The 115,343-nt window shown below is 62.0% G+C and carries 89 protein-coding genes and 2 pseudogenes (1 of these 91 running past the window's edge); 51 read left to right on the forward strand and 40 right to left on the reverse strand.

Translation table 11 applies throughout. From position 1 onward, the window contains the following. On the reverse strand, positions 1-304 hold a 304-nt coding region (locus JQ553_RS09785), incomplete at its 3' end, for a hypothetical protein (protein ID WP_212500391.1). On the opposite strand from JQ553_RS09785, the gene JQ553_RS09790 reads away from it, so the two are divergent. Then, positions 243-1,271 (forward strand): MerR family transcriptional regulator, encoded by a 1,029-nt coding sequence (locus JQ553_RS09790; RefSeq protein WP_212499739.1) that lies wholly within the window; start codon positions 243-245, stop codon positions 1,269-1,271. The genes JQ553_RS09785 and JQ553_RS09790 overlap by 62 nt on opposite strands. A gap of 266 nt (positions 1,272-1,537) precedes the next feature. Beyond that, positions 1,538-2,533 carry a LysR family transcriptional regulator gene (locus JQ553_RS09795; protein WP_212499740.1) on the forward strand — a complete coding sequence of 332 codons (996 nt, stop codon included), beginning with the start codon at positions 1,538-1,540 and terminating at the stop codon, positions 2,531-2,533. A 289-nt stretch (positions 2,534-2,822) separates the two neighbouring features. Here the strand turns inward: JQ553_RS09795 and JQ553_RS09800 are convergent, their stop codons facing one another. After that, positions 2,823-3,338, reverse strand: a complete 516-nt coding sequence (locus JQ553_RS09800; protein ID WP_249144138.1) for a hypothetical protein — start codon at positions 3,336-3,338, stop codon at positions 2,823-2,825. A 305-nt stretch (positions 3,339-3,643) separates the two neighbouring features. On the opposite strand from JQ553_RS09800, the gene JQ553_RS09805 reads away from it, so the two are divergent. The 7 genes and pseudogenes from JQ553_RS09805 to JQ553_RS09835 all read left to right on the forward strand — a co-directional run bounded on the left by JQ553_RS09805 (position 3,644) and on the right by JQ553_RS09835 (position 18,767). Then, the gene (locus tag JQ553_RS09805) at positions 3,644-8,875 is read left to right on the forward strand and encodes a GAF domain-containing protein (protein ID WP_212499741.1); all 5,232 of its coding nucleotides are present in this window, start codon (positions 3,644-3,646) and stop codon (positions 8,873-8,875) included. 17 nt (positions 8,876-8,892) lie between these two features. Further along, on the forward strand, positions 8,893-9,282 hold the full coding sequence (locus JQ553_RS09810) for a response regulator (RefSeq protein WP_212499742.1): 390 nt from the start codon (positions 8,893-8,895) through the stop codon (positions 9,280-9,282). Positions 9,283-9,546: 264 nt separating this feature from the next. Continuing rightward, on the forward strand, positions 9,547-11,958 hold the full coding sequence (locus JQ553_RS09815) for a phosphoketolase (protein ID WP_212499743.1): 2,412 nt from the start codon (positions 9,547-9,549) through the stop codon (positions 11,956-11,958). Positions 11,959-12,568: 610 nt separating this feature from the next. Continuing rightward, positions 12,569-13,708, forward strand: a complete 1,140-nt coding sequence (locus tag JQ553_RS09820; RefSeq protein WP_212499744.1) for an FIST signal transduction protein — start codon at positions 12,569-12,571, stop codon at positions 13,706-13,708. A gap of 336 nt (positions 13,709-14,044) precedes the next feature. Beyond that, positions 14,045-14,956, forward strand: a pseudogene (locus tag JQ553_RS09825) (adenylate/guanylate cyclase domain-containing protein); the annotation flags it as partial. A gap of 539 nt (positions 14,957-15,495) precedes the next feature. Continuing rightward, entirely contained in the window at positions 15,496-16,014 is a 519-nt protein-coding gene (locus JQ553_RS09830) for a Cache 3/Cache 2 fusion domain-containing protein (protein ID WP_212499746.1), read from the forward strand. Positions 16,015-16,550: 536 nt separating this feature from the next. Beyond that, a complete protein-coding gene (locus JQ553_RS09835) occupies positions 16,551-18,767 on the forward strand; it encodes an alkaline phosphatase family protein (RefSeq protein ID WP_212499747.1) in 2,217 nt (738 codons plus the stop codon). Between the two features lie 68 nt (positions 18,768-18,835). Here the strand turns inward: JQ553_RS09835 and JQ553_RS09840 are convergent, their stop codons facing one another. Together JQ553_RS09840 and JQ553_RS09845 are read right to left on the reverse strand one after the other, a co-directional pair. Beyond that, positions 18,836-19,825 carry a tripartite tricarboxylate transporter substrate binding protein gene (locus tag JQ553_RS09840; RefSeq protein WP_212499748.1) on the reverse strand — a complete coding sequence of 330 codons (990 nt, stop codon included), beginning with the start codon at positions 19,823-19,825 and terminating at the stop codon, positions 18,836-18,838. Positions 19,826-20,010: 185 nt separating this feature from the next. After that, a pseudogene (locus JQ553_RS09845) lies at positions 20,011-20,154 on the reverse strand (isovaleryl-CoA dehydrogenase); the annotation flags it as partial. On the opposite strand from JQ553_RS09845, the gene JQ553_RS34895 reads away from it, so the two are divergent. From JQ553_RS34895 to JQ553_RS09875, 7 genes are all read left to right on the forward strand, one after another. Next, the gene (locus tag JQ553_RS34895; RefSeq protein WP_283817242.1) at positions 20,098-20,325 is read left to right on the forward strand and encodes a hypothetical protein; all 228 of its coding nucleotides are present in this window, start codon (positions 20,098-20,100) and stop codon (positions 20,323-20,325) included. The pseudogene JQ553_RS09845 and the gene JQ553_RS34895 overlap by 57 nt on opposite strands. Positions 20,326-20,504: 179 nt before the next feature. Then, positions 20,505-21,773 (forward strand): cytochrome P450, encoded by a 1,269-nt coding sequence (locus JQ553_RS09850; RefSeq protein ID WP_212499749.1) that lies wholly within the window; start codon positions 20,505-20,507, stop codon positions 21,771-21,773. 25 nt (positions 21,774-21,798) lie between these two features. Beyond that, complete coding sequence (locus tag JQ553_RS09855) at positions 21,799-23,073, forward strand: cytochrome P450 (RefSeq protein WP_212499750.1); 1,275 nt, start codon at positions 21,799-21,801, stop codon at positions 23,071-23,073. Positions 23,074-23,463: 390 nt separating this feature from the next. Further along, on the forward strand, positions 23,464-24,633 hold the full coding sequence (locus JQ553_RS09860; RefSeq protein WP_212499751.1) for an acyl-CoA dehydrogenase family protein: 1,170 nt from the start codon (positions 23,464-23,466) through the stop codon (positions 24,631-24,633). A 9-nt stretch (positions 24,634-24,642) separates the two neighbouring features. Beyond that, entirely contained in the window at positions 24,643-25,773 is a 1,131-nt protein-coding gene (locus JQ553_RS09865; protein ID WP_212499752.1) for a CaiB/BaiF CoA-transferase family protein, read from the forward strand. Continuing rightward, on the forward strand, positions 25,770-26,624 hold the full coding sequence (locus tag JQ553_RS09870) for a MaoC family dehydratase N-terminal domain-containing protein (RefSeq protein WP_212499753.1): 855 nt from the start codon (positions 25,770-25,772) through the stop codon (positions 26,622-26,624). The genes JQ553_RS09865 and JQ553_RS09870 overlap by 4 nt, the downstream gene beginning before the upstream one ends. Positions 26,625-26,724: 100 nt before the next feature. Further along, positions 26,725-27,156, forward strand: a complete 432-nt coding sequence (locus JQ553_RS09875) for a hypothetical protein (RefSeq protein WP_212499754.1) — start codon at positions 26,725-26,727, stop codon at positions 27,154-27,156. 43 nt (positions 27,157-27,199) lie between these two features. Here the strand turns inward: JQ553_RS09875 and JQ553_RS09880 are convergent, their stop codons facing one another. Continuing rightward, the gene (locus JQ553_RS09880) at positions 27,200-28,759 is read right to left on the reverse strand and encodes a winged helix-turn-helix domain-containing tetratricopeptide repeat protein (protein WP_212499755.1); all 1,560 of its coding nucleotides are present in this window, start codon (positions 28,757-28,759) and stop codon (positions 27,200-27,202) included. 165 nt (positions 28,760-28,924) lie between these two features. On the opposite strand from JQ553_RS09880, the gene JQ553_RS09885 reads away from it, so the two are divergent. Both JQ553_RS09885 and mdlC read left to right on the forward strand, forming a co-directional pair. Beyond that, positions 28,925-29,152, forward strand: coding sequence for a DUF1127 domain-containing protein (locus JQ553_RS09885; protein WP_212499756.1), 228 nt, complete (start codon positions 28,925-28,927; stop codon positions 29,150-29,152). 447 nt (positions 29,153-29,599) lie between these two features. Further along, on the forward strand, positions 29,600-31,228 hold the full coding sequence (gene mdlC / locus JQ553_RS09890) for a benzoylformate decarboxylase (RefSeq protein ID WP_212499757.1): 1,629 nt from the start codon (positions 29,600-29,602) through the stop codon (positions 31,226-31,228). 100 nt (positions 31,229-31,328) lie between these two features. On the opposite strand, the gene JQ553_RS09895 is transcribed toward mdlC, so the two are convergent. Continuing rightward, positions 31,329-32,123: an SDR family oxidoreductase gene (locus tag JQ553_RS09895; RefSeq protein ID WP_212499758.1), complete on the reverse strand. Its 795-nt coding sequence runs from the start codon at positions 32,121-32,123 to the stop codon at positions 31,329-31,331. Positions 32,124-32,234: 111 nt separating this feature from the next. Next, on the reverse strand, positions 32,235-32,930 hold the full coding sequence (trhA, locus tag JQ553_RS09900; protein WP_212499759.1) for a PAQR family membrane homeostasis protein TrhA: 696 nt from the start codon (positions 32,928-32,930) through the stop codon (positions 32,235-32,237). 265 nt (positions 32,931-33,195) lie between these two features. Between trhA and JQ553_RS09905 the strand changes: the two genes are divergently transcribed. Both JQ553_RS09905 and JQ553_RS09910 read left to right on the forward strand, forming a co-directional pair. Then, entirely contained in the window at positions 33,196-34,659 is a 1,464-nt protein-coding gene (locus JQ553_RS09905; protein ID WP_212499760.1) for a YcjX family protein, read from the forward strand. Continuing rightward, positions 34,656-35,687 carry a YcjF family protein gene (locus tag JQ553_RS09910; RefSeq protein WP_212499761.1) on the forward strand — a complete coding sequence of 344 codons (1,032 nt, stop codon included), beginning with the start codon at positions 34,656-34,658 and terminating at the stop codon, positions 35,685-35,687. The genes JQ553_RS09905 and JQ553_RS09910 overlap by 4 nt, the downstream gene beginning before the upstream one ends. Before the next feature lie 108 nt (positions 35,688-35,795). Here the strand turns inward: JQ553_RS09910 and JQ553_RS09915 are convergent, their stop codons facing one another. Beyond that, a complete protein-coding gene (locus JQ553_RS09915; RefSeq protein ID WP_212500347.1) occupies positions 35,796-37,343 on the reverse strand; it encodes a glycosyltransferase family 39 protein in 1,548 nt (515 codons plus the stop codon). Between the two features lie 216 nt (positions 37,344-37,559). Between JQ553_RS09915 and JQ553_RS09920 the strand changes: the two genes are divergently transcribed. From JQ553_RS09920 to JQ553_RS09955, 8 genes are all read left to right on the forward strand, one after another. After that, positions 37,560-39,296, forward strand: coding sequence for an adenylate/guanylate cyclase domain-containing protein (locus JQ553_RS09920; protein ID WP_212499762.1), 1,737 nt, complete (start codon positions 37,560-37,562; stop codon positions 39,294-39,296). Between the two features lie 268 nt (positions 39,297-39,564). Continuing rightward, complete coding sequence (locus tag JQ553_RS09925; protein WP_212499763.1) at positions 39,565-41,577, forward strand: acyltransferase family protein; 2,013 nt, start codon at positions 39,565-39,567, stop codon at positions 41,575-41,577. A 153-nt stretch (positions 41,578-41,730) separates the two neighbouring features. Next, positions 41,731-42,486: a hypothetical protein gene (locus tag JQ553_RS09930; RefSeq protein ID WP_212499764.1), complete on the forward strand. Its 756-nt coding sequence runs from the start codon at positions 41,731-41,733 to the stop codon at positions 42,484-42,486. After that, on the forward strand, positions 42,483-43,280 hold the full coding sequence (locus JQ553_RS09935) for a hypothetical protein (protein ID WP_212499765.1): 798 nt from the start codon (positions 42,483-42,485) through the stop codon (positions 43,278-43,280). Before JQ553_RS09930 ends, JQ553_RS09935 begins: the two co-directional genes overlap by 4 nt. A gap of 260 nt (positions 43,281-43,540) precedes the next feature. Continuing rightward, positions 43,541-43,843 carry a hypothetical protein gene (locus JQ553_RS09940; protein WP_409363050.1) on the forward strand — a complete coding sequence of 101 codons (303 nt, stop codon included), beginning with the start codon at positions 43,541-43,543 and terminating at the stop codon, positions 43,841-43,843. 189 nt (positions 43,844-44,032) lie between these two features. Continuing rightward, a complete protein-coding gene (locus tag JQ553_RS09945) occupies positions 44,033-45,235 on the forward strand; it encodes a molybdopterin-dependent oxidoreductase (RefSeq protein WP_212499766.1) in 1,203 nt (400 codons plus the stop codon). 11 nt (positions 45,236-45,246) lie between these two features. Continuing rightward, positions 45,247-45,558: a cytochrome c gene (locus tag JQ553_RS09950; protein ID WP_212499767.1), complete on the forward strand. Its 312-nt coding sequence runs from the start codon at positions 45,247-45,249 to the stop codon at positions 45,556-45,558. A gap of 299 nt (positions 45,559-45,857) precedes the next feature. Then, a complete protein-coding gene (locus JQ553_RS09955) occupies positions 45,858-46,058 on the forward strand; it encodes a cold-shock protein (protein ID WP_212499768.1) in 201 nt (66 codons plus the stop codon). A gap of 323 nt (positions 46,059-46,381) precedes the next feature. Here the strand turns inward: JQ553_RS09955 and JQ553_RS09960 are convergent, their stop codons facing one another. Together JQ553_RS09960 and JQ553_RS09965 are read right to left on the reverse strand one after the other, a co-directional pair. After that, positions 46,382-47,029 (reverse strand): hypothetical protein, encoded by a 648-nt coding sequence (locus JQ553_RS09960; RefSeq protein ID WP_212499769.1) that lies wholly within the window; start codon positions 47,027-47,029, stop codon positions 46,382-46,384. A 90-nt stretch (positions 47,030-47,119) separates the two neighbouring features. Then, the gene (locus JQ553_RS09965) at positions 47,120-47,584 is read right to left on the reverse strand and encodes an Lrp/AsnC ligand binding domain-containing protein (RefSeq protein ID WP_212499770.1); all 465 of its coding nucleotides are present in this window, start codon (positions 47,582-47,584) and stop codon (positions 47,120-47,122) included. Positions 47,585-47,694: 110 nt separating this feature from the next. On the opposite strand from JQ553_RS09965, the gene putA reads away from it, so the two are divergent. Both putA and JQ553_RS09975 read left to right on the forward strand, forming a co-directional pair. Further along, positions 47,695-50,706, forward strand: coding sequence for a bifunctional proline dehydrogenase/L-glutamate gamma-semialdehyde dehydrogenase PutA (gene putA, locus JQ553_RS09970; protein ID WP_212499771.1), 3,012 nt, complete (start codon positions 47,695-47,697; stop codon positions 50,704-50,706). A gap of 292 nt (positions 50,707-50,998) precedes the next feature. Continuing rightward, the gene (locus JQ553_RS09975; protein ID WP_212499772.1) at positions 50,999-52,204 is read left to right on the forward strand and encodes a CaiB/BaiF CoA-transferase family protein; all 1,206 of its coding nucleotides are present in this window, start codon (positions 50,999-51,001) and stop codon (positions 52,202-52,204) included. On the opposite strand, the gene JQ553_RS09980 is transcribed toward JQ553_RS09975, so the two are convergent. The 5 genes from JQ553_RS09980 to JQ553_RS10000 all read right to left on the reverse strand — a co-directional run bounded on the left by JQ553_RS09980 (position 52,201) and on the right by JQ553_RS10000 (position 57,820). Next, positions 52,201-52,365, reverse strand: a complete 165-nt coding sequence (locus JQ553_RS09980) for a hypothetical protein (RefSeq protein ID WP_212499773.1) — start codon at positions 52,363-52,365, stop codon at positions 52,201-52,203. The two genes, JQ553_RS09975 and JQ553_RS09980, sit on opposite strands and share 4 nt — an antisense overlap. 28 nt (positions 52,366-52,393) lie before the next feature. Further along, a complete protein-coding gene (locus JQ553_RS09985) occupies positions 52,394-53,779 on the reverse strand; it encodes an MFS transporter (protein ID WP_212499774.1) in 1,386 nt (461 codons plus the stop codon). A 22-nt stretch (positions 53,780-53,801) separates the two neighbouring features. Beyond that, positions 53,802-55,037 (reverse strand): flavin-dependent oxidoreductase, encoded by a 1,236-nt coding sequence (locus JQ553_RS09990; protein ID WP_212499775.1) that lies wholly within the window; start codon positions 55,035-55,037, stop codon positions 53,802-53,804. 112 nt (positions 55,038-55,149) lie between these two features. Beyond that, a complete protein-coding gene (locus JQ553_RS09995; RefSeq protein ID WP_212499776.1) occupies positions 55,150-56,697 on the reverse strand; it encodes a hypothetical protein in 1,548 nt (515 codons plus the stop codon). Positions 56,698-56,788: 91 nt separating this feature from the next. After that, positions 56,789-57,820, reverse strand: a complete 1,032-nt coding sequence (locus JQ553_RS10000) for a hypothetical protein (protein ID WP_212499777.1) — start codon at positions 57,818-57,820, stop codon at positions 56,789-56,791. Between the two features lie 196 nt (positions 57,821-58,016). Here JQ553_RS10000 and JQ553_RS10005 point away from each other — a divergent pair, with 196 nt between their 5' ends. The 3 genes from JQ553_RS10005 (at position 58,017) to JQ553_RS10015 (ending at position 59,954) form a co-directional block, all read left to right on the forward strand. Next, entirely contained in the window at positions 58,017-58,391 is a 375-nt protein-coding gene (locus tag JQ553_RS10005; RefSeq protein ID WP_212499778.1) for a Crp/Fnr family transcriptional regulator, read from the forward strand. Then, positions 58,388-59,197, forward strand: coding sequence for an MBL fold metallo-hydrolase (locus tag JQ553_RS10010; RefSeq protein WP_212499779.1), 810 nt, complete (start codon positions 58,388-58,390; stop codon positions 59,195-59,197). Before JQ553_RS10005 ends, JQ553_RS10010 begins: the two co-directional genes overlap by 4 nt. 142 nt (positions 59,198-59,339) lie before the next feature. Further along, positions 59,340-59,954, forward strand: a complete 615-nt coding sequence (locus JQ553_RS10015) for a glutathione S-transferase family protein (RefSeq protein WP_212499780.1) — start codon at positions 59,340-59,342, stop codon at positions 59,952-59,954. A gap of 114 nt (positions 59,955-60,068) precedes the next feature. On the opposite strand, the gene JQ553_RS10020 is transcribed toward JQ553_RS10015, so the two are convergent. The 7 genes from JQ553_RS10020 to JQ553_RS10050 form a co-directional block, all read right to left on the reverse strand. Continuing rightward, the gene (locus tag JQ553_RS10020; protein ID WP_212499781.1) at positions 60,069-60,566 is read right to left on the reverse strand and encodes a TPM domain-containing protein; all 498 of its coding nucleotides are present in this window, start codon (positions 60,564-60,566) and stop codon (positions 60,069-60,071) included. A gap of 18 nt (positions 60,567-60,584) precedes the next feature. Next, positions 60,585-61,484 (reverse strand): YgcG family protein, encoded by a 900-nt coding sequence (locus JQ553_RS10025; protein ID WP_212499782.1) that lies wholly within the window; start codon positions 61,482-61,484, stop codon positions 60,585-60,587. A 21-nt stretch (positions 61,485-61,505) separates the two neighbouring features. Continuing rightward, the gene (locus tag JQ553_RS10030) at positions 61,506-62,114 is read right to left on the reverse strand and encodes a LemA family protein (protein ID WP_212499783.1); all 609 of its coding nucleotides are present in this window, start codon (positions 62,112-62,114) and stop codon (positions 61,506-61,508) included. Positions 62,115-62,243: 129 nt separating this feature from the next. Next, positions 62,244-64,571: a xanthine dehydrogenase family protein molybdopterin-binding subunit gene (locus JQ553_RS10035; protein ID WP_212499784.1), complete on the reverse strand. Its 2,328-nt coding sequence runs from the start codon at positions 64,569-64,571 to the stop codon at positions 62,244-62,246. A 115-nt stretch (positions 64,572-64,686) separates the two neighbouring features. After that, on the reverse strand, positions 64,687-65,562 hold the full coding sequence (locus JQ553_RS10040) for a dihydrodipicolinate synthase family protein (RefSeq protein ID WP_212499785.1): 876 nt from the start codon (positions 65,560-65,562) through the stop codon (positions 64,687-64,689). Positions 65,563-65,570: 8 nt separating this feature from the next. Further along, positions 65,571-67,211 carry a phosphoglucomutase (alpha-D-glucose-1,6-bisphosphate-dependent) gene (gene pgm / locus JQ553_RS10045; RefSeq protein WP_212499786.1) on the reverse strand — a complete coding sequence of 547 codons (1,641 nt, stop codon included), beginning with the start codon at positions 67,209-67,211 and terminating at the stop codon, positions 65,571-65,573. 126 nt (positions 67,212-67,337) lie between these two features. Continuing rightward, complete coding sequence (locus JQ553_RS10050; protein WP_212499787.1) at positions 67,338-68,990, reverse strand: acetolactate synthase large subunit; 1,653 nt, start codon at positions 68,988-68,990, stop codon at positions 67,338-67,340. A 342-nt stretch (positions 68,991-69,332) separates the two neighbouring features. Between JQ553_RS10050 and JQ553_RS10055 the strand changes: the two genes are divergently transcribed. The 5 genes from JQ553_RS10055 to JQ553_RS10075 all read left to right on the forward strand — a co-directional run bounded on the left by JQ553_RS10055 (position 69,333) and on the right by JQ553_RS10075 (position 74,816). Next, on the forward strand, positions 69,333-70,334 hold the full coding sequence (locus tag JQ553_RS10055) for a family 16 glycosylhydrolase (protein WP_249144140.1): 1,002 nt from the start codon (positions 69,333-69,335) through the stop codon (positions 70,332-70,334). Then, on the forward strand, positions 70,324-71,793 hold the full coding sequence (locus JQ553_RS10060) for a GH1 family beta-glucosidase (RefSeq protein ID WP_212499789.1): 1,470 nt from the start codon (positions 70,324-70,326) through the stop codon (positions 71,791-71,793). The genes JQ553_RS10055 and JQ553_RS10060 overlap by 11 nt, the downstream gene beginning before the upstream one ends. Before the next feature lie 163 nt (positions 71,794-71,956). Further along, positions 71,957-72,823 carry a S1C family serine protease gene (locus tag JQ553_RS10065; RefSeq protein WP_212499790.1) on the forward strand — a complete coding sequence of 289 codons (867 nt, stop codon included), beginning with the start codon at positions 71,957-71,959 and terminating at the stop codon, positions 72,821-72,823. Then, on the forward strand, positions 72,820-73,197 hold the full coding sequence (locus JQ553_RS10070; protein ID WP_212499791.1) for a response regulator transcription factor: 378 nt from the start codon (positions 72,820-72,822) through the stop codon (positions 73,195-73,197). Before JQ553_RS10065 ends, JQ553_RS10070 begins: the two co-directional genes overlap by 4 nt. A 203-nt stretch (positions 73,198-73,400) precedes the next feature. Then, the gene (locus JQ553_RS10075) at positions 73,401-74,816 is read left to right on the forward strand and encodes an alpha/beta fold hydrolase (RefSeq protein ID WP_212499792.1); all 1,416 of its coding nucleotides are present in this window, start codon (positions 73,401-73,403) and stop codon (positions 74,814-74,816) included. Positions 74,817-74,852: 36 nt separating this feature from the next. Here JQ553_RS10075 and JQ553_RS10080 read toward each other — a convergent pair whose 3' ends face one another. From JQ553_RS10080 to JQ553_RS10110, 6 genes are all read right to left on the reverse strand, one after another. Continuing rightward, positions 74,853-75,830: an ABC transporter substrate-binding protein gene (locus JQ553_RS10080; protein ID WP_212499793.1), complete on the reverse strand. Its 978-nt coding sequence runs from the start codon at positions 75,828-75,830 to the stop codon at positions 74,853-74,855. Positions 75,831-75,968: 138 nt separating this feature from the next. Continuing rightward, positions 75,969-76,967, reverse strand: a complete 999-nt coding sequence (locus tag JQ553_RS10085; protein ID WP_212499794.1) for an ABC transporter substrate-binding protein — start codon at positions 76,965-76,967, stop codon at positions 75,969-75,971. A gap of 170 nt (positions 76,968-77,137) precedes the next feature. Beyond that, the gene (locus JQ553_RS10090; RefSeq protein WP_312015117.1) at positions 77,138-78,511 is read right to left on the reverse strand and encodes an ATP-binding protein; all 1,374 of its coding nucleotides are present in this window, start codon (positions 78,509-78,511) and stop codon (positions 77,138-77,140) included. Further along, positions 78,498-79,190, reverse strand: coding sequence for a response regulator transcription factor (locus JQ553_RS10100; RefSeq protein WP_212500349.1), 693 nt, complete (start codon positions 79,188-79,190; stop codon positions 78,498-78,500). Before JQ553_RS10100 ends, JQ553_RS10090 begins: the two co-directional genes overlap by 14 nt. A 112-nt stretch (positions 79,191-79,302) precedes the next feature. After that, entirely contained in the window at positions 79,303-79,944 is a 642-nt protein-coding gene (locus JQ553_RS10105) for a hypothetical protein (protein WP_212499795.1), read from the reverse strand. A gap of 246 nt (positions 79,945-80,190) precedes the next feature. Then, positions 80,191-82,524, reverse strand: coding sequence for a Tex family protein (locus tag JQ553_RS10110; RefSeq protein WP_212499796.1), 2,334 nt, complete (start codon positions 82,522-82,524; stop codon positions 80,191-80,193). A gap of 55 nt (positions 82,525-82,579) precedes the next feature. Between JQ553_RS10110 and JQ553_RS10115 the strand changes: the two genes are divergently transcribed. Beyond that, on the forward strand, positions 82,580-82,918 hold the full coding sequence (locus tag JQ553_RS10115) for a hypothetical protein (RefSeq protein ID WP_212499797.1): 339 nt from the start codon (positions 82,580-82,582) through the stop codon (positions 82,916-82,918). An 88-nt stretch (positions 82,919-83,006) separates the two neighbouring features. Here JQ553_RS10115 and JQ553_RS10120 read toward each other — a convergent pair whose 3' ends face one another. From JQ553_RS10120 to JQ553_RS10130, 3 genes are all read right to left on the reverse strand, one after another. Further along, positions 83,007-83,522 (reverse strand): YHS domain-containing (seleno)protein, encoded by a 516-nt coding sequence (locus tag JQ553_RS10120; protein ID WP_212499798.1) that lies wholly within the window; start codon positions 83,520-83,522, stop codon positions 83,007-83,009. A gap of 202 nt (positions 83,523-83,724) precedes the next feature. Beyond that, on the reverse strand, positions 83,725-84,507 hold the full coding sequence (locus JQ553_RS10125) for a DNA-binding domain-containing protein (protein ID WP_312015118.1): 783 nt from the start codon (positions 84,505-84,507) through the stop codon (positions 83,725-83,727). Then, positions 84,494-85,375 carry a DUF692 family multinuclear iron-containing protein gene (locus tag JQ553_RS10130; RefSeq protein ID WP_212499800.1) on the reverse strand — a complete coding sequence of 294 codons (882 nt, stop codon included), beginning with the start codon at positions 85,373-85,375 and terminating at the stop codon, positions 84,494-84,496. Before JQ553_RS10130 ends, JQ553_RS10125 begins: the two co-directional genes overlap by 14 nt. Before the next feature lie 462 nt (positions 85,376-85,837). Here JQ553_RS10130 and JQ553_RS10135 point away from each other — a divergent pair, with 462 nt between their 5' ends. From JQ553_RS10135 to JQ553_RS10150, 4 genes are all read left to right on the forward strand, one after another. Further along, on the forward strand, positions 85,838-86,392 hold the full coding sequence (locus tag JQ553_RS10135) for a sigma-70 family RNA polymerase sigma factor (RefSeq protein ID WP_249144143.1): 555 nt from the start codon (positions 85,838-85,840) through the stop codon (positions 86,390-86,392). A gap of 4 nt (positions 86,393-86,396) precedes the next feature. Then, positions 86,397-87,218, forward strand: a complete 822-nt coding sequence (locus JQ553_RS10140; protein ID WP_212499801.1) for an NrsF family protein — start codon at positions 86,397-86,399, stop codon at positions 87,216-87,218. A 105-nt stretch (positions 87,219-87,323) separates the two neighbouring features. Further along, entirely contained in the window at positions 87,324-87,611 is a 288-nt protein-coding gene (locus JQ553_RS10145; protein WP_212499802.1) for a DUF2282 domain-containing protein, read from the forward strand. Between the two features lie 332 nt (positions 87,612-87,943). After that, entirely contained in the window at positions 87,944-88,342 is a 399-nt protein-coding gene (locus tag JQ553_RS10150) for a DoxX family protein (RefSeq protein WP_249144203.1), read from the forward strand. A 10-nt stretch (positions 88,343-88,352) separates the two neighbouring features. Here JQ553_RS10150 and JQ553_RS10155 read toward each other — a convergent pair whose 3' ends face one another. The 3 genes from JQ553_RS10155 to JQ553_RS10165 are packed head-to-tail and all read right to left on the reverse strand — an operon-like array spanning position 88,353 to position 96,057. Further along, on the reverse strand, positions 88,353-89,987 hold the full coding sequence (locus tag JQ553_RS10155; protein ID WP_212499804.1) for an FAD-dependent oxidoreductase: 1,635 nt from the start codon (positions 89,985-89,987) through the stop codon (positions 88,353-88,355). 41 nt (positions 89,988-90,028) lie between these two features. After that, on the reverse strand, positions 90,029-95,146 hold the full coding sequence (locus JQ553_RS10160; protein WP_212499805.1) for an AAA family ATPase: 5,118 nt from the start codon (positions 95,144-95,146) through the stop codon (positions 90,029-90,031). 32 nt (positions 95,147-95,178) lie between these two features. After that, positions 95,179-96,057 carry a cyclopropane-fatty-acyl-phospholipid synthase family protein gene (locus JQ553_RS10165; protein WP_212499806.1) on the reverse strand — a complete coding sequence of 293 codons (879 nt, stop codon included), beginning with the start codon at positions 96,055-96,057 and terminating at the stop codon, positions 95,179-95,181. 631 nt (positions 96,058-96,688) lie between these two features. Between JQ553_RS10165 and JQ553_RS10170 the strand changes: the two genes are divergently transcribed. Further along, a complete protein-coding gene (locus JQ553_RS10170; protein ID WP_212499807.1) occupies positions 96,689-96,946 on the forward strand; it encodes a hypothetical protein in 258 nt (85 codons plus the stop codon). 259 nt (positions 96,947-97,205) lie between these two features. Here the strand turns inward: JQ553_RS10170 and JQ553_RS10175 are convergent, their stop codons facing one another. Then, positions 97,206-98,111: a LysR substrate-binding domain-containing protein gene (locus JQ553_RS10175; protein ID WP_212499808.1), complete on the reverse strand. Its 906-nt coding sequence runs from the start codon at positions 98,109-98,111 to the stop codon at positions 97,206-97,208. A gap of 123 nt (positions 98,112-98,234) precedes the next feature. Here JQ553_RS10175 and JQ553_RS10180 point away from each other — a divergent pair, with 123 nt between their 5' ends. Further along, complete coding sequence (locus JQ553_RS10180) at positions 98,235-99,653, forward strand: FAD-binding oxidoreductase (protein WP_212499809.1); 1,419 nt, start codon at positions 98,235-98,237, stop codon at positions 99,651-99,653. Between the two features lie 370 nt (positions 99,654-100,023). Here the strand turns inward: JQ553_RS10180 and JQ553_RS10185 are convergent, their stop codons facing one another. The 3 genes from JQ553_RS10185 to JQ553_RS10195 all read right to left on the reverse strand — a co-directional run bounded on the left by JQ553_RS10185 (position 100,024) and on the right by JQ553_RS10195 (position 102,899). Next, positions 100,024-101,067 carry a serine hydrolase gene (locus JQ553_RS10185; protein ID WP_212499810.1) on the reverse strand — a complete coding sequence of 348 codons (1,044 nt, stop codon included), beginning with the start codon at positions 101,065-101,067 and terminating at the stop codon, positions 100,024-100,026. 184 nt (positions 101,068-101,251) lie between these two features. Next, entirely contained in the window at positions 101,252-101,464 is a 213-nt protein-coding gene (locus JQ553_RS10190; RefSeq protein WP_212499811.1) for a hypothetical protein, read from the reverse strand. Between the two features lie 172 nt (positions 101,465-101,636). Further along, entirely contained in the window at positions 101,637-102,899 is a 1,263-nt protein-coding gene (locus JQ553_RS10195; RefSeq protein WP_212499812.1) for a patatin-like phospholipase family protein, read from the reverse strand. Positions 102,900-103,717: 818 nt separating this feature from the next. Here JQ553_RS10195 and JQ553_RS10200 point away from each other — a divergent pair. From JQ553_RS10200 to JQ553_RS10220, 5 genes are all read left to right on the forward strand, one after another. Continuing rightward, positions 103,718-107,074: an adenylate/guanylate cyclase domain-containing protein gene (locus JQ553_RS10200; RefSeq protein WP_212499813.1), complete on the forward strand. Its 3,357-nt coding sequence runs from the start codon at positions 103,718-103,720 to the stop codon at positions 107,072-107,074. A gap of 247 nt (positions 107,075-107,321) precedes the next feature. Then, a complete protein-coding gene (locus tag JQ553_RS10205) occupies positions 107,322-107,774 on the forward strand; it encodes an RbsD/FucU family protein (protein WP_212499814.1) in 453 nt (150 codons plus the stop codon). A 249-nt stretch (positions 107,775-108,023) separates the two neighbouring features. Further along, entirely contained in the window at positions 108,024-109,682 is a 1,659-nt protein-coding gene (locus tag JQ553_RS10210; RefSeq protein ID WP_212499815.1) for a sugar ABC transporter substrate-binding protein, read from the forward strand. 73 nt (positions 109,683-109,755) lie between these two features. Then, a complete protein-coding gene (locus JQ553_RS10215) occupies positions 109,756-110,874 on the forward strand; it encodes a carbohydrate ABC transporter permease (protein WP_212499816.1) in 1,119 nt (372 codons plus the stop codon). A 33-nt stretch (positions 110,875-110,907) separates the two neighbouring features. Then, positions 110,908-111,810 carry a carbohydrate ABC transporter permease gene (locus tag JQ553_RS10220; RefSeq protein ID WP_212500352.1) on the forward strand — a complete coding sequence of 301 codons (903 nt, stop codon included), beginning with the start codon at positions 110,908-110,910 and terminating at the stop codon, positions 111,808-111,810. 3 nt (positions 111,811-111,813) lie between these two features. Here JQ553_RS10220 and JQ553_RS10225 read toward each other — a convergent pair whose 3' ends face one another. Together JQ553_RS10225 and JQ553_RS10230 are read right to left on the reverse strand one after the other, a co-directional pair. Further along, entirely contained in the window at positions 111,814-112,659 is an 846-nt protein-coding gene (locus JQ553_RS10225; protein ID WP_249144147.1) for an amidohydrolase, read from the reverse strand. Beyond that, a complete protein-coding gene (locus tag JQ553_RS10230; protein WP_212499817.1) occupies positions 112,659-113,696 on the reverse strand; it encodes an aldo/keto reductase in 1,038 nt (345 codons plus the stop codon). The genes JQ553_RS10225 and JQ553_RS10230 overlap by 1 nt, the downstream gene beginning before the upstream one ends. 339 nt (positions 113,697-114,035) lie before the next feature. Between JQ553_RS10230 and JQ553_RS10235 the strand changes: the two genes are divergently transcribed. Then, a protein-coding gene (locus JQ553_RS10235; RefSeq protein ID WP_212499818.1) for an MASE4 domain-containing protein crosses the window boundary here: on the forward strand, positions 114,036-115,343 show its 5' portion. 303 nt of this gene lie beyond the right edge of the window; the window shows 1,308 of its 1,611 coding nt (coding positions 1-1,308); it begins with the start codon at positions 114,036-114,038; its stop codon lies beyond the right edge, outside the window.

Raw genomic sequence — 115,343 nt, forward strand, 5'->3', positions numbered from 1 at the left:
GTCCACCGCATCTCACCGCAACACTCGTGACGATCGCGAAGCGCCCCTCGATCGGGTGAGACGGGCGGAATTGAACAACTGATTTGCCCGACGACGGAAGTGCAATATTTTTCGTGGCAGCGCTTGCCTCGACGGGCAAAATCAGTGATCGGCAGATTGTGAAGATTTTTGCCTCATCGCGCTTGAGCTTGCCCCAGCGGCCGCCTCGAAAAACGATAGCGATCTGAAGGCGAGGTGATTCGATGAACGCAGCCGCACGATTCCTGAGCCCCTCCGAAGCTGCGAGGCGACTCGGCACTTCCACAAAGGCGTTGCGCCATTACGAACAGCGTGGCTTGGTTCGCCCGGCCCGCACGCCAGCCGGGTGGCGCGCCTATGGTCCCGCCGAGATCGACCGTTGCGCCGAGATCGTCGAATTACGCGCGCTTGGTCTCAGCCTTGGCGAAGTAGCGCAATTCCTTCACGGCGACGTGGAAAGCAGCGGCCGCGTGCTAGCCAAGCATGAAGCGGCGCTCGAGGATCGCATCCGCCAGGCCGGTGAGAGCATCGCCAAGGTCCGCCGGCTGCGCGCCAACCTCACCCGCGACAAGATGCCTGCCGCCGGCAATCTCATTCGCGCCTCGAGGGCCCGGCCGTCGATCGATGTCGCGTTCGACCTGCCCTGGCCATGGGGCGGCGAGCGCTTCGAACTGCGCAACATCCGGGCGCTGAACTACATCATCGGTCCGCTCGGCAGCGGAAAGACACGGCTCGCGCTGCGTCTCGCTGAGCTTCTCCCCGGCGCCGTGTTCGTGGGACTTGAGCGCATGGCGAACGGAGGCGCGGCTGCCTGCGCGCGTCTCGACGCCGATCCGGCGCTCAAGACGCGGATCGACGACGACGTCGCGGCCCTCATCGCCGATGGCGCCACTGCGTCGCCTGCGCTGATCGCCCTGCTGGCCGCGTTGCAGTCGGAGGATGCAGCCATCCTCGTCATCGACATGCTGGAGCAAGGACTCGACCTGGCGACACAGAAGGCCCTGATCGCGAGTTTGCGCCGTCGCGGACCGCATGCCCGGCCGTTGTTCTTCCTCACGCGCTCCAATGCAATCCTCGACCTCAAGGCCGTCGGCGACGACGAGGCGATCATCCTGTGCCCTGCCAATCACAGTCCGCCGGTTCCGGTAGCGCCCTACCCGGGAGCTGCTGGCTACGAGGCCGTTTCGACCTGCCTCGCCGCGCCCGAGGTGCGTGCTCGCACCGAGGGGATGATCGCGTGGCGGCCGACATGACGCCTTAGCGGCGTTAGTACTTGAACGTCAATGCTTCAACCGCAACCGGCAAGGCTCGCGCCAGGTTGAAGGCGTAGCGCAACGCCCGACGACACTGCTCCGGTTCTGCACCGACCTTGTCTTCTTCACCGCACGCGCAGCGGCCGGCACGGCGCCTCAGCTGCGTTGCATTATGCCGCGGCCACGCTAGTGTCGCAAAGAATCGCCATCACTTCCTCACTTGGCTCCGGTCCGGTGACCGCCGGGTTGTGCTATAAGTCCCTCAAATGAATGAGCTTCCGCGCACTCAGGCATTGCGTTGCTTCATCACGGTTGCGCGTGAAGGCACCGTGTCGCGCGCCGCCGCCGTGCTGAATCTGACCCAGCCGGCCGTCAGCCTGCAACTGAAGGGGCTGGAGGAAAGCGTCGGACTGCCGCTCTTCAACCGCACGCCTGGCGGCTTCGCGCTGACCGAGGCCGGCGCCGCGCTGCTGCCCTTGGCCCACAAGGCAGTGTCGGCGTCCTCCGAGTTCAAGGCGATGGCAGAAACGCTGAAGGAGGCGCAGTGCGGAACGCTGCGTGTCGGTACCATCCTGGATCCCGAATTCACCCGGCTCGGACCGTTCGTGCGCAGCCTTGCCGAGTCAGCGAAAGAGACCGAGGTGTTCCTGCACCATGGTGTGAGCGACGACGTGCTGGCGCGGATCGGCCGCGGCGAGCTCGACGTCGGCTATTACGTCGATGCCACGCCGCCCGATGCGCTGCCGCACCACAGCTTCGCCGAGCGCACCATCGAGGACGGCCGCTATCGGCTCGCGCCGCTTCTAAGCTACGATTACCGTATCATCGCGCCGATCGCGTGGAGCGGCCAGGTGATGGGCAAGGGCTGGGCGGAGCTCGCCGATCTGCCCTGGCTGGCGACGCCTACGCATTCGGGACACCGGCGGCTGCTGGACGAGATTTTCCGCCCGCTGGGCGCGCTGCCGAAACGCGTCGCCTTCACCGACCAGGAAGAGGCGATGATCGACTTCGTCGAGTCCGGCATCTGCCTCAGCCTCGCGCGCGACAGCGTGCTCGCACCGCGGCTGTCGCGCCTGCACAACTTCATCATCGCCGACAAGGTGAAGGTCACCTGCGACTTGAGCTTCGCCTGCCTCGCGACCCGCCGCCAGGAACCGGCGATTGCGCACGCCTTTGCTGCCGTGCAGACGGCCTGGGATATCAAGCCAACCATTGCCGTAACGGCGGGTCCGCGCACGCGAAGGGTCGCGCGGAACACGTAGCCAGGCGTGTGTTCAGCGCTGATCGAAGAATCTCGGAAATCCGCTTCACGGCAGACACCAGAGCATCGTGGAGCACCTTCAATGTGTCTCTGCCCACGAAATTAACATGCTTGCTGTAGCACCTCGTCAGCGCATAGCCGGTGCCGTAGATCCCAGTTACGCCGTCGTATCCCCAACCGTTATTGTTGCGGATCGATTTGCCGACGTTCGATGTCAGCGATGGGCCAGCCCAACATCTCCAACGTCAACGCTTCGAGACGAGTGGTCCGTCGCGGGGCAAAAAGTAATCTTAGTTTGATCCCCTCTTCTTTCGGCTTGCGCCCCGCAAAGTCGTGGCCGCGGTCGTGATTGATCCATCAGTCATCTGGAGACAGGTCAGGAAATCGACATAGCTCGGTTCGCCGACGGCCGTCGCCTCTCCTTCACACTGGGCTCTGACAGCCGGAGAATACGAAGACCAAATCGAGCCCAATTGGTCTCGCGCCGAGTTCTCATCGCTCATGCACTTGTCGAAAGTTTGAGGCAGGGCCAAACCCATCGCCTTGTCGGCTTCCACCGACGCCCTGCAGGTCGCTTCAACGTTGAGCTTTGGCACATTATCGGCAACGGGTGTCAAAAATTGCGTGCCCACCTCACTTGCCTTGATTGCCGGGTGCACAGGATTGAGCGACGGAAGTTGCTTGGCGTCGATCGTGGTCGTGGCGTTGAGCGAACCCGCGGCGCCGATCGTCACCTGCGCCATCGAGGGGGCCATCGTGAGCACGATCGACGTGGCAGCTGACAACAGCAGTGCGGACACTTTCATGATCAATCCTCCTACCGGGCCTTCTGCATGGACCAGGAATGCCCACTGACTGCACAGAAATAGGCGCCGGCCAGCGTAGCATTGATATAGATCAAGATATGCTTGTTTTTGGGGGCACCAGCGGGAGGGAAATGACCTCGTTCGGTTGGACCGTATTAGATTTCGATCGGGAGTCCTCCGGGATCGCCGTAACCGGCGAGAGCGCTCACGCCGCGGAGAAGGTCAAGTCTTCCTGCGCCTGTACGGGTGCTGACCACCAAGTTATGCTAGACCTGAATTGCATCATCAGGGGCTAAAGCGGAGACATGGGGAAGCGCCAAACGACGGCGCGCAAGGCAACCAAGAACAGGAAGGCCCTCGCTCCACGCCGCAGCAAGACGGCGAAGGCCGGTGCCAGCCAAGAAAACGCAAGGCTGAAGCGCGAGCTTGCCGAAACGCTGGAACGGCAGAAAGCCACCGGCGAAATTCTGGCTGCAATCAGCGGTTCGACAGCGGGGCTGCAGCCCATCCTCGACATGATCGTCCGCACGGCAAGCCGACTGTGTGATGCCGAGTTCGCGTTGATCTACAAATTGCAGGACGGAAAATATCATCTGGCCGCGACCAATAACACGGCGTCAGATTTCGTCGATTACGCCGCCAGGCATCCACTCACGCCGGGTCGCGGCTCCCTGATCGGCCGGACCGCCCTCGAGCAGAAGACCATCCATTTACCCGACTGCCTTGCCGACCCCGAATATGAGGCACTCGAATACCAGCGCGCCGGCCGATACCGCACCACGCTGGGCGTTCCGCTGCGGCAAAGCGCCGCTCCAGTCGGAGTGATCGCCCTGATGCGCACCAGGGTGAAGCCGTTCACCGACCGCCAGATTGAGCTGGTGACGACGTTCGCGAACCAGGCGGTGATCGCGATCGAGAACGCACGCCTATTCGACCAGGTCAAGACGCGCACCGAGGATTTGCGAGAATCGCTGCAGCAGCAGACAGCGACCGCCGAAGTACTCAAGGTGATCAGCCGCGCCGCTTTCGATCTTGATACTGTGTTGAAGACGCTGGTTGAGTCGGCCGCGAAGCTCTGCGAGGCGGAACGAGGCATCCTCTTTATTCAGAAGGGAAATGAATGCCACGTTGCAACCGTCCATGGCTTCTCCCCAGAACTCGAGGCGTTTGCAAGGTCGCATCCGATTCCGCTCGACGGCGCCAGCACGACGGCCCGCGCGGCCGCATCCGGCGCCGCCGTGCAAACCATCGACATCCTGGCGGACGCCACGCAGGGCGATATTGCCCGTCGGTATCAGCAGCTCGGCGGTCACCGTACCAATCTCGGCGTTCCTCTCAGACGCGACGGTCAGACCATCGGCGTCTTCACATTGACCCGGCAGACCGTGCGGGCATTTACCGCGAAGCAAATCGAGCTGGTTTCGACTTTTGCCGACCAGGCCGTTATCGCGATTGAAAACGTCCGCCTGTTCAACGAGGTCCAGGCCAAGACGCGCGACCTGTCGGAAGCCCTCACCTACCAGACGGCCAGTGGCAACATTCTGAAAGTGATCGCCTCCACGCCGACCGACGCCGAGCCGGCGTTGAAAGCGATTGTCGCAAGTGCCTGCGAACTATGCGAAGCCTATGACTGTGTGTTGGTCCTGAAGCATGGTGACAGCCTTCGCTTTGGCGCACATCACGGTCCAATACCGATGACGATCGAGAAGTGGCCGATCAACCGGCGATGGACCGCCGGCCGCGCCTTTATCGACCAGAAACCTGTACATGTGCACGACCTGCTCGCCGAAGGCGACGAGTTTCCCGACGGCCGTGAACTGTCGCAGCGCATGGGTCATCGCACTACCGTCAGCGTGCCACTCCTGCGCGAAGGCGAAAGCATCGGCACGATTGTGCTTCGACGCACCGAGGTACATCCGTTCAGCGAAAAGCAGATCAGCTTGCTGCAGACGTTTGCCGACCAGGCGGTGATCGCCATCGGCAATGTAAGGCTGTTTGAAGAGGTGCAGGCGAGGACGCTCGAGCTCACCGAGTCGCTGGAGCAGCAGACCGCTACCGCGGAAGTGCTTCAGGTGATCAGCCGCTCCGCCTTCGATCTTCAGGCGGTCCTCGATGAGCTGACGCGGTCGGCAGCAAGGCTTTGCAACGCCGATATGGCGTCCATCACGCGGCAGGGTGCTGACGGTCATTTCTATCACGTGACCAATCACAACTTCCCGCCGGACTGGGTGGAATACACCAGAGAGGTGCCGCTCCAGCCGTCGCGCGGCTCGGTGGTCGGCCGCACGCTGATGGAGAGGAAGGCCGTTCAGGTCGCCGACGTTCCGGCCGACCCCGAATACACCCATGGCGAACAGCAAAGGAAAGCAGGTTTTCGGACATTTCTTGGCGTGCCATTGCTCCGCGAAGGACAGCCCATCGGCGTGTTCAGCCTGTGCCGCAAGACCGTGGCTCCGTTCTCGGACAGGCAGGTCGCCTTGCTGTCGAGCTTCGCCAACCAGGCCGTCATCGCGATCGAAAACGTGCGGTTGTTCGAAGAACTCAGGGCGAAGTCCGAAGACCTGGCCGAATCGTTGCAGCAGCAGACCGCGACCGCCGACGTGCTCAAGGTGATCAGCCGCTCGACGTTCGACCTGCAGACGGTGCTCGACACACTGACGGAATCCGCCGCCCGGCTGTGCGGCGCCGACATGGCCACGGTAGCTCGTCAGGACGGTGGCGGCTTCTACAACGTTACCAATTACAATTTTCCGGAGGATTGGATCGAATACAGCAAATCGTTCCGGATGCTGCCCGATCGTGGAGGCGTCGTGGGACGCGCGCTTCTGGCCGGAGGACCGGTGCAAATCACGGATGTGCTGGCCGATCCGGACTACGCCTATCACGAGCAGCAGGAGCAAGCCGGTTTCAGGACGCTCCTGGCAACGCCGTTGCTCCGTGACGGGCAGCCAATCGGGGTGTTTTTGCTCGGACGCAAGTTCGTCCGGCCGTTCGACGACAAGCAGATGGCGCTGGTCTCGACCTTCGCCGACCAGGCCGTCATCGCGATCGAGAACGTGCGGCTTTTCGAAGAAGTCACCACCCGGACCGAGGATCTGCGGGAGGCGTTGCAGCAGCAGACCGCGACCGCCGATGTTCTCAAGGTCATCAGCCGTTCGACATTCGATCTGCAAACGGTGTTCGACACCCTGGTCGAGTCGGTCACCCGCCTCTGCGAAGCCGACCATGCCTGGCTGTTTCGGTGCGAGGGCGACTTGCTGCACTTCTCGTCGAGCTTCGGCCACGACACGGCCCACCATCAGCGGATCAAGGACTTCTTCAAGGCCCGCGAGGTGCGGATAGATCGTGGCAGCATCGTTGGCAGAAGCGCAACCGAAGGACGCGTCGTGCACGTTGCGGACGTGCTGACCGATCCGGAGTATACCTGGAGCGCGGCGCAAGAGGTTGGCGGCTACCGCGCGGCTCTCGGCGCGCCTCTGGTGCGCGACGGCAATGTGGTCGGTGTGATTTTTGTCGCCAAGACGAAGCCCGAGCCGTATAGCGCAAGGCAAATCGAGCTGGTCACGACCTTCGCGGACCAGGCGGTGATCGCGATCGAGAACGTCCGCCTGTTTGACGAGGTGCAGGCCCGAACCCACGAGCTCGCCGAGTCGCTGGAGCAGCAGACCGCCACATCGGAAGTGCTCGGCGCGATCAACAGCTCGCCCGAGGAACTGGCACCGCTGTTTCGGAAAATTCTTGAAAATGCCACCCGGGTCTGTGGCGCCAAGTTCGGCACCTTGAACCTCTACGACGGCGAAAGGTACGACGTCGCTGCCGCCTACAATATGCCGCCTGAATTTACCGCACGGTTCGACGATCCTTTCGTGGCTCATCCCCACAGCGCGCTCGGCATGGTCGCGGCAACGCACAGGACCGCCCATGTCGAAGACATCAGGGCGGAGGCCCCCTACCTTGAAGGGCATCCTGCTGTCGTTGCGATCTCGGATATCGCTGGCGCACGCACCCTCGTCGCGGCTCCGATGCTCAAGGACGACAGGTTGGTAGGCACAATCGCCATCTATCGCCAGGAGGTGAACCGGTTCAGCGACAAGCAAGTCGCGCTGCTGAGCAACTTCGCCCAGCAGGCTGTCATCGCTATCGAAAACCACCGGCTGCTGAAGGAGTTGCGGGAGTCATTGCAGCAGCAGACCGCGACCGCCGATGTCCTGAAGGTGATCAGCCGCTCGGCGTTCGACCTGCCGACCGTGCTGCAAACCCTGATCGAGTCGGCCGCGCGGCTCTGCGATGCGGACAAGGCGACCATCACGCGGCAGAAGGAAGGTACGTTCTACCGCGCCGAATTCGCGGGGTTCTCGCAGGAATTCATCGACTACGTCAGGCGGGTTCCGGTCAAGCCGGATCGCGGCAGCGCCATCGGACGCTCGTTGCTCGAAGGTGCCGTGGTGCATATTCCCGACGTGACTGCGGACCCCGACTACACCTTCACCGAGGCGCAGCGGATCGGCGAATTCCGCACCATGCTCTGCGTACCCATGCTGCGGGAGAGCACCGCGATCGGTGTGTTCACTTTGACCCGCTCCGAGGTCCGGCCGTTCACCGACAAGCAGATCGAGCTGGTCGCGACCTTTGCTGACCAGGCCGCCATCGCGATCGAGAATGCGCGGCTGTTTGACGAAGTCCAGCAGCGCACGCGGGAGCTATCGCGCTCACTGGAGGAATTGCGCGCCGCGCAGGATCGCCTTATCCAGACCGAGAAGCTCGCGTCGCTGGGTCAGCTCACGGCCGGCATTGCCCACGAAATAAAGAACCCGCTCAACTTCATCAACAATTTCTCGGCGCTGTCGATCGAGCTGGTCGACGAGCTCTGCGACGCGTTGAAACCGTTGCCGATTGATGACAAGACCCGCGAAGAGACCGACGAGTTCGCGCGGATATTGAAGGGTAATCTCGAGAAGGTGGTACAGCACGGCAAGCGCGCGGATTCCATCGTCAAGAACATGCTGCTGCATTCGCGCGAAGGCTCCGGAGATCGTCGCGCCGTCGATATCAACGCGCTGGTCGGGGAGAGCCTCAACCTCGCCTATCACGGCGCCCGCGCCGAGAAGCCGGATTTCCAGATCAGGCTCGAGCACGACCTCGATCCCGCGGCCGGCGAGGCCGAGGTGTTGCCGCAGGAGATCACCCGCGTATTGCTCAACCTGATCTCCAACGGCTTTTACGCCGCGATGAAGCGCAAGGTAGAGAGCGGCGCGAATGGCTACGAGCCGGCGCTCTCGGCGGCCACAAGAGGCCTCCGCGACAGCGTGGAAATCCGGATCCGCGACAACGGCAGCGGCATTCCACCCAACGTGCGGGCCAAGATGTTCAACCCGTTCTATACGACGAAACCACCTGGCGAGGGCACCGGCCTGGGACTTTCTCTGAGCCACGATATTGTCGTGAAACAACATGGCGGCAGGATCAACGTCGACACTGAACCTGGCGCATTCACCGAGTTCATTGTCACTCTGCCGCGCAAGGGACTTGTGCAATAGATGCGGGAGAAATCGAATTGACCACCTATATTGTTGTCGTTGACGACGAGCCGGATGTCGAAGGCATGTTTCGCCAGCATTTTCGGCGCGACCTGCGTTCAGGTCGCTTCGTGATGGAGTTCGCCATGTCGGCGCCCTCCGCACTCGAGCGGGTGAAAGCGATCCCGGATCCGTCGCTGATCCTGATTCTTTCGGACATCAACATGCCCGGAATGAGCGGGCTTGAAATGCTTCCAAAGGTAAAGGCCGATCGCCCGAACGTGCCTGTCATCATGATTACGGCTTATGGCGACGAAGCGACCAGGAAAAAGGCCGCAGACCTTGGGGCAGCCGGCCTGCTTACCAAACCCATCGAATTCGACCTCCTGCGTGCGGAAATCGACCAGCGACTGCAGCGGCCCCTCTAGCCCTGACACGGTGTTCCCGCGCCCGATCCGGGATTCGACGACGGCCGCCAACGAGGCGGCCGACCGAAGCGTCGCCGGCCTTCCGGGTAAAGACGTTGGAACCTCCGTTCGGGGCCAAGGAACCAACGATGCCTCCCGATCAGGCACGAAGTTTTGACCTCGCTCAAGCTGTCGTCAAATTCGGATTCTAAATTCGGGCGTCAATGGAACGGGTCGGGTCCGCCCGGAGCCGTTCTTCGCTTCTTCCGAGGAGGTCGGCAGTTGATGACAACCCCGAGTGAACAGGCGCGCGCTGACGATCTGGAAATGCTCGACCGATATTGGCGCGCCGCCAACTATCTCTCCGTTGGCCAGATCTACCTGTTGGACAATCCGCTGCTCAGGGAGCCGCTCAAGCCCGAGCATGTCAAGCCGCGGCTGCTCGGGCATTGGGGCACCACGCCGGGGCTCAACTTCATCTATGCCCACCTTAATCGCGCGATTCGCGCCTCCGATCTCGACGTCATTTATGTCTGCGGCCCCGGCCATGGCGGCCCCGGGATGGTCGCCAACACATATCTCGAAGGCACCTACACCGAAATCTATCCGGACGTGACGCGTGATGTGGATGGATTGCGAAAATTGTTTCGCCAGTTCTCCTTTCCCGGCGGGATTCCGAGCCATGCGGCGCCGGAAACACCCGGCTCGATCCATGAGGGTGGCGAACTCGGCTATGCGCTGGTGCACGCCTATGGCGCTGCGTTCGACAATCCCGATCTGATCGTGGCTTGTGTGGTCGGTGACGGCGAGGCCGAAACCGGCCCGCTCGCTGCATCCTGGCATTCCAACAAATTCCTCAGTCCAGTGCATGACGGCGCGGTGCTGCCGATCCTGCATCTCAACGGCTACAAGATCGCCAATCCCACCGTGCTCGGCCGCATGTCCGATCAGGAGCTCCGCAGTCTCTTCGTCGGCTATGGCTACGAACCGCTATTCGTCGAGGGCGACGATCCGCGAGTGATGCATCGGCTGATGGCTGATGCGCTCGGCGTCGCGCTTGCCAGCATCCGCTCGATCCAACAAGGCGCGCGCAACCGCGCCGCCGCCGTCCACCGGCCAAAATGGCCCATGATCGTGCTGCGGAGCCCGAAGGGCTGGACGGGACCGAAAGAGGTCGATGGACTGAAGGTGGAGGGATTCTGGCGCGCGCATCAGGTGCCGGTCGCCAATGCGCGTGGCAATCCCGGCCATTTGAAACTGCTTGAACACTGGATGAGGAGCTACGAGCCTGAAAAGCTGTTCGACGCGAACGGCCGACTCATGCCCGAATTGCAGGCCCTCGCGCCGGCAGGCAACCGCCGCATGGGGGCGAATCCGCATGCCAATGGCGGGCTCCTGAAGCGGGAGCTCAAGCTGCCGGATTTCCGCTCATGCGCCGTTGACGTCTCCCGTCCCGGTGGCGTTGTCGCCGAAGCCACGCGCGAACTCGGCAAATTCCTGCGCGAGGTCGTGAAGCTGAATGCTGACGCGCGCAATTTCCGGATCATGGGCCCGGACGAAACCTCATCCAACCGGCTGGACGCGGTGTTCGAGGCGACGGATCGGGTCTGGATGGAGGGGATCGAGCCCTATGACGTCCACCTCGCCCATGACGGCCGGGTGATGGAGGTGTTGAGCGAGCATCTCTGCCAAGGCTGGCTCGAGGGCTATCTGCTCACCGGACGGCACGGCTTTTTCTCCTGCTATGAGGCTTTCATCCACATCGTGGATTCGATGTTCAACCAGCATGCCAAATGGTTGAAGGTCTCTCGCGCGCTGCCGTGGCGGCGCCCGATCGCTTCGCTAAACTATCTTCTGACCTCGCATGTCTGGCGCCAGGATCACAACGGCTTCAGCCACCAGGATCCGGGCTTCGTCGATCTCGTCACCAACAAGAAGGCCGATATCGTTCGCGTCTATCTGCCGCCGGACGCCAACACGCTGCTCTGGGTCGCCGATCATTGCTTGCGTACCTATGACCGCATCAATGTGATCGTCGCAGGCAAGCAGCCCTCCCCGCAATGGCTGGGGATGCGCGAGGCAATCACTCATTGCGAAGCGGGCATCGGCATCTGGAAGTGGGCCGGCACAGAGGCGCCCCACGCCGAGCCCGACGTGGTCATGGCTTGCGCCGGCGACGTTCCGACGCTGGAGACGCTCGCGGCGGTAGACCTGCTGCGCAAGGCGCTGCCGAACTTGAAGATCCGCGTGGTCAACGTCGTCGATCTCATGACGCTGCAGCCGAACGAGCAGCATCCGCACGGCCTGTCCGACCGTGATTTCGACGGCCTTTTCACCCGCGACAAGCCGGTGATCTTTGCCTATCACGGCTATCCCTATCTGATCCACCGCCTGACCTACAACCGCACCAACCACGCCGGCATGCATGTTCGCGGCTTTGCGGAGGAAGGCACGACCACGACGCCGTTCGACATGGTGGTATTGAACCAGCTCGACCGATTCCATCTCGCCATCGAAGCGATCGAGCGCGTGCCGGGGCTCGGCGTCGCGGCCGCCGACGTCAAGCAGGGCTTCCGCGACGCACTGATCGAACATTCGCGCTACGTGCGCGAGCACGGCGAAGACATGCCGCGGATCCGCGACTGGGTCTGGCCGAACGGCGCAGCCGGCACGCCACCGCGCCAGACGACGGACTGAGGCGCTGCGTGCGCGGCGAAACAAGGAAAGGCTTCCATGTCCAATGTCGTGCTGGTGCCGGCTCGTCCAGCATCAAGTTCGTCCTGTTCGAGATCGCGTCGGCTGAACCGAAACTGAAATGCAAGGGCCTGCTCGACGAGCAGGAAAAAACCACCGCGCATCGTTATCACCGGCGCCTCAGGCAAGAAGCTGTTCGAAAAGCGCCGCTCTGCCGATCAGGGACACGAGGCCGGAATGTCAGGGCCGTTCGGACTAGCCACAGTTATCGCAAAAATTTTGGTCATGGCTTCGGCTTTTGTAAGCCCCCTCACACTCTTTACCGACAGGATCGACTATCTAGCTTCGAGAACGAACCGCTCGGGAGCTGCTGAACCATGCTCTATCGTTCACGGTACTTTAGTGTGGGCAGCCCGTAGGCTGGCGCTTGGCCCGAAAGAAATAGTCCTTTTAAATCAAACCGCTGAGGTGTAGCTTAGTGGCATTCATGTAAAGTTCGTAATTCAAATTCACCCGAAAGTGGTCGTTGGTGAAGGTGGTCGTGCGGAGACGCTAAACCTCGTTACACATTAACTTATCGGCATGATCACCTTTCTTGCAGGAGGAGAAGGTCATGCAACATGCACAATATCAATGGATTCAAAGCCGAGGCTGGACCCCGGAATTGCCGCCTGCCGAAGCAGGCTCGCAAAGACTTATTTTTACATTCGGCGCCAAGCAGTTGCTGAAGGAACGAACGCTGACTGGCGAGCTTCGCGAGCATTTTCCCGGGGCGATGCTGATCGGGGGCTCGACCTCAGGCGAGATTGCAGGGGATGAAGTGACGGACGACTCGTTGGTGGCGACCGTTATAGGATTTGATCACACGAGCTTCCGGACAGCCCACGCGACGATTGGCGAGGGACAGAGTAGTTTCGAGGTCGGAAAGGAGCTTGCCCGGCAGCTGAACGACGACAAGCTGCGCCATGTGTTCGTCATGTCGGACGGCTTGAAGGTCAACGGATCAGAGCTCGCGAAGGGCATCGCCAGCGGCGTCGCCTCGACCGTGTCGGTGACCGGCGGGCTGTCCGGAGACGGCGCCAACTTCGCTGAAACCTTGGTGGTCGACGAAACCGGCGCCGGCCCGCAATGCGTGGCCGCCATCGGTTTCTACGGCGACCGTCTCAAGATCGGGTATGGCTCGATGGGAGGCTGGGAGCCGTTCGGGCCGATCCGCGAGATCACGCGAGCCGAAGGAAACGTGCTCTACGAACTCGATGGACGGAACGCGCTCGATCTCTACAAGACGTATCTGGGACCACACGCCGAGAAGCTGCCGGCATCCGCACTTCTGTTTCCCATCGCCGTCACCGAGGCCAACTCCAAGGTGAGCGTGGTACGCACCATCCTGTCGATCGACGAGCAAAACAAGTCCATGACCTTCGCCGGCGACATTCCCCAGGGTGGAACGGCTCAGCTTATGAAGACCAATGTTGACGATCTCGTTGAGGGCGCCAGGGTCGCGGCTGAGACGAGCATGAAGGGACTCGGGGGGCAGAAGCCGGATCTGGCATTGCTGGTCAGCTGCGTCGGGCGAAAGCTCGTGATGGATCAGCGTACCGAGGAAGAGACCGAAGCAGTGCGGGAGGTGCTCGGCGACGATGCTACCATTGCGGGGTTCTACTCCTACGGTGAACTCGCCCCGTTCAGCCAGGGCGAAGCCTGCCGGTTGCATAATCAGACGATGACGATAACCGTGTTTTCGGAACACTAGTGCGCAATCGAGCCAAGTGGGCGCCGGTTTCGCGGGAAGAAAGCCTCAAGGCAAGAAGCTAGAGCAAGGACCGAGAAAACATAGGAATTTTCAGGAAGGGATCCACCCCAGTACGAACTGCACAGCGGGATGACGCGCCGCAGAGCCGTCGTCCCGCTTCTGCGGGGGAGTTCGAAGATGCATAGCCTCCTCAGTCGCCAGCTTCGGAAGCATCTCGGTATCAAGGATGAAATTCCGGAGGAACTGAAGGCATTCATCGCTGCCGTCGATGCCGGCTATACCAGTGCGGACAATCAACGCGCACTGCTCGAGCGCTCGCTCGAGCTCAGCTCGCAGGAACTGTCGGAGGCCAACGAACGGGTGCAACTGGCATCCGAAGAGATCGCGCTCAAGAACAAGAGGCTGGAGGCGCTGTCGAGCAAGCTCTCTAAATACCTATCGCCGCAGGTTTATGATTCGATCTTCTCCGGGAAGCAGGAAGTTAGAATTACGAGCGATCGCAAGCGGCTGACGGTCTTCTTTTCAGACATCGCCGGATTCACCGAGACAGCGGAGAACCTCGAATCCGAGGATCTGACGCAGCTTCTCAACCACTATCTGACGGAGATGTCCCGGATCGCACTGTCCTTTGGCGCCACTGTCGACAAGTACGTCGGGGACGCCATTGTCGCATTCTTTGGTGACCCGGAGACGAAGGGCGTCAAGGAGGACGCCCTCGCCTGTGTCAAGATGGCCATCGCCATGCGAGAGAGGCTGCACGACCTCAAGCACATCTGGCGGGATGCAGGCATCGAAAAGCCGCTGGAATGCCGGATCGGAATCAACACGGGCTACTGCACCGTGGGCAACTTTGGCAGCGAGGATCGCATGGAATACACGATCATCGGCAGCGGCGTGAATCTCGCGGCCCGGTTGGAGTCCGCCGCCACGCCGGGCGAGATCCTCATCGCCTACGAGACCTTCGCACATGTCAAGGATGAGGTCTACTGCGAGGAGTGCGAGCCGATCAAAGTGAAGGGCTTCACCCATGCCGTCCATACCTACCGGGTGATCGACCTCCACGAGAATTTAAAGGAGAAGCACGCGGTCCGCGCCGAGATGCCTCACTTCAAACTCGATGCCAATTTCAAGTTGATGTCCGACGACGAGCGGCAGGAGGCTACCCTGCTGCTGCGCGAGATGCTGGCACGACTCTCCGTTGACAAAGTCTCCGTTCTATCGCCGGTCCGCCTCCAAGCGGGAGCGTGAGCCTCCCGCCGTCGGATTCGGCACTACAATCGGGCACCCCTTGTTGCCGCAGCAGAAAAACGGAAGGAGCGTTTCGACTTCTCTATCGGCTCATTAGGGGCGGACGAGGTCAGCCGGACGCGACTTCCGATCTGGGTCATTCACGACTGAGTGAGCCGGTCCTCCCTCCTATTTGATGTCCGCTTTATCCGCGAACGACCTATCGGTACGCGCACGCGAAATGGCGCGAAAGGCCATCTAGCGACACTGCCGTCTCCCCTCATTGGGGTCACCTCCAGCCTGAGCTGAATGGCGTTCCGCGACCTTTCGCCACATCGCTGAACTTTTTGGCCTCTGTGCTGCACACACAAGACAGCTGGGACTGACTTTCAAAGCTTCCAGCTAAATTTCAACGTGGTAGCGGATACCTGGGTATCAGTCGTAGCAAGCCCACGATGTGAGGCTGACGACACGCATTTTGCCGCCCCAAATAAAAGACTTCAGCGGTCAATTCTGAGCCTTGCAGTGGGAAACTCTACTTTCAAGAAGGAGGGAGTCTCATGAAATTCGCGAGGAGTGGATTGGGAATCTTGACAGCATGTCTCACCGTCATCGCGTTACTTTTGCCGCAAGTCGGCCAAGCTCAGGACGCGAAGGTGAAGCTAGCAATGGAACTCTTGGAATCCTTGGCAGGCGAACTAGGTCCGCCGAAAATCGAGGGAACTGATCCCGTCGCCGGCAAAGAAGTACCTGCCATCTATTTTGGTTCAACCAAAATGAACAACAATTTCGATCTGGTTGATCGGGTTGTGAAGGAAGCTCAGGGTACTGCGACAATCTTCGTGAAGAGCGGTGACGAGTATGTGCGCGTCGCTACCAACGTGAAAAAGGACGACGGCTCACGCGCAACCGGAACTATTCTGGACCCCAAAGGCAAAGCCATTGAGTCTATCAGGAAGGACGAGCCGTTCTATGGAGAGGTGGACATTCTCGGCAAATCGTACATTACGGGTTACAAGCCGATACGAGATTCGTCGAAAAATGTGATTGGAATTTACTACGTGGGCTATCAGAAGTAGACGGCGTGAGAAAGAACTTACCAATCAAAGCCGTCTTCTTCGAGGGAAGGGTCGCAGGTGCGCTGCCTGGCCGATCCTTCCCTGCAACATGCCAACGGCCAACTTGTCCGGGTTCGCGTGCGCATCTTCATGCTTCGCGTGCATGCCTAACTTGGAAAACCGAAATCTTGGCGGCTAAACCAATACAATAGGGACCATTTCCGAGTGCATAGTTATGCCTCGGGTCATTCGCTACACCGGCGACCCGGCGGCTGGTCCAGCCATGCCCTCTTTGCGCAGACAGCGGAAGTCAATTCAGAACGTTAGCGGTCCGATCGACGAGTGAATTGGCTCTGATGAATCGTAACCGAAGCTCCGGACTATTGCTTTGACGCGGTTTTCTTCACGCGAACGGCATCAGTTTCGGCCGCGACGTGTTCGTTGCGACTCACGCGTGTCGCCCAAGCGTCATATGCGCGTCGTCAGCCAAGACAAATAATCGCGGCCTCGTTCGGCAAAGACCGGCGCAGATTGCGCAGCGAACATGGGGCGCCCACATGAATTTGAAGACTTTTCTCTCGCTGATAGCGACGATGTCGCTCGCGGCAGCGGTGGCCGTCGTTGCACCGGCGCATGCCGATCACGACGGCGATGACCGCGACCACGGTCACGGCGAGTCCCACGATCACGATCACGACGGCGACCATCATGGCCGCAAGCCGCCGCGGGTGGTGGTCATTTCGCTCGATGGCGCCAAGCCCGATTTCATCCGGCAATTCATCGACGACGGCGTGCTGCCTCATGACGGCGGCCTGGCGCGATTGAGCCGCCACGGCGCGGTGGCGGAGCAAAACGTGACGGCGTCACCGTCGCTTACGGCCGTGTCGCATATCGAGATCGCCACCGGCTCGACGGCGGTCCACAACGATATCCCGTCGAACACTTTCGAGGCGATCGTCGGGCCGATCTCATCGAGCCTCAGCGGATTCGCGGCGCCGATCGGCGGTTACCGCGAGAACCCGCTTGGACCTTCGTCGCGTCCGACAGCGGTGCCGCTGTGGGTGCAACTGCGCCAACACGGCAAGAAAGTGATCACTGCGACGTGGCCGGGCGGCGACGGCGCCGACATCTCCATCAACAACACCGTGGTGCAGCCGGCCCAGCCGACCCGCGTCACCGACTACACGGTGCCGTTCGGGGCATTCGGCGGCATCGGTGCCCAGGGCTTCTCGCTGTCCCGCGGGGACTTCACGTCCGATCCGGCAATCGTCGCGGCAGTCCAGGCCTCCGGCCACTTCTCGTTCAGCCCGGTGCTCGTGACATCGGCACCGATCGAGACGTTCTCGTGCTCCTCGGCGCCGACCGCGACCTGCGCCAATACAGCGACGCTCGACCTCAAATACGCGATCCGGGTGGCGGCGCTCGACACCACCAACGACAACAAGGTGAACTACGACACCCTGGTATTCTTCGACACGACGCGCGGCATCACGGCAGGACCGTTCCATGCGCCGTCCACCGGACCGGCCTACGCCAAGCTCGGCGGCGAAAATGCACCGTTCTTCTTTGAAGGCAGTGGCGCCAAGGTCGGCGCCGCCTACTTCGTCTCGGCGCTGGCGCCCGATCTTTCGGTCGTGCGCTTTGCCCGCTACGGCGCCAATTTCATCCCGCGCAACGCGCCGGTGCTGGCCGACGTCGACGACATCAACAACAACATCGGCTTCTGGCGACCGCAAGCCGACTTCCGCATTCCGGAGCGGCTGAGTCCGGGCTTCACCAACTTCCCCGACGTCGAGATCGAGACGATGTTCGAGGACATGGTGAAAACCTTCGTACGCTACCAGGCAGACATCGGCGAACGCGCGATCCGGAACCATCCCGACGCCGACCTGATCATGGTCTACATCGAGCAGCCCGACGGCTCCGAGCATCAGTTCCTGCTTACTGACCGCCGCCAAGGCACCAACCCGACCGATCCGAACTCGATCGGCGCCAACCAGGATCCCGCCAAGGTGAAGCGATACGCGTCGTATATCCGCTTCGCCTATCAGACGGCCGACAAGGCGGTGAAGCAGATAGCCGATGCGGCCGGTCGTGACAGCAACGTTATCGTGGTGTCGGATCACGGCTTCGCGCCGTTCCACACCTCGGTCAACATGACCAACATCCTGCGCAACGCCGGTATCGATACCTCCAAGCTGGCGATCCGCACCTCCGGTCCAGCGGTTAACATCTACGTCAACCTGCAGAACCGCGAGTCGGGCGGCACCGTCGATCTCGCGACCTACAAGGCGCTGGTCACGCAGATTACCGATGCGGTAACCAAGGCGGTCGATCCCAATCCCCGGTTCAACTTCTCGCTCAAGGACGGGCGGATCTTCACCGTCGTCGAGACCCGTCCGCTGCAGTGCGACGCCGGAACCGGGCAGTGCACCAGCAAGACCATTGGCCAGGATTTCGGCGATGTGTTCGCGCTGATGGCGCCGGGCTACAACTTTGACGGCATCCAGAACCCCGGCGTCGCTCGCCTTGGCGATGCACCGTTCAATGCGGCGACGACGATGCTGTCGATGCCAAACTTCTACGGTGCCCATGGCCACGATCCGGAGCTGCCGGTGATGAGCGCGACCTTCATCGCCGCCGGCCCCCAGATCCGCGAGGACGCAACGATCCGGCGCATGCACAACACCGACGTGGCGCCGACCATCATGACGATCATGGGCGTGACGCCGCAGCAGGTCGACGGCGAGGCGCTGCACGAGATCCTGCGCTGAAAGCTCTGCGCGCATTCCTCAACGCCATCTGGTGGGCGCTGATAGCCCATCGGAATTGATCTATTTGCTTACGCCGGCTCCAGTCCGAGCGTCTGTGCGGTCTCGATCCAGACTGGCAATTCGCGCTGATAGAGCGCATTGCTTTCCTTGAAGCCGAGCGTCGGCTCCAGCACGAACGTGCTGAGAACTTCCTTCACCTTGGGATCGCTATTGGCGGCCACGCAAAGTTCCGCCAGCCGGTCGACGATCGGCTGCGGCGTCGCCTTCGGCAACGCCCAGCCCGTAAAGCCGCTCACCGTGAAGAACTTCGACGTCGCGCCTAATTCGGGCAGCGTCTTGATGTTGGGGATCGCGTCGACTTTCTTTGAATGCACCGCGAACACGATGCCGCGATTACTTTGCAAAACGGGTTGCGCAGCCGTGTAGCTGCCCATCGCGACATCGAGCGTGCCTTCCATCAGCCCCGTCCACATCGGCGCTTCGCCCCGGTAGTGGACAGGCTGAATGTCGAGCCCATATTGCCTGTTGAGTTCGTTGATTGTCATGTGCGGCGCGGAGCCCGCGCTATAGGTGCCGAAGTTCACCTTGCCGGTCTTGCGCGCAAACGCGACGAATTCATCCAGCGTCTTGACACCGGATTTCGGACTCGCGACCAGCAGCAGCCCGGCGCCCGGGATGACACTGACGAGCGTCAGGTCCTTGTCCATGTCGTAGCCGGGGTTCTTCATCATCATCCTGTTCATCACATAAGTGGTCGAGATGGAGCACAGGATCGTGTGACCATCCGGCGTCGCGCGCGCGACTTCCGCCGCGCCAATCGAGCCGGAGGCCCCCGCCTTGTTTTCTATGACGACTGTTTGCCCGACCTGCCTGGAGATGAATTCGCCGAAGGCGCGCGCCAGCAGGTCGGTTTGCCCGCCCGCGGGGTAGCTGCAGATCATGCGGATTTGCCGCGACGGCCACGCGACCTGTGCCAAGGCGCCCCGCAAGACGAAAGGCATCGTGGCGGCCGCCGCGCCGGCGGCGATGAAACGACGGCGATTGAATTTCGCTGACATGGTCCCTCCCTGACTTTTTCACGAGGGTATCGCATCATCCGGCTTCGGCCACGCGCGAAAGACGGGACAGATTGGCGCAGAGGCGGCGCGGCCGGAGATGAACTCAGGGCGCGCAAAGACAGGCGATAAACCAGAGATAGAACTATGGTGAAACCGCTCGCGTCTCTCAAGACGGGGGAACAGTCTCACGCAGTCTTCTCGAACAGTTCGCGGCCGATCAGCATGCGACGAATCTTGCTGCTCCTGGCGCCGTTCTCGTAGAGCTTGGCGTCATGCAACAGCCTGCCGGTGGGGTAGTCCTTGATGTAGCCGTTACCGCCGAGCGGCTGCTGCGGTCGATCACGGCCGCGCGCGGCGCAATCTCGTTGCTGGCAAAATTATGGACGGCTTCGCGGATCGCATCCGCGGTTTTGCCAAGGTCGAGATTGAACATGTGCCGCGCGTTGAGAATCATGGTCGAGCGCCTCCGGCGGGGTAAAACACTGTTTGAAGCAGACTGATTTCCCCGCCCGAACGCCTGTCACGAGGCGAAACCGGCCAAAATCAGTGAGTTACAGGCGTGGTCGATCTGCGGCCAAAGCGCACAACCAGCCCTTGCGCGCGCGCTCCGGTCGGGATGTAATTCGATAAAACATGGCCGGCCGCCAAACCCCGGCGGCGACCATCGAAGGAGTTGCTCATGCACGGGACCATCGATCTTGAAGACGCCACGCTGGAGGCTGCGCGCGAGCGCGCCTATGCGACGCCGCTGTCGGAATTCGATCCTGGTCACCCCGATCTTTTCAAGACCGATACGTTCTGGCCGTATTTCGACCGGCTGCGCAAGGAAGAGCCGGTCCATTACTGCAAGGATTCGATGTTCGGGCCGTACTGGTCGATCACCAAATACAACGACATCATGGACATCGAGACCAATCACGCCGTGTTCTCCTCGGCCTCGTCGCTCGGCGGCATCACGATCCGCGACGTCGCACCGGATCTGCGCCGTGAGAGCTTCATCGCGATGGACCAGCCGCGGCACTCTGCGCAGCGCAAGACCGTGGCGCCGATGTTCACGCCGACCCATCTCGACGACCTCGCAATCAACATCCGCAGGCGCTCGGCCGAATGCCTCGATCATCTGCCGCGCGGCGAGGTGTTCGATTGGGTCGACAAGGTCTCGATCGAGCTGACCACGCAGATGCTCGCGGTGCTCTTCGACTTCCCCTGGGAAGATCGCCGCAAGCTGACGCGCTGGTCCGACGTTGCGACCACCCTGCCCGGCGCGGGAGGTCTGGTCGCGACGGAAGACGAGCGGCAGGCTGAGCTGATGGAATGCGCCACCTACTTCGCGCGCCTGTGGAAGGAGCGCATCAACCAACCACCGAAGAGCGACCTGCTCTCGATGATGGCCCACAGCGACGCGACGCGCAACATGGACCCGAAGAACTTCCTCGGCAATTTGATCCTCTTGATCGTCGGCGGCAACGACACCACGCGCAACACGCTGTCGGGCAGCATCTATGCGCTCAGCAAGTATCCGGAGCAGTACCGCAAGCTGAGGGAAAACCCCGCGCTGATCGACTCTTTCGTGCCCGAGGTGATTCGCTGGCAGACGCCGCTCGCCCATATGCGGCGCACCGCGCTGGCGGATTACGAGTTCCGCGGGCGTCGGATCAAGAAAGGTGACAAGGTGGTGATGTGGTACGTCTCGGGCAACCGTGACGAAGATGTGATCGAGCAACCCTATCAGTTCATCATCGACCGCGCGCGACCACGCACCCATATTTCGTTCGGGTTCGGCATCCACCGCTGCGTGGGTTTGCGACTGGCGGAGCTACAATTGAAGATCATCTGGGAAGAGATCCTCAAGCGCTTCGACAATATCGAGGTGTTCGAGGAGCCGCAGCGGGTGTATTCGAGCTTCATCAAGGGTTACGAGACGCTGCCGGTCCGAATCGCGGCCTGACGTCTTGCCATTCGGAGTGATCACGATGAACGTCCGGACCGCGATCCGCGCCGACAAGGCCGAGCTGCAGCGCGAGGCGCGCGAAGAGGCCTACTCGACGCCGCTGAAGGATTTCCATCCGGGCGCCCCCCGCCTGTTCCAGAACGACACGCTGTGGCCGTTCTTCGAGCGGCTGCGCAAGGAAGAGCCGGTGCACTACTGCACCAACGCTCCGATCGAGCCGTACTGGTCGGTGGTGAAATACAACGACATCATGCATGTCGATACCAACCACGGCATCTTCTCGTCCGACTCGACACTCGGCGGGATCTCGATCCGCGACCTGCCGCCGGGTTACGACTGGCCGAGCTTCATCACGATGGACCAGCCGAAGCACGCCCCTCAACGCAAGACCGTGTCGCCGATGTTCACCCCGGCGCATCTCGACGAGCTAGCAAAGCTGATCCGCGCGCGCTCGGCGCGCGTGCTCGACAATCTGCCGCGCAACGAGACCTTCAACTTCGTCGAACGCGTCTCGATTGAGCTGACCACGCAGATGCTGGCGACGCTGTTCGATTTCCCCTGGGAGGAACGGCGCAAGCTGACGCGCTGGTCCGACGTCTCGACCGCGCTGCCGAAGAGCGGCGTGGTGGAGTCGCCGGAGCAGCGGCGCCAGGAAATGGACGAGTGCTACGCCTATTTCTCGAAGCTATGGAACGAGCGCGTCAATGCGCCGCCGAAGAACGATCTGCTGTCGATGATGGCGCACAGCGACGCCACACGGCACATGGACCCCGACAATTTGATGGGCAACATCATCCTGCTCATCGTCGGCGGCAACGACACGACGCGCAACACCATGAGCGGCTCGGTGCTGGCGCTGCACGAGAACCCGGATCAGTTCCGCAAGCTGAAGGAGAACCCTGATCTGATCGACACCATGGTGCCGGAGGTGATCCGCTGGCAGACGCCGCTCGCGCATATGCGGCGCACGGCGCTGGTCGATACCGAGCTCGGCGGCAAGAAAATCCGCAAAGGCGATCGCGTCGTGATGTGGTACGTCTCGGGCAACCGCGACGAGGAGGTGATCGAGCGGCCCGACGAGTTCATCATCGACCGCGCCCGGCCGCGCATCCATCTGTCGTTCGGTTTCGGCATACACCGCTGCGTCGGCATGCGGCTCGCCGAGCTGCAACTCCGGATCGTCTGGGAGGAGATGCTGAAGCGGTTCGACCGCATCGAGGTGGTCGGCGAGCCGAAGCGGGTCTACTCCAGCTTCGTGCGCGGTATCGAGTCGCTGCCGGTGCGGATTCCGGGCTGAGGACGAACGTCGAGCTGAACCCCGCCCAGCCCGCCCCGAGGTCGCGCCGAGTCCGCCCTCGCAAAGCGGAACGATCTCACCCGGTGCTTCGGTTACTTCCGTGGCGGCGTGATCGTCTTGTCCGAAACGTTGTGCGCTTTCTGCACCGCGACCATGCGTGCGCGCGACCTCCCTCCCACGTTCGGCTGAGCCTCGCAGCGGCCGCAGGACCGGCGGCGAGAGCAAACGCCGCGACGCTCGGGGCGTCCCAGACCTGCGGAAATCCATACTTGCCAATCCCGGAAGGCGGGTTCATACGCTATGACAAAATCGCATAGGGAGTTTACGAGGGGCCTTACAACCGCAGGCGCGGCGCCCGGCATCGGCACAACCTCTCCACCAGACGCAACAATGACCGCTCACGATCCACAGCACGACGACCATTCCGACATCCGCGACGCCGTCGCGAAGCTCTGCGCGCAGTTTCCCGGCGAATACTGGCGCAAGCTCGATCGCGAGATGGCCTATCCGAAGGAGTTCGTCGATGCGCTGACAGAGGCCGGCTACCTCTCGGTGCTGATCCCGGAAGAATACGGCGGCGCCGGTCTGAAACTGTCGGCGGCGGCGGCGATCCTGGAAGAGATCCAGCGCGCCGGCTGCAACGGCGGCGGCTGCCATGCGCAGATGTACACGATGGGCACGGTGCTGCGGCACGGCAACGATGCGCAGAAGGCCACGTACCTGCCAAAGGTCGCGACCGGCGAATTGCGGTTGCAGGCGTTCGGCGTCACCGAACCGACCAGCGGCACCGACACCTCCTCGCTGAAGACCTTCGCCCGCCGCGACGGCGATCATTACGTCGTCAACGGACAGAAGATCTGGACCAGCCGCGCCGAACATTCGGACCTGATGATCCTGCTCGCGCGCACCACGCCGAAGGAGCGGGCCAAGAAGCGCACCGACGGCCTTTCCGTCTTCATCGTCGACATGCGTGAAGTCAAGGGCAAAGGGCTCGAGATCCGCCCCATCAGAACCATGATGAACCACGCCACCACCGAAGTGTTCTTTACCGACATGCGCGTGCCGGCGGAGAACCTGATCGGCGAGGAAGGCAAGGGGTTCCGCTACATCCTCTCCGGAATGAACGCCGAGCGCATCCTGATCGCGGCCGAATGCGTCGGCGACGCCAAATGGTTCATCGCCAAGGCAAGCAACTACGCCAGGGAGCGCAGCGTGTTCGGCCGCCCGATCGGCCAAAATCAGGGCATCCAGTTCCCGATCGCCAAGGCCTACGCCTCGATGCGCGCGGCCGAGCTGATGGTGAAGGAAGCCACCCGCAAATACGAAGCCGGCCTCGACTGCGGCGCCGAAGCCAACATGGCCAAGATGCTGGCGGCGGACGCATCGTGGGAGGCGGCGAATGCCTGCGTGCAGACCCACGGCGGCTTCGGCTTCGCGGAAGAATACGACGTCGAGCGCAAATTCCGCGAGACGCGGCTCTACCAGGTGGCACCGATCTCGACCAACCTGATCCTGTCCTTTGTCGCCGAGCACGTGCTCGGCATGCCCCGCTCCTACTGAGTTCCCATCATGCTGCCGCTTGAAGGATTGACCGTCATCACCGTCGAGCAGGCCGTTGCCGCGCCGTTCTGCTCGTCGCGCCTGGCCGACGCCGGCGCCCATGTCATCAAGGTCGAACGTCCCGAGGGCGATTTCGCCCGCGGCTACGACGCCGCGGCGAAAGGCCAGAGCAGCTATTTCGTCTGGCTCAACCGCGGCAAGGATTCGGTGGTGATCGACCTCGTCACGACGGAAGGCCGCGCCGCGCTGGAAGAGCTGATCGCCGGCGCCGACGTGCTGCTGCAGAACCTCAAGCCCGGCTCGATGGACAAGCTCGGCTTCTCGCGCGAGCGGCTGCGCAAGGATTATCCCAGGCTGATCATGTGCACGATATCAGGCTACGGCGACACCGGACCATATGCCGACCGCAAGGCCTATGATCTGCTGATCCAGGCCGAAAGCGGCCTGGCCTCCATTACCGGTGGCCCGGAGGGCGCCTCGCGAGTCGGCATCTCCCTCGTCGACGTCGCGACCGGCGCCACCGCGCATGCGTCCATCCTCGAAGCGCTGATCGCGCGCGGGCGCACCGGTCAGGGCGCCGACATCCGCATCTCGATGTTCGACGTGATGGCGGACTGGCTCACCGTGCCGCTGCTCAACGCCGAGGACGGCAAGCCGCCGAAGCGCATGGGCCTCGCCCATCCGTCGATAGCGCCCTATGGCGTGTTCCGTTCGAAGGACGGCAAGGAGATCCTGATCTCGATCCAGAGCGAGCGCGAATGGAAGAAGCTTTGCGCCGAGGTGCTCGGCCAGCCCGACCTGCCCAATGATCCGCGCTTTGCCAGCATGGTCGAGCGCGTGCGCAACCGGGCGCTGACCGACCGGACCGTCGGTGAAAGTTTCTCAAGACTGACGCGCGACGAACTGCTGGCCAAGCTCGCCGAGGCCGACATAGCCTTTGCCGAAGTCAACACCATGGCTGACCTCGCCATCCATCCGCATCTGCGCCGCATCGAGGTCGATACGCCGAACGGCCGCGTCGCCTATCCGGCGCCGGCCGCGATCTTCGTCGGCGAGACCAGGCATTACGGCAAGGTGCCTGCGATCGGCGAGCACACACGGCTTCCACAACGACCTCCCGCCCGGGCCAAGACCTCATGAGCGACAAACTCGACCTCGATCATCTTCGCCAGTGGATCGGCCGCACGCAGGAGGCCCAGGACGTCGTCACCGCTCATCTGGTGATGGGCCTGCGCGCAACGCTGTTCCAGGAGATCGGCGAGCCGAAGGCAGGCGACGCCGCACCGTTCACCACGCACTGGTGCCTGGCGCAGCCGGTGTTTCCGATGTCGCAGCTGAGCCAGGACGGTCACCCCACCCGCGGCGGCTTCCTGCCGCCGGTGCCGCTGCCGCGCCGGATGTGGGCCGGAGGCGAGCTCGAGTTTCTCGATGCATTGCGTGTCGGCGACGCGCCGAAGCGGACCTCGCGCATCTCAGACGTTACCGTGAAGACGGGCTCGACCGGCACGCTGTGTTTCGTCTCCGTCAGCCACGAGGTGACGACACCGCGTGGCCTTGCGATCCGCGAGCGGCAGGACATCGTCTATCGCGAGATGACGAGCACAGCATCGGCTGCGCCCGCCAAGGCGCCCCCGCCTCCACCGGTGGCAAAGCATCGCGAGACCCACATCTCCGATCCGGTGCTGCTGTTCCGCTACTCGGCGCTGACCTTCAACGGCCATCGCATCCACTACGATCGCGACTACGTCACCAAGGTCGAAGGCTATCCGGGCCTGATCTTCCACGGCCCGCTGCAAGCCTCCTTCATCGTCGAATTCGCGGCCAAGCTGCACGGCGGCGAGCCGCCGAAGAAGCTCGTCTATCGCGGCGTGCAGCCGCTGTTCGAAGGCGGCGAGTTTTCGGTCAATGCCAATGACAAGGACGGCGGAATGGAGCTGTGGACCGCAAACTCGGAACGACAGCCGACCATGAAGGGAACGGCGAGCTGGTAGGACCTGACAAGGGCGTGCGTGGGTGCAGGAGACAGGCTGGCAAACGTTGCTATAGACTGGTGTCGGCCTCCTTACCCGCAGGGAAACAAGGGATGATCGCATGACGCCCAGTCCTCTCGCCCTAGCCGCCACCATCATCCTGCTTTTTCCGATGGGCTATTTCCTGCTGGCCTCGCCCGCGTTCCTGCTGGTGAAACTTGACATCCCACCCGTCACGCAGCTGTTGCGCGGCATGTTCAATGCGCATTTCCTGATGGTGAGCATTGCCGGTGCCATCGGGACGGTCGCGTTCGCGATCGCTGGTCGATGGGCTTTCGCCGCTGGAATCAGCTTGATTGCGGCCTTCGCAGTCTGGGCGCGCCGCTGGTTTCTGCGACAGATGGATGCCCAGCTAAGCGCCAGGGATGCCGGCGATGCCGATGCGGTACGCCGGTTGCGCCGGCTGCATTGGGGCGGCATGCTGTGCAATGCGATCCAGCTCGTCGCGGTCGTGGGCAGCATTCCATATCTCGCCGCCGCTTCGGCTTCTTGAGGTTCGCCGAGGCCTGAACAGCGCCGGGCGAACAACAGCTTGATCACTCCGGAAGGCCTGCTTTGCGGAGTCCATCGGTGAACTTGGCGAGGTCTTCCGGCCGGCGAAAGGGTGCCAGATCCCTGACATTGGCGCTGCGCAAATCGGGACTGAGCTCGCGCACGCGTGCCATGGCTTTCTGTGCCTGCCCGAGCTGCCCTGCCAACGCGTTGCTGGCTGCCGATACGCAGGCCGAGTGCAAGAAAGTCGGATTCTCCCGAATACCCATTTCGGCATATGACGAAGCCAGATCGTATCGGCTTGCGATGAAATGAGCATACGCCATGCCTCCGTGGATGCTCATTTGCTCGAACGGATTCAGGCGCCGGGCCCGCGCCAGGTGATCGAGAGCCAACTCCGGCTCACCTCTCCAAACCCTCACCCAGCCACTCAGCGTCCAGGTTTGCGCTGCGTTCGGATTGAGCGCCAGTCCCCGATCCACGAAAGCCACGGCATCGTCGAACTCGCGCGCGATGCCGGCATATGCATAGGCCGCCATGCCCAGCGCCACCGGATCGTCTCCGCCGAGGTCCACGGCTTTCCGGGCGAGCCGCATGGCTTCGGCACCCTCCTGCACAGGCTCGATCATCCAGCCACGCGCCTTTCGCACCACGATGCTGTACGCGGCGATACCATAGGCGCAGGCCAGAGCGCGGTCGAGCTCGATCGCCTTGCAGAATAGCTGGAACGCCTCGCGGTTCGCTTGCGCGTTCATCCGGCGGAGTTTCGCCAGTCCGCGCAGGTAATAGTCATACGCGCCCAGGTTTTCGGTCGGCTTGCGGGCGGCCCGCTTGATCTCCTCGACTTGCACCTTCGGGGTGATTGCACCCACGACGCTGGTGGTCACATGGTCCTGCAGCTCGAACACATCCTCGAGCGCTCCCTCGAAGCGATCCGCCCACAGCAGTGCGCCGGTCTGGGCATCGATAAGCTGGCCGGCGATGCGAACCCGATTGCCGGCCTTGCGCACACTGCCCTCGAGCAGGTAGCGCACCCCAAGCTCGCGACCGACCTGCTTCACGTCGATGGCGCGGCCCTTGTACGTCAGACTCGAATTGCTTGCGATGACGAACAGCCAGTGAAAGCGTGACAAAGCAATCGTGATGTCCTCGACGACGCCGTCGGCGAAATACTCCTGCTCCGGATCGGCGCTCAGATTCTGGAAGGGCAGCACGGCAATCGAGGGCTTGGTGGGGAGCGCCAAAACCGGCGGCGGCTCCGTCGCATTGCCGGTGACTGCCGGGACTGCGGGCCGTTTGACTTCCACCTGTCCGACAAAACGGAAGCCTTTGCGCGGCAGTGTCTTGATGAGGCGCTGCTCCTCACCGGAATCACCAATCGCGCTGCGCGCGACATTCAGTCGCGTCGTCAGCGCGGCGTCGGATACGGCGCGGTCGTTCCAGACGTGTTTGATGAGGTCGTCCTTGCTCACGACCCGCTCGCGGTTGCGGATCAGGTAGTCGAGCAGATCGAACACCTGTGGCGCTACGGAAACGATCTCCGTCCCGCGGCGCAGCTCGCGAAGGTCAGTGTCAAAAGCGTATGCCTCGAAGAGATACCGCACGCTGGCAATTCCTTCGGGTCGCTCGCAGAGGCAACCGGCCTCTCACCTCGGTTGCAACGCAAGAATAAGCCGCCGATGAGGAAAATGTAAGCTGAATGTCAAGCGCGGCGTCGTGGTCCCTGGTACCCGCTGAAGTACGGAGCAACGTCTTCGGGAGACACCGCTATGACCATCGTTCACAGCGCGGGTGGATTGGGGCCGACGACCACCTCGGCGAGGCGAACAAGCCTGTTCGAGATTTGCTGGCTTGCATTGCAAGAGCGGCGCAAACGCCAGAGGATAAGAGCCGACCTGTCCGATCTCAGCTACAGGGAGCTCTTGGACATCGGCATCTCCCGCGGCGAGATCGAATATGTCGTTTCGAATCCCTCTCTCGACCCGCGCGGTCTTTGACCGGCCGCCCACCGCTCTTGGGCATGCGATCGTACGAATTTGACCGCCAATTTACAGGCACGCGATAGTCGGCGCGATTTGACGGCCGCCCCTGTCGCGCTGGTCGCCGGCGTGCTGCTGTCTCAAAGAACAGCGATCGCGCGATCTCTTGCGGGATGCGGTGCACAGCCCGCTCCAGATTTTCCAACCCGACCTGTCCACCTCGACCTGTGTTGATCCGAGCCTGGCGAACGAGACACGAAAGTCGATCTTCGCGGAGGCCGCGGACAGTGGCCGGCTGGCGGTCCGGCGCACTCTCCGGCGCCCATCCATCGCTTGACATCGGCAGGCAATCCACCGACAGGTGGGTCGCCTCCGTCTTCGAGAGCTAAAGCTGCCGTGGACAAGTCACCGCTTTTGCTCTTCGCAATAACGGAACGCCAAGAAACCGGAAATGGGAGCCGCACGATGTCGTCCCGCAAGCCTGCCGCCACGAAGAACAAGGCCCTCACCGTCAAGGACGCGACCTTCGACCTGTTGCGCGCCTTCGGCATCAAAAAGGTGTTCGGCAATCCCGGCTCGACCGAGTTGCCGTTCCTGAGCGACTGGCCCGACGACATCGATTACGTGCTCGGCCTGCAGGAGGCCTCCGTGGTCGGCATGGCTGACGGCTATGCGCTGGCGACTCGCAATGCCGGCTTCGTCAATCTGCATTCAGCGGCCGGCGTCGGCAACGCGCTCGGCAACATCTACAACGCCTACCGCAATCAGACGCCACTCGTGATCACTGCGGGCCAGCAGGCGCGCTCGATCATGCCGCTGCAAGCCTTCCTCTACGCCGAGCGGGCGAGCGAATTTCCGCGGCCGTACGTGAAATTCGCCGTCGAGCCTGCGCGCGCCGAGGACGTGCCGGCCGCGATCGCCCGCGCCTATTACGTCGCGATGCAACCGCCCTGCGGGCCGACTTTCGTTTCGGTGCCGATCGACGACTGGACAAAGGCAACGCAGCCGATCGAGGCACGCCAGCTCAGCCGCGAGATCGGGCCCGATCTGTCCGCGATGACGGCGTTGGCCACCGCACTCGGCGAAGCCAAGCGCCCTGCGCTCGTCGTCGGCCCCGCCGTCGATCGCGCAGAGGCCGTGGACCTCATGGTGAAGGTCGCCGAGAAATGCAAGGCCGCGGTCTGGGCCAGCCCGTTCTCGGCACGCTGCTCGTTCCCCGAGCGCCATCCGCAGTTTGCCGGCTTCCTGCACGCCGCGCCCGGGCAGCTTTCCGATGCGCTGCGCGACTACGACCTCGTGGTCGTGGTCGGCGCGCCGGTGTTCACCTTCCATGTCGAGGGCCATGCGGCGATCTTCGATGGATCGACCGCGATCTTCCAGATCACCGACGATCCCGACGCCGCCGCGATGACGCCCGTGGGCCAGAGCATCATCGCAACCATGAAGCCCGCGCTGTCGGCGCTGCTCGGGATATTGCCCGAGACGACGCGCGCCGCGCCCGCCGGCCGAGTGCCGCCGCCGGCGCCGAAGGCTGGTGATCCGATCCCGGCCGAGTATGCGCTGCATGCTCTGTCCGCCGCGATGGGGCCACAGGACGCGCTGGTCGAGGAAGTGCCCTCGCACCGTCCGCTGATGCAGAAGGTGATGCCGATGCGCGGCCAGGATAGCTTCTACACCATGGCAAGCGGCGGCCTCGGCTACAGCCTGCCCGCCGCGGTCGGCGTGGCGCTCGGCCGTCGGGAAGGCCGCACCGTCTGCCTGATCGGCGACGGGTCGGCGATGTATTCGATCCAGGCGCTGTGGACCGCGGCCCAGCGCGGACTGCCGCTCACTGTCGTGGTGCTCAACAATTCCGGCTACGGCGCGATGCGCTCGTTCAGCCAGGTCATGCAGGTGCGCAACGTGCCGGGGCTGGACCTGCCCGACATCGATTTCGTCAAGCTCGCTGACGGCATGGGTTGTGACGCGGTGCGGGTGACGAATCCGGCAGATCTGGCGAACGCCTACAAGCGTGGCCTGTCGCACAACGGCGCGAGCCTGATCGAGGTGATGGTGGATTCCGCAGTGCCGTTGCTTTACGCGCGGAAGGATTGAGGCAAAAACGGTCCGCACCGTTATTGCGAGCGAAGCAATCCATGCGTCCCGCGCGCCGAAGGATGGACTGCGCAATGACGGTGGATACGTCGCACTGCGGTCATTTCCCGTACGTTTCGCGCATCTTGGCCTGGATCTTGGCCATGCCGCCGATCCAGCGGTCGTAATTCTCGGTCTTCTTGCGCATGTAACCGAGCACCTGCGGGTGCGGGAGGATCAGGAAAATCTCCTGCTCAATGCCCTTCAGCGCGTCCTGCGCGACCTGTTCCGCCGTCAGGTCTCCGTCGCCGGATTGCGGACCCTTGGGGATCGAGCGCAGCATATTGGTGTCGACGCCTTGCGGGCAGAGGATCGAGACCTTGATGTTATCGGCGCGGTGCGAGATCGCGAGGTTTTCAGCAAAGCCGACCGCGGCATGCTTGGTTGTCGAATAGGCCGGGCTGCCGACCTGAGAAAGCAGGCCCGCCGCGGAAATCGTGTTGAGGAAATAGCCGCCGCCGCGCGCCTTCATGCGCGGTACCAAATGGCGGGCCGCGTAGACATGAGCCATCACATGGATCGCCCAGCTCCGCGACCACGGCTCGTCCGAGGTACCGCCGGCATTTTGCGACATCGGATCGAAACCGCCGCCGATGCCGGCGTTGGAACAGAACAGCGCGATCGGGCCGAACATGCGCTCGGTTGCCTCGATAACATGCAGGACGTTCTTCTCCTGCCCGACATCGCATTTGAATGCCGCACCGCCGACCGAGGCCGCAACCCTTTCGGCCGCACCGTGATCGAGATCGACCACCACCACTTTTGCGGCGCCCGCTCTATGAAACGCCTCGCACAGCGCCTTGCCGATGCCATTGCCGCCGCCGGTGACCACAACAACCTTACCCGCCACCTGCATGGCCATCCTCCCGATATCCTGATCCTGCCGGATCATGATATCGCATCTTTGGCGGACGCATGATTTTTTTGAGGACTGGTCCCGGGTTGCGGCTGGTATCGTCGCGCCAGCTCAGCTCTTCAGCACGAGATCGAGCACCGCGGTATAATGGCAGGCCGCGCCGAGCAGGACGAAGCCGTGCCAGATCGCGTTCTGGAAGCGCAGCCTTTGCCAGGCGTGGAAGATAACGCCCAGGCTGTACAGAATGCCGCCCGCCAGCACGAAGCCGATCGCCATCGCCGGCAGCGCTTTCACCACTGCATCATAGAGCATCAGCCCGCTCCAGCCCATGGCGAGATAGAGTCCGACCGAGAGGCGATCGAACCGGCCGGGATAGACGAGCTTCAGCACAATCCCGAAAATCGCCACGCACCACACCCCGACCAGCAGTGCGATTGCAAAAAAGCTGTCCTTCAACTGCATGATGAAGGGCGTATAGGTCGCCGCGATCAGCAAATAGATCGCCGAATGATCGAAGCGGCGCAACACCCATTTGGCGCGCGACACCGGCAAGAGATTGTAGATCGCCGACAGCACCAGCATGGCAAGCAGGCCCACGACATAGACCGACACCACCGCGACGTCGATCGTGCTGGAATAGATTGCGGTCAGCAAGATCAGCGCAGTCGCCGCGACCAGCCCGAAGCAGATACCGATGATGTGCACGACGCCGTCGGCGATCAGCTCGGCACGGTCGTAGTTCCAGAGCACGGCGCCGGCCGCATGGATCGAGTCCGAGGCGAACTGCTTCAGCCGGAAGATCGTCATGCCGGGACACTTTCCTTATGCGCAACTAGACGTTGGTATCGCGAGGGCGATCATCCGTTCAAGTCCTGGCCGCCTTTCCGCTGTCATCATCGCAAAGGCGAGTGATCGGGTATTGTACGGAAGTGGCTTTTTCGTGCGCTTGACATGACTGGGTACCCCGAATGCGCGGGTCACGACGCAATGCTTGATTTTGGCCCGACAATCGCCACCTTGCGGGTGACCGCCCGCCTCATTTGGCCCTTCCCGCCGGGTTTTCCAGACATTCATGGCCCTCAGTTTTTCTGACATCGTCGAGGAAGCGCGTCTCTCGGCGCGCGCGCTGCTCGACTACGGTGACAACTTTTTCAATCCCACGGTGCGTCTTGGCGTCACCGGATTGTCGCGCGCCGGTAAGACCGTGTTCATCACCGCGCTGGTCCACGGGCTGACGCGGGGCGGCCGTTTCCCGGTGTTCGAGGCCTATGCCTCGGGGCGCATCGCCCGCGCCTGTCTTGCGCCGCAGCCCGACGATGCGGTGCCGCGGTTCGGCTATGAAAACCACGTCCGCACCCTGATCGAGGAACGGCGCTGGCCGAATTCGACCACCGACATTTCCGAGCTTCGCCTGGTGATCGACTACCAGCGGCAAAATGGCGCGGACCGCACGCTGACCCTCGATATTGTCGACTATCCCGGCGAGTGGCTGCTCGACCTGCCGCTTTTGAACAAGAGCTACGAGCAATGGTCGGCCGAAAGTCTCGCGTTGTCGCGCGAGGCATTGCGCGCCGGGCTGGCCGCGCCCTGGCACGCGCATCTGAAGACGCTCACGCCGGAAGGCCGCGAGGACGAGCAGGCGGCGCTCAGTGAAGCAAGGCTGTTCACCGATTACTTGCGCGCCTGCCGCGACGAACGCTTCGCGATGAGCCTGCTGCCGCCCGGCCGCTTCCTGATGCCAGGCAATCTCGCCGGCTCCCCGGCGCTGACATTCGCGCCGCTCGACGTTCCCGTTGACGGCGGCGCGCCCGACCGCTCGCTATGGGCGATGATGCGGCGGCGCTACGAGGCCTACAAAGACGTCGTCGTGCGCCCGTTCTTCCGCGATCATTTTGCGCGGCTCGACCGCCAGATCGTACTCGCGGACGCGCTTGCCGCCTTCAATGCCGGACCGGAGGCGCTGCACGACCTCGAGGCCGCGCTCGCCGGCATCCTCGACTGCTTCCGGATCGGCCGCAGCACGGTGTTGAGCGCGCTGTTCCGGCCGCGGATCGACCGCATCCTGTTCGCGGCGACCAAGGCCGATCACTTGCATCATCAGAGCCACGACCGGCTGGAGGCAGTGCTGCGGCGGATCGTGGCCAAGGCCGCGGACCGTGCCGAATATGCCGGTGCCGCGATCGACGTGGTGGCGCTTGCCGCGGTGCGCGCCACGCGCGAGGCTCAGGTACAGCGCGGCCGGGAAAAACTGCCATCCATTCTCGGCACGCCGGCGCCGGGCGAGATCGCCAATGGCGAGACGCTGGATGGCGAAACGGAGGTTGCGACGTTTCCGGGAGACTTGCCGAGCAATCCCGAGGAGCTGTTCAGGGGTGAATTCCGCGGCCTCTCCAGCGCTGCCGTCGAGGCGGCCGACTTCCGCTTCCTGCGCTTCCGCCCGCCGAAGCTGGAGCGCACCGGCGATGAAGAACCCGTTCTGCCTCACATCCGCCTTGACCGCGCCCTCCAGTTCCTGATCGGAGACAGACTGCAATGAACGAGAAGACGCCTCACCGGCGGCCGGCGACGTTCAAGCTCGACGATCCCGGCGTGGTCGTGATGGATCCGGAGGACACCGGCCGCCTTGCCCGCGGCACGGTGCAGATCGTTCCCGAGGCCGAGCCCGCACAACTGCCGGTCCCTGTCGATGCGCCGCTCGTGCCGGCGCGCCGCGGCATCGGCTGGGGCGCGATGTTCTGGAGCGCGGTTGCGGGCCTCATACTGCTTGGCACCGGGCTCGGCGTCGTCAACCTGATCGAGGATCTGTTCGCGCGCAACGAAGGGCTCGGCTTCCTCGGGCTCGGCTTTGCCGTCATCGCAGCGGTGGCGCTGATCGTCGTGATCGTGCGCGAGGTGTTCGGACTGGCGCGGCTTGCTGCCATCGAGAAGCTGCATCAGCGCGCGGCCGAAGTGCTCATCAGCGACGACCGCCCGGCGAGCCGGGCGATCGTCGGCGATCTGCTCAAACTCGCGCACCAGACCCCGCAACTGGCGCGCGCCCGCAACACGCTGCAAAGCCATACGGACGATATTATCGACGGCGCCGACATGATCCGCCTTGCCGAGCGCGAATTGATGGCGCCGCTGGATGAAGAGGCGCGTCGGCTGGTCTCGTCGGCAGCGCAGCGCGTCTCCGTTGTCACCGCGGTGAGCCCGCGCGCGATGATCGACGTGCTGTTCGTGTTCGTGGCAAGCTTGCGAATGATCCGGCAATTGGCGCGGCTCTATGGCGGCCGGCCCGGCGCACTCGGCATGATCCGCCTGATGCGCCACGTGATTGCGCATCTAGCAATCACCGGCGGTATGGCGGCGAGCGACAGCCTGATCCAGCAGATGCTTGGCCACGGCATTGCAGCAAAGCTGTCGCAGCGGCTCGGCGAGGGCGTGCTCAACGGCCTGTTGACGGCAAGGCTCGGCCTTGCCGCGATCGACGTGACGCGGCCCCTCCCCTTCACCGCGCTGCCGCGCCCGGCGCTCGCCGACCTCGCCAAGGATCTGTTGCGCAAGAAGGATGACGAGGAGTGAGTGGCCTCGCCCCGCTTGCGGGCAGAGGCCGGAGCGCATCGTCAGATGCGACCCGGTGAGGGGAAGTCTCCGCGAGTCGATCTTTCACCGTCTCCGTGGAAACTCCGTTCACCCCGCCCTCTCGCCGCAAGCGGGGCGAGGGAGGAGCGACGCAGTCGCGCGTGACTCGATCAGCGTCGCCAGCACGCGCCAGCGGAAGAAGGTGGTGTCCGGCGGCGGCGAGAGCTCCGGGGTCCAGCCGGTCAGCTTCTCGAGCGCATAAGTGTCCATCACCATGCCGCGCCAGGTGCGCGCGACGTGCTCGAGCGGCTGCCGCACGGCTGACGTCTCGCCCCACAGCGGCAGATTGCTGTCGGACTCGCGCCCGACATAGAGGCCGATATGATCCCTGATCTGGTCCATGCCGGGATCGGCGAAGCCCTGGAAGCGGCCGCGCTCATTGACCTGGATCACGGGGACGCGACCGTTCAGGAACCAGCGTAACATCGCATAGGTGCGATAGTCGGTGGTTGCGATCCAGGTCGCACCGGTCTCCTGCAACTGCGCTTGCGCGCGCGCGGCAATCGTCTCGAAACCGGCCTCGCCGCCGATCGGGTCAGTACGGCCGATCAGATTCCAGGGCGCCACTGTGTAATAGAGGAAGACCGAGACGACGAAGACGATGCCGGTGACGATCGCGATCCGCGCCCAGGACATCGTCGACTTGATCATCCAGGCCGGCCAGCGCTCGAACGGCAGCCGCGTGATGTTGATGGCGGTGGCGGCAAAGCCGGCCGGCCACAGGAACATCGGCCAGGTGTCGCCGACCCGCAGCGTGAGCGATTTCCAGCAGAAATAGGCGAACGGCACGATGACCGCCGTCGACAGCAGGATCGCGACCGGCTCGCGATTGCGATAGCCGCGCCACGCTGACAGCGCCACGCCTGACAGCACCACCGGCAGGAGCACGAAGCCGACGAGGCCGAGCTGCATCCCTATGAATTCGCTGAAGGTGCGCAACGACACATCGCGCACCGCAACCGCGCGCACCGCCTGGAAGCGGAACGATGCCCAGTCGTGCTGCGCATTCCAGATCAGCACCGGCGAGAAGACGGCGATTGCGATCAATGCCGCGAGATAAGGATACGGGCTGCGTAGCCAGCGCCCTCTCCAGTCCGGCACCAGCGCGAAGGCCAGCACGGCCGGTGCCAGCATGATGGCGGTGAATTTCGACAACAACGACAGCCCGGCAAACAGGCCGGCGGCGAGCCACCAGCGCCCGTCATTGCTGTTCGCAAGCCGCACCAGCGACCACAGCATCGCCACCGCAAACGGGATCAGCGCCGTATCCGGCGCGACCTTGGCCATCAGCAGGCCGTAGTAAAGCGCGGCTTCCGGCATCAGCACCGCGAGCATGACGGCGCGGACATTGTTGCGGGTCGCTCGGCGGACGATATCAGCGAGCAGGAGCTGGGTCACCAGCATCGCCACGATCCCGGCAAAGCGGACGCCGAGATTGATGTCGCCGAAGATCGCGGTGCCGAGACGGATGAACCAGGCGACCATGGGTGGATGGTCGAGGAAGGACAGCACGCACTCCTTCGACCACGTCCAGTAATATGCCTCGTCGGTGCGCAGATCGAGCACGCTCGCATAGATCAACCGCATCACCGTCATCGCAGCGACCAGCGCCACGACGCCACGCCAGCGCAACGCACGTGAACGGGCTGGTTTGATGCTGGTCTTATCGGACAAAGCTATCGTCACGGCGCGCTTTTTGTTCGACTCTCAGGCAGGTGTCAACGTGCGGCGTCGCCGTTATCCGCCTGCGCGCGGGCCAGTAATGGTGTTCACGCCGGGAATTAAACACTACACTTGCCAATCATGAATCATATGGCCTCACCCTCGCGCGAACATTTGCAGGAGATGGTCCGCGGAGTCGGCCTGCGGCAGGTTCGGCTCACCTGCGGCGTGATCCTGTTTACCTATCTGCTCAGCCATTTCCTCAACCATGCGCTCGGCAATATCTCGATGGAGGCGTTGGCGACCGGGGTCTACTACCACACGCTTTTCTGGCACTTTCTGCCCATCTCCATCCTGTTCTACAGCGCTTGCCTGGCGCATGCCGGGCTCGGCATATGGGCACTGTACCAGCGGCGGGAGTTCCGCTGGAAAGCGCTCGAGCCTTTGCAACTGGTGCTCGGGCTGAGCATCCCGATGCTGGTGATCGCCCATATCGTCGGCGTGCGTCTCGGCTATTCCCTGTTCGGGCATCAAAAGCTCTACCCACAGGAATTATACGTGTTCTTCATCGCTTCGCCCTACCGGCTGTGGACCATGCTCGCGGTGCTGGTGATCGCCTGGGTGCATGGCTGCATCGGCCTGTATTTCTGGCTGCGGTTGCGATCCTTCTTCAAGCGCGTGGCGCCGTTCCTGCTTGCCGCCGCGGTATTGATCCCCACCCTGGCGATGCTGGGCATCTACCAGGGCGGCCGCCTCGCCTTGTCCGACTATGAGGATGCCGACTGGCGGCAGCAGACCCTATCGGTCGAGAAGGTCGGGACGGTGGCGCAGCAGAATGTGCTCGACCGCATCACCAGCGGCATGACGATCGGCTATCTCGGCCTGCTCGGCCTTGCCCTGGTCGCGCGCGGCGCGCGCGCCCTGCTCGACCGCCGCCGCGGCATGATCGCGCTGTCCTACGGCAACGGCCGGACCATCCGCGTGCCGAAGGGATTGAGCGTACTGGAGGCGAGCCTACGCAACAATGTTCCGCATGCGAGCATCTGCGGCGGCCGAGCGCGCTGCTCGACCTGTCGCATCCGCATCATCGGCGACTGCACCGGATTGCCCGATCCCTCGCCACGCGAAGCCTTCGTGCTGCACCGTGTCGGCAGCGACGACCCGTCGATCCGCCTCGCCTGCCAGTTGCGGCCCACCGCCGACCTCTCCTTCTTCCAGCTATTCTTGCCGCACACGATGTCGGCGAATGCGCATGCGTCGAATCCTGCGCGAATCGGCCAGGAGCGTTATCTCGTCAGCCTGTTCGTCGACATGCGCGGCTCGACGCAGCTTGCCGAGACGCGCCTGCCATTCGACACCGTGTTCATCGTCAACCGCTTCCTCGGCGCGGTGTCGCAGGCAGTGCTGGAAGCCGGCGGCCGGCCAAACCAGTTCGTCGGCGACGGCATGCTGGCGCTGTTCGGGCTCAGCACCGGCCGGCAGGACGCCTGCCGGCAGGCGCTGCGGGCAGCGGCAATGATCGCGGCCAATATCGACGAACTGAACGAATTCCTGAGCCATGATCTGCGCGAATCGATCCGCTTCGGCATCGGCATCCATGGCGGAGAGGTGATCGTCGGCGATATCGGCTATCGCGATCACATGGTGTTCACCGCGCTCGGCGATGCCGTCAACGTGGCGGCAAGGCTGCAGGACATGACCAAGGGACTGGCTTGCGAGGCTGTCATCTCGGATGAAGTGCGCGCCACTTCAGGGCTCGCCGACGACGCACTGCCCGCGCAGGAGGTCACGATTCGCGGTCGTAACGAGCCGATGATCGTGCGTTTGGTGAAGGACGCGCGACCTCTTTCCGCGCTGTCGCGCGACAAGCAGATCGCTGCGGCTTGAATACCCCGCGCTGAATGGCCAGGCGCACTTGCGTCGTGGCCGCCGCCCTGGCGCCAATTCGAACGTCAGGCCGCGGCACCGTCCATTTGCCAACGGCTCGCCGCCCGATCCTGTGATTTGCTGGTAGGCGAGAATCGCGGTTGGCGCCGAGAGATACATCGCTGGTTGCTCGCCGCAACAATTGGGTCGCCATGATGAGACTGGCGCGAAGCCTTGTTGAAGGCAAGGCGACCGTAAGTCGGCCTTGTTCCAAATTGGTTGTGGTGCTATGCCACAACAACCTCTCGAAGACGGTTTTGCGGGGATGGAAATTTGTACTAAGCCGGGTTATCGCCCGGATATTGATGGTCTTCGTGCGGTTGCGGTGCTTTCGGTCCTCGCGTTTCACTATGGTGCGCCGATCCGCGGCGGGTTCACCGGTGTGGACGTGTTTTTCGTCATCAGCGGATTTCTGATAACCCAGGTTCTGGCGACCGAGATCGCTGCCGGCACGTTCTCCGTTGTCGCGTTCTACGATCGCCGGATGCGACGGATTCTGCCAGCGCTCCTGACCATGCTGGCCACAGTTCTCCTGGCCGGAAGGCTGCTGCTTTCCCCCGGCGACTACGCATCGCTCGCAAAGAGCACGGCTGCGGCCGCGTTCGGCGTATCGAACTTCTTCTTCCACGGCCACACCGGCTACTTCGATCAGGCCGCAGACCTGATGCCGCTGCTACACACCTGGTCACTCGCGGTCGAGGAGCAGTTTTATCTGGTGTGGCCGCTGCTGTTGCTCGTTCTTGCTGCCGTCGGCTCGCGAATTCCCATTGCCGCTGCGCTCGCCGCAATCGTGGTCGTTGGATGCGCCGGCAGTATCATCTATTTCCAATATGATCAGAAGGCTGCGTTCTACATGGCGCTGCCGAGAGCATGGGAGCTTGCGCTCGGCGCGCTGCTGGCTTTCCTGCCCGCCCCGCCGCGCACCGTCGGTGAGATTGTCGCGGTCGTGGGCTTCATTCTCATCGGGATCGGGTTTACCATCTCGCCGGACAAATTTCCCGGACAGTTCGCCCTCTACCCGTGCATCGGCGCAGCACTGCTGATTTGGCCGCGCGCTCAAAGCACGATCTCAAGTCGGATCCTCGGGTTGCTCGCCCCGATCGGACTGATCTCGTACAGCCTGTATCTTTGGCACTGGCCGGTCTGGGTGTACTTCCGGATCTACATCAACAACGGCAGCCCAAGCACAGATGAGTCGATTGCGCTGGCCATCGTTTCAATCATCTTGGCAATACTTTCTTACCGCTACGTTGAACAGCCGTTCCGCAAGCGTCGCTGGAGCGCGCCGCGCACGGTGTCGGCCGGCCTTGCCTGCATCATAACGTTGTTCTGCGCGTCGATGTACGTCGATAGCGCCGATGGGCTGCCGCAACGTATCCCGCCCGGAGGGCAGGCCATGCGCAGCCTCGAGGTCATGTGGGACTGGCCATGTAACGAAGTCCCGATCGATGTGCTTCGCGGCACATATTGCGTGTTCGGACACCCCTGGCAGACCGCGAAGCGCAAGACGGTCATCTGGGGCGACAGCCACGCGCAACATTTTGCACCGGTCCTTGATGCCATCAATAGAGACCCCGAGCGATCATTCCTGGTGTTTGCCGGTTGCCCGGCGGCGCTTGGAGGCGAAATATTCATTATCAATTTCGATCCAGTCTACAAGGACCGTTGCAAGCGCTTCCATTTGGGCGGCATGAAGCTTCTCAAGGAAGACCCGTCGATAGATCAGGTGATCTTGCCATCGAATTGGTACGAACTGCCCTGGCGAATTGAAGGACATAAGGAGGACGGGCTGCCGGCAGTGACCCGCGCACTGACGAACCTCATCCGGACAACGTCGGCGCCGGATCGACACTTCGTTCTCATCGGAATGGTGCCCCACCTTCCCGCGGAAGTCGTTGAGTGCGCCATCCGCTCCAGCACTCAACTCTTGAGACGACGTTGCGATTCCACAGTCCGGTTTGCCGATGCCGTTGCCGTCAAGCAGCTGTCAGTCGCAACCGACGCCATGTTGCAAGACATCGCGACATCGCTTCCCAACGTCGCGGCCGTGCTCCCGAGTGAGGAATTGTGCCGGAATGACGCCTGCGACGTGTATTTGAACGGCGAATTTCTCTATCGCGATGTGGGCCACATCCGCCGCAATTTGCGCTTGCAGACGAGGAAGGATTTCGCCGCGAAGATCGGATTGACCGCCACGCTGGCCGCCATTCGGCCAAGCCTGCCTGGTGCTAAGACTCGATAACCGACATCGGAACGCAGGCGGCGGATGTATCCGCGAAAGCGCGATCTAGCACGGTCTTCGTCTGCGGCGCTGCCCGGCGTTGCTCTCCACAAGATTGCATGATAGCATATACGCTCGTTTTGGGTGCACAACTTCGCAATTGGTGTCATTTTGGTGCAACGGAGACTCCTCGTTCCATCACTCGCTTCGATCGGCTACGAACCCGGCTTTGCCGTAAGGACAAATGCCAGCTTGATCCGGGTGAGGACGTTTCAGAACGGCTCACTCACGTCGACCTTCGAGACGCGGCCTCGCAATCTCAATCGTTTTTGGCGATCGCAATGGGCGAGGGATCTGCCGGTTTTGGCTAACGAACTTCACACTGTTGAACTCGAGGGTGAGACTAATTCGGAGTTCGAGGGAGAGTTGCTGTTTCGAAACGGCCAGCAGCAAAACGCGGTGCTGACCGGCCTTGTTCCTCTCCGGGCGCCCGGCTTCAAATTTTCGCCGATTCTGCATCAGGCGCATTATAACGTGCTGTTCGATCAGTTTGAGACCAGTGTTGCTTTTGCGAATCTGGCTGGAGAAGGCGATCCGCCAGCGCATCCCAACAAGCTTCAGGTCGAGTTCAGAAATCTGAAGGCGGACGTGCTGGTCGTGACCGAAATCGAAATCGGATATAACTCGACTTATCTTCTCCCGGTTCGAGGGCTGGCCCAGATCCATGGCACCCCGGTCGATCGGGGCCTGTCTCTTCGTATCCGTGGCGGCTCGAGTCAGTTCGCGATTTTCACGGTCTTCCAAAATCACTCTAGTGGAGCCCTTGGCATCGAGCACTCGCTGCCTCCGATGTATTTTACCGAGGCGCCCTTCAATCCTGAACTGCGCCCGCGCTTTCAAAAGGCGGCGTTCGGAGACTTGAGGTCATGACCGCTCTCGTGCCGAAGATTCTTGCACGCGCGAGCCGAGCGGCCGATGCTTTTCACATGAGGTTGAAGAAGGCCCGCCCGGCTCTGTTTGGACCGCCCATTCGGCAGAACATGATCCAGCTTTACCGACACGATGCGGACTTTGACACTATTGTCAGCATTCCACACCATCTGAGCTTCCTTGCGCCCGACACCAATATCGACATCACCTACGCATTGCGGGTCTTTGACCGCCATGGCGGGCTCGTCGGTTCCTGCGAGCACCAGGTGAAGCACTTTGAAACGCTTCAAGAGCCGCTTTCGAAATTGCTGGGGCGCGAGCTTGACGAGCACGGTATGTTTGTCGTGTCCTGTCATTACAGTTCGCCGTCGGGAATCGATTTCCTGGGGATGACATCGCCCCAGTTCATGACGATATTCATGCCTCGAGGCGAGCGCACTGCGCCGCAAATCACGCACTCACATCTGTACATGGATCGAGTGCCGCCGCTGAAGTCCAAATATCCGCGCCGGTCGGCCCTCCTGGAGGGCGACGCGAACCTGACCGGAATCAGCTACTTCCTGATGAACTCCAGCCAAGCTACCACCAATGTGGACCTCACCTTGTCCGGCCCGGCGAGTTCGCTCGCGCGTTCAGTTAGGTTGAAGCCGTTCGGCACCGGACGGGTCGACATGGATGCGGTTGGCGAAGGGCCTTTCGAGCTCACCTATGAATTGGACCGTGCCATCAATCATCGAAAGCCCATCGCATTCAGGCGCTTCGCATCGGGCTTGATCACGGCCGCGCATTCATAGGCCTTTCCGCACAAGGCATTTACGGGTCCTATGCGATAATCAAAACGTTCCCGTCCGGGGGTGGTTTTGCTTTCTCCCTTCTGTCTTGGGTGAATTGACCCGACATCCAAGTGTCGCGCTGATGCCGCGGCTGATTAATGCCGCGCGGGGCTGCATCACGGCCGTTGCCGCAACGTGATTTTCCTCACACCTGAACAGACATTCATCAGATTGGCGGCTCCCGCAGCGCCATCGAACCCGTTTTCCACAGGGAGCGACTGATGGGCGATGGGCAGCACCACAAACCGCGCCGCGAGCGAACTCAAGGCGTGAAGGAGAAGACCATGTTTCGTAAAGTGACGCTTGCCCTCGCGACCGTCGCCACCATCGGCGCCGCCGCTCTGGCGCCGACCGCCGTATCCGCGAAGCCTTTCGGCTGGGGCGGGCATCCGCAGCATCATCACTTCTGGGGCCCGGGCTTCGGCATCGGGATCGGTTTCGTCAGCAGCAGCTGCTACGTAAGCCGCCTGGTGCTGACGCCGTACGGCTATCGCTATCGCACCGTGAACGTCTGCCTGGACTGATCGAACCCTCGGGTTTGATTCAAAACCCCGGCCGCCGATGCGGCCGGGGTCGTTCCGTTGTTGCAACGCAATGCGATGACCCGAAAGCATCAATTGACTCCGCGGTCGCCGATGCGACATTTGCGGGCATAAAAAATGAGCGAGTCTGGTGATGACCGGCTCGGACAGACAAGCTTCGGAGGAAGCGGTATGCTCGATCGACGAGACCTGATGAGGCGCGCCGGCCTGGCGGCGCTGGCGACGGGGCTGGGGTCGAGAGCAGCGTTCGCGCTCGATAGCGTGACACTGCCTTTCGGCAACGGCGAACGGCCACTGGTGCGTTATCCCCAGAAGCGTCCAATGATCGGCCTGACCAGCCGCCCACCGCAACTGGAGACGCCGTTTCCGATCTTCAACGACGGTCCGATCACGCCGAACAATGCGTTCTTCGTCCGCTATCACCTCGCCGACATCCCCTACAATCTCGACCCCGACAAGTTCACGCTCGAAATCAAGGGCAAGGTCGACAAACCGCTGAACCTGTCGCTGCGGGACATCAGGAAGATGAAGGCGACCGAGATCGTCGCCGTCAACCAGTGCTCCGGCAACAGCCGCGGCTTCTCCAATCCGCGGGTGGCCGGCGGTCAGCTCGGCAACGGCGCAATGGGCAACGCGCGCTGGCGCGGCGTGCCGCTCAAGACCGTGCTCGAGATGGCCGGCGTGCAGGCCAGCGCCAAGCAGGTCACCTTCAACGGCATGGACGGCCCGGTCAGCGACAAGACGCCGGACTTCGTGAAGGCACTCGACATCGATCACGCCCGCGACGGCGAAGTGATGTTGGCCTATGGCATGAACGGCGAGGATCTTCCGTTCCTCAATGGCTTCCCGCTTCGCCTCGTGGTGCCCGGCTACTATGGCACCTATTGGGTCAAGCATCTCAACGAGATCACCGTCATCGACGGCGTGTACGACGGCTTCTGGATGAAATCGGCCTATCGGATCCCGGACACGCCGAACAACGCCGTCGAGCCGGGCACCGCGCCGAAGGCAACCATCCCGATCAATCGCTTCACGGTGCGCTCGTTCATCACGAGCGTCGCCGACGGCGCCAAGCTGAAGGCCGGCCGCACCACGCTGCTGCGGGGCATCGCCTTCGACGGCGGAAAAGGCATCAAGGACGTCGCGGTCTCGACCGATGGGGGCAAGAGCTGGACACCGGCCAAGCTCGGCAAGGATCTCGGCAAATACTCGTTCCGTGAATGGAAGCTCCCGGTGAAGCTCGCCGAGGGCTCCCATGACTTGCGGGTGCGCGCCACCAACAACGCCGGCGACACCCAGCCGATGGATCCCTTGTGGAATCCGGCGGGCTATTTGCGCAATGTGGTCGAAACCGTGCGCGTAACTGCGGCGTGAGGAGAAGCACCATGAACCTCAAGCTGCTTCCCACGCTGGCCACGATCGCGGGTCTGTCAATCGCCGCGGCTTCTGCCGCGCCAGTGAACTACCAGCTTCCCGATGAGACCGTGGCGTTCAAGCCCGGGCCCAACCTGGACGTGGTGCAGAACAACTGCACCGCCTGCCACTCGGCTGACTACGTCAAGACCCAGCCGCAGGGCGAGAAGTTCAAGAAGGATTTCTGGCAGGCCGAAGTCACCAAGATGATCAAGGTCTATGGCGCGCCGATCGAGGACGGCGACGTCACCAAGATCGTCGACTACCTCGCCGCGACCTATTGAGGTCGCGGCGTCCCTCTCCGCAAAACGAGAGGGGACAGGGTCGCACCATGGCGCCGCCGCCCCTGCGCCCGTCGTGGCGGCGTGTGCCTGCTCGAACCCACCGATCTTGTGGCGCAAATGATCGGGAAAACGGGCAAAATCGGTGCCAAAGCACCGCGAAACCAGCATTCCCGGACAAATCGCCCTGTGGTTTGGCCTATCCAGCTTTTTTCAAACTGCTATCCTGCCCGGTACGGACAAGCCGGTTTGTGCGGGGATCGGCAGGTCTGATTTCGATCGATTCCGCGGAGACGACTGGAATGCCAAAAGGTACCGTGAAGTGGTTCAACCCGACCAAGGGCTACGGATTCATCCAGCCCGCGACGGGCGGCAAGGACATATTCGTGCATATTTCTGCAGTTCAGAAGGCTGGTCTTCAAACGCTCAATGAAGGCCAGACGGTCGAATACGAAGAGATTGCAAATCGCGGCAAGACGTCGGCAGAGAACCTGAAGGTCTAGCGCGTCAGCGCCAGGCGCAACGGTGCACTCTCGGACATTATCCGGGAGTGGGGGCCGACAGATCAACCAGACAACGTGACGTTCGGCGGGGCGGGCACAGCGCTCGCGCGCCACCACGTGCCGCTCCTGGATCGTGATGCGATCATGTCGAATCGCGCCGCGACCTCATCTCCTATTTGTTTGGACGCGTGTCGCGAGAGAAAACCGCTACACACTTTTCCGGATCATGCTTTAGCTGCGCGCGCCGCGATCGGTCCAGCGCGATACCGTAGACCCAACAAATGCTCGACTTTGCCCATGCTGTCACTAGCGCGCTGGGCAGCTCAATCTTCGGTTACCCATTGGGTGACCGGCATGACGTCAGGCGGCTGCAGATAGCCGCGCGGCCAGAGATCGACCGCCCATTCGACCTTTGTCGCGCGTTCGACCAGGACAGCGGTGTTGTGCGGCGTCTGCATCCACGAAAATCCCCGGTAATGGGGATCGCCGACGTCGTGAAACTTGAACAGATTCCATTGTTGCAGCACGAGGAGCAGGCTCGTGGTGTTACGGGTCGTGTCCCAGCAATCGAAATTGTGCTTGTCGTCGCGATAGCGGAAGTCGGCTTTCGCGACGCGCTTGTCGGTGCCGATGATTGGACCCATGCGTCGATCGAACCAGATCACCGCTTTCTGCACCGCGGCCCGCTCGGCGGCGGCGTTGGCATGGCCTGCGGCAATGATCTTGGTCAGTTCGAGCCTGTCGGCTGCGGTAAAATCGAGTGTTTCGCGGCGCCGGCAGACGAAGCCATAGCAGACCGTCATCGACGTCGCCGACGGCGGATAGATCGAGACCGACGTATAAAGTTGTGCCACGCCAGCGCTGAGTTCGGTCGAGTTCGCCGGCCCCGCGAGCAAGGACAGCACCGCGGCGGCAAGCCCGCCGGCAAATCCGGTCCGCCTCACGCGTATCGATTGATTGGCGTCTGTCATGATCGCTGCCCCATTGGAGTCAGGATTAGCGCGGGAGGAGCGTGATGCCAATACGCTTGCGGGGCGGCTGTGGATCACATCCGGAGGGTGTCAGCCGACCGGCAGCGGCGCGTCGCGCTTGACCTCTTCCATCACGGCGTAAGTTCGCGTCTCGCGCACGCCAGGCAGCGCGAGCAGGGTTTCGCCGAGGAACCGGCGATAGGCGGTCATGTCGGCGACGCGTGCCTTGACCAGATAGTCGAACCCGCCGGCCACCATGTGGCACTCCAGCACTTCCGGTGAGGTCTGGATCGCCTTCGCGAACCGCTCGAAGACGTCGGGGGTGGTCTTGTCGAGCATCACTTCGACGAAGACGAGCAAACCAAGTCCGAGCCGGTGTGGATTGAGCCGCGCGCCGTAGCCTTCGACAAAGCCGTCACGCTGCAATCGCTTCAGCCGTTCGCCCACAGAGGTCGGAGACAGCCCGATCCGTTCCGCCAGTTCGACATTGGCGATCCGACCATCCCCTTGCAAAATCGAGAGGATTTTGCGGTCTATCTTGTCAATTTCGGTCATATATCCCGCGCGGTACTACTTTCTCCTGATTTTCTAAGGCAAAACTGCTAATTTGTCTATCGAACTACGGTGCGAACACGCATAGCGTCCGATAAGCCAAAGGAACAGCCATGCCAGCCACGACCCGGCATTCTTCACCGTTCAGCGCCCCCTACGCGCCCGATGACGCCGCGATGGCTGTCGGCTTGCTACGGGACGCCACCCTCGGTGCGGAGCAGGAGGCGCGCATCGACCGCACCGCGACCGGCCTGATCGAGGCGATCAGAGCCAATGATGATCCGCTCGGCGGCGTCGAGGACATGCTGCGGGAGTTTGCTCTCTCGACCAGGGAGGGGCTCGCACTGATGGTGCTGGCCGAGGCGCTGCTGCGTGTGCCCGACGCGCGCACCGCTAACCAGTTCATCGAGGACAAGCTCGGCCAGGGCGACTTCATCCATCACGAAACCAAATCCACGGCCTTCCTGGTCAACGCGTCGGCCTGGGCGCTCGGCATGTCCGCGCGCGTAATTCAGCCCGGCGAGACGCCTCAGGGCACGATCGGGCGATTGACGAAGCGGCTCGGCGCGCCGGCGGTGCGCGCGGCGACGCGGCAGGCGATGCGGCTGATGGGCAACCATTTCGTGCTCGGGGAAACCATCGAGGCCGCGCTCGCGCGCGCGCAATCGCATTCGGTCCGCGCCTCGCGCTACTCCTTCGACATGCTCGGCGAAGGCGCGCGCACCGCCGACGACGCGCACCGCTATTTCGAATCCTACGCCCGCGCCATCGAAGCGATCGGCAAGGCGGCAGGCGGCCGTCCCCTGCCCGACCGGCCCGGGATCTCCGTGAAATTGTCCGCGCTGCATCCACGCTACGAGGCGGTGAGCCGGCCACGGGTGATGAGCGAGCTGGTGCCGCGCCTGGTCGATCTCGCGCACCGCGCCAAGGCGTTCGACCTGAATTTCACCGTCGATGCCGAGGAGGCCGACCGGCTGGAATTGTCGCTCGACGTGATAGAGGCCGCTTTCGCCGACAAATCGCTCGCCGGCTGGAGCGGCTTTGGCCTTGCGATCCAGGCCTACCAGAAGCGCGCCGGTGACGTCATCGACCATGTCGACGCGCTCGCGCGCAGCCCGAACCGCAGAATGATGGTCCGCCTCGTCAAGGGCGCCTATTGGGACACCGAGATCAAGCGCGCGCAGGAGCGCGGGCTCGACGGCTATCCCGTCTTCACCCGCAAGGCGATGACAGACCTGAACTACGTCGCGTGCGCGCGAAAGCTGCTTGCGTTGCGGCCTCGGCTGTTTCCGCAATTTGCGACCCACAACGCGTTGACGGTCGCGACCATCCTCGAACTCGCCGACGATCCCGGCAGCTTCGAGTTCCAGCGGTTGCACGGCATGGGCGAAGCGCTCTATGCGCAGCTCGGCAACGACAGACCCGAGATCGCCCATCGCACCTACGCACCGGTCGGCAGCCATCGCGACCTGCTCGCCTATCTGGTACGGCGGCTGCTCGAGAACGGCGCCAACTCCTCCTTCGTCGCGCTCGCGGCCGACGAGCAGATACCGGTCGCGCGCCTGCTGCGCCGCCCCGCCGAGATCATTGGCGCCGATAACGGTGCCAATCATCCCGACATTCCGCTGCCTGTGGACCTCTACCGGCCGCAGCGCGAGAATTCGCGCGGTATCGAATTCGGTGAACGCATGGCGCTCGAGAGGCTCACGTCAGAAGTTGCAGCCGCAAGCGCCGCGACCCGCGGCGCGATTGCGCCGTCCACGACGGAGCAGGCCAACGCCGCCGTCATCGCCGCACGCCGCGGCTTCAGCGCGTGGGACCGTACGCCGGCGCGGCGACGCGCCGTCATCCTGGGCAAAGCCGCCGATCTGCTGCAACAGCGACGCGCCCATTTCATCGCGCTGTTGCAAAGCGAGGGCGGCAAGACGCTGGACGATGCGCTCTCGGAGGTACGCGAGGCGACCGATTTCTGCCGCTACTACGCAGCAGCAGGACGCGATCTATTTGGCGAAGGCGAAGCGATGCCGGGCCCGACCGGTGAGAGCAACGTGCTGGGCTTGCGCGGCCGCGGCGCCTTCGTCGCGATCTCGCCGTGGAATTTTCCGCTGGCGATCTTCCTGGGCCAGGTCACGGCTGCACTGATGGCCGGCAACGCCGTGATTGCAAAGCCGGCCGAGCAGACACCGCTGATCGCGGCCGAGGCGGTTCGGTTGCTGCATGAGGCCGGCGTGCCGGCGTCGGCGCTGCATCTCGTCCAGGGTGACGGCGCGATCGGCGCCGCGCTCGTCACGCGTCCCGAGATCGCCGGCGTCGTCTTCACGGGCTCGACCGAGGTTGCGCGATCGATCAACCGCGCGCTCGCGGCCAAGGATGGCCCGATCGTACCGCTGATCGCCGAGACCGGCGGCATCAATGCGATGATCGTCGATGCGACTGCGCTGCCCGAACAGGTTGCCGACGACGTCGTGACGTCGGCATTCCGTTCCGCAGGCCAGCGCTGCTCGGCACTGCGGCTATTGTTCGTGCAGGACGACGTCGCCGACCGCATGATCGAGATGATTGCCGGTGCCGCGCGCGAGATGAAAATCGGCGCCCCCTCGGATCCCGCGACCCATATCGGGCCGGTGATCGATGCCGAGGCCAAGCAGAAGCTGGACCAGCATATCGCGCGGATGAACCGCGAGGCTCGTGTGCATTTAGCGGGCGAGGCGCCGGCCGGCAATTTCGTCGCGCCCCATATCTTCGAACTCTCGGACGCCGGCCAATTGAGGGAAGAGGTGTTCGGCCCGATCCTTCACGTGGTGCGCTACCACGCCGAAAGGCTGGCCGACGTGCTGGCCGCGATCGAGGCTACGGGTTTCGGGCTGACGCTCGGCATTCATTCGCGCATCGACGATACAATCGAGGATGTGATCGAGCGCCTGCAGGTCGGCAACATCTACATCAACCGCAACATGATCGGCGCCGTCGTCGGCGTGCAACCGTTTGGCGGCAGCGGCCTCTCCGGCACCGGCCCCAAGGCCGGCGGCCCGCATTACCTCGCAAGGTTCGCAACCGAGCAGACAGTGACAATCAACACCGCCGCCGCAGGCGGCAATGCCGCGCTGATGGCAGGAGTGGAGTAACGCTATCCCTGGAGGGGAGGCACAATCGCAGATCTCGTCGCCGGGCTTTGTCCTTGGGTTTGCGCATTGTCATGGCGGGCCTGTCCCGGGCATGACAAGCTTGTGAGAAGACCAGTGACCCAAACTCGCAGCATGATCGGCACATGTGTCCCGACCCTCCAGCAGAAGGGTAAGAAAGCGCCGTTGCATCGTGGCCCCGAGATGGGTCAAATGGCGGCTCGATCGGGATTCCGCACGCGATAATTCCAGCCACCGGAAAAAGACCAACAAACGTCACGGGAGCGACGGCACGATGGACAAAGGCATATTTGATGGGCTGAAGGTTTTGGACTGCGCGAGTTTCATCGCGGCCCCGGCGGCCGCCACCGTGCTGTCCGACTTCGGCGCCGACGTCATCAAGATCGAGCCGCCCGGCTCCGGCGATCCCTACCGGAACCTGCCGAACCTGCCCGGCTATCCGCACAGCGAGCACAATTTCGCCTGGATGCTGGAGGCGCGCAACAAAAAGAGCCTGGCGCTCGACCTCACCAAGCCGGAAGCGCGCGAGGTGCTCTACAAGCTCGTCGCGGAGTCCGATGTCTTCATCACCAACATGCCGCCACAGGTGCGCGAGAAGCTCGGCATCACCTACGACCACCTCGCACATCTCAACGACCGGCTGATCTATGCCTCCTTCACCGGCTATGGCGAGAAGGGCGAAGAGGCCAACAAGCCCGGCTTCGACTCCAATGCCTATTGGGCACGCTCCGGCCTGATGGATCTCGTCCGTGCCGACGAGGAGACCACGCCGGCCCGCTCGGTCGCCGGCATGGGCGACCACCCTTGCGCGATGGCGTTCTACGGCGCGATCGTCACCGCGCTATTCCAGCGCGAGAAGACCGGAAAGGGTTCGCATGTCGCGACCAATCTGATGGCCAACGGCATCTGGGCCAATGGCGTCTTGGCGCAGGCCAAGCTCGTTGGCGCCAAGTTCCAGAAGCGCAGGCCGCGCGAGCAGGCGCTCAACGCCGTGACCAACCATTACAAATGTCGCGATGGCCGCTGGATCATCCTGTCGCTGCTCAACGAGGAGCGGCAATGGCCGACGCTTGCGCGCTGCATGAGCCGCGAGGACCTCATCGCCGATGCGCGTTTCGTCACCAAGGCAGACCGCCATGCGCGTTCGATCGAACTGATCCGGATTTTCGACGAGGTGTTCGCGACGAAAGATCTCGCGGAATGGCGCAGGATCCTCGACGGCAACGGGCTGGTGTTCGGCGTCGTCGGCGTCCTCGATGACATCCCGAACGACCGGCAGATGATCGAGAACGAGGTGCTCGTGCGCTTCGAGAATGACACCATGCTCACCGTCAACAGCCCGATCTTCATCGACGGCGCCAAGAAGGTGCAACCGCGCAAGCCGCCCGCGGTTGGCGAGCACTCGGACGAGATCCTGCGGAAGGCGGGTTACGACGAGGCGACGATCAGGCAGCTACGCGCGTCGGGCGCGGTGGCTTAGCGGTTCAGCCACGCCCAGACGATGCCTGCGGCGATGACGCCGATGATGACCGCGAGCGCGATCGCCCAGCCGCTGACCCGGGCAGCGCCCACCATCTGCCGCTCGGCCTCGTTCTGCGCGATCTGGCGATTACGCTGCTTGTCCTGGTCGGAAGAGCTCATCGGCAGGTCTCCGCTCAAGGTTGGCTGTTCAGGTCCTCGGCGCGGCCTGTAGCTTAGCATCAAAAGATGACGTCTGGCTCGCGCTCGAAGCACCGCCGGGACCGACGAAGCGGCTCAGCAAGAAGGCCGCCAGCGCGGCACAGAGGGCGGCCGATGCCGCGGTCATGAACAGCGCGCCCGTGCTCCATTTCGCGCTCATCAACGCGCCGCCGATCAGGGGCCCGATGATCGAGCCGACCCGGCCGATGCCGAGCGCCCAGCCGACGCCGGTGGCGCGCACCGCGGTGGGATAGAAGGTTGCGGCCAGGGCGTTCGCCGCGATCTGGCCGCCGACGATGCAGAAACCCGCGGCGAAGATCGCGAGTGTGACCAGCGCCGCCGAATGACCGAGCTGGCCGATGGCGCCCACGGCAAATACGGCGACAACATAAACCAACGCCAGCGCACGGAACGAAAAGCGATCGACGACGCTGCCGAGCGCAAACGTGCCGACCACGCCTCCAACCTGCAGCATCGAGCCGATCAAGGCGGCGGCCGACACCAAGGCGCCGAGATCGTTGAGTACGGTCGGCAGCCAGTTCGACAGGAAATAGAGGTCGAGCAGGCTCATGAAGAACACGACCCACAAGAGCAGCGTCGGCAGCATTCGGCCGTCGCTGAAGAGGTGCCGCACCGGCAGACCTTCGAGTCGCGGCTCGTGCACCACGAACTGCGTGCCGGTGGTCGCCGGCGCAGCCTTCGGATTGATGCGGCCGAGCAAATCGGCCACCGCCCCGTGGGCGCGGCCGCCAAGCGCGAGGAAGCGCACGGATTCCGGCAAGCGCCACGCCAGGACCGGCGCCAGCAACAGCGGCGCGGCGCCGCCGACGATGAACACGGCGCGCCAGCCGTATTGCGGGATCAGCGCGGCTGCGAGCAGGCCGCCGAGCGCGGCTCCCACCGAGAAGCCGCAGAACATGATCATCACCATTGTGGCGCGGCGGCGGTGTGGGCTGAATTCGGAGGTCAGCGCCACCGCGTTCGGCATCGCGCCGCCAAGCCCGAGGCCGGTGAGCAGGCGGATCACCATCAGCGCGGTGACGTCGTTGACGAACGCGGTGGCCAACGTGCCGATGCCGAAGGCAAGGGTCGAGAACATGATGATCTTCTTGCGCCCGATGCGATCGGCGAGCGGTCCGAAGATCAGCGCGCCGATCATCAGCCCGAACAGGCCCGCGCTGAATACGGGCCCGAGCGCCGCGCGCGACAGGCTCCATTCCTTGGCAAGCGCAGGCGCCACGTAGCCGATCGCCTGGGTGTCGAAACCGTCGAGGAACAGCACGGCGGCGCAGATCAATAGCAGTCTGATCTGGAAACCGCCCACGGGCTGGCGGTCGATATAGCCGGCAACCTCGATCGTCTCTGTCTCCGCCATGACTGTATGTTCCCCGATCCGTCTAACCGCGCAGCGCTTCCTGCGAATAGCCGGCGATCCGCTTGTAACCATCGGACAGGCCGGCGAGCTCCTCGCGGCTGATGACATCCTCGATGGCGCGGAACGGCTTGTCGTTGGTGCGCAGGAACACCTCGCGCAGGATCGCATCCGGCGGGTTGGTGCGATTGGTCAGCACGATGCGCGTGGTCGCTTCCAGCCGCTGCTGCTCATAGGCCGAAAGCGCCGCGGCCGGATCGTCATGTGCGAGCAGCGCTGCTGTCAACGCGCGAGCATCGAGAATCGCCTGTCCGGCGCCGTTCGAACCGCGCGGCACCATGGGATGCGCCGCATCGCCGAGCAGGGTCACGCGACCAAAGCTCCAGCGCGGCAGCGGATCCTGATCGACCATCGGAAACTCGAGCACGCTGTCTGCGGCGCGGATGAAGGCCGGCACGTCGAGCCAGTCGAAATGCCAGTCGGCAAAGGCCCAGATGAAATCATCGAGCGCGCCGGCGCGATTCCAGTCACGCTTGCGATAATTCGGCGTCTCGATCTCGGCAACCCAGTTGAGGAGCTGCAACCCGTCGGCGCCGGCCGGGCGGATCGGGTAGATCACCATCTTGCCGTGGGACAGCCAGCCGGCGCGCACCATGCTGGCGCCCGAGAGCATCGGCTTCCACCGCGTCACGCCGCGCCACATGTTGACGCCCGAATAGCGTGGCTCTCCTTCATTCGGGAAAAATTGTTTGCGGACCGCCGAGTTGATGCCGTCGCAGGCGATCGCGACGCGGCCTCGCGCGTCGAAGCGACCGGTACCGCCGGGGCCGTCGGAGAAGGTCGCGCAGACGCCGTTCTCGTCCTGCGCGACGCCCACACAATGGCGGTTGACGACGACGCGATCGGCGCCGGCTCGCGCGCGGAAGGCCTCCAGCAGGACCATCTGCAAGTCGCCGCGATGGATCGAAAATTGCGGGTGACCGTAGCCGGCGAGGCGGCCAAGCGGCTCCTGATAGATCAACTGCCCGAACCGGTTGAAGAAGGTCGCGTCTGTCGTCGTGATCGCGACCCTTGCAAGCGCGTCCTCAAGGCCGAGGGCGGCGAGCTCCTTGGTCGCGTGCGGCAGCAGGTTGATGCCGACGCCGACCTGCCTGATCTCCGAGGCGGACTCGAAGATGCGGCAGGGAATGCCTGCCTGATGCAGCGCGAGGCCGAGCGTCAAGCCGCCGATGCCGGCGCCGACAATGATGACCTCGTCCATGTTTCCATCCCCGATGTATTTTCGCGGATGAAACAGATTAGTAAGCCTACTGTCAATCGACCTGGGCCGCTTTCTCGCGGACTGCGCCAGAAGCGAGACAGCGCCAGACGCGCTATCGTCCCTTCACGAAGCACATGCCCATGCGCGAGGTCTTGCCTGCGACCTGACAGGCGAGTCCCTCGGCGCAGGTCCAGCCGCGGAAGCTACGGTCTGCGCCCGCGGGCTTGGAGCCCGGCAGATAGCAATGTGCGCCCCAGCCGTCGCTGTATTCAGTGCCGGCAAGCTCGTGGCTGCCGCGCGCTTGCGGCCGGCTGGAGAACCCGCGTGAATAGTCCGGCGCCTTGCCGTCGCGCAAGGCCGCGAGGATGTCGCGGCGGCGGACCTGGTCGCCGAAGAAATGCGGCGAGGCCGGGACCACGGTGGAGTTCGAAGGTTTCGCGGCCATCCAGTCCACGCCGGGGAAATGGAAACCGCCGATGCCGCGGGTTTGGTGGCATCCTGCGCAAGTCACGTCGTTGAGACGCCGCTCGAAGCCCGCCAGCGACTGAATGTTCTGCAGCTTCGTTCCGTCGGCAGCGGCTTTCTTTAGCGCACTCACGACGTCGCTTTCCGAGAACACCGCCTTGTCGGATGCGCCCTCGCCCTGCACCAGCCCGAACTCGGGCTGCAGATCGGAGACGTCGAAGCCGACCGGTGTCGACGCGACGACGCCGGAGGCGAGGAACTTGTCGGGGATCAGGATCGTGCCACGATCAAGCTCGGCGAAATGCCCGGGATCGAGCAGCCACGCCCTGAAGTCGCGCTTGAGACCTTCGTCCGCCAGGATGCGATCACGGTCGATCTGGTCTTCCATCGGCGCTTCCTCGAAGCGCTTTGCGTCGCGATTGTAGTCGAACACCTTCAACAAATAGTCGGTGCGGAAGTCGCGGACGGCCGATTTCGGCGCATGAGCGATCTGCAGATTGGTCTCGATGCGGACGATGTTGTCAGGGCCGATCAAGTCGAGCGGGCCGTCCTGGCCGAGCAGTTTGTCCAGCGTCGGCGCCGATTCACCGGTTGCCAGCCAGCGACGCGCGATCTCGCGGCAGGTGTTGGCCATAGCGTTGCTCCCGCCCCTGGCCTTCAGCACCAGATTGAGCGTCATCGGCAAGCGCTGCGACACGCCGTTCTCGCCGATCGGCGGCACGTCGATGCGAGTTAGCCGATAGATCAGCCTGATCTCGCCGCAGTTGTCCGGCGCCACATAGGCGCGGTCCATCCGATTGACGATGCCGGCCAGCACGAAGCGGACGTCAGGAGAATCGAGCAGGCCACGGTCGAAAAGCTGGAACGCGAAACCATCGCCGACGCCGATGCTTTCGTTCGGAAGGCCGGCTTGGTGTTTCGCAATGTAGCGCTCGAACTCGCGGTCGAGCGCCTCGCGGACCGGCACCATCGCCGGCAACCGAAAGAGCTGGTTGTTGGAGAGCGAAACATTGGCGGATCGCTCCGGCCACAGCATGCGGCCGAGGCCGAAGCGCCCCTGGTCGAGTTCGCGCAGGATGGCAGGATCGATGATCGCCGCACCGCGTTCCAAGGTATGGTCCTCGCCTGCATGCGCCGCCAACGCGCCGCAGACCAGGACGGACAAGACGAGAAGGCATTGCAGCGCACGGCTCATGTCTCCACTAACACCGCGCGGCAAAGCCTATTCAAGACAAAAGGCGCTTCACATCGCAGTGAAGCGCCTTGTTGCTGTCGGGATTCCGCGTTCAGCGCGCGACGATCAGGCCCTTGCTGGTGACGACGACCCAGCGGCCGTCCTGCTTGCGGATGGCGTCAACGCGCCCGAGACCGGGAACGGGATCGCCAGCATAGACCTCATACATGCCCTGCCGGCCCTCGATCAGCGCGGCGCCACGGGCAACGTCGCGGAGTGTCCAGCCCTCGACGATCGGCAGGCGGCCGACCTCGGCCTTGGGTGGCGCGGCGGCCGCGCTCGCGGGCGGCGCCACGGTTCCCGTGACGTCCCTGGCCGGCGTCGCGGTCGCAGCGGCGGCGGGCGCGGCACGGAGCTTTTCGACGGCATCGCTGAGCTTGGCGAGCTTGGCCAGCGGCTCGGCCTGCGCCTTCTCGACCTTATCGAGGCGGTCACTGGTCCTGTTGAGCTGGCTCGTGGCCGTTTTGGCGGTGTGCTCGACGCTTGCTCTCAGCGCGGTGATGTCAGCATCGATCCGCGCGATGGAGGCTTCGAGCACTTCCTTCGCGACCGCGTCCTTGGCGGCCGTATCCTTGGCAGCCGTATCCTTTGCAGCAGCAACGTCGCTGTCGGAGAAATGGCCAAGGCCCGCGGTCGCAAGAGCGCCGCCGATGGCGCCTGCGAGCGTTGCGAGCACCACGACCGCGGCCATTGCCGCCACCCGCCCTGCGCCGGACGGTTTTGCGACCTGCTCTGCGGCCGGTTTCGAGGCGCTCGGCTCATGATCCCACGTGCGCTCGCCGGGCGCCATGATCATCAGCTTAGCTGGGAAGCGCAGCCCCTCGCGGCTGCCGGCCTCGACTTCGGGCACGTCCACCTTCGGCAACTCGACCTTGGGCGCTTCGACCTTGGGAGCAGCGTTCAGGTCAGCCTTGGGGGTATCCGTTCCGGGCGCTTCCGCAGGGGCCATTTCGGGCTTCGGCGCGATCTCTTCGGGCGCAGGTCGGGGAATCTCGACATTGGCCGCGACCGGCCCGCTCTTGGCCGCCATTTCAGCGCCGGTTTCACCGCCGACGACCCCGCTCTGCTGCTCACTCACGTTCACGTCTCCAGACTGGGTTGACTATTTGGTAACCTTCATTGCTTGCGAAATCGTTACCGCGCTCGGACTTACCGAAGTTTTAGGAAGTTTTCCGGGCCGGATGTCGACCTGATGCTGCCTTGCGGCAATCCGTTAGTTCCGTTTGCGCCCGGCGCGTTCCCGACTAACATGGCTGATCCAGCCAGAAGGCAGCGCAACCATGGCCATCGAAAAATGCATCAACGAATTTGATGTCGATGACGTCATTTTTGAGGAAGGCTCGACCGGGCGCGAGCTTTTCGTCGTGCTCGAGGGCAAGGTCGACATCGCCAAGATCAGTGCCGGGGACAAGGTCGTGATCGTCACTCTCGGCAAGGGCGAATTCTTCGGCGAGATGGCGGTCATCGACGGTTCCTCGCGATCCGCCACTGCTATCGCCGCGGCGCCGCGGACGCGAGTGATGCGGATCAATCACGCCCGCTTCGTTTACCTTGTCAGCCAGCAACCGGCGTTTGCACTGATGATCATGGACGCGCTCTCGAAGCGGCTGCGCGCTTCCAACGCCCTCAACTACCGGACTGCGGGCAACTCATGAGTGACCGGCGGCCAAGCCCCTTCAAGATCCTGCACGACAGCGATATGGCCACGCTGATCCAGGCGGCGGACGACGTCTACCAGATCCGCTTCAAGAACCGCGCGGCAAACGCCTATCTCGTCCGCGGCAGCAAGCGAACCATCCTGATCGACGTCGGGCTGTCGACCAACTATCCGCATCTGCTCACTTGCCTCGCCCATGTCGGGGTGACGTCAGACATGATCGACATGGTGGTGCTGAGCCACGAGCATCTCGACCATATCGGCGCCGCCTATCATTTCCACGGCCGCGCCTATATCGCAGCGCACCGGCTCGCCGCCAACAAGATCATGCTGCGCGACGACTTCTCGATGTTGCGCAAGATGTTCAACGAGCCGAACGAGCCTATCGACATCGATCTCTGGCTCGAGGAAGGCAACCTGATCGACCTCGGCAACTTCCGCCTCAACGTCATGTACACGCCAGGCCACACCTCGGCGTGCATCTCGCTGTTCGACCAGGACAAGGGCCTCCTGTTCGCCTCCGACACGCTGATGCCGGGCGGCGTGATGGGTGGCGTGTTCGGCTCCGGCAGCATCGCCGACTACATCCAGTCGCTGGAACGGCTGAAGGGACTGGACTCGAAGATCCTGCTCTCCGGCCACGGCCGGTTGTCCGACACGCCGCAGGAGGATGTCCGGATCGCGATCCAGCGCTCGCACGCACTGCTCGAGGACACCGCGCAATTGTTCGACGCGCTCGATGCGCGCGCAAACTTCGAACCGATCATGCAGTCGGTACGGGACCTCAACAAGCTCGACAACTGATGCCCGCGTGTGACGGCGCGGCTTATTCCCAGGCGCTGCCCGACTCTGCGTGAGCAACAATCGGCGGCCCGCCATTTGACAAATCCTCTCACGCCCTGTTCAACAGCGGCAACTACAACACTGAAAGCAGGGAGCGAGGACTATGAAGCTCTACGATTCGATCGGGCCGAACCCGCGCATCGTCCGCATGTTCATGGCGGAGAAGGGCATCGAGATGCCCAAGCAGACTGTCGATCTGCGCGGCGGCGAGAACCGGCAGGAGGCGCATCTCAAGCGCAACCCGCACGGCCAGATGCCGACGCTCGAGCTCGACGACGGCAGCTATCTCTCCGAAATCACTGCGATCTGCGAATATCTCGAGGAAAAGAAGCCCTCGCCCGCGATGATCGGCGCGACGCCGGAAGAGCGTGCCGAATGCCGGATGTGGACGCGCCGTCTCGATCTCAACATCGCCGAGCCGCTCGCCAATGGCTACCGCTTCGGCGAGGCGCTGAAGTTCTTCGAGAAGCGCATCCCGTGCGCGCCCGACGCCTCGCCCGGGCTGAAAATGATCGCCGCCAACCGCATCAAATGGCTCAACGACCAGATGGCAGACGGCCGCGAATTTATCTGCGGCAAGCGCTTCACCCTCGCCGACATCCTGCTCTATTGCTGGATCGATTTCGGCAATAAGGTCGGCCAGCCGCTCGACCAATCGAACGGGAACATCGTCGCGTGGTTTAACCGCGTCGGCGAGCGGCCGTCGGCGACGGCGTAGGCTCGCGCTCCGTTATTGCAAAGAGCGGCGGCGACGAGGCCAATCTGTCGCTGTCGTCAGGGTGCGCGCCTTCGCGCGGCCCGTTGGCTGGCATGGCTCTGGAAAGTTGGTTGCCTACATCACCACCGGCTTGTCCGGCAGCTCGTTCGGGCCGCCGGCTCTATGCGGGAAGTGTTTTGCGAGCTCCCGCGACACGGCCTCAATCCCCTTGATCACGCCATGCTCGAAGCGGCCGACCCCGAAGTCGGCCTCCATCTCGCGGCAGATCGCTTCCCAGCCTTCGTGACCGACCTTCGCGTTGATGCCGCGGTCGGCGACGATCTCGACGTCGCGGTCGGCGAGCAGGAGATAGATCAGGACGCCGTTGTTGTGCGCGGTGTCCCAGATACGCAGATGCGAGAATACATCGAGCGCCCGCTCGCGCGCCGGCTGATTGCGAAACAAAGGCGTGCCGTCGAGCGCGCCCTCGACGACGAAGCGAACCTGGCCGGAATGGGTGGTCTCACCCTCCCGGATCGCCCGCTCGATCGCATCGAGCACGCGCGGCGGAAAATCGCGCCGCACCCGCCAGCGGTGTGCGACCAGATGCCTGCCGATGCGCCTGATGCTCATGTGCATTGAGCCCTTTACCTACCAGCTTCCCGAGGCGCCGCCGCCGCCGAAACTGCCGCCCCCGCCGCTGAAACCGCCGCTGTCGCCCGAGCTCGAGCCGCCGCTCCAGCCACCGCCTCCAGACCAGCCGCCGGGATAGCCGCCGCCGCGCCGGTAGGGTCCCGAACCGACGACCGGCCCGCCAAAATTCAATCCGCCGAATATCATCGCCGCGACAAAGGCAAGCAGGCCGAGCGCGATGGCTGTGACGATCGAACCCGCCGCCATCCAGGCAAAGACGCCGACAATGCCGCCGGTTGCGGCCGAACCGAGCAGCCGTCCGAGGATCGCACGAAGGAAGCCTGCCACCACGATAATTGCAAAGATGACGACCGGATTGGCGAAATCGATCAGATCGGGCGCCTGCCAATGTTCCGGCTCCGACGCCGGCAATTTCTCGCCGTCGATCACGCGGATCATCTTGTCGACGCCGGCCGACACGCCGCCGGCGAAATCGCCGGCCTTGAATTTCGGCGTGATGTCCTCGTCGATGATACGGTGGGTGACGGCGTCGCTAAGGGCGCCCTCGAGGCCGTAGCCGACCTCGACGCGCAGATGGCGGTCGTTCTTGGCAATGACGAGCAGCGCGCCGTCGTCGATCTTCCGGCGTCCGATCTTCCAGGCCTCGGCAACACGAAGCGAAAACTGCTCGATGGTCTCCTCGCCCGTAGTCGGCACGATCAGCACCGCGACCTGGCTGCCCTTGTGTGTCTCCAGATCCTTCAGTCTCTCGGTCAGCGCCGCGATATCGCCCGACGACAGCGTCCCGGTCTGGTCGACGACCCGGCCGGTGAGCGGCGGCACGACGACGACTTCGGCCAGCGCCGGACACACCCAGCCCAGCAGAAAGGCAAACAGGATGACACGCGCGACGGCCATCGGAGTCGGGTCGCGACGCCGCTACTTCGACGGTGCCGGCGTCGGGTTGAAATCGACTTTGGGCGCGGTCGAAATCTCCTTCTCGTTTTCGACCGAGAAGTTCGGCTTCTCCTTGTAGCCGAACACCATCGCAGTCAGATTGTTCGGGAAGGTGCGGATGCCGACGTTATAGTCCTGCACTGCCTTGATGTAGCGGTTTCGCGCCACAGTGATGCGGTTCTCGGTTCCTTCGAGCTGCGCCGCCAGGTCCCGGAATAGCGCGTCCGATTTGAGCTGTGGGTAGTTCTCGGTCACGACCAGAAGCCTCGACAGCGCACTGGTGAGTTCGCCCTGCGCCTGTGTGAACTTCTGGAACGCGGCCGGATCGTTCAGCACCTCTGGTGTCGCCTGGATGCTGCCGACCTCGGCGCGCGCATTGGTGACGCCGAGCAGCACGTCCTTTTCCTGCTGCGCAAAGCCCTTCACCGAGTTGACGAGGTTCGGTACGAGATCGGCCCGCCTCTGGTACTGATTCACCACCTCCGACCAACCCGACTTGACCTGTTCATCATTGGTCTGAATCGTGTTGTAGCCGCAATTGGTCAGGCTCAATGTCGCCAGCGCCGCCAGCACGGTCCAAAGCTTGCGCATGAAAAGTCCTCCCGGTGAAATTCTCCGACAGCGTATCAGATCGTTTCCGCCGGGTAATCCCGCTTTGTCAGTCATTCCGGGATGGTGCGTCAGCACCTGCCCCCCGGAATGGCTTGTCGAGCAACGATGCTAGACGGACGCGGCCTCCGCATCGCGAATCGCCTGCCAGATCTTGGACGGCGTCAGCGGTGTATTGAGCTCGACGACGCCGAGTTCGCTCAATGCATCCATCACGCCGTTGGTGATGCAGGGTGGGCCGCCGATCGCGCCGGATTCTCCGCAGCCCTTTGAGCCCAGCGGATTGGTCCTGCAGGGTGCGGAGTCGTCGAGCGTCACGACGATCGGCGGAATGTCGTCGGCGCGCGGCACGCAATAGTCCTGGTAGCTTGCGGTGAGCAGCTGGCCGTCGTCGCTGTAGGTCACGCCCTCATAGAGCGCCTGGCCGATACCCTGAGCGACGCCGCCATGGATCTGGCCCGTCACCAGCATCGGATTGACGGCGACGCCGACGTCGTCGACCGTGGTGTAGCGCACCACCCGCGCGACGCCGGTCTCGGGATCGATCTCGACCTCGCAGATGTGGGTGCCGTTCGGCCAGCTCGGCCCGTCGACCTCGCCCTCGCTCTCGACGGAGAGCCTGGCGCCATTTTCCTTTTTCGCGATCTCGAACAGGCTGATGCGCTTGTCAGTGCCGACCACGGTAAGAAAGCCGTCGCGGTATTCAATATCCTCGACCGAAGTTTCCAGAAGGTGTGACGCCTTCTCGCGCGCCTTGCCGATCATATCGCCGGCGGAAACCGCGACGGCGGTGCCGCCGACGAACAGCGAGCGCGAACCGACGCTGCCGAACCCGGTGGCGAGATCGGTGTCGCCCTGCACCACGTCGATCCTGTCCATGGAAATGCCGAGCGTATCCGACACCATCTGCGTGTAGGTCGTCTGCAGGCCCTGGCCCATCGCCATGGTGCCTGAATGCAGGATGATGCGGCCCTCGGCGGTGGCGTGCAGCGAAACCTTCTCGGTGTGGGCGCGGCCGCCGGTCCATTCGATGTAGCTCGTCAGGCCGCGGCCGTAGAGCAGCCCCTTCTTCTTCGCCGCCTTCTTGCGGGCCGCAAAGCCGTTCCAATCGGCGAGATCGGAGGCACGCTCCAGCATGTGAGCGAAGGCGCCGCTATCGTACACCTGGCCGACCGCGTTGGTGTAGGGCAATTGCGCCGGCTTGACGTAGTTCACCTTGCGGATGGTGCGCGGATCCATGCCGATCTTGCGCGCGGCGGCGTCGAACAGACGCTCGACGATGAAGACCGCCTCGGGCCGGCCCGCGCCGCGATAGGCGCCGACCGGTGCGGTGTGCGTCATCACCGACTTCACCTCGAAATGCACCAGCGGCAGGTCGTAGACGCCAGTCTGCACGAACGGGCCGAGCACCAGGGGGATTATGTTGCCCGCACCCGACGAGTAGGCACCGGTGCCGCCGATCGAGCGCACGCGATAGGCCAACACACGGCCCTTGGCGTCCAGCGCGAACTCGCCGGTCGAGGTAAGATCACGCCCGTGGGTGCCGCCGACGAACTCGTCGGTCCGGTCGCCGCGCCATCGGACTTTCTTCGCGAGCTTCGTCGCCGCATAGGCGACGATGCCGTCCTCGGGATAGAGGTTGGTCTTCTGGCCAAAGCCTCCGCCAATATCGCCGACCAGCACGCGGACGCTGTCCTTTGGACGCTTAAGCACGGCTTCGGCCAGAACGTCACGGGTCGAGCCAGGCGTTTGCGACTGCACATGCAGGATCAGACGGCCGGTCTTCTTTTCTATCTCGGCGATTGTCGAGCGCGGCTCCATCGCCGATGGTACCAGGCGCTGGCTGACCAGGTCGAGCGAGACAGTGTGAGCGGCCGTGGCAAAAGCCTCCTCGACCTTGGCCGCATCGCCGTAGCTCATGGCGGCCACGATGTTGTCGGGCGCCTCCGGCCACACCACGGGCGCGCCGGGCTGGATGGCCTCGACCGGATCGACGACCGAGGGCAATACCTCATAATCGACCTCGATTGCTTCCGCCGCTGTCTGCGCCAGAACGCGCGAGGTCGCGACCACGGCCGCGACAGCCTCGCCGGCGTAACGCACCACGTCATGCGCGAGCAGGCGTCGCGGCGGCACCGTCATCGGCTTGCCATCCGGCCGCTTGAAGATCGCGAGCGTCGGCAGCGAGCCAATGTCGTCCTTGACGAGATCCGCACCCGTATACACGGCCTCGACGCCGGACATATCCAGCGCCACCTTCGGATCGATCGACTTGATCCTGGCGTGGGCGTGCGGGGAGCGCAGCACGTGCAGCCAGAGTGCGCCATCCTCCGGCTTGTCGTCGATGAACCGCCCCTTCCCGGTGAGCAGTCGCTGGTCTTCCAAACGCTTGACTGGCTGTCCCGCACCAAAACGCATATTGCCGGGAAGAATGTTCATCAGTTGGTCCTTCGAACTCGTAAGATTTTCGCGGGGGTTTTAGCGGATTTTCGGGACGAGACAACACGCGCCGGAACGACGGGCTATCGCGCGTTGGGCAGTTCGCAAGGCTGTTTCAGCTGAGGCCTCGCATCGCCGCCTCGACGATCTTGCGCTGCTCGGCCGATAGCGGCGCCTGCGGCGGCACGGGGTCGCCGACGTCATAGCCCTGGATCTCGAGCCCCGCCTTGATGCAGGCCGCGAGATTGAAACGGGCAAACGCCTCGTTGATACGCCAGAGCTTGCGCTGCAGGACCATCGCCTCGTCCCACCGGGCACGGCGGCAGAGGTTGTAGAGTTCGACGCTTTGCCTTGGAATGATGCAGGCCGGACCCGCCATCCAGCCATGGCCGCCGATCAGCATCACGGCTGCGGGAATATGGGCGGAGGCCGAGAATATCTTGATGCCGTCGCCGCAGCGATTGATGATCGACAACAGCCGCCCGGTATTGGTCGAGGCATCCTTGATGTAGCCGATACGCGGATGCGCGGCGAGGCGTTCGATGACGACGAGCGACAGGTCCGAACGCTGGAAATTCGGATTGGTATAGATGACGACGGGAACATCGACCGCATCCGCGATGGCGCGGAAATAGGATTCGACCTGCGCGTCACCAACCGGAAAATACGCCTCCATGATCGCGAGGATGCCGGCCGCGCCGCGCTTCTGGTAGGCCCTGGCCTGCGCCACCGCATCCGCCGTCGACGTCGAGGCGACGCCCGCGACGACAGGCACGCGGCCTTGCGCGGCCTCGATCGTCGCCTGAACCACGGTCGCGCGCTGTGCATTGTTGAGATAGGCGAACTCACCGGTCGAACCGAGCGGCGTCAACCCATGCACGCCGGCCTTGATCAGATCGTCACAGAGCCGGCCCAACACCTCGGTGCGAACATGGCCGGCGGGATCGACCGGAGATACGAGATACGGAAAGACGCCGTGGAAGTCAGCCATGGTCGGGGTCAAAATACCTTCGCGATCGCGGCCTGGGCCTCGCCCTGTATCTGCTTGAGATGATCCGGCCCACGAAAACTTTCTGCGTAGATCTTGTAGACGTCCTCGGTGCCGGACGGGCGCGCGGCGAACCAGCCCGACTCCGTTTCGACCTTGATGCCGCCAAACGACTGGTCGTTGCCCGGCGCCTTGGTCCTGACCGCGCGCACGGGATCGCCGCCGAGCTGCTTGATCTCGAGCTGCTCCGGCCCGAGCGCTTTCAGCGCACTCTTCTGTTGCGGCGTCGCCGCAACATCGGTGCGCTCGTAGAAGGGCACGCCGAGTTCGTCCGTCAGCTCCGAGAACAACTCGCTCGGATCGCGTCCGGTTCTGGCGATCATTTCCGCCGCCAGGAGACCGAGGATGATGCCGTCCTTGTCAGTGGTCCAGACAGAGCCGTCGCGCTTGAGGAAGGAGGCACCGGCGCTCTCCTCACCGGCAAACCCAAACGCCCCGCTGCCCAATCCCTCGACGAACCATTTGAAGCCGACTGGCGTCTCGACCAGCTTGCGGTTCAGCTTCTTGGCGACCCGATCGATGATCGAGCTTGAGACGATGGTCTTGCCGATCGCGGCGTCCCTGCTCCATTGCGGCCGGTGCGCAAACAGATAGGCGATCGCAGCGGCGAGGAAGTGGTTCGGGTTCATCAGCCCGTTCGAGCGCGTCACGATGCCGTGGCGGTCGGCGTCGGTGTCGTTGGCAAAGGCGATGTCGAACCGGTCGCGCATCTCGATCAGGCGCGCCATCGCAAAGGGCGACGAGCAGTCCATTCGGATCTTGCCATCCCAATCCGCCGTCATGAAACGGAACGTCGGATCGACCGCGTCGTTGACGACGGTTGCCTTGATGCCGTAGCGCGAGATGATCGGCTGCCAGTAATGCACCGCGGCGCCGCCGAGCGGATCGATGCCAATGTTGATGCCGGCGGACTTGATCAACGCGAGATCGACTGAATTGCCGAGATCGGCGATGTAAGGCGTCATGTAATCGTGCAGATGCGTCGTCGCGGCCTTCCGCGCGCGCTCGTAGGACATCCGCGCGACACCCTTGAGTCCGGCCTCGATGTAGCGATTGGCGTTCTTCTCGACGACTGAGGTGACGTCGGTATCGGCCGGGCCGCCATGCGGCGGATTGTATTTGTAACCGCCATCCTCCGGCGGATTGTGCGACGGCGTGATGACGACACCGTCGGCGAGGCCCGTGCTGCGACCCTTGTTGTAGCTCAGGATCGCGTGCGAGACGACCGGCGTCGGCGTGTAGCCGCCCTGCGCGTCGATCATGATCTCGACGCCGTTGGCCGCGAACACTTCCACGGCGCTCGCGAGCGCGGGCTCGGCCAGGGCATGCGTGTCGACGCCAATGTAGAGCGGTCCGTTCAGACGCGCCTCTCGGCGATAGTCGCAGATCGCCTGCGTGGTCGCGAGAATGTGGTCCTCGTTGAAGGAATTTCGCAGCGACGAGCCGCGATGGCCCGAGGTGCCGAACGCAACGCGTTGGGTTGGATCGGAAGCGTCGACCTTGCCTGCAAAATAGGCGGTGACGAGCCGCGGCACGTTGGCGAGCGAGGCGGGGTCAACGGGTTTGCCGGCGGCGGGATTTGGTGCAGTCACTTGGCCTCTCAAATAAGGGAATGCCGGTTCGATATGTGAATGAGTGATGCAATCGGGTGCTAGCATGTCCGGGCGGTCCGCAGCAAGCCAACGCGCTCCGCGCAGCGCGGCCCGCCGCCTTGGCCATCATGACGGATCGATCTGCTGGAGCTTTTCGCGAAGCTCCTCGACCAGCACCCGCTTGTTCTCGGAATAATCGACCGGAACCACGACGAGATGGACGCCGCCGCCCGCGAAAGCGCGCTCGAGCGTCGGGACGATCGCCTCCGTGCTCCCGATCCGCGATCCCTTGGCGCCGTAGCTTTCGGCGTATTTGACAAAGTCCGGATTGCCGAAGGTGAGGCCGAAGTCCGGAAAGTGGTCGACGGCCTGTTTCCAGCGGATCATGCCGTAGGCGAAATCCTCCAGAATCAGAATCACGAGGTTGAGCTTGAGACGAACGGCGGTTTCCAGTTCCTGGGAATTCATCATGAAGCCACCGTCGCCGCACACCGCCAGCACCCGGCCCTTCGGATAAAGCATCGCCGCCATCATCGCCGACGGCAGGCCGGCGCCCATGGTCGCGAGCGCGTTGTCGAGCAACAGCGAATTTGCCAACAGGGTGCGGTAGTTGCGCGCGAACCAGATCTTGTACATGCCGTTGTCGAGCGCGACGACGCCATCCTCCGGAATGACCTGCCGCACATCGTGCACGATGCGCTGCGGGGTCGGCGGCCAGCGGCCCTCGGTCGCGCGATCCGTGATCTTCGCAAGGATGCCTTCCCGCAAGCGCAGCAATGCGCTGGCGTGGGGAAGCTTTCCGGCCACGCGGTCCGCCAGCAGTTTCAGGCTCGGGCCAACATCGCCGATCACCTCACATTGCGGAAAGTAGACCTGTTCGACATTCGCCGGCGTGTAGCTGACGTGAATTACCTGCGGGCCCTTTCGGCCCATGATGAAAGGCGGCTTCTCGATGGTGTCATGACCGATCGCGATGATGAGATCGGCGCGGTCGATCGCCTCGTGCACGTAGTCACGCTCGCTCAGCGCAGCCGTCCCCATGTACAGATTGGTTCCACCGGACACCGTGCCCTTGCCCATCTGGGTGGTGAAGAACGGAATCTGCGTGCGGCGAACGAAGTCGCCGATCCCCGCCGTGCTGCGCGGACGCGACGCCGCTGCCCCAAGCATAATCAGCGGACGCTGCGCCGTCAGGATCATGTCGGCGGCGCGATCGAGCGCCGCGCTGTGCGCCACCGGAATTTCGATCGGATGCGGCGGCACCAGCTGTGCGAGCTCCGCCTCCTCGCCCGCAATGTCTTCCGGCAGTTCCAACAGCACCGGACCAGGTCGCTCCTGCGTCGCGATCCGGAAGGCGTCCCGCACCAGCGTCGGAATGGTCGCCGTGCTGACGATCTGCAGCGACAGCTTGGTCAGCGGGCGGAAGGTCGAGACGATATCAACGATTTGAAACTTGGCCTGACGGCTGCTCATGATGCCCTTCTGTCCGGTGAGCATCACCATCGGCATCGCGCCGAGCAGCGCGTAACCGGCGCCTGTCGCGAGATTGAGCGCGCCGGGCCCAAGCGTGGTCATGCACACACCGGGCTTTCCGGTCAGACGGCCATAGGTCGCGGCCATGAAGGCCGCAGACTGTTCGTGGCGGGTGACGATCAGCTTGATCGACGACGTGCGCAGGCTCTCGACGACATCGAGGTTCTCTTCCCCGGGAACACCGAAAACCCGCTCCACGCCCTCGTTCTCGAGGGCAGCAACCAGCAAATCGGATCCCTTGACCATTTTGAGCCTCGCACATTCGACAGGATGCGGCCGGGCAAGCATAGCGGCATCACGCCCGCACGGGGAGTCCCTCAGGTCTCTATTGCTCGCGCGGCTCGATCCGGGCATCGACTGCGGACAGCGCGCCTTTGAAATCCGCGGGAACGCGATGGATCCTAGTGCGGTGCGGCTCAACCGAGGCACCACGGTTCGTCGAGGGGAGAAAGTGCCATGCCCAAACCGGCAAGTGCACGATCTCGCGATCATTGCGGGAGACGGGTTACGTGCGTGTTGCCCGATAGCTAAATCAAAGGCTAGTTTAAGTTCCTGCCTATTGCCCTCATGCAAATTGATGACCGCCGAATGACTAAAAAATATCTAGTCGCGATCGCCTTTGCTGCTGTGCTGACGCCGGCCCTGGCGGCCGATGATTCCGAGGATGCACCTTTAGAACTGACCTTGCCCGTCACGACCGACCCCTCGACGATTCACTGCCGCCGCATCGAGATGCCGGCGCCGCCGTCGCTGTCCTTCCTGCCCATGCACCGGACCTTCCACGACGATTTCGACGAGCATCCGCTGTCGAGCGGACGATGGGTGCCCCATTACGCCGGCGGCGCCTCCTGGCCCGAGGCGCGCTATTGGGGCGGCGACGGGTCCGACTTCAAGCGGAAGACCAGCGCCAATGGCGAGCAGCAGATCTATGTCGATCCGCGCTATGCCGGACGCGGATCGGCACCGCTCGGGCTCAACCCGTTCAAGATCGCCAAGGGCGTGCTGTCCATCGTGGCAAGCCGCACGCCGTCGGAACTGAAAGCGGTGCTGTTCAACAACGAATACACCTCCGGCATCCTGACCACCCAGGGCACCTTCTCGCAGAAATACGGTTATTTCGAAATCCGCGCCAAGATCCCGATCGGCACCGGCGTTTGGCCGGCGTTCTGGCTCCTGGCCGATGACGGCGGCTGGCCGCCCGAGATCGACGCCATGGAAGGGCGCGGACAGCGTCCCGGCGATCTCGTGATGACGACGCACTGGCGGATCCCTGCGACCGGCCGCATCGAATCCTGCGGATTCGACTTCGCGGTCCCGGGCGCCGAGGCCGATTTCCATAACTACGGCGTGTTGTGGCAGCCGGACCGCCTGATCTATTTCATCGACCGCAAACCGGTGGCCGATATCAAGGTGCCGGTTGGCTACGACGATCCCATGTACATGATCGTGAACCTTGCGATGGGCTCGAAATTCTTCGGCGGTGTCGGCTTCGTCGATACAGAGTCGCCGGTCACTGTCTCGTTCGAGATTGACCGCATCTCCGTCTACCAGATCGGCATGAACCCGCCGGGAGCCCGCAATGATCGGTAAGTTCTCGCGTCGGCAGTTTGCCAAACTGGCCGGCCTCTCCACCCTCGGCCTGTCGACACCCGTCGGAGCCGCGGAGAGCGGGCCTGCACCAACCGGCGACCGTCACGCCGCGGCGAGTTTCCCCGCAGGCTTCATCTGGGGCACGGCGACGTCCTCGTACCAGATCGAGGGTGCCGTCACCGAGGACGGCCGCGGCCGCTCGATCTGGGACACCTTCAGCCACACGCCAGGCAAGATCGGTGACGGCAGCAACGGCGACCGCGCCAACGACCACTACCACCGCTACAAGGAAGACGTGCGCCTCATCAAGGACCTCGGCGTCAAGGCCTATCGCTTTTCCATCGCATGGCCGCGGGTATTTCCCGATGGCGCCGGCGCGCCGAATCCGAAGGGCCTCGACTTCTACAACCGTCTGGTTGACGAACTGCTGGCGAACGGCATCGAGCCCTACGCCACGCTCTATCACTGGGATCTGCCGCAGGCCTTGCAGGACCGCGTCGGGGGCTGGCGGTCCAGCGACACGTCGAAGGCCTTCGCGGATTATGCGGGCTATGTCGCGGAACGCCTGACCGACCGCGTCACGAATATCTTCACGCTGAACGAGGTCGGACGTTTCCTCAGCTTCGGCTATGGCCTCGGCATCGATGCGCCGGGCCTGACGCTGCCGCAGGCGGAGGTGAATCAGGCACGCCACCACGTCGCGCTGGGACATGGTCTCGCCGTGCAGGCGATCCGCGCAAGGGGACGCGCCGGGACGCGAGTCGGGCCGGCCGAGAACATCACCGCCTGCGTGCCCGCGATCAACACGCCGGAAAACATCCGCGCGACCGAGATCGCGACGCGCGAATTCAACTCGGGCTTCCTCGGCGTGGTCATGGAGGGCAAGTACACCGAAGGCTTCCTGGCTTATTCCGGCGCGACCGCGCCCAAATTCACCGCGGAAGAGCTCAAGATCATCTCTCAGCCCAATGATTTCGTCGGCCTGAACATCTACGCGCCGCAATTCTACATCGTCGCCACCGACCACGCGCCGGGCTGGAAACCGCTGCCGATGCCTGCCTCGTTTCCGCACATGAGTTCGGAATGGCTGTGGATCGCCCCCGAGGTGATCTATTGGGCGCCGCGGATCGCGGCGAAGCTTTGGAATATCGACACCATGTACATCAGCGAGAACGGGACGTCTTCGGAAGACAAGCTAAGACCCGACGGCCAGGTCTACGACCTCGATCGCATCATGTTCCTGCGCAACTATCTGACCCAGCTCCAGCGCGGCATTGCCGAAGGCGTGCCGGTCCGCGGCTACTTCCTGTGGAGCCTGATGGACAATTTCGAGTGGATCTTCGGTTACGAGAAACGCTTCGGCCTGTACCATGTGGACTTCGAGACCCAGACACGCGTGCCGAAGCTGAGCGCGGCGTTCTATCGCGACGTGATCGCACGCAACGCGATCGGCGTCTGAGGCCTGCGCATCGCCCACTCGGGCGGGCTGCGACGCGTTGCTGTGGCCTGTCCCGATCGCAGTCGGCTTCCGATCGGCATCGGCGGGCGCCGTCCTGCCCATCCGGCCAGTTTCAGGATACGCCGTAATGTTCCAGATTGAAGGAAGCCACGGGAGCTTCCCAATGACCGAACCGACTACACTCTCATCGTTGTCCTCAATGCTTTCGGCGGCGATCGCACGCGTTGCACCCGCAATCGTCTCCGTGCACTCGCATCGCCTGCGGGCGTCCGGCTTCGTCTGGAAGCCCGGCCTCATCGTCACCGCCGACGAGGCGCTGGCCGACGAGGGCGAGATCGAAATCCAATTCGCCGATGGCAGCACGCGACAAGCGCACATCGTCGGACGTGACCATACGACCGACATTGCTCTGCTGCGCTTTGACGGAAACATCGCCCCCGCCGGGCTGACGGCCACAATCCCTGCGCTGGGGTCGCTCTCGACCGTCGTTGCTGCGGATCGCGGCGCCCCGACCGCGTCGCTCGGCATGGTAGCGCTGTCCGGCCCAGCCTGGCGCAGCCTGCGCGGCGGTGAGATCGATGCCAGGATCGAGCTGGACGTCCGGCTGCGGCACAGCCAGCAAGGCGGACTCGCGCTGAATGCGTCGGGTGACGCCTTCGGCATGGCGGTGCTGGGTCCGCGCCGCGTGCTGACGATTCCTACGGCCACCATCGAGCGCGTGGCGCCGCAGCTCGAGAGCCGCGGCCGCATCGCGCGCGGATATCTTGGCCTCGGCCTGCAGCCGATCCGCCTCGACGACGGGATCGGCGCGATGGTGATGAACGTCGACAAAGGCGGCCCCTCGGCCACGGCCGGCATCCGGCAAGGCGACGTGATCGTCGCCATCGATGGTGAGAGACTGTCCGGCGTGCGGGCGCTGTCGCGAACACTCGGACCGCAGAGCGTCGGCTCGGTGGTCGACGTCACCGTCCGTCGCGGCGGCGAGCCGGTGCATTTCAAGGTCACGATCGGCGAGAGACCGGAGCCGTGAGCAAGGAGCCTGCGCCCGTTATCGTCGTCTCCCTGGAGATCGACGACCCCATCCTGGCGGACCGGCTGGCGACGCTGCTGGACGGCATCCCGGGGTTGCGCCTCGCAGCGCCTGGAGAGGCTGGCGCAGTCGCTCTCGTCGCTCGCGCACGCGACACCGCGGCGTTGTCCGGCGATAGCGAGCTGACGCCGCGCGAACTCGACGTGCTGGCGCTGCTCGCCGAGGGCGCATCGAACAAGATGATCGCTCGCGAGCTCGGCATCTCCGTTCATACCGTCAAGTTCCACGTCGGCTCCCTGCTCGACAAGCTCGATGCCACCGGCCGCACCGACGCGGTGGCGCATGCGGCGCGCCGGGGCGTGATCAATCTGTAGACTGTGCAGCATGCGCGAAGCGATCAATCGCGACATCAGCAGATGTATGGACTGCTTCGAGTCGGCGCGTGGCGAAGGGCTCCGCCGCTTCCACTACCCGGAAATGGCGATTTGCATTTCCCTCGATCCACCTGCACACTCGATCGATAGGCTCACGGAGCACCGGTTAAGGTCAACCCGGACCGGGCAAGGGGAATCGACCGATGCGACAACATGTCGAACGGCGTCTCGCAGCAATCCTTGCGGCCGACGTCGCGGGCTATAGCAGCCTGATGGCTGCTGACGAAGAAGGCACGCTCTCGTCCCTGAAAGCACATCGGAGCGCGATCAGCGATCCCAAAATCAGGGAACATCACGGACGCATTTTCAAGACGACCGGAGATGGACTCCTCGTCGAATTCCCGAGTGTCGTCGATGCGGTGAGATGCGCCCTGGCGATTCAGCGTGGGATGGCGGTGCGCAACGAAAGGACTAATCCCGATAAGCGCATCGAATTTCGAATCGGCATCAACATAGGTGACGTAATCGAGGATGCCGGCGACGTATTCGGCGACGGCGTGAATGTCGCTGCCCGGCTAGAAGGCATCGCGGCCCGCGGCGGCATCTGCATTTCCCGCCAGGTGCTCGACCTGATCGAGGGAAAGGTCAAGATTACCTGCCGAGAACTTGGCCGCCAGAACCTGAAGAATATCGCTCGGCCGATCGAAGTGTACGGCGTCGATGTCCAGGACGGCGGCTCACTGGCAGATCGCGTTCTGTCGAGATCCGACCTCAAGCAGGAGGTGCGATATTGCAGTGCGCCAGACGGCGTTCGGCTCGCCTATGCCAAGGTCGGTTCAGGGCCGCCGCTCGTGCGGTCGGCTCATTGGCTGGGTCATCTGGAGTACGACTGGGAACTGCCTATCGCCCGCTATCGCCTTCTCGACCTCGCCAAGGCCTTTACCCTGGTTCGCTACGATGCGCGGGGCAACGGTCTCTCTGACTGGGACGTTGGGGAGATCTCCTTCGATGCATGGGTCAGCGATATGGAGACCGTGGTCGATGCCGCCGGTCTTGATCGGTTTCCGCTGCTCGGCCTGTCACAGGGCTGCGCCGTGTCGATCGCCTACGCGGCAAAGCATCCGGATCGCGTATCGTGCCTGATCCTGTATGGCGGATTTGCCGTCGGGCACAACAGAAGGCCCAATATCACCGAAGCAGATCGCGAACGCTGGACGGCGATGAGGACGCTGATGAAATTGGGCTGGGGCTCGGATGATCCGACATTCCGCCAGATGTTCACGTCGCAGATGATGCCGACGGCAACGCGCGAGCAAGCCGACGCATTCAACGAGCTGCAACGGTTGAGCGCCTCTCCGGACTGCGCGGTGCGCTATCTTGAAACCGTAGGCGGGTTCGACGTCCGACATTTGCTGCCTCTGGTCAAGGCGCCGACACTTGTGATGCACGTCCGCGATGATATTCGAATTCCAATTACCCTGGGCCGCGAGATCGCCGCCGGAATCCCGAATGCCCGGTTTGTCGCACTACCGGGCAAGAACCACATCATGCTGGAGCAGGACCCCGGGGTGGCGCAGTCCTCCAGCGAGCTGAAGAGCTTTGTGGCCGCGTCGAGTTGACGATGCAGACTGCTTTTCGCAAGTCGAACGCAACCGTTACTCAATTATCTCGTCAGCACTTGCTAACAATGCTGGAGGGATTGAGAGGCCAAGGGTTTTTGCCGTCTTCAGATTCACAACAGTCTCGAACTTTGTGGGCTGCTGGATTGGCAGTTCGGACGGCTTTACGCCGTTCGCAATCCGATCAACGTAGGCGGCAAGCCGCCGGTATTGCTCAGACTGCAGGGGTCCGTAAGTGCATATTGCACCACTTCTAGCGAATAGGGACCATCCAGCCACGACCGGAACTTGCTGCTCCGCGGCAAAATCAAATATTGCTTTTCGATTTTGGACAGCAAAGCCGTCAGAGAAGATCGAGATCGCCTGCACCGGATCTGCCTTGATGCCGGCAAGTGCCTCTTCCAGTTTTGCGACAGAGGGCGTCGGACAGTAGCGGATCTCCATGCCGAGCCGCTGACCGGTTTGCTCGGAATTGGCACGTTCGAGATTGACCCCGTCATGCTCCGGGTTGGCGATGATTGCAACACGGCGCAACTCCGGAACGATATCGCGTAGGATTTCCAGCCGCTTGCCGTTCAGCTCCGCAGCCATCATGGTCACGCCCGTCATGTTGCCCCGCGGATGCGATAAGCCATCGGCGAAACCCGCTGCTGTGGGATCGCCGCTAAAGATGTAAACTATGGGAACAGGCAAGGACTGTTTTGCAACCTCCGATACGGCTGCGCCCTGCGCGACAATCAGTTCAACGCCGGATTTCACCAACTCTGCGGCAAGCTCGGGCACTCTCTGAAGTTGGTCATCTCCAAAACGATACTCTATGACGAGGTTCTGACCCTCAAGATAGCCGAGTTCGCCGAAACCCCGACGCAGAGCTGCTAGATAGGGCGCAAGGCTTACCTCTCGCTGGGCCGTCAGCCAACCGATTCTGATAGTCCTCTTGTCGATTTGCGCGATCACGTTCTGAGGCAGCATTGCCGCCGAGGCCACGAAGGCCAAAAAGGCGCGTCGGTCCATTTCACCCTCCCGTTCTGTAGTGATCGATCTTGGGCGCGAACTCGAGCGCCTGCTCCCTTAGGCTACAGCCAATCAATCGGACGAGACCATCAGCCTACTCGAGTGCCTTCCGGGCGACGGGGCAAAGCGGGCACTGAGCTATTCAATAACCTCGTCGGCGATGAGCTGGAAGTCGCGACCTATACTCAGCCCAAGCGCTTTGGCTGTTTTCAGGTTTATTACCAATTCGAATTTGGTCGGCTGCTGGATGGGCAACTCGGCCGGTTTTGCGCCTTTGAGAATTTTGTCCAGATAAATTGCCGTCGCGCGTGAGAGATCAGGCAGATTTACGCCGTAGGAAACCAGACCGCCCAACTCCACGCCTTCCCTCGCCGCATACATCGCCGGCAGGCGATTGTTCGCTGCAAAGGGTACGATGCGCGAGTATTGGCTGTAGAGCATTGGACTGGGAAACAGCATGAGACCGTCGGCCCGCTCCGCGGTCATCGAAGCGAAAGCGCCGTCCAGATCGGCCGGGCTGTTCGCCGGCACCAGTTGGAGCTTCGTTCCGAGGGATTGAGCGGCGCTGTCGATTTCCTTTATCATGCCTGCCATCGTGGTTTCGCCATACGCCCGGGGGTGCCACAACACGACAACTTGAGAAAGGCCCGGGACTATCTCCTTCAGCAACTGCAATCGTCTGGACACCAGCTTTGGGCCGAGAAAGGTGGTTCCTGTCACATTTCCTCCCGGCCGCGCCAGGCTTGAGGCAAGCCCATCCTCGATAGGATCGGCCATGCCTATGCCGACGATCGGTGTCGTCGAAGTCGCTTCTCTGGCCGCGCGGACGGGCGGTGTCGCTAAGGCGACAATGGCGTCGACCTGGTGTCCGACCAGGTCCCTCGCCAACTCACCGAGCCGGTTCACATCGCCATCTGCGAATTTGCGTTCAAACGCGATATTCTGCCCTTCAACATAACCGAGCTCGCGCAGCGCCGGTACGAACGCGTCGAGAGTGTTGAGGCTTGCGTCCGATATGTCGCCGCCGCCAAGCGAAAGGACACCAATCCGGTGACCTTTCGTCACCTGCTGTGCACGCGACGCGAGCGGCCAGGCAACCGTCACTCCCAAACCGGCAATTAAGTCTCGCCGCTTCATCGAGCACCCGACAGGCGTTGCAGGCGAGCTGATTTGATCACAGCAGCCGCCATTCGCCTAGAGCACGATCCGCAAAAGTGTGGAGCGGCCTTCCGGGAAGATCATGCTCTAGTGAAGGACGTCGCTCTGGCACTCACCTGTTCCTGAACGAGTGAGCGGTGGCGGACCCCTCAACCGACGGGCACGGGGAAGCAGAGCCTGAACAGCAGCCCCGGCGCATTGTCGCGCAACTCGATCCGCGCGCCGTGCAGTCTGGCGACGGCCGCAACCAGGCTGAGGCCGAGGCCGTTTCCCGGCGTGTAGCGGCTCTGCTCGAGCCGATAGAAGCGCTTGAAGACGCGGTCGTGCTGCTCGGCGGGAATGCCGGGGCCGTCATCGGCAACTGAGATCACCGCGCCGCCCTCGCCGCTATGGCAGGTCACGGTCACCCGGCCGCCGGCGCGGCCATGCTTGATGGCATTGTCGACCAGATTGGCGATCGCGTCGAACAGGAGGTCGCGGTCGCCGGTGACGCGTACCTCGCCCTCCCCGGAAAGAGCAAGCCGCGTCGAGTCCTGCTCGGCCGCGGCATCGTAGAGTTCGACCACCTCGCCCGCGATCTCGACGAGATTGACGGTGCGAAACGCATCCTTCCGAGCCCGCGTCTCGATTTCGGAAATCCGGGTGATGGATGCGAACATCCGCAGCACCGAGTCGAGATCGGCGATGGTGTCGCCGATCAGCGCCGCATCGCTCTCGCTGCTGCGCGGCGCATGATAGGCCTTCTCCAGCCGGCCGCGCATGCGGGTCAACGGCGTGCGCAGATCGTGCGCAACATTGTCGCTGGCCTGCTTCACCTCGCCCATCAGGGTCTCGATACGGTCAAGCATCTGGTTGAGGTTCTCGGCCACGCGATCCCACTCGTCATGGGTGCCACGGAGCGGGATGCGCTGGTCGAGTCCGGAAAGCATGAGGGCACGGCTGGTCGCATTGATGGACTCGATCCGGCCGACCGTTCGCCGCGTAACCCCAATGCTGGCGACGGCCGCCAGCACGAATATCAGTATGATGACCGCGACCGCGGCAGCCCTGATCTGCGCGGTAAAACTGTCGAGATCGCCGATGTCGCGGCCGACCAGAAGGCGGTCGCCGTTCGCAAATGTCTCGATCACCCCGCGCACGAGCGGTTCCGCCGGCGCGAGCGACGGCACCGGGGCGCGAAATTCGGTCCATCCCCTGTCTGCGGCGCCAGCCGGCCATTGCCTGAGGTTTCCGGCGAGCAGCGCGGATGTCGGCCCGGCAAGAGCGTAGACATGGCCGGCAAAGCTCTCATCGGTGATCCGGTGCCGGATCAGCTCGACCAGACCATCGCGTCCCGATCGGACGTAGGCCTCGCGCAGGCCCGCCTGCTCCGCCATGATCGCGCGATCGGACCGGGTGCGCACGTAGGAGGCGGTGGACCAGTAGACGTAGGCGAAGATCGCGGAGACGATCAGGCCGAAGGTGCCGATGGCGATCAACGCCAGCTTGAACGTCGATGACGTGAGGGTCTTAGCCAGGAGCACGGAGGCAGTACCCGATGCCACGGATCGTGTGGATCAGCGGATAGGCTTGCTGGTCGTCGACCTTGCGGCGCACGCGACCGACATAGACATCGATGATGTTCGTGGAAGGATCGAAGTGCAAATCCCACACGTGCTGCAACAGCATGGCGCGCGACACCACGCGGCCTTCGTTGCGCACGAGATATTCGAGTAGCTGGAACTCCTTCGGCAGCAGCGGAATTTTCCGGCCGCCGCGGCTCGCCGTCCGCGAGATCAGGTCGATCGCGAGATCGCCGACCCGCAGAATGGTTTCCTTGGCAATGGTTTCGCTGCGCCGGCCCAGCGCCTCCAGGCGCGCCAGCAATTCGACGAAGGAAAACGGCTTGACCAGATAGTCGTCGCCACCGGCGCGCAAGCCTCGCACCCGGTCGTCGACTTCGCCGAGCGCGCTGATGATCAGGAAGGGCACGAGGATGCCGTCCTCGCGCATCTGCTGCATGACCGTGATGCCATCGATATCGGGAAGCATGCGGTCGATCGTGATCACCGCATAGTCGCGCGCCGCACCCCGGTTCAGTGCCTCGCGGCCGCTCGCGGCCAGATCGACCTCGTAACCGCTGGTCGCGAGCTCATCGGCGAGCTGGCCCGCGGTCTCCGGATCGTCCTCGACTACGAGAATGCGGCGGTGACCTCCGGTCATCATCTTGAACTCTCCGAACGCCGCGCGACGGTCGCCACCAGACTATCCCAGTCCGGGGCAAGACGGAAATGCCCGGTGGCGACCGCGACAACGGTGCGGGTTGACGGCACGACTACCAGTAGTCCCCGCACACGTTGATCCACTGCAATCCGTAGGACGTCCATGCCCTGCGCCAGCAGCCGTCGTCGTAGTAGCCGTAATAGCCGGAGTACAGGAACGGGTCGCCGAAGAACGCGAAGCGACGGAAGCGGTGGTGGAAGAAGGGCCGGTTATGGGCGAAGCGCGCGCCGTGGAAGACGCGTGCGCCACGGAATCCGGCGCCGGCGAACCGCGGTGAGAATACCGCGCGGCTCGGTGCGCCCACGAAGCGCGGGCCTCCGAAGTGTGCGCTGCCGAAACGCGCACCGCCGCCCGCGGGAGCAAAGGCCATCGCGCCGCCGCGCATACCGCCCGCGAAACCACCGCCACGCATCCCGCCTGCGAAACCGCCGCCACGCATCCCGCCGCCGGCGAAGCCGGGCCCGCCGCCACTGAAGCCGCCGACATGTCCGCCTCCGCCGAAGCCGCCTCCATGCCCGCCGCCACCTCCGCCGAAGCCGCCGCCATGCCCGCCGCCGCCGCCACCGAAGCCGCCTCCGCCACCACCACCGAAGCCGCCTCCGCCACCCGGACCTCTGGCAAGGACCGGCGGGGCAAGCGCAACCGTTGCGGCGAGTGTCGCCGCCACGAGGCCCGTAAATAGTCTGTGTTTCATCGAACATCCTCCTCCGTTAACCGCGGCGAGCGCCGCATCGCCGCAGGAAGTTGAGGATCAGGAAACGCAAACCGGCAGCCGAGTTCAACTGACAAATGCGCCAGATTCTGACACCGAATTTAGTTAGTCAGGCTGAAGCGACGTCGCGCTTTAGGCCCCTGTTTGAGCACGATCTCCGCGCTTGTCGCGAGGCAAAAGCGCTTCACACTTTTCCGCATCATGCTCAAGCGTTTACGAATATGCGCCTCAGGTCTGCTTGCCGCGCCCGCTCTTCTCGGCCGCGCGACGCAGCGCTTCGGCGAGTGCACCGCCGCCAGACGGCTCGGCCGGCTTGCGCGCGGCCGGCATGCTGCTGGAGCTGCGCGAGCTGTCGCGCGCCGAGCCCGACACCTCTTTCTTGGACCCGGTCTCATCGTCGAGACGCAGCGTCAGCGCGATGCGCTTGCGCGCGACCTCGACATCGAGCACCTTCACCTTGACGATGTCACCCGGCTTCACCACCTCGCGCGGGTCCTTGATGAACGTCTTCGACATCGCCGAAATGTGCACGAGTCCGTCCTGGTGCACACCGATGTCGACAAAGGCGCCGAACGCCGCAACATTGGTCACGGTGCCCTCGAGGATCATGCCCTTCCTGAGATCCTTGACCTCCTCGACGCCCTCCTTGAACACTGCGGCCTTGAACGCCGGGCGCGGATCACGGCCGGGCTTCTCCAGCTCGCGCAGGATGTCGGTAACGGTCGGCAGGCCGAACGTGTCGTCCACGAAGACCTGCGGCTTCAACCCGCGTACCACCTCGGCATTGCCGATCAGCGCCTTGATGTCGCTCTTGGTCGCTTCGAGGATGCGCCGCACCACGGGATAGGCTTCCGGATGCACGCCGGACATATCCAAGGGATCCTCACCGTTGCTGATACGCAGGAAGCCGGCGCATTGCTCGAACGCCTTCGGCCCGAGCCGAGGCACATCCTTCAGCGCCTTGCGCGACTTGAACGGGCCGTTGGCGTCGCGATGCTGCACGATGCTCTGCGCGAGCCCCTGCCCGATGCCGGACACCCGCGCGAGCAGCGGAACCGACGCGGTGTTGGCATCGACGCCAACCGCGTTGACGCAATCCTCGACCACGGCATCGAGCGAGCGCGCGAGCTTCGCCTCGCCGAGATCGTGCTGATACTGGCCAACCCCGATCGCCTTCGGATCGATCTTCACGAGCTCGGCCAGCGGGTCCTGCAGGCGACGCGCGATCGACACCGCGCCGCGCATGGTGACGTCGAGATCGGGCAATTCATCCGACGCAAAGGCCGACGCCGAATAGACCGACGCGCCGGCCTCGGAGACGACGATCTTCGTCATCTTCTGCTCCGGCAGCCGCTTCACGAGTTCGGCCGCGAGCTTGTCGGTTTCGCGCGAGGCGGTTCCGTTGCCGATCGCGATCAGCTCGACGCGGTGTTCGATTGCGAGCTTGCCGAGCATGGCGAGCGCTTCGTCCCAGCGCCGCTGCGGCTCATGCGGAAAGACCGCCGTCGTCCCCAGCACCTTGCCGGTCGCATCGACCACGGCGACCTTCACGCCTGTCCGATAACCGGGATCGAGCCCCATCGTGGCGCGCGCGCCGGCCGGCGCCGCGAGCAGGAGGTCGCGCAGGTTCGAGGCGAACACGCGCACCGCCTCGGTCTCCGCGGCGGTCCACAGCCGCATGCGCAGGTCGATGTTGAGATGGATCTGGATTTTGGTGCGCCAGGCCCAGCGCACCGTCTCCATCAGCCACTTGTCGCCCTTGCGTCCCTGGTCGGAGACGGCGAAGCGATTCATGATCCTCAGCTCATACGCGCCGGGGACGCCGGCAACAGGGTCTTGTGCCTCCGGCTTGATCGCGAGGTCGAGGATTTCCTCCTTCTCGCCGCGGAACAGGGCCAGGATGCGGTGCGAGGGAAGCTTCGGCAGCGGCTCGCTGAAATCGAAATAGTCCTTGAACTTCTCGCCCTCGGTCTTCTTGCCCTTGCGGACGGTCGAGACCATCACGCCATTCGACCACATCAGCTCGCGCAGCGCGCCGATCAGATCGGCATCCTCGGCGAAGCGTTCGACCAGGATCGCGCGGGCGCCTTCGAGCGCAGCGGCGACATCGGCGACCTGCTTCTCGACGTCGACGAACGGCGCAGCTGCAATGCCCGGATCGCTCTGCGGATCGCGCAGCAGCATGTCGGCGAGCGGCTCCAGCCCCGCCTCCCGGGCGATCTCCGCCTTGGTGCGCCGCTTCGGCTTGAAAGGCAGATAGATGTCCTCGAGCCGCCCCTTGCTGTCGGCGGCCATGATCGAGGCTTCCAGCGCGGCGTCGAGCTTGCCCTGCTCGCGAATCGAATTGAGCACCGCGGTGCGGCGCTCCTCGAGCTCGCGCAAATAGGTCAGCCGCTCCTCCAGCGTGCGCAGTTGTGCATCATCGAGCGCGCCGGTCAGCTCCTTGCGGTAGCGCGCGATGAACGGCACCGTCGCACCGCCGTCGAGCAGTGTCACCGCCGCCTCGACCTGCTCCTCGCGAACACCCAGTTCCTGCGCAATCTGCTGATGAATTCTTGCCACGCCCGTCTCTCTGAAAAGTCACGCCGCCGAACCTCCGGCCGCCGGGAGGCCGCTTATGGACCATCATAGAATGATTCATCAAGGCGCGCTGTGGATCAAATTGGGCGTCCCGCGGGCGCCATGTCTTGACAAACAGGTGGGCGCTGCACTGATCCGGCTGGAACAGCAGGCGGGACAATGCGGCCACGAGATTGCTCAGCATTTCAGGAGGTCGACGACCGGCGCGTCGATCGCGGCGACACAGGGAAAAGACCCTTTTTCTCCCTGTGGTTACGACAATATGGGGGCTCTAGTTGCGCAACGATCGAACAACGGGACCGAAAGCGCAACGCACTATCATATTTGTCGGGAAAATGATGAAAGCGTCGAAGTATCTGCCCCTGACGGGTCATGAGATCCGGTTGCGCCGACCCGGCGGGGATTTTCGCTCTTGAAGACGACATCGCGCCCCCGCCTGTCCTGGGCAAGGGCGCGGCGCTAGCTTACATCAAGTCCTTCGGCGTCTTGTTCTTGATTTCAGGCCAGTTCTGATCCGCCTTCGTGATGTTGCCGGGAACGTCCCCTTTCCACGCCTTGTCCACGTCCGCGTTCACGTTGACGTAGAGCTTGCCATCGACAATTTTCCAATAGTTCGGGTCTCCGTCAAACTTCTTGCCGTTCGCAGTGCCCATTGCACAGAAGCCTCCATAGGCCGGCACATATTTTGCCGGATCCTTGACAAACGCTTCGCGGTTCTCGTTGTTGGCAAATCGATAGCGTACGCTGTCATAGGTGGCTTCGAATTTTTCGGATCCCACCGTAGGTTTGCCAACGGTGAAATAGGCTACCGGATCGTAGCCATGCAGCCCAACGCCTTTGGCATCGACGTTGTGCACGCTGTTGGACATTTCATCGAACGCATATACTTTGCCGCCATTCAGCATCGACAGTGTGATAACGGAAACTGCGACGACCACGGATGCGAGACGGCGAGAGATTGTTTTAGACGATTTTGACATTCCAGACTTTCCTTTTGTCGGCTTCGACCCCCCAACGGGCGTGGGCAATGGCGCCCAGCCAAAGCAAATACTCATTCGCTTCTCGGCACGTTGCAGGTTACGCGCATCACGGCGGATTGATGTTCTGGTTTACGCGCTGCGCCGTTCGTGTCAGCGTTCGACCGCAAGGACCGGATCGAAAAGGAAGCCGATCGGATTTGCGCTACCGCGCACCTAGCTCGGCAAACCGGAATCCGACAAAGACACCCGCGGCGATGAGTGCTGCTAAAGTCGAAGTTAGCTCGAACGAACTGGATTCACTGATGGCGGAATTGGTGGCGCTTATCAGCGTCTCGCCGCTTGCAAGAGAGCTAAGGAAGCTCGCGCCGCCTGGTGATAGCAGGTGTACATCGACATCCGTCTTCGGTCGCACGACCAACACGTCCTCTCCGCCGGCATCGAGATCTACCGGCGAAGGGACGCCATCCCCGACATTCATTCGCCATATCGTGAGCGATGGCAAATGGGAGCGGACGACGCGGAGCGATGGATGCAAGATCAAACAAAGCTCCGGGATTCTATGGTTCGGAATTTCGGCGAACGCGTCCGCGTCGAGTGCGGGTTGCTCGGCGGCGTGATAGGCTTCCGTGCCTGCACGTTCGATACGAGCGACATCAGCCAAGTACGGCAAGGCCGCAGCCGATTCGAAACGAACAATGAAGTCGGGAAATCCGGCGCCATAGTTGAAGAGCAACGGCGAGGCAGGAGGCTCCCGGAGCACATAGTCCCGCGCCATGGCGCGGAAGAACTCTTCCCCGACGATGCGGCACGTTGCCGGAAAGGCCGCTCTGAGCGCCTCGATCAGACCATGAACGACATTGTTGCGATAGATCGCATATCGCTTCCGGCTCGGCATGCGATCGGGGCCAAGCAGACCGACTGGCACATCCGAGGCCGGATCGGTCAGCGCTGCCGCAAACTCTCGCTGTCGGTCAGCCAACCGCACGGAAAAGATCCCTTCGATCGCGGGCGCAAATGACGGCGTCCGCTCGTCTAACCTCGACTTCCAGATCTCCCCATTCGGGGACGTTTGCATCCCATTCGATCAAGGTCGGTGTCGGGCCCAGCTGCCCGATCGCATGCGCAAACAATTCCCAAACAGCTTCGTCCACGGGACGATCGTGGGTATCGATCAACAGCGGACGCCCGTCGTCATCGGTCTGTCGCGTGTGCCCGGCCAGATGTATCTCTTGAACGTGCGCCAACGGGAAGTTGTCGATGTAGCCCTTCGGGTTCCATTCCTGATTGACCGATGAGACGTAGACATTATTGACGTCGAGCAACAAGCCACAGCCCGTCCGGCGAACAAGCTCGGCTATAAAGTCAATCTCCGAGTACGCGCTCTCGGCAAAGGCAAGATAGGTCGACGGATTCTCCAGCAGCATCTGCCGCGCGAGAGTCTCCTGTATCTGGTCGACATGCTCGCACACGAGGGCGAGACTTTCCGCCGTGTACGGTACCGGTAGAAGGTCATTGAGGAACGACGTTTCGTGCCTGGACCAAGCGAGATGTTCGGAGAACAGGCTCGGCCTGTATCGCTCGACAAGAAGCGAGAGCCTTTCGAGATGCTGACGATCAAGCGGTCCAGCACCGCCTATCGAGAGGCCGATGCCATGCAGAGAAACGGGATAGCGCTCGCGTATTTCGCCAAGATACCTGTGCGGGGGACCGCCTGCCCCCATGTAATTCTCGGCATGGACCTCGAAGAAGCCAATGTCAGGACTGGTTTCCAGGATCGTTTTGTAATGGTCCGGCTTGAGGCCAACCCCGGTGCGGGGCGGAATCCGGGGCGTGATCCCGAGCTGCGATGACATGAAACTACTCCCGACAGCGCCGGAAACTCGCTCACGACGGATCATCCGATCGTGATGAGGCTCCGGGAAGCCCGGACCCCGGTCGGCTCGTTGTCCGACCGGCGCACACGTGCCGAACTTCCGTCGCCAGTGCATGTCTTCGCGGTCGCGAACGAGAATGTTACGCCGAGAGCGCAACGAACAAACGCTTTAGTCTGATGAAGGCTCGAACCAGCGGCGAGATGGCAATCGGATCGCCGGATGAGATGAACGAGCATGGTTTTGAGCCTCGCTGGCATTAAGCGCCCCGCCCCACGGGGCTAAGTGACATCGCAGCAGGGATACTCGCTCAGAGTCCCTGCAGGGAATGTCACTATGCTTACCTCCAGTCCTGCTATCGCTCCGGCTCGCGAACCGAAGCCTCGCTCCAACGCCCCGATTCCAGCAAGCGCAGCCGATGCTCCGATCGCATCACGAAAGACGATGGCGGCGCAAGATCTGCGTCTTACGGCCCTCATGCGGTCCGCGCAGGCCGGCGACGCGCGTGCCTATGCCGAACTTCTGGCGCTAATCACACCTCGGTTACGAAGAGTCATCTCATGTCAACGCAGATTCCTGCAATACGCCGACGTAGAGGATCTCGTGCAAGAAATTCTTCTGTCGCTCCACGCCGTACGGGGCACTTATGATCCCGAGCGTTCATTCACGCCTTGGTTGATGGCGATCGCTCAGCATCGACTGGCCGATGCAGCCCGCCGGTACTATCGCAGTTCCGCGCGCCAAGACGAATATGAGGAATGGTCCTTAACCTTTGCCGAGGACGCGCCGAAACTGGAAGCTGAAATCTACAGTGATCGCGAAGGGTTGAAGCAAGCAATCGAGCGGCTGCCTTGCGGTCAGCGCAAAGCAATTCAGTTGCTAAAGTTGCGTGAGATGTCGCTGAAGGAAGCCTCGGAGGAAAGTGGCGCGAGCATCGGCGCGTTGAAGGTCTCGGTTCATCGTGCGATGGCGACGCTTCGTCGAACCCTGAAACGATGAGTTCATGGATACAGAAACACTCATCCAACGTCTTACCGTCACTGCGGATCCAGTTGCGCGGCTGCGTCGACCATCGGTGAGACTTGCGAATTGGCTTGCGTTGGCGGTCCCATACGTCGCTCTCACGATCATGCTGATGTCTCCGCGCGCTGACCTTGCGGCCAGGCTTACCGACTCAAAGTACCTTGTCGAGCAGCTCGCTGCCTTGCTTACGAGTATCGCAGCCGGCCTAGCGGCATTTGCGAGCATCATCCCGGGACTCGATCGCCGAGTTTTCGCTTTGCCGCTCGTTCCGTTTGCCATCTGGCTCAGCAGCCTCGGCGCAGGCTGCATAAACGCCTGGATACAGCTTGGTCCTGCCGGTCTGTCGGTTGATTCCGACTGGGACTGCTTCCGGACGATGGTCCTGATCAACATCGTCCCAGCGGTGACAATGGCATTGATGCTCCAACGCGGCGCTCCACTGACGCCACATCTGACAACCACGCTGGGCGGACTAGCAGCGGCCGCGCTCGGTAACTTCGGATTGCGGCTCTTTCATCCGCAAGATGCAAGTATCATGGTGCTCGTATGGCAAATGGGAACTGTTTTCGTATTCACAGCGCTTGCGGGATGGGCGGGTACACTCCTGCTCTCCTGGAACTTGCGTACCGCCGCGATCCGGCGGGCCTGCAAGCATATGAGAGCCGATCGGACCAACAACACCACACAGCAGCATTCGCGCTGCCGGGCGGAGAAGTCCGGCAACGAACCGCGCGATGTTGGCATGGCGGCAAGGCTCACACGATCACCTCGATGTGACAGCGGTGACGCAAGCCACACGTAACCTGATCCAACGGCATCGCGAACAACACCCGGCGCGTTCTATCCAGTTTGCGTCGGATAACGCTTGGCTGGTTACACCAAACATCCTACCGGAAGGACAATACACATGCTGAAGACCCCTCTCACGGCCGCCGCGCTGGCCGGATCGTTCGCAACTGCGCTAGCGCTCGCAGCGACATCGGCGTCAGCTCAGACAGCCCAGGCGAATTCGGAAAAATGCTATGGCGTGTCGCTCGCGGGCAAGAACGATTGCGCGGCCGGCCCCGGCACCACGTGCGCGGGCACATCCAAGGCCGATTATCAGGGCAATGCCTGGAAGTACGTGCCGAAAGGAACCTGCACAACCATGCAGACGCCGAAAGGCGTCGGTTCTTTGACAGCGATCAAATCGTGATTGTCGCAGTCGAGGCGCGTCTGACATGCGCGCCTCGAATGCTCAGCTATTCCAACAGGGCGTGCGGATGCGAAAACGTATCGGACGGAACGCATCGCTCGAACTCTCGGACGTGAAACAGGTCGCCTCCGTATCGCCGACTCCTCGGAGAGCCGGCCATTTTCCGCGACACCGGAAACGGCGATTCGATCTCGCGGCGGGTCTGTCGCCGGTTCGTCGACTCCGCCCAGCAGTGAGTGCTAACGACAATGATGATAACGACAACGAAAGCTAAGGAGCCTGGTCGATTGCTTGATGCTATCCTGGGTCTAGTCGAACGATGCCATGGCGTGATGGCGCGCATTCCTTATGCGTTGCTTGCCTTGATCACCCGCCTCTCGATCGCGGCGGTATTCTGGCAGTCGGGCCAAACCAAGCTGGACGGCTGGCACATCTCCGATTCCGCGATCGAACTATTTCGCAATGAATACCACCTCCCCTTAGTCGATCCGACCACCGCTGCCTATCTGGCGACCACGGCCGAACATTTCTTCCCCGTGCTGCTTGTTGTGGGATTTGCCACTCGCTTCGCGTCGCTGGCACTTCTCTTCATGACATTGATCATCGAGGTCTTTGTCTATCCGGATGCATGGCCAACCCACGGTACATGGGCAGCCTGCTTCCTGATCCTGATGACCCGCGGCGCCGGCGTCGTATCGGTGGATCATCTGATCGCGAAACGATTCAAATGAGCCTCAGGCTTTACAGTCCTGCCATCAAGCGCAATATCTTGAAGCCCGGATTAGGCAGATGATGATCGAAGAGCCATTCATCAATCTGCTTTAGCGGGTCGAAGATGGCTGGCTCGTTAAACGGCCATACCCCGCAGGGCGCAGCGGCGGAGTTCGACGCCAGGAGGATACCATTGACCGCCCGCCGCGCCGCCTCATTTGCTCCTTCCATCGTCGCGAGGTCCGTGTTGGTCCGCACGTAATCTGAGGCAAGAAACAAATTTGGAATTTCGGTTGTGGCGTCGGGGCGATCCACCCATGAACCAACGGTATTCACGAGCAGCGGCTGGGAATTCGTGGTCACGGGAAACGTTATGGAGGGATCGAGGAACCAGTACTTCTGATCGCTTGGCATCAATGGTTGACTGGTTGCGCTGAGATGATCGAACAATTGGGCCCAGGTTTCAGCCGCCACCTCGCTCGCGGAAGTGCATTGACGAGCTGTCTTTGTCGTCGTCTTGGTTCCCGGAGTGTCCCAATCCGAAATATCGATCGACATGATGCCCGCGATCGATCCATCCGCGAATTTCGTCATGTCCACTCCGCTCCAGAATTGCGGCTGCGAAATGCAGGTGATCGCCCAGGACGAATCCGCACAGATGACGTGGCCTGCGCAGCACTTCACATCGCGCAGCAGGTAGAACTGGATCCCGTTCATCCACTCGGTTCGCAGGTTGACTATCCGTTGCAGCGAGGGTGCAGAACCCAGCAGCGGCGTGAACAGGTTTTGAGCGACCTCCACCGGGAACGCAGCCAAATAGTAGTCGCCGGTCACCGTTTGACTACCGCTCGAAGTCTGAACCGTGACCCCCGTGATCCTTGAACCATCAAACTGCAGGCTTTGTACGTCATGGCCGACATGGAATGTCACCCCCTGTGCAGAGAGATAGTCGGTCCATGGCTTGATCCAGGCGTCATTGGTCGGGGCATTGAGAACCCGGTCCATTGTCGCGGCTTGCGACGTCATGGCCATCATCATTTGCACGAGGATCGTACCGACGGTCCGGGTGCTGGCTTCTTCCGCCTTCATCGCCACCAGCGAGCGGGTCAGCCCGGCCGCGCACAGTTTCTGATACTGAATTGAGTGGCTCGGGGCATCGACATAGTCCCACCACTTCTTGTACTCCAGCTTGGCCAATCTCCTCTTGGTGCAAGTCGACATGAAATCGAGCAGACATGCTACAAAGAATTCGGCCTCTCCTGACTTCAGACCAAGTTCGGCCCTGTCAAACCAGTCCTGAAGGACCATCAACCAGTCCTGCAGCGTTTTTGGAATATAGGTGAGAAATACAAAGAGCGGCTTTGTCTCCTGAGCGACCCCGGTCTGTTTTGCCGTGACCAGATTGTTCAGGACGTTCGATGCAGAAAACGGTATCCTGCTCATCGTATCGGGCAGATGCTGGTAGAAGCCGGGAAAAAAACGAAAGCCATGCTCACCCGGCAGCGGCTTTCCCGGTCCTCCGACCGCGTAGGTGTTGCTCTGGGCCTTGCCACCCAAGGTGAGCGCCTTTTCATAAACCTCGACGGTGAAGCCTCGCTCGACCAGTTCGTGCGCCGCGCTGAGCCCCGCCACGCCGCCTCCGAGCACCACGACCTTGTTCGTCATCGAGATCCTCCCTTCGACCAGGCACCGCCAACATTCGTCGTTCAACCCACCGCTTTGTCTTCGACGCTATAGACGCCGATCAGTTCGCTAACCCCCTTGAAGGCCTGACCGCCTCTGGCAACGAGATGGAACTCCGAACCGAGCCGGCTTGCCGTCGCTTCGCTCACCAGGATCGCGCCGTTTGAAGCGGCCGAACCAATTCGGGCGGCGACATTTACCGAGTATCCGGTCGCGGTATACACCCACAGCGTCTCTGCTGCGCTCTCGATCTTGTTGGCGCCCACCAGCGCCGTTCCGGAATGAATTCCGATATTGATGACCACACGCGGCCATTCTCCTCCAGAGTTGGCGTTCAGCGCAGAGGTCTTCTCTCTTATCGAAATTGCGGAACGTGTGGCCAGTCTGGCGTGCTCGTTCGGGTCCGGGTGCTGGAACACGATCATCAACCCATCCCCGGCGACTTCGTTGATCTCACCGCCGTTGCGGAAAATATCGTCCACGAAGCCAGAAAAGTAGGTCTCGATGATGCGCTTCAATTCCTCCGACCCGAGTTGCTCGCTCATGCTTGTAGAGCCGGCAACATCGAGAAACATGACGGTTATGTCCTGCTCATGCGTCGCCAGATCCGGATCCAGAGGGTTGTTCTCAATCAGCCGTTGCACCGACCTCGGAACGAATTTGGCCAGATGGCTCCGGATTCCGCTGAGCAGTTCAACGCTTTGCAGGGCCGACTTCAGCGTCTCGCTGTTCTCGTTCAGCCTCGTCTGAAGCTGCATATTCTCGATCGCGGCGAAAACCTGCTGCGATAGCAGGATCAAGCCTCGCACTCTCTCGTCGGAAAACGCTCCAGAGCGGCTGCTTTCGACATATGCCACCCGGTCTGTAGCTCCCATCTTCGTTATCGGAACACACGCGATCGATCGGGGATTGCCCCCGGCGACATACGGACAGGTCTGAAAACGCGCATCCGCCTTCGCGTCTTCCAGCACGATCTCCCGTCCGGTATGCAGGACATAGTTGACCACGCTTTCGGAGAATCGGAGACCATTTCTCGCGTCCGGTCCCAGGTCCAGGCGGACTTGTGTGCCGTCGGTAAGACCCATCGCCTCGACTTGCAGAGCACCGGCGCGTTTCGAAAGCATGAAGGCTCGCTCCCCTCCCATGCACTCGAGAATCAACCGCATGAGCTTGCCAAGCAGGCGATCGGACTCCAGGTCGCCGGACAGGGCCATTGTGGCCCGCATCACGGTATCGACATCGATGATGTCCGTTCGCGTCTCCGAGCGACGCCCCGCCGAAACGTCAGACGGCACATCGAGGTTCGGCACCTGAAATACCACACCGTATTTCTGCGAGAGTTGATTGGCCTTCGCGAACGCGCCCCACTGCACGTAGCATTTCCGGGCGGCAAGCAGGTATGTGCTAGCGACGCGCTCGCGATTAGAGGCAAGATAGCGCTCGCCCGCGAGCTCGTTCGCGAGCGCCTCGATCTGGTGAAATGTCTGCTGCCGGGCAAGCGCAGCGGCTTCGTCAAAAAGAACAGCCGCTCTTTCATTCCTTCCGCCGACGGATGCCGTCTCCGCTTGCAGCAGGTGGTGATGGCTGGCGAAATTCTCCGGGCAGTTCTTTGCATACCGGGCCAGCTTGGCGCTGCATCGCCTGAGGGCGGTCCAGAGCGCCGCGCGGTCGGTTCCATCTTGACGCATCAGCGCCGCACTGATCAGCCCTCGGTAGAAATAGTGCTCGACAACGATGATCTGGTTTACGATCGTCTTGATCCCTGCGTCGGCAGCGTCCGAATATCGACGCGCCTCGGAAAACGACCCGAACAAATAGGCAAGCTGCGCCTTGGCGACGAAATAGTAGGTAAGGGCCGTGAGATTCCCGGCCGCGCGCAGAACGGACGCCGTAGAATCTCGATCGAAGCCAATATCGCTCAAGTCGGTTAAGCCGCCCTTCCGGTCCTGCAGCGCAAGTATGAACTGTCTTCGGAAACCGAACGTCGTCTGCGTAAACCAGTCCGCCGCCCGTTCGATGACAGGCTGGTATTGATCGATCTCGTTCCTCAGCTCATCGAGATTCGCGCCTCGCGCAAATCGCAGGAAGATCGTCTGCAACACGGCATAATGCGCGTATTGAATGTCGCCGGCCTCCAACGCCAGCTTTAACGATGATCTCAGGAGTCGGACGCTGTCATCGACCGGTTCACGCCAGAAATTCAGCCATCCCGAAAAAATCGTGATGATCTTGCATTGCTGACTCGGGTCGGCGTCAGATGTCGCCAATTGCACCGCCAGGCGGCCGAATTCATGGCCTCCCTTGTAGTCGCCGAACAAGGCGCCTCTGGCTAGACCGTACAGCACGTATCCGAACGAGGATGCGCGGGAGTTTCCGTGCCGCAGGGAAAGGTTCATGATGCGGAGTGCAGCAAAGACCATCAGGTCGGGATTCCTGAAGTACGCCGCGGGGCAGATGCTCATTAGCAGCGTTACGACCACCTCCGTTGATGGGTCAGTCATTTTTGGCAGATCGACGAGTTCGCTTGCGCGCCTTCCTCGAAGACGCAAGATGACGGCCGCAAGCTCCCGGAAGAGCTGCACCTGGGTCGGATTTTCCGGAAGATATTCGTTGAACAATCGAAGCGCCTCACGCCCGATGGCGACAGCCTCCTCGCTCTTGTCCATGCCGGTGTTCAGCAAAATTTTGAGGTAGTAGGCCTTCGCCTTGTCGATTGGGGCCGCCGAATTGTCGAGGATGGCGACGAATAGAGCATTGGCTTCCTCAACCTGGCCGACCACGTAGGCGCATTCGAAGCAACCGAGGTGAAGATCAAGCGTCAGTTCGCGGTGCCGCCTCCAGCCATCAGGCTGGATCAGCTTGATGCCATTTCTGAAATAACCAAGGGCCGCATCGAATGCAGCAATTTCGCGAGCCCGGCGTCCTGCATGGGCATTCAGCCGCGCAAGAGATTCCGTCTCAGGACGATCGGTAATCAACTGCATTGCCGAATTCAGGTTGTCCAGGATAACGAAGCTTGCGGCATCGCGCTCCGCTGCAGGGAGCGCGGCTAGGAGGCGCCTCCCAATCTGCAGTCGCAGGGCCGGCCGAGACGCCTCCGGGATGAGTGCGTGGGCGGCCTGCTGCACCCGGTCGTGGAGAAACTTGAACTCGAACTCGTCCTTTGCCTCGCTCTCGCCGATCGAGATGATGAGCCCTTCACGCTCCGCAATACGCAGGACCTCCACAATCGACAGCGTCGGCTCCCGCATTACGAGGGAAAGAGTAGAGGCCGCAAACCGGTTCCCGACGCAGGATGCGACGCCCAACGCCGACTGCACCATATCCGGCACGTCGGCCAGTTTGCGCTTCATCAGCACCAGCACGTTGTCCGTGATGCCCTCTTCCGAGATTCTGCGAAGATCCCAGACCCAGCGGCCTTGCGCGAAATCAAATACGACAAGCCTCTGATGGTTCAGAAACGAAAGGAATTGGCTTATGAAGAATGGATTTCCGTCCGTCTTCGTCTTCACGAGCGCGGCAAAAGACGCCGCTTCCTGTTCGGAACAGTCCAGCGTATCGCGCAATAATTCGCAAATATGAACGATGTCCAACTGCGACAGTGAGATGCGGGTAATCCGCACTCCAGATCTTGCGATCTCGTCGAGACGCCTGCCGACGCCATCGTCGCCAATGTCCTCACTCGGACGGAGCGCTCCTACTACCAAGAGATGGGAAATTTCCCTGTCGGTCAACAGGGATTGGATCAACGCCAATGACGCGGGGTCCGCCCACTGAAGGTCATCAAGGAAAATACATAACGGATGATCTCGGTTCGAGAAGACTTTCACGAATTGACGAAATGCATAGTTGAAGCGATGTCGCTTCTCCGTGGTTGGAAGCTCCGGAAGCGCTTCTCCGCGGCCGATCAGATCGGCGAGAGCGGGAATAACATCGACGATCAGGTTGGCGTTCGGCCCAACCACCTCGATCACGCGCTCCCGCCATATTCGGATCCGCTCCGGATTGTTGCAGAGTAACTGCTCGATCAGGATTCCGAACGCCTGTGCAATGACCGAATAGGGCTCGTTCTGCTTGTACTGATCGGATTTGCCGCTTACGAAAGCGCCTGAGGATCTTGCTGCCGACTGCAGCGATTGCGCCAGAAACGATTTCCCGATTCCGGGAGGGCCTGATATGAGCACAAGTTCGGCTCCCCCATCCCTCGCTCGATCGAAGGCGGCTTGCAAGACCGCTCGCTCGGAATCGCGCCCATACAGCTTATTCGAGATTTTAAATATCGCGGACGCGTCGGTTAACCCGATCTTGATGTCCACAATGCTGCCGTGCGCGCGCCACTGCTTCAAACATTGCTGGAGATCGGATTTCAACCCGATGGCCGTCTGGTAGCGTTCTTCCGGAGCTTTCGACAGCAGCTTAGCCAGGATTGACGATACGGCTTGCGGTATCTCAGGATTGACAACGTGAATGGACGTCGGGACGCGAGCGAGATGCGCATGTATCAGCGCGAGCGGCTCGATGTCGTCGAAGGGCGGCCGGCCGCAAAGCAGATGATAGCCGACCGCGCCCACCGAATAGAGATCGGATCGAGCGTCAACCGCACGGGCCGTCCGGCCGGTTTGTTCCGGAGCGAGATAATGAAAGTCGATGTGAGGGTGATGTTCCGGCGAAATCTCGCTCGCAAATGTGGCGCGCGAAAAATCGGTCAGCCTCACCTGGCGCAAATCATTATCCGTCCATATGGTCCCGGGACTGAGGTTGCAGTGTACGATGCACTCCTGATGCGCTTCCGCGAGTGCGTCGGCGATCCGAATCAGAAGTTCTAGCGATTCGGCAAAAGACGGTTGCTTCTGAAGCAATATTTCCGCAAGCGGCAGCGTTCCATCATCCGGTGATACGAGATATTCCGCTTCGTCCAGCTTCACAAAATCCAGTGGCTTCAGGATCGCATTACATTGGGCCTTGGCGCAAATCTCGAAATCTCTTCGCAATGGACTGCGACGGCCGGCGTCTGGGCGACGGAGCTTGTTCATTCTGAGGTAAACGGCTCGGCCGCTCGAACTGTCGTGTCCGGCAAAGGTGATGCTGATCGCATCCTCCCAGCATCGTCCGAACACGGAGTATCCGGGCACGACGGGCACCAGACTCCCAGCGCTTTTCAGGGGCGGTACGTTCATAGGCTACCTGAGAGAATGCCGTAGAACCAAGCGCCTCTCTGGAGGAGTTGATATTGCCTCAGTGAGGCGATTACATTTCCATGCTGTGCCTTCGAGCGAAGCCCAAGGCCGTATAGAATCTGGTCGATCGGACGGGCGATGCATGCGAGCTTGTACAATCGGCGCAACGAGCGGTTGGTCGTGCCCGTATAGTCAGCTAACTGAACCCCGCCAAAGCCGGCGCTGGTAGCCGCCGCCACGTGCTCGTCCGCCGTATCGATGTCCGGAATGCACCAGCCATCCAGCCATTCGCGGATTTGCACATCGGTCCTCGTCCCCAGATCGCGCGAGGTGCGGATGTACTCCGCGATGACGATTCGACCGCCGGGGCGAAGAAGCCGTGCGGCTTCGCGATAAAACGCGCTCTTGCTTTCCGCATGGCAGAGGCTTTCGAGGGCCCAGATCACGTCAAAGGAAGCTTTTGGGAAAGGGGTGTTTGCGTAGTCAGCCACGTAGAAGCTCACCCGATCACTCAACGAAAGATCGTGAGCTCGCTTTCGGGCCGCATGGACATGTTGTGTCACAGGCGTAATCCCGACGACTTGAGCCGAGCGCCTTGCCGCCAGCCAAAAGCTGCTGCCACCGACGCCGCAGCCGGCGTCCAGGACCCGATCCCCGGGCTTTACGCGAGCAATTTCCGCAAGCACCTCGTTGGCATTCGTCAATGCATGCCCGTGCTCGTTGACACCGTCACCGTAGTAGCCAAAATGATAGGCGAGGCTATCGCCGCTGTGCCACACTCTCCTGTAGTCGAAATCGGTTTGAACATAATATTCGTTGACGGACTGGAGCCAACGAAGTTCAGAAGCTTCCGAAAACTCTCCCTTCATCGGCATACTCACCCCCAACGCGGATGTATGCGAACTTTGCTAAGCAAGCATCGATTGCAATTCTGCCTTTCAGATCCTTCGCGAGCAGCCATTATTGGACGGCGGAAATCCGCGCTCAAGGAAAAAAGCGCCTGGCGTCCCGCCCAAATCGGTAGTTTGACCGACCGTCCAACGCCGGGTGGGTACCCCGGACGACGCCGCCTCAACGACGATCAGCCGACGATGGCATTTGACCGAAACGCCTATGGCGTGTCGCGGTATGATACACTGTTTCGCGAGATGGCGCACCGACATCACGTCCGCTGGAGGATCACAGCTATTAACCGGAATGAGAGCTGGCGACCGGATTCCCGCTGAGCGCCGCCCAGAACGGTGGCACGTCACGATGGCGCGGATCGCAGTGGCAGGCGCTGACCGGGCGGAAGGTGGCGACGCCGGAGCTGCGCTTCGTCGACGGTGCGGTCTCCCTGGGGCCCTGAAGCTCGCGCAAAACGACGCCGCTGTTGTGATCCTGGTTGTGACATCATCACCGAAGCGTGATTGCGCCACCCCTGCGTCAGGGAATGCCGACGCCTAACTATCAGCGATGTCAACGGACAGTACGGGTTGGGTTGCGTGTCAGTAACAAGAGGATAGCATGATAAGCTTGAAATTCTTGGGCGCAACGCTCGTTCTTTCCGCACTCCTTGCGACGCCCGCCGCGGCATGGCAGGCGGCCTCGGAGCCCGCCGCGGCTGCGGCCGCGGACCCGAACTTCTCGATCTATTCGAACAATGGCCGCGGATATTCCGCCTACGGGATGGCCTCGCAGGCAACACTCGGCGACGCGTCGGGACTGCATAGATCGGTACGGCCGCATCACCGAAATCACACCGCCGGCGTCAGGCGCTACTGATCAGGACTTCGAATCACAGGCCATCCTGATCGAAGGCACGCCGTACACAGGCCAACGCCTCGTCGTGATTTCCGACGAATGCGGGACCGACCGCATAACGATCTTAAGATGGTGCGAAGGGACTTCCGGCTTTTGGACCACGGAGCGTTCTGGCCGGTCGCCCATCACTCTCGAACCACCTCCCGGTAAGCGGATCATTTCACAATCCGCCTATCCTTCGCATCAGCGCCACAACCACCCCTCGGCTGCTAAGGGCAAGTCAGACGAGGCGTAACCAGGAAGAGAAGGCTTCGATGCTGGGATGCTCGGGATGATTGGGAACGTGAACAACGTAAAAACCATAGCCTGACAGCGACAGATCGTGAGCCTTGACGAGAACTCCGCTCTTGAGCTCGCGGCCAACGACCACATCGCTGAACATGGCGATGCCTTGACCTGCCACCACAGCATCAATTGCGTGCAGTTCTTCCCTGAAACTCAAGTCCCACGCTTTGTTGGTCTCGGGAATGCCGGGGTCGATCGATCGCGCGGTCGCGAGCCAGCGCGACCAGGTCGGCGCGTCACGGTCGCGGTTCATCCAATCGAAGTGAATCAATGGATAGTGCAAGAGATCGGCGGCACGATCGATTCGCTGTCCTCGCCTCGCCAATAATTCGGGACTGCATACCGGAAAGAACGTGTCGCGAAATATCTCCCTGCCGCTTAGATCGAGCGGCATGCGGCGCGCGTAGCGAATTGCGATGTCGGCTTCTCCGACGCGCAAATCGAGGACTGCGTCCGTCCCGATGATCTCCAATGGAATCTTCGGATAAGCCTCGCGCCACTTCGGCAGTCGCGGGACCAACCATCGGCTGGCAAAGGCATTGGGGCTTGTCACTCGCAAGCGCTTGTGACTGACGCGCGGGGACGCAGAGGCGATCGCGCTCGCAAACGCGTCGAAACCGTTTCTAACTACCGGAAAGAGTCGTTCCCCGGCGCTTGTCAATTCAAGGGGACGCGGGCGACGACGAAAGAGCGGCTGACCACAAATGTCCTCAAGTGTCCGAATCTGGTGGCTGATCGCGGTCGGCGCGACGCCGAGTTCCTGGGCCGCCTCGCGGAAGCTCATGTGCCTTGCGGCAGCCTCGAAGGCGCGCAGCGATCCCAAAGGCGGAAGCTTTCGCATTCCGTAAGCGTAGGTGAATTCAGCTCATCTGGCGACTCAATAATTCGATTTTGCGGGCGATTGAGCAACGTGGGACGCTCCTTGCCGTTGCGCTGCGTCGCAGCAGCAGAACGGGAGGCCGCCATGGACGCAACCAGGTTTACAGAGAGCGACAACGGTGTATTGGGCCCGCAAATTTGTGACGCCGCCCTCCTGAGGCGAACGGTCCGCGGCGAAGTGGTCGCGCCGGGCGATGTGGCCTACGACCAGGCGCGAAAAGTGTGGAACGGCATGGTCGACCGACATCCAGCGGCAATCGTCTACTGCGCCGGCCCTGACGACGTTGCTGCGGCGGTCAATTTCGCGCGGTCGCACTCCCTGCTCGTCGCCGTGCGGGCCGGCGGCCACAACATCGGGGGCTCTTCGGTGTGCAACGATGGCCTCGTCATCGATCTCTCGCGCATGAAGCAAATCGAAGTCGATCCGAACAAACGAACCGCGCGAGCCCAGGCAGGGCTGAATCTCGGCGAGTTTGATGCCGCAACTCAGGCATACGGTCTTGCGACAACGATGGGAGTCAATGCCGACACTGGCATTGCCGGGCTGACGCTTGGCGGCGGCTTCGGCAAGCTCGGGCGCAAATATGGTCTTTCCTGCGATAATCTGGTCTCAGCGGAGGTCGTCACGGCGGACGGTCGACTGTTGCACACGAGCGCTGCGGAACATTCCGATCTATTCTGGGCGATCCGCGGCGGCGGCGGTAATTTCGGAATCGTCACGAGCTTTGAGTACCGGCTGTTTCCAGTCGGTCCCGTATTGTTGGCGGGCTCGATCGCGTACCCCTACGAGCGGGCGCACGACGCGATGCGCTTCTACCAGGCCTTTGCGAGCACGGCCGCGGACGAGTTGAGCCTGGATGCGGCGCTAGCGACGACGCCATCGGGCGAGCGGGTCTTCAGCATTTCGGCCTGCTATATCGGTCCAATCGATGAAGGCGAGCGGATCCTCAAGCCGCTGCGCGGATACGGAGCGCCAATCCAGGATCAAATTGCGCCGCGTTCTTATGTGGAGATCCAGTCCGCCGGCGATGCCATCTTTCCGCGCGGCCGTCGTTATTATTGGAAGGCACAGTTCCTGCGCGAACTGTCCAAGGCGGCGATCGATACACTCTTGAACGGATACGCGACCGCCCCCGCGGAATCGCTGCTTGTGCTGCAGCATGTCGGCGGAGCGATCGCGCGCATACCGGTCGACGCCACACCTTATGCGAACCGTGATGCGCTGTACGATTGCTTCCCCATTGCCATCTGGGACGATCCGGGTGAGGACGCGATGCGCATCCGCTGGGCGCGCGAGTTGTGGGACGCCATGCGACCTTTTTCGACCGGCGGCGTCTACGCAAACAATCTCGGCGAGGAAGGAATGGAGCGCATAGAGGCAGCCTACGGCGAGAACTATGTGCGGCTGCTTGCGCTCAAGAACAAATATGATCCGACGAATTTCTTCCGGCTGAACCAGAATATCGCGCCGACAGCGCAAACGACCCGCGGACGCGCCGATTGATCGCTGGCAAGTCGAAACGCCGCTGAGGCGTTCGCACTGCTTTCAGATCTGCTCAGGGACAAGAGGCGGCGTCAGTCAGCGTCGCGACAAAGTCGGCTTTAGCATGAGGCGGACATCACGGATGTCAAGTCAAATGTCCGAGACAGAAGCCGACATTCACATGATGCGATGCCAGCGCTCGTTGATCTGTTGCCATGTCCCGTCTGCCCGGATGGAAGCAATTACGGAGGTGAAGCGGGTGAGCAGAGGCGCGCACAAATAACGCTGAAGTCGAACAATTTTAATCGCTCTGGTGTGATGGAGAGGGGAAGTATGCATCAGCGCGCCCCTCTTGCAAGCTTGGGCCGCTCAATCGGCCGGGAGTTCAGACCTACAGTCGCGATAGCGCCGGTAGGATGCGATAGCGGGCGATCTCATGCGGAAACTCGCCGCGGTTTGCCAACAGAAGCACTCCGATCTTTCGCGCAGGCACAAGCCCCATATAGGCCGACGCGTTGTTCAGGCCCCCCGGCTTGTCGACGATCTCCACGCCGTCAATTTCGACGTTTTCCCAAGCCATCGCCTGCCCGAACTTTTCGTCGATGCGAACTATCTGCCTTTGGGTCATTCGCAGAGCCTCGCGCAGCTGTGGATCGGCCACGTTTCCGTCAATGCAGGCGGCCATGAACCTGGCGAGATCCTGCGCGGAGGAGAACATTTGTCCGGTGCCCGGAAAATCGAAGTAGCTCTGCTGATTTCCGATCGGACCAATCGGCTTGCCTTGGTCGGAGTAGCCCTGAACGGCTTTCTGCAACAAGTCCGCCGGCATAATCGCACGGTTGTCAGGCCCACGTTCCGGGATCAGCGTCGAGTGCATGCCAAGGGGCGTTAGTATGCGGTCTTTCATCAGCTGTGCGATCGGGAGGCCGTAACGGCGCTCAAGCACCAGCTGCAGCAGGACGTAACCGGCATGCGTATAGATGCGCTGCTTGCCAGGTTCCTCGCCGTCGGGCGGGGTCCAGGCATTCAGCATGTCAATGAATTCGGGCAAGGAATATGAGACGTTCGGCCACGGCGGATGATCAGTGGGTAGCAAGAGAGCGGAGGTGTGGGTAACGAGCTCGCCAATGGTCACCCGACGAATATAGTGGCCGTTCAATTCGGTGAGATATTTGCTGACGGGCTCATCCAACCTCAATTCGCCGCGGATCACACCTATCGCGACCAGTGTAGCTTCGAACACCTTCCGTACGGAAGCAACGTTAAAGAGCGTGTCCGACGTGACGGGCAGCTTCTCGGTCTGCTCGGCCAGCCCGAAGTTAAGGAACTGCATCCTGCCGCCGGCGTAAACCGCGGCGGCGACACCGCCCGGATGCTCGGCCGTCGCCGCGGGAGCCAGGCTCTCCGTCACGATCTCTCGGACATGCGCGTCCATCTCACTATCCGCGGTCACGGCTCGTACCCCCACGAGCATGACAAGCAAGAGGGATAGACCTGTGCTCGCGCCGCAAATCCATGACTTTATCGACATCGCGGGCGTTCGGACCGGTACGCTAGTTCGCTCTCACCGCCGGCCCTGGCAGGCAAGCAAGCGATCTGAACGATTGGAACATCGGAAATTACCACGGTTGTTGTAGGCCCAAGCCATATTTCGGATCGCCGTCGTAATCCTTCCTGTGGAAGGAGCCGCGGCCGCGGTTTTTGAAGGGCTCGACGCGTTCAGCTGCCGACTCGTTTGCATCGTCGACGATGCGGCTGCAAGCCGCGCCCCCGACCTCGGGCTTGTCGGCGCTGACGGCGCACTCATCCCGGTCGGCTGGCGTAGCGGCCAACGCCGGCATCGCAAGCAGGAGGCCCACGCAAAGAAGCAGTCCATCTGATCCACGCGCTGCCATGCCGTTACCTTCCGCCTCGCGCTCCGACGCAACGCGTACCGGGTGATGACTTTATTCAACGCCGTAATGCCCCGCGGAGGCCTGCTTGATCCGCTCAGGTTGGACGTTGTCAGGCCGCCACGTCAATCTTGGGTTTCTGTCTTCCGCGTGCGGGAGGGCTCCCATTTATGAACCGTGGCTCTCTGTTTTCGCTCGCAAATGTTTGACCCTCTTTCTTGTACGTTTCGATTGCTTTCATTGCGGCGCTCTTGCCGAGGTCTCGGCCCCTTTCTAAATTGCTGTGGTTCCATTTGAAGTCGATGTGATGCGGCACGTGAATCTCGACGACGGTACCGTTCCACTCCTTCCCAGATGGCAGCGTGTCGCACGCGACATGATATTCGAACAGTTTCACATCGTCCTCCCCGACGGTGGCTGCGAACAATTGGCAAAGATTTGCCAACGCATCGTGCAGGTTCTTTGGTTCATGAATTTGCTTCCTGTCGACAATCCTGCATACCCATATCTCGTCGAGATCAGGGTGCTCTTCGAGGAGGTCTAAGAAATTGACCGTGTCGACTAGAGCTCCTTCGCAATACGTGGTCCCCCTTATGTCGACGGTTTCCTCGACGAACGGAAGGGCTGAACAGGCACACAGGGTGGATCCGTTAATGTCTCCCTCATACCGCTCGCTCTTCATTTTCCAATTGGCAAAAAGCGCGAGATCCTGCTTGTGAAGATCGAAGGCATTGTGAAATATGTGCGGGACACCCTGCCCGTACAGCCTGTCGAAACGTATGCTCTCCATAAAGCGGCTGTTTGGATAATTGATTCTGGAGAGACCATTAACGTCGGACAGGAACATCATAGAGGTCAGATAGCGGACAAAGGGGTGAGGCGCCAAGACCTGATTGAGAATCCAGCCATTGATGTCTCCGATGTCCCATTTGATTCTGGGGTCAGAAAGCATCGATATGGTTTCGAAAAAGGCCCGCGTCATTCTATGCGGCAGCCACACACCCTGATAGTTGTTAAGATCCGAGATGAACTTCCAGAACGCCTCTGTGTTGCCGAACCAGTTCGTTCCAAACACAGAATTAATGGGAAAACGACTGTAGCTCTCGTCGTCCCGAAATATGTGGGTTTTGAAGAAGTCGTATGCCTGGCCAGCCTTGTTCGGCCCATCGTACTGGTTGTAAACGATGCCGACCCAGGCACCAATGCAGGATAACGACCACACATCAAAAGTAATCTCGGGAGCGTACTTCTCAAATGCCTTCAGAATCCCGAGATGCAATCCTGCTGCCGGCCCACCTCCTCCGAGCGTGATCGCTCTCTTTGGTCGCTTCTCACCCCCTTCGGAAGCAATAATTTCTGTTTGGCGTGTGGGCATCGGAGTCCTCCTTTGTCTCATGCAAAAGGAGCGGACGCGCTTCTGCAGTGTGTGCGAGAGCTAAGAAGCTGCGCTAACTCTGCGCTTACGATTCACTATTCCGCCCCGACTATGATGACGTGTTCGTAACTGCTGGTTAGAGCCATTGGCTCGGTCGGTCCCTTCAACTTATTCCAGGCGAGAACGCTGCGGCCTTCGACCGTCGCGGAGTTTTGGTGGCCGCCGTTGCAGTGGTCAGTACGGTTAGAGCGATCTATCGGTCGCGGCCTTTGCAACGGACGCGATCCGGGCGTCGCCTCATCCACCTCCCCGTTGACCCAAGGCCGCGCTTGCGCTGAATAGCACGGTGGTCGCGTTGTAGCTGTGATGCAATTCACAGAGCACGCGGTGTTGGATTGGCGAGATGCAGATCAATGCCAAGTCGGCCATTTTCGACCGAGTGAGCGGGCTTTGCTGACTCTGTTGGGAGTTGATTTCAAGGCAACAACTCATTCCAGCGAAGCATCTTTTCAGTGAACCATTTTTTTTGCTGCGAGGACTAATCTCCGAGCGGAAATTCACCGCTCGCCATGTCGAGCGGCATCGAAGACACGATTCGTCGCTCCCCGGCTGCAATTCGGTCGCATGCAGCGGTTGTCTTTCTGCTGACTTAGTCCGGAAGAAGTGAGTTGGCGCTTGCCGCAACCCTCACCATCGTACCTTTTTGGAGGAGATACCATGACCAGATTCGGTTGGGCTCGGTGCAGGGCGGGATGATTGCGCTTGGAAGCGATACTTGCGGGAGCTGAGGACCGAGCCCAGGGAGGAGCCAATTTGCCATGAGGGGCGTCACCGAGTGGCTCGAATCGATCGGCTTGTCAGAGTATGCCCAGCGCTTCGCCGAGAACGGCATTGACCTCTCGGTCGTCCGCGACCTGACAGACCAGGACCTCAAGGACCTCGGCGTCCTGTTGGGTCATCGCCGCAAGATGCTGCGCGCGATCGCGGAGCGTGATGACGCAGCCAGGCCTGAACCGGCGGAAACAGCGACCGAACTGAGGCGACCGGATGAAGGCGAGCGGCGCCATCTCACGGTGATGTTTTGTGACTTGGTTGGCTCCACGGCCCTTGCGGCGCGGTTGGACCCGGAGGACATGCGAGCGCTAATTGGCGCGTATCGAACCAGTATCGCAGAAGTCATAGGCCGTTATCAGGGAAGGATTGCTCGCTATATGGGTGACGGTGTGTTGGTCTACTTCGGCTATCCGCAATCACATGAGGATGATGCCGAACTGGCGGTGCGCGCCTCACTCGCACTCATTCATGCCGTAGCGAGCATCCGGAATGCCGCCGCGGCATTGCAGATTCGCATCGGAATTGCGACGGGCACCGTGGTCGTAGCCGAGCTGCTGATTGAGAATGTTCCGGCAGAGCGAGAGGTTGTTGGTGAGACGCCGAACCTTGCCGCGCGCCTGCAAGCGATGGCCGAGCCGGGGACTGTGTTGATCTGCGCGTGCACGCGCCGGCTCACCGCGGGAGAGTTCCACTACCGCGACCTCGGTCCGGTCGCGCTGAAAGGCTGGGAGGAGCCGCTCGGAGTCTATCAGGTGCTGGAGATGAGCGGTGTAGAGAGCCGTTTCGAGGCCATGCACACCACCAAGCTGCCGCCGCTGTTCGGGCGTGAGGAGGAAATAGAGCTGCTGTTACGCCGCTGGCGACAAGCTACACAGGAAGAAGGCCGGGTGGTGACGCTTACGGGAGAGCCGGGTATTGGCAAATCTCACATTGCTTTGGCGCTCAATGAGCGGCTCCAGGGGGAATCACACATCACACTGCGCTATTTCTGCTCCGAGCATCATACCCAGAGCGCCTTGTTCCCGTTTATCAGCCAGCTCGAACGTGCGGCCGGGTTCAAGCACAGCGACTCACCTCAGGAGAAGCTATCCAAACTGGAAGTTCTACTCGCGCAATCCACGCACGATCCCGAACACCTGCCAGTTCTCGCCAATTTGTTGGCGCTGCCGACCGATGATCACTACCGACTGCAAGACCTCACGCCACAAAAACGCAAAGAGAAGACCTTTGCGGCACTATTGGCCCAGCTCGATGGGTTAGTGGCGCAGCGGCCGGTTTTGCTCATTTTCGAAGATGTACACTGGATTGACCCAACCTCGCTTGAGCTCCTCGTAGCTACTGTGGAGCACGTGCCGCAGCTTCGGACACTCTTGCTGATCACGGCGAGGCCTGAATTCACTTCGCCCTGGCCGAGCTATCCCCACACCACAACGATCCGGCTGACTCGCCTTGGCCGACGCGACGGAACAGCGTTGGTCCTGCGGGTGACCGGTGGCAAACCGCTCCCCAAGGAGGTTATGGAGCACATTCTCGCACATACCGATGGGGTGCCGCTATTCGTCGAGGAACTAACGAAGATGGTGCTGGAAGGCGGCTTGTTGCGAGAACGGGAGGGTGAATATGTTCTCGAGGCGCCTCTACCGTCGTTGGCGATCCCAACCACGTTGCAAGCTTCGTTGATGGCTCGTCTTGACCGGTTGTCACCGGTGCGGGACGTCGCCCAAATCGGAGCCGTCGCAGGTCGCGAATTTCATTACGAACTTGTGAGTGCCGTCGCCTGGCTGCCGAAGCAGAGATTGGACGAGGCGCTCGACCAATTGGTGCGCTCGGAACTGTTGTTCTGCCGGGGTGAAATTCCACACGCGGTCTACACCTTCAAACACGCGCTGGTGCGGGACGCCGCCTACTCGGGACTCTTGAAGGGCCGACGCGCAACGCTGCACGCCAGCATCGCCGACGCCTTCGAGCAACGGTTCCCGGAAATTGTGGAGGCTCAACCCGAAACTCTCGCGCACCATCTCACGGTGGCGGGACTGTTTGAAAAAGCGGGAGGATATTGGCTGCAGGCCGGTAAGAAGGCCGCCATGCGCTCCGCCAACCTCGAAGCCATCGTTCACCTGCAGCGAGGAATCGAGACCTCGGTTCATTTGGTCGACGGGGCACGGAAGGACAGGCTGGAGCTTGATTTCCAATTCGCTCTGGGACCCTGCCTGATAGCTACCCAGGGCCCTGCCTCGAACAAGGCGGTGGCGACGTTCACGCGTGCGCGCGAGTTGTGCGAGCGCCTCGGAGATCCCCCGGAGCAGCTGCAAGTCATGTTTTGGTTGGCCACCGCGAGCGTTATTCGCGGTGAGTTGCCGGTTGCCGAGGAAATGGTCGCGGTCCTGCTCCATCTCGCCGAGGCGCGCGGCAATCGACCAGCGTTGCTCAACGCAATGCGGGGGCAAGCCATGATTCGGCTTTTCATGGGACATCTCACCGGTGCCCGCGACGCGATCGAACGGGCCGTTGAGGCGTTTGACGCAAGCACCGAGGAGGAGAGACTGGAGGCCCGTGCAGCTGGCCAGGATGCCGGAGTGGCGGACCTTGCCCTGATGTCTTGGGTTCTCTGGCTGCTCGGCCATGTCGACACGGCACTCACACGAATGGACGCCGCTATTCAGCGGGCAGACAAGATCGCTCATCCACATTCGCAGGCTTATGCTTGCTACTATGCGTCTGTTCTCCACGCTCTTCGCGGCGAGCTATTGACTGCGCACCGCTACGCTGAACGCTGTCTCACCTTGTCGGAGGAACACGGATTCCGGCAATGGCGAGGATTGGCGCGCGCAGTCCGAGGGATATGCGCGACCTTTCTTGACCCTTCATCCAGCGCACTCGAGGAAATCCGGACCGCGATGAATGAATATCGTGGCGCTGGGTATCAGCTGGGCATCACGGCACTGTACGTGCTCTTGTGTCCGGCCTTGTTGTTGAGCAATCAATGCGAGGCCGCGGTGGAGCTGATCGAGCAGGGCCTCGCTACGACCAGTCGTAATAGCGAACGGGTTTTTGAGGCCGAATTGTATCGCCTGAAAGCGCACGCGCTGCTTGTCCGCGGCGCACCGGAAGCCAACACCGAGGCGCAATCACGGCTCGATCAGGCATTGACCACGGCAAGAAGCCAACGCGCTAAAGCCCTCGAACTTCGCGCTGCGATGGACCTTGCAGCCCTATGGATCGACCAGGGCAGGCGCGAGGAAGCGCTCGAACTGCTCGAACCGATCTACGCCTGGTGTACCGAGGGCCTTGAAACGCACGATCTGAAGAAGGCGAAGGCTTTGCTCGATCGGCTGCGGTGATTTGCGCTGTCGCCTGTCCAAAACCGCGGCGGATCCAGGGCGTATCATAAGGCCGGTTCTGGGAGCGTGGCTCGGCTTTGGTCACTAACGGACATCCAGCCCCTTCTCGACCTTGGTCCCTCAGAACCCGAAAGCGGACATTATGGCGCGCTGGCGACGGGCTGGCGACTGAGACGGCGGCGTTGGCAGTCGCGGCGGTCGATTGATATCTTTCAGATATATAAGAGAAGCCACGGGGAGGTCCAACGTGCTGAAATCGATCGATCCCTTTCTAAACGCCGACGTGCTCTACGCGTTACGCTCCATGGGGCACGGCGACGATCTCGTCCTTTGCGATACCAACTTTCCGGCCGACTCTGTCGCCCGCCAGACTGTGCTCGGGCGATTGCTTCGCATTGACAATGTCACCGCCGCGCGCGCCGTGCGCGCCATCCTTTCGGTCATGCCGCTCGACTCCTTTGTCGACACGCCCGCCCTGCGGATGGAAATCGTCGGCCAGCCCAACGAAGTTCCTCCTGTACAAAGCGAAGTTCAGGCCGAGGTCGATGCGGCTCAGGGCCGTGCCTCACCCATGGCCGGCATCGAGCGGTTTGCTTTCTATGATCTTGCGAAGAAGGCCTATTGCGTCGTCCAAACTGGCGAGCGCCGCTTCTATGGCTGCTTTGTCTTCAAGAAGGGCGTCATCGGGCCCGAGGCGTGACGCTACGGCGGTCATGCTAGCGGCGGAGTAATCTCGTGGCGCGGCCCGTACGCGCGCCGATCTCTGCTGATGGTTCCATCGGCGTGGATTCGTTGACATTGATCAACGCCGTTGCATACTCAAAACCGCGCCTGCCCACCTGTCCTGCGCCACCAAGAGCGCAGCAATACATGCGTCTGTGAACGACATGTCCTGAAGAAACGGTGCCCGACTTCGCGGCAAAGAACATCAACAAAGGGAGGTTTCGTGATGAAACAGCAAGAGCACGATCAGCATTCGCTGATGCGGCCTGACCGTCGCACCGTTCTCAAGGGCGCGGCAAGTGCCGCCGCACTCGGCACGACCGGTGCACTGGGCGCGTTCTCCGATCTTGCACTGGCGCAGGACGATCTGCGCGCAAAAATCCTGCAGATTCCAGGTGTCGGCAAGGGCGCGCCGACCGATTCCGACTGGCAGAAGGTCGGAGAACTTTGCCTCGGCCCGACCAAGGCAGGCGTGAAAGAAGGCGAGTTCAAGGGCGTCGAGCTCTCCTTCATGGGACTCAATAATCAGAACCTCCACAACCTGCTGTTCCGCGGATTCCTGAAGCCATGGGAGGCCTATACCGGCGCGAAAATTTCCTGGATCGATCTTGCGCAGGCCGACTACAACCCGCGCCTGCAGCAGGCGATCGCGACCGGCACCGTCGACTTCGACGTGCTCGAGATGGGCGCTCCTTTCGAGGGCGATGTGTGCGGTAAGGGGCTGGCCTCGGAGATGCCAGAGTGGGTCAAGAAGCAGATCGACATCGATGACTACGTCGAATATCTGAAGCCGCCAGTCGGGACCTGGAACGGAAAAACCTATCGCGTCACCATCGACGGCGACTGCCACAATTTCAACTACCGGACCGACATCTTCTCCGACGCGACACTCGCCAAGGCGTGGAAGGACGCCGGCAACACCAGCGAATGGGGCATGCCGAAAACCTGGCAGCAGGTGCAGGCCGTCACGAAATTCCTCAAGGGCAAGAAGTTCAAGGGCCAGAACGTCTACGGCTATCTCGACGCGCCAAAGCCCTGGGGTGGGTTCGGGTTCTATTTCCTCGGCAGTCGCGCCACGGCCTATGCCAAGCATCCCGACGACAAAGCCTGGCTGTTCGATGTCGACACAATGAAGCCACGCATCAACAATCCGGCCTGGGTCCGCGCCATTCAGGACGTCATCGACGCGCTACCCTCCGAACCGGCCGATCAACTCAACGCCGATCCGAATACTACCGGCTTCCAGCAATTCCTGGCCGGAATCGGCTCGATGATTCCCTGGTGGGGAGACATCGGACAGGTCGCGAAGGCGAGCGACACGTCGGTGGTCGGCGACGTCGTCGGCTTCGACATCCTTCCCGGTTCGGACGACGTCTATAATTCCAAGACCGGCAAATGGGACAAGCTCGCGAGCGGACCGAACCATGCGCCGAACTGCGCCTATCTGGGCTGGGGCATTTACGTGATGGCTCGTGTCAACGGCGACGCGAAGAAACACAAGGCGGCCTGGAGCGCTGCCGCCCATCTCGGCGGCAAGGACCTGTCGCTGTGGATGGTGATGTATCCGTCCGGCTTCCAGGTTCACCGGACCAGCCATTCCAATATCGACGAATGGGTGGCCGCGGGCTACGACAAGAAATACATCACCTCCTATCTGAACTCGCAATTCAACTCGTACAATCATCCCAATCGGGCGGTTGAGCCGCGCATTCCCGGCATCTTCCAGTACTACAGCATTGCAGAGGACGAACTGACCAAGATCTTCGCTGGCAAGGTGGACGCTCAGACCGGCGCTAACAACATCGCCGCAGCCTGGGAGAAGTTGACGGACCAGCTCGGCCGCGAGAAGCAAATCGGGCTCTACAAGGCTTCGCTTGGCGCGTAGTCCTCTACCTCACTGGGGCTGGTGCCGCTTTCGGCACCAGCCGAAACTTTCAAGGCGACAGAGCGCGATCTTGATGCAGGACACATCACCGGCGGCGGCGGTCCGGCACGACAAGGTCGCTTGGCAACGTATCGCTGCCACCCGAAAAGCCCTGGGGCGAGGATTCGTCGTCCTGGCCTCGCTCGTGCTGGTGACCGTGCTGGTCGTGCAGATCCTGCATGTGAGTGGGACGATCACGCCCGGGTTTTCGGACTGGCGGCCGGTGCTCTATGGCTATGTCCTGTGGTCCGTCGCGCTCGGCGTCGGACAGGTGATGGCCCGCGGCGAACGTGGTCTGCGCGCGCTTTTCCTCTTGCCGGCAGTCCTGTTCACTGTGGCGGTGGTGATTTTTCCTTCTCTGTTCGGATTCTACATCGCCACACTGGACTGGAACCTGTCCTCGCTCGAAGGTCCGCACTTCAACGGTCTCAGCAATCTATACGCCCTGTTCCATGACGACTATTACTGGAATGCGCTGGGCAACATGATCTTCTACACCCTGTCCGTGCTTGGCGAATATGCGATCGCGTTCGGGCTGGCGCTGCTTCTGAATGCCGAGATCCGCGGACGGAAATTCTTTCGCGTCGTATTTCTGCTGCCGATGATGCTGAGCCCGGTCGCCGTGAGCTGGATGATCGGCAAATCACTGATGGAATACCGTTTCGGCCCGGCGGCGACGCTGGCGCGCGATCTCGGTTGGGACAATCCGGCGTTTTTCGCCGCACCTTGGATTGCGCGATTCAGCATCCAGGCGATGGATGCCTGGGTCTCGATTCCCTTCATCATGATCATTCTGCTTGCCGGGCTGCAGGCAATGCCGAAGGAAGTGCTTGAGGCCGCCAAGGTCGACGGCGCCAACGGCTGGCAGTCGTTCTGGCATGTCACCTTCCCGATCATGCTGCCGGTCAGCATCACCGTGCTCATCATCCGCATCATCTTCAAGCTGAAGCTTGCCGACATCGTGATCAACGTAACGGCGGGAGGCCCCGGCGGCGCAACCGATACGGTGTCGAGCTTCATCTATCGCGTCTATCGCGACCGCTCGAATGTCGGATACGGTACAGGGCTCGCGATCTTCTATCTGCTGCTCATCATCGTTTTCCTCACGGTACTGTTGCGCCTGTCCCATCGCTGGACGCAAAGAGTCAGCTGACAAGGAGCTATCCACTTGACCACGGTCGCATCAGTGCCGGTCCGCAAGCGTCGTGGAGCACTCGGCGCGAGAAGGTTCGCAAGCCGCGTTCTGATCTACGCCGCGCTGATCTTCTGGACGTTCATCTGCCTTTTCCCGATCTACTGGACGGTCACGACCTCGTTCAAGTCAGCCGTCGACGTGACGCAAGGCCACCTGATCCCCTGGCTCGATTTTCTGCCGGACTGGAAAGGCTGGCGCTCGCTCGGACTATCGCCCGATACAATTCTGAAGACGTCTACCGCCCGCACCGAGTTTATGAGCCGTTTCGTCAACAGCATCCTCACCTCGGTCGGCGCTTCGCTGCTGGCCCTGGTACTGGGGTCGCTTGCGGCCTACGGCCTCAGTCGCTTCCGTTACAAGTTCGCCTGGATGCGCAACGATGACATTTTGTTTTTCTTCATGTCCCAGCTGATCCTGCCGCCGGTCGTGCTGGCGCTTCCGTTCCTCGTTCTCTACAAAGCATTGGTGCTGCTCGACACGACGCTCGGGCTGATCCTGCTATACACGCTGACCGTGCTACCGATCGTGATCTGGATCATGCGCGACCAGTTCAACTCGATCCCGATCGAGCTCGATGAGGCAGCCTTCGTCGATGGCCTGTCGGTCTGGGGCGCCTTCATCCGCATCATTCTGCCGCTCGCCATTCCGGGCATGGCCGCCGCCTTCATCCTTTCGCTGGTGCTGTGCTGGAACGAATATTTCTTCGCCGCGCTGTTGACCAGCACGGATGCCAAGACCTTGCCCGTCATGGTGGCGAGCCAAACCGGCTCGCAGGGGATAAACTGGTGGTCGATGGCGGCCCTATCGACGGCTGCCATCGCGCCGCTCGTTCTGATCGGCATTTTCCTTGAACGCTACATCGTCAGCGGCCTGACCACGGGCGCGGGAAAATAGCCTTCAGCGCGTCTGCCGTCCGCGTCGCCCGAGATAGACCCGCGTGGCATTGCGCCCGAAAACATTGGCCTTTTCGTCCGACGACATATCCCCAAGCAAGGTCTCGGCGGCTGCAAACCAACGTTCATAGCCTCCCGCTAGATTGACGACCGGCCAGTCGCTTCCCCAGATCAGACGTTTCGGCCCGAAGCAGGCGCGGACATGGTCCACGGCCTCACGCAAATCGTTGAGTTGCCAATCCGGCGCGGCTTCCGTCACGAGACCCGATAATTTGCAGACGATGTTGGGCCGTTTGGCGAGCAGCGCGACGTCTTCCTTCCAGCCGTCGATATCCCGGCTCCTGAGCCCCGGCTTGGCACAATGATCCAGCACGAATTGCAGATCGGGATGGCGGTCGACCACCTGCACGAGTCTCAGCACGTGGCGCGGCAGCACCAGCGCGTCGAACACCAGACCTTGTCTGGCCATTGCCGCCAGCAACGGGACCAGTTCCGACCTCAACAACCAATCGTCGTCCGCGATGTCCTGCACCATCGGCCGCAAACCAACCAACAGCTTCTTCTCCGCCAGGGCTTCGATGCGTTCCACAGCATCGCCGGCCTCGAAATCCGCCCATCCAACCACGCCGCGTACCACATCTGCCGCTTCGGCAATATCGAGCAGGAAGATCGTCTCGGCCTCGGTCGGCGCTGCCTGCACCAGGATCGTGCCGTCGATCCTTGCCGCAGCCAGAAGCGGTGTCAGGTCCGCAAGATGGAAGTCGCGATAAATCGGCGCGAGATCGGATGTCAGCCAGCCGTAATCGCCGCGCGCGCGCGTCCAGAGGTGATGATGCGCATCGATCCGCATCAGGCCGGCACCGATGATGGGACAGGCGCGTTCGCGTCAAGAAGGTGCTCAGTCTTCAGATCGCTCCATAGCCCAGCGGGCACCCGGCTGGAGAGTGCCGCCACATTGCGTTCGACCTCGCGCGGGGCTTGCCCGCCCAGCACCAGGCTGGCAACGGCAGGATGCCCAAGCGCGAAATGCAATGCCGCGGTGGGCAAGTCCACATTGTGCGCGGCGCAAACCCGCTCGATCTCTGCGACCTTCTTCATGATTTCAGGCGGCGCATCGCGATAATTGTACTTGGCGCCACTGACCGCGCCAGTTGCGAGAATTCCCGAATTGAAGACACCGCCAAGCATGACGCCGATTCCCTGTTGCTGCGCGAGCGGCAGAAATTCCGATAGGGCCGGCTGCTCCAGCAGCGAATAGCGCCCGGCGAGCAGCATGGTGTCGAACGATCCGGCCTTCGCAAAGCGCACGCACATGTCGGCTTCGTTCACGCCCACACCGATACCCTTAACCACACCCTCGCCGCGCAACTTATCGAGCGCGAGATAGGCGCCGCTCATGGCTTCATGAAAGCGCTGCTCAATCGCGTCCGCGCCATGAGTCCAGACATCGACATCGTGGATCAGGAGCAAATCGATCCGGTCGGTCCCCAGCCGCAGCAGCGATTGCTCCACCGAGCGCATCGTTCCATCATAGGAATAGTCGAATATGGCCCGGTGCGGCTGTCCGCCGACAAATCCGGAATTGTCCGCCGGGAATTGAAACGGATCCATCCAGCGGCCAACCTTGGTGCAGAGCACGATATCCCGGCGCGGCACTCGCCGAAGCGCCGTCCCACAGCGGTGTTCGGCAAGGCCGCGCCCGTAAAGCGGTGAGGAATCGAGCAGATTGACGCCGAGCGCGAAGGCCCGTTCGATCGTCGCAATGGCGATGTCGTCGGCAAGCCGAACAAAGAGATCGCCAAGCGGTGCCGTCCCAAATCCAAGGACGGAGATTTCGAGCCCGGTCCGGCCAAGGACTCGACGGGGCAATGCGGAGACTGCGTCCATTTGGATCCCTTTCAGCCGAACGGCGCTGTATCGGATTGGCCCTCAGCAGCCGCTCGCGAATCTGGGCTCTCACTAATCGCGTTTCCACAAGGATTTGATCGGCACGCCTCAGTAGCAGATCCGTAATCGCGATGTTAGCACATTGAACCCTGCCGGCGTTGAGCATGACAGCGGCCTAAGACGGACATCGCCGGAGGTCCGAGGAGCGCCGGGACGCGGACCGATTGATTTACTCGATCATCTCGACCGCCGAGACGAGCCCTTCACCCGGGAAGAAATGGTAGGTAGGCTTCGAGCCGTGGTATCATTTCCGTCTGCCGTTATTGCCGGGGATCTGGGGTGAAGGGGTCGAACAGAAGTCACGTCGACCGGAGATCGGATCGCGATTTTCCGATCGCAATTGCGACTATTCCAGCTACGGTAGAACAGCGTCGAGCAGCGGTTGGTGTCATTATCGTCCTGGTGATCGTGGCGGCAGCAGTTGCGCCGTTCGCCGGTACGCAGCTGCCTCGCGTTGATGCGTTTGTGCCGGTACTTCAAACAGTTCTAGCCGTCGCGGATCTCATCACGGCAATTCTCCTTTTTGCGCAATACCGGATATTGCCAGAGCGAGCCCTCCTTGCGGTGGCGTCCGCCTACCTTTGTAGCGCCTCGTTCGCTTTTTTGCAGACGCTAACATTTCCCGGCGCCTATGCTCCGTCAGGGCTCATCGGCGACGGCTTCAACAGTCCGGCTTGGTTTTTCGTTCTATGGCACGCGACCTTTCCGCTAGGGATTTTGGCCTACACGCTTCTGAAGGATGGACCTGAACCCGTACTGAAAGTCGGCGGATCGGCCGCCACAATGATCGTTCTCACAGTTCTCGGCGTGCTCATCGTCGTCTCTGGATTGGCATGGCTCGCAACAGCAGGCGTTGGAAGCCTTCCGGCCTTCTACACGGACAGCGTCATCCGGCAAACTAATCTAGGAAATCAGGTCAATGTCGGCTTGTTGCTTTGGTACAGCATCGCACTGGTGGTGTTGCTGGCTCGTACACGGACAATTCTCGACGTTTGGCTGATCGTGATCTTGGTGGCGTGGATGCCGAACTTTTTGGTTGCTGCGCTCGCCAGTTCCGTAAGATTCTCTCTTGGTTGGTACGCGGCTCGCGGCTTTGCGCTCATTGCGAGCTTCCTGCTGCTGAGCGTGCTGCTGACCGAAATGACAGTACTGTATTCCCGCCTGGCTAACGCATTCTCTCTGTTGCGCCGTGAACGCGCCAACCGGCTCATGAGCGTGGACGCGGCGACCGCAGCAATCGCCCATGAAGTGCGCGCGCCACTAGGGGCAATCACCCTCAACGCAAGTACTGCGCTAGCACTTCTTCGATCCAAGCCAACCGAATTGGAAGAGGTCGACGTCATACTCAAGGATATTGAGAGGGATACGCTGCGAGCGAGCGCTGTCATTTCCGGCGTCCGGGCGTTGTTCAAGGAAGCGACGGACAACCGGACGGCCGCGAATCTATCTGACTGTGCTCGGCAGGTGCTGAATCTTGCAGAAGCGGAATTGCTCGCCAATCAAGTCACCGTAACAACGGAACTTCTGGATAATTACGGGCAAGTTCATACCGATCCGGCGCAGCTTCAACAGGTCGTTTTGAACCTT

The sequence above is a fragment of the Bradyrhizobium lablabi genome (assembly GCF_018131005.1).
In the GTDB taxonomy this organism is placed as follows: domain Bacteria; phylum Pseudomonadota; class Alphaproteobacteria; order Rhizobiales; family Xanthobacteraceae; genus Bradyrhizobium; species Bradyrhizobium lablabi_D.

What these genes read in the sequence shown, in the direction of transcription:
- JQ553_RS09800 (WP_249144138.1), bottom strand. Translation starts at nt 3,338, where the DNA reads ATGAAAGTGTCCGCACTGCTGTTGTCAGCTGCCACGTCGATCGTGCTC.
- JQ553_RS09945 (WP_212499766.1), top strand. Translation starts at nt 44,033, where the DNA reads ATGCTCGATCGACGAGACCTGATGAGGCGCGCCGGCCTGGCGGCGCTG.
- JQ553_RS10100 (WP_212500349.1), bottom strand. Translation starts at nt 79,190, where the DNA reads ATGACCGGAGGTCACCGCCGCATTCTCGTAGTCGAGGACGATCCGGAG.
- JQ553_RS10075 (WP_212499792.1), top strand. Translation starts at nt 73,401, where the DNA reads ATGCGACAACATGTCGAACGGCGTCTCGCAGCAATCCTTGCGGCCGAC.
- JQ553_RS10060 (WP_212499789.1), top strand. Translation starts at nt 70,324, where the DNA reads ATGATCGGTAAGTTCTCGCGTCGGCAGTTTGCCAAACTGGCCGGCCTC.
- JQ553_RS09815 (WP_212499743.1), top strand. Translation starts at nt 9,547, where the DNA reads ATGACAACCCCGAGTGAACAGGCGCGCGCTGACGATCTGGAAATGCTC.
- JQ553_RS09960 (WP_212499769.1), bottom strand. Translation starts at nt 47,029, where the DNA reads ATGACAGACGCCAATCAATCGATACGCGTGAGGCGGACCGGATTTGCC.
- JQ553_RS10005 (WP_212499778.1), top strand. Translation starts at nt 58,017, where the DNA reads ATGGCCATCGAAAAATGCATCAACGAATTTGATGTCGATGACGTCATT.
- JQ553_RS10145 (WP_212499802.1), top strand. Translation starts at nt 87,324, where the DNA reads ATGCTGAAGACCCCTCTCACGGCCGCCGCGCTGGCCGGATCGTTCGCA.
- JQ553_RS10120 (WP_212499798.1), bottom strand. Translation starts at nt 83,522, where the DNA reads ATGTCAAAATCGTCTAAAACAATCTCTCGCCGTCTCGCATCCGTGGTC.
- JQ553_RS10035 (WP_212499784.1), bottom strand. Translation starts at nt 64,571, where the DNA reads ATGAACATTCTTCCCGGCAATATGCGTTTTGGTGCGGGACAGCCAGTC.
- JQ553_RS09975 (WP_212499772.1), top strand. Translation starts at nt 50,999, where the DNA reads ATGGACAAAGGCATATTTGATGGGCTGAAGGTTTTGGACTGCGCGAGT.
- JQ553_RS10030 (WP_212499783.1), bottom strand. Translation starts at nt 62,114, where the DNA reads ATGCGCAAGCTTTGGACCGTGCTGGCGGCGCTGGCGACATTGAGCCTG.
- JQ553_RS09980 (WP_212499773.1), bottom strand. Translation starts at nt 52,365, where the DNA reads ATGAGCTCTTCCGACCAGGACAAGCAGCGTAATCGCCAGATCGCGCAG.
- JQ553_RS09990 (WP_212499775.1), bottom strand. Translation starts at nt 55,037, where the DNA reads ATGGACGAGGTCATCATTGTCGGCGCCGGCATCGGCGGCTTGACGCTC.
- JQ553_RS09865 (WP_212499752.1), top strand. Translation starts at nt 24,643, where the DNA reads ATGCTGCCGCTTGAAGGATTGACCGTCATCACCGTCGAGCAGGCCGTT.
- JQ553_RS10085 (WP_212499794.1), bottom strand. Translation starts at nt 76,967, where the DNA reads ATGAAGCGGCGAGACTTAATTGCCGGTTTGGGAGTGACGGTTGCCTGG.
- JQ553_RS09940 (WP_409363050.1), top strand. Translation starts at nt 43,541, where the DNA reads ATGGGCGATGGGCAGCACCACAAACCGCGCCGCGAGCGAACTCAAGGC.
- JQ553_RS09850 (WP_212499749.1), top strand. Translation starts at nt 20,505, where the DNA reads ATGCACGGGACCATCGATCTTGAAGACGCCACGCTGGAGGCTGCGCGC.
- JQ553_RS10170 (WP_212499807.1), top strand. Translation starts at nt 96,689, where the DNA reads ATGATAAGCTTGAAATTCTTGGGCGCAACGCTCGTTCTTTCCGCACTC.
- JQ553_RS10065 (WP_212499790.1), top strand. Translation starts at nt 71,957, where the DNA reads ATGACCGAACCGACTACACTCTCATCGTTGTCCTCAATGCTTTCGGCG.
- JQ553_RS09855 (WP_212499750.1), top strand. Translation starts at nt 21,799, where the DNA reads ATGAACGTCCGGACCGCGATCCGCGCCGACAAGGCCGAGCTGCAGCGC.
- JQ553_RS09965 (WP_212499770.1), bottom strand. Translation starts at nt 47,584, where the DNA reads ATGACCGAAATTGACAAGATAGACCGCAAAATCCTCTCGATTTTGCAA.
- JQ553_RS10135 (WP_249144143.1), top strand. Translation starts at nt 85,838, where the DNA reads ATGGCGGCGCAAGATCTGCGTCTTACGGCCCTCATGCGGTCCGCGCAG.
- JQ553_RS09925 (WP_212499763.1), top strand. Translation starts at nt 39,565, where the DNA reads ATGCCACAACAACCTCTCGAAGACGGTTTTGCGGGGATGGAAATTTGT.
- JQ553_RS09985 (WP_212499774.1), bottom strand. Translation starts at nt 53,779, where the DNA reads ATGGCGGAGACAGAGACGATCGAGGTTGCCGGCTATATCGACCGCCAG.
- mdlC (WP_212499757.1), top strand. Translation starts at nt 29,600, where the DNA reads ATGTCGTCCCGCAAGCCTGCCGCCACGAAGAACAAGGCCCTCACCGTC.
- JQ553_RS09920 (WP_212499762.1), top strand. Translation starts at nt 37,560, where the DNA reads ATGGCCTCACCCTCGCGCGAACATTTGCAGGAGATGGTCCGCGGAGTC.
- JQ553_RS09830 (WP_212499746.1), top strand. Translation starts at nt 15,496, where the DNA reads ATGAAATTCGCGAGGAGTGGATTGGGAATCTTGACAGCATGTCTCACC.
- JQ553_RS09870 (WP_212499753.1), top strand. Translation starts at nt 25,770, where the DNA reads ATGAGCGACAAACTCGACCTCGATCATCTTCGCCAGTGGATCGGCCGC.
- JQ553_RS10225 (WP_249144147.1), bottom strand. Translation starts at nt 112,659, where the DNA reads ATGCGGATCGATGCGCATCATCACCTCTGGACGCGCGCGCGCGGCGAT.
- JQ553_RS09885 (WP_212499756.1), top strand. Translation starts at nt 28,925, where the DNA reads ATGACCATCGTTCACAGCGCGGGTGGATTGGGGCCGACGACCACCTCG.
- JQ553_RS09835 (WP_212499747.1), top strand. Translation starts at nt 16,551, where the DNA reads ATGAATTTGAAGACTTTTCTCTCGCTGATAGCGACGATGTCGCTCGCG.
- JQ553_RS10050 (WP_212499787.1), bottom strand. Translation starts at nt 68,990, where the DNA reads ATGGTCAAGGGATCCGATTTGCTGGTTGCTGCCCTCGAGAACGAGGGC.
- JQ553_RS09805 (WP_212499741.1), top strand. Translation starts at nt 3,644, where the DNA reads ATGGGGAAGCGCCAAACGACGGCGCGCAAGGCAACCAAGAACAGGAAG.
- JQ553_RS09795 (WP_212499740.1), top strand. Translation starts at nt 1,538, where the DNA reads ATGAATGAGCTTCCGCGCACTCAGGCATTGCGTTGCTTCATCACGGTT.
- JQ553_RS09790 (WP_212499739.1), top strand. Translation starts at nt 243, where the DNA reads ATGAACGCAGCCGCACGATTCCTGAGCCCCTCCGAAGCTGCGAGGCGA.
- JQ553_RS10210 (WP_212499815.1), top strand. Translation starts at nt 108,024, where the DNA reads ATGAAACAGCAAGAGCACGATCAGCATTCGCTGATGCGGCCTGACCGT.
- JQ553_RS10080 (WP_212499793.1), bottom strand. Translation starts at nt 75,830, where the DNA reads ATGGACCGACGCGCCTTTTTGGCCTTCGTGGCCTCGGCGGCAATGCTG.
- JQ553_RS09875 (WP_212499754.1), top strand. Translation starts at nt 26,725, where the DNA reads ATGACGCCCAGTCCTCTCGCCCTAGCCGCCACCATCATCCTGCTTTTT.
- JQ553_RS10010 (WP_212499779.1), top strand. Translation starts at nt 58,388, where the DNA reads ATGAGTGACCGGCGGCCAAGCCCCTTCAAGATCCTGCACGACAGCGAT.
- putA (WP_212499771.1), top strand. Translation starts at nt 47,695, where the DNA reads ATGCCAGCCACGACCCGGCATTCTTCACCGTTCAGCGCCCCCTACGCG.
- JQ553_RS10130 (WP_212499800.1), bottom strand. Translation starts at nt 85,375, where the DNA reads ATGTCATCGCAGCTCGGGATCACGCCCCGGATTCCGCCCCGCACCGGG.
- JQ553_RS09905 (WP_212499760.1), top strand. Translation starts at nt 33,196, where the DNA reads ATGGCCCTCAGTTTTTCTGACATCGTCGAGGAAGCGCGTCTCTCGGCG.
- JQ553_RS10165 (WP_212499806.1), bottom strand. Translation starts at nt 96,057, where the DNA reads ATGCCGATGAAGGGAGAGTTTTCGGAAGCTTCTGAACTTCGTTGGCTC.
- JQ553_RS10055 (WP_249144140.1), top strand. Translation starts at nt 69,333, where the DNA reads ATGACTAAAAAATATCTAGTCGCGATCGCCTTTGCTGCTGTGCTGACG.
- trhA (WP_212499759.1), bottom strand. Translation starts at nt 32,930, where the DNA reads ATGACGATCTTCCGGCTGAAGCAGTTCGCCTCGGACTCGATCCATGCG.
- JQ553_RS10140 (WP_212499801.1), top strand. Translation starts at nt 86,397, where the DNA reads ATGGATACAGAAACACTCATCCAACGTCTTACCGTCACTGCGGATCCA.
- JQ553_RS10195 (WP_212499812.1), bottom strand. Translation starts at nt 102,899, where the DNA reads ATGCCCACACGCCAAACAGAAATTATTGCTTCCGAAGGGGGTGAGAAG.
- JQ553_RS09915 (WP_212500347.1), bottom strand. Translation starts at nt 37,343, where the DNA reads ATGACGGTGATGCGGTTGATCTATGCGAGCGTGCTCGATCTGCGCACC.
- JQ553_RS10025 (WP_212499782.1), bottom strand. Translation starts at nt 61,484, where the DNA reads ATGGCCGTCGCGCGTGTCATCCTGTTTGCCTTTCTGCTGGGCTGGGTG.
- JQ553_RS10115 (WP_212499797.1), top strand. Translation starts at nt 82,580, where the DNA reads ATGGACCATCATAGAATGATTCATCAAGGCGCGCTGTGGATCAAATTG.
- JQ553_RS34895 (WP_283817242.1), top strand. Translation starts at nt 20,098, where the DNA reads ATGCAACAGCCTGCCGGTGGGGTAGTCCTTGATGTAGCCGTTACCGCC.
- JQ553_RS09950 (WP_212499767.1), top strand. Translation starts at nt 45,247, where the DNA reads ATGAACCTCAAGCTGCTTCCCACGCTGGCCACGATCGCGGGTCTGTCA.
- JQ553_RS10150 (WP_249144203.1), top strand. Translation starts at nt 87,944, where the DNA reads ATGGCGCGCATTCCTTATGCGTTGCTTGCCTTGATCACCCGCCTCTCG.
- JQ553_RS10180 (WP_212499809.1), top strand. Translation starts at nt 98,235, where the DNA reads ATGGACGCAACCAGGTTTACAGAGAGCGACAACGGTGTATTGGGCCCG.
- JQ553_RS10155 (WP_212499804.1), bottom strand. Translation starts at nt 89,987, where the DNA reads ATGACGAACAAGGTCGTGGTGCTCGGAGGCGGCGTGGCGGGGCTCAGC.
- JQ553_RS09895 (WP_212499758.1), bottom strand. Translation starts at nt 32,123, where the DNA reads ATGCAGGTGGCGGGTAAGGTTGTTGTGGTCACCGGCGGCGGCAATGGC.
- JQ553_RS09910 (WP_212499761.1), top strand. Translation starts at nt 34,656, where the DNA reads ATGAACGAGAAGACGCCTCACCGGCGGCCGGCGACGTTCAAGCTCGAC.
- JQ553_RS10020 (WP_212499781.1), bottom strand. Translation starts at nt 60,566, where the DNA reads ATGAGCATCAGGCGCATCGGCAGGCATCTGGTCGCACACCGCTGGCGG.
- JQ553_RS09995 (WP_212499776.1), bottom strand. Translation starts at nt 56,697, where the DNA reads ATGAGCCGTGCGCTGCAATGCCTTCTCGTCTTGTCCGTCCTGGTCTGC.
- JQ553_RS10185 (WP_212499810.1), bottom strand. Translation starts at nt 101,067, where the DNA reads ATGGACGCGCATGTCCGAGAGATCGTGACGGAGAGCCTGGCTCCCGCG.
- JQ553_RS10230 (WP_212499817.1), bottom strand. Translation starts at nt 113,696, where the DNA reads ATGGACGCAGTCTCCGCATTGCCCCGTCGAGTCCTTGGCCGGACCGGG.
- JQ553_RS09955 (WP_212499768.1), top strand. Translation starts at nt 45,858, where the DNA reads ATGCCAAAAGGTACCGTGAAGTGGTTCAACCCGACCAAGGGCTACGGA.
- JQ553_RS10200 (WP_212499813.1), top strand. Translation starts at nt 103,718, where the DNA reads ATGAGGGGCGTCACCGAGTGGCTCGAATCGATCGGCTTGTCAGAGTAT.
- JQ553_RS10215 (WP_212499816.1), top strand. Translation starts at nt 109,756, where the DNA reads ATGCAGGACACATCACCGGCGGCGGCGGTCCGGCACGACAAGGTCGCT.
- JQ553_RS09840 (WP_212499748.1), bottom strand. Translation starts at nt 19,825, where the DNA reads ATGTCAGCGAAATTCAATCGCCGTCGTTTCATCGCCGCCGGCGCGGCG.
- JQ553_RS09820 (WP_212499744.1), top strand. Translation starts at nt 12,569, where the DNA reads ATGCAACATGCACAATATCAATGGATTCAAAGCCGAGGCTGGACCCCG.
- JQ553_RS09935 (WP_212499765.1), top strand. Translation starts at nt 42,483, where the DNA reads ATGACCGCTCTCGTGCCGAAGATTCTTGCACGCGCGAGCCGAGCGGCC.
- JQ553_RS10015 (WP_212499780.1), top strand. Translation starts at nt 59,340, where the DNA reads ATGAAGCTCTACGATTCGATCGGGCCGAACCCGCGCATCGTCCGCATG.
- JQ553_RS10105 (WP_212499795.1), bottom strand. Translation starts at nt 79,944, where the DNA reads ATGAAACACAGACTATTTACGGGCCTCGTGGCGGCGACACTCGCCGCA.
- JQ553_RS09860 (WP_212499751.1), top strand. Translation starts at nt 23,464, where the DNA reads ATGACCGCTCACGATCCACAGCACGACGACCATTCCGACATCCGCGAC.
- JQ553_RS10175 (WP_212499808.1), bottom strand. Translation starts at nt 98,111, where the DNA reads ATGCGAAAGCTTCCGCCTTTGGGATCGCTGCGCGCCTTCGAGGCTGCC.
- JQ553_RS10040 (WP_212499785.1), bottom strand. Translation starts at nt 65,562, where the DNA reads ATGGCTGACTTCCACGGCGTCTTTCCGTATCTCGTATCTCCGGTCGAT.